The sequence below is a fragment of the Streptomyces sp. NPDC101160 genome, from assembly GCF_044768205.1.
Lineage (GTDB): Bacteria > Actinomycetota > Actinomycetes > Streptomycetales > Streptomycetaceae > Streptomyces.
The window spans coordinates 273,767-387,821 of record NZ_JBIWPJ010000007.1 but is presented as its reverse complement, the minus strand read 5'-3'; the positions used below and the strand labels follow the sequence as shown (position 1 = coordinate 387,821).

The 114,055-nt window shown below is 73.1% G+C and carries 91 protein-coding genes, 1 pseudogene and 1 riboswitch (1 of these 93 only partly in view); of the genes and pseudogenes, 34 read left to right on the top strand and 58 right to left on the bottom strand.

The features are described from left to right. The 9 genes from ACIRSU_RS24455 to ACIRSU_RS24415 all read right to left on the bottom strand — a co-directional run. Positions 1-1,179, bottom strand: the 5' portion of a protein-coding gene (locus ACIRSU_RS24455; RefSeq protein WP_403795799.1) for an ABC transporter permease. Its footprint begins 84 nt before the window's first position; 1,179 of the gene's 1,263 nt are visible here — the first part of the coding sequence; the start codon lies at positions 1,177-1,179; its stop codon lies off the left edge, out of view. Continuing rightward, positions 1,176-2,294, bottom strand: a complete 1,119-nt coding sequence (locus ACIRSU_RS24450; RefSeq protein ID WP_403795797.1) for an ABC transporter permease — start codon at positions 2,292-2,294, stop codon at positions 1,176-1,178. Before ACIRSU_RS24450 ends, ACIRSU_RS24455 begins: the two co-directional genes overlap by 4 nt. Then, complete coding sequence (locus ACIRSU_RS24445) at positions 2,291-3,931, bottom strand: ABC transporter ATP-binding protein (RefSeq protein ID WP_403796473.1); 1,641 nt, start codon at positions 3,929-3,931, stop codon at positions 2,291-2,293. Before ACIRSU_RS24445 ends, ACIRSU_RS24450 begins: the two co-directional genes overlap by 4 nt. 192 nt (positions 3,932-4,123) lie before the next feature. After that, the gene (locus tag ACIRSU_RS24440; RefSeq protein ID WP_403795795.1) at positions 4,124-5,179 is read right to left on the bottom strand and encodes a BMP family protein; all 1,056 of its coding nucleotides are present in this window, start codon (positions 5,177-5,179) and stop codon (positions 4,124-4,126) included. A 302-nt stretch (positions 5,180-5,481) separates the two neighbouring features. Then, entirely contained in the window at positions 5,482-6,714 is a 1,233-nt protein-coding gene (locus ACIRSU_RS24435) for an amidohydrolase (protein WP_403795792.1), read from the bottom strand. A 116-nt stretch (positions 6,715-6,830) separates the two neighbouring features. Then, on the bottom strand, positions 6,831-7,889 hold the full coding sequence (locus ACIRSU_RS24430; protein WP_403796470.1) for a hypothetical protein: 1,059 nt from the start codon (positions 7,887-7,889) through the stop codon (positions 6,831-6,833). A gap of 524 nt (positions 7,890-8,413) precedes the next feature. Next, positions 8,414-9,307, bottom strand: coding sequence for an N-acetylneuraminate synthase family protein (locus ACIRSU_RS24425; RefSeq protein WP_403795790.1), 894 nt, complete (start codon positions 9,305-9,307; stop codon positions 8,414-8,416). Between the two features lie 91 nt (positions 9,308-9,398). Further along, positions 9,399-10,592, bottom strand: coding sequence for a cytidylyltransferase domain-containing protein (locus tag ACIRSU_RS24420; protein ID WP_403795787.1), 1,194 nt, complete (start codon positions 10,590-10,592; stop codon positions 9,399-9,401). Beyond that, complete coding sequence (locus ACIRSU_RS24415) at positions 10,592-11,938, bottom strand: DUF6716 putative glycosyltransferase (protein WP_403795784.1); 1,347 nt, start codon at positions 11,936-11,938, stop codon at positions 10,592-10,594. Before ACIRSU_RS24415 ends, ACIRSU_RS24420 begins: the two co-directional genes overlap by 1 nt. A gap of 199 nt (positions 11,939-12,137) precedes the next feature. Here ACIRSU_RS24415 and ACIRSU_RS24410 point away from each other — a divergent pair, with 199 nt between their 5' ends. Together ACIRSU_RS24410 and ACIRSU_RS24405 are read left to right on the top strand one after the other, a co-directional pair. Then, a complete protein-coding gene (locus ACIRSU_RS24410) occupies positions 12,138-13,133 on the top strand; it encodes a glycosyltransferase family 2 protein (protein ID WP_403795782.1) in 996 nt (331 codons plus the stop codon). After that, on the top strand, positions 13,130-14,479 hold the full coding sequence (locus ACIRSU_RS24405) for a polysialyltransferase family glycosyltransferase (RefSeq protein ID WP_403795779.1): 1,350 nt from the start codon (positions 13,130-13,132) through the stop codon (positions 14,477-14,479). The genes ACIRSU_RS24410 and ACIRSU_RS24405 overlap by 4 nt, the downstream gene beginning before the upstream one ends. Positions 14,480-14,619: 140 nt before the next feature. Here ACIRSU_RS24405 and leuE read toward each other — a convergent pair whose 3' ends face one another. Both leuE and ACIRSU_RS24395 read right to left on the bottom strand, forming a co-directional pair. After that, a complete protein-coding gene (gene leuE, locus ACIRSU_RS24400; protein WP_403795777.1) occupies positions 14,620-15,273 on the bottom strand; it encodes a leucine efflux protein LeuE in 654 nt (217 codons plus the stop codon). A gap of 120 nt (positions 15,274-15,393) precedes the next feature. After that, positions 15,394-16,974 (bottom strand): methylmalonyl-CoA mutase, encoded by a 1,581-nt coding sequence (locus tag ACIRSU_RS24395; protein WP_403795775.1) that lies wholly within the window; start codon positions 16,972-16,974, stop codon positions 15,394-15,396. 256 nt (positions 16,975-17,230) lie between these two features. Between ACIRSU_RS24395 and ACIRSU_RS24390 the strand changes: the two genes are divergently transcribed. Beyond that, positions 17,231-18,118 (top strand): peptidoglycan-binding protein, encoded by an 888-nt coding sequence (locus tag ACIRSU_RS24390; RefSeq protein ID WP_403795772.1) that lies wholly within the window; start codon positions 17,231-17,233, stop codon positions 18,116-18,118. A gap of 236 nt (positions 18,119-18,354) precedes the next feature. On the opposite strand, the gene ACIRSU_RS24385 is transcribed toward ACIRSU_RS24390, so the two are convergent. After that, the gene (locus ACIRSU_RS24385; RefSeq protein ID WP_403795769.1) at positions 18,355-19,491 is read right to left on the bottom strand and encodes a hypothetical protein; all 1,137 of its coding nucleotides are present in this window, start codon (positions 19,489-19,491) and stop codon (positions 18,355-18,357) included. Next, entirely contained in the window at positions 19,491-20,159 is a 669-nt protein-coding gene (locus tag ACIRSU_RS24380; RefSeq protein ID WP_403796467.1) for an RNA polymerase sigma factor, read from the bottom strand. Before ACIRSU_RS24380 ends, ACIRSU_RS24385 begins: the two co-directional genes overlap by 1 nt. A gap of 417 nt (positions 20,160-20,576) precedes the next feature. On the opposite strand from ACIRSU_RS24380, the gene ACIRSU_RS24375 reads away from it, so the two are divergent. Next, positions 20,577-21,326: a Clp protease N-terminal domain-containing protein gene (locus ACIRSU_RS24375; protein ID WP_403795766.1), complete on the top strand. Its 750-nt coding sequence runs from the start codon at positions 20,577-20,579 to the stop codon at positions 21,324-21,326. 5 nt (positions 21,327-21,331) lie between these two features. Here the strand turns inward: ACIRSU_RS24375 and ACIRSU_RS24370 are convergent, their stop codons facing one another. Together ACIRSU_RS24370 and ACIRSU_RS24365 are read right to left on the bottom strand one after the other, a co-directional pair. Beyond that, entirely contained in the window at positions 21,332-21,853 is a 522-nt protein-coding gene (locus tag ACIRSU_RS24370; protein WP_403795763.1) for a hypothetical protein, read from the bottom strand. A gap of 114 nt (positions 21,854-21,967) precedes the next feature. Continuing rightward, entirely contained in the window at positions 21,968-23,560 is a 1,593-nt protein-coding gene (locus ACIRSU_RS24365; protein WP_403795760.1) for a glycoside hydrolase family 20 protein, read from the bottom strand. Positions 23,561-23,814: 254 nt separating this feature from the next. Between ACIRSU_RS24365 and ACIRSU_RS24360 the strand changes: the two genes are divergently transcribed. From ACIRSU_RS24360 to ACIRSU_RS24330, 7 genes are all read left to right on the top strand, one after another. Further along, positions 23,815-24,387 carry a 2-oxo-4-hydroxy-4-carboxy-5-ureidoimidazoline decarboxylase gene (locus ACIRSU_RS24360; RefSeq protein WP_403796464.1) on the top strand — a complete coding sequence of 191 codons (573 nt, stop codon included), beginning with the start codon at positions 23,815-23,817 and terminating at the stop codon, positions 24,385-24,387. A 203-nt stretch (positions 24,388-24,590) separates the two neighbouring features. Then, entirely contained in the window at positions 24,591-24,971 is a 381-nt protein-coding gene (gene sdhC / locus ACIRSU_RS24355; RefSeq protein WP_403795758.1) for a succinate dehydrogenase, cytochrome b556 subunit, read from the top strand. Positions 24,972-24,979: 8 nt separating this feature from the next. Further along, positions 24,980-25,453 (top strand): succinate dehydrogenase hydrophobic membrane anchor subunit, encoded by a 474-nt coding sequence (locus ACIRSU_RS24350; RefSeq protein WP_403795756.1) that lies wholly within the window; start codon positions 24,980-24,982, stop codon positions 25,451-25,453. Between the two features lie 25 nt (positions 25,454-25,478). Then, a complete protein-coding gene (gene sdhA, locus ACIRSU_RS24345; protein ID WP_403795753.1) occupies positions 25,479-27,233 on the top strand; it encodes a succinate dehydrogenase flavoprotein subunit in 1,755 nt (584 codons plus the stop codon). Further along, complete coding sequence (locus tag ACIRSU_RS24340) at positions 27,233-27,991, top strand: succinate dehydrogenase iron-sulfur subunit (RefSeq protein ID WP_403795750.1); 759 nt, start codon at positions 27,233-27,235, stop codon at positions 27,989-27,991. Before sdhA ends, ACIRSU_RS24340 begins: the two co-directional genes overlap by 1 nt. A 211-nt stretch (positions 27,992-28,202) precedes the next feature. Then, complete coding sequence (locus tag ACIRSU_RS24335; protein ID WP_403795747.1) at positions 28,203-28,691, top strand: hypothetical protein; 489 nt, start codon at positions 28,203-28,205, stop codon at positions 28,689-28,691. An 87-nt stretch (positions 28,692-28,778) separates the two neighbouring features. Further along, complete coding sequence (locus ACIRSU_RS24330; protein WP_403795744.1) at positions 28,779-29,825, top strand: serine hydrolase domain-containing protein; 1,047 nt, start codon at positions 28,779-28,781, stop codon at positions 29,823-29,825. Between the two features lie 7 nt (positions 29,826-29,832). Here the strand turns inward: ACIRSU_RS24330 and ACIRSU_RS24325 are convergent, their stop codons facing one another. Further along, a complete protein-coding gene (locus tag ACIRSU_RS24325; protein WP_403795742.1) occupies positions 29,833-30,363 on the bottom strand; it encodes a MarR family winged helix-turn-helix transcriptional regulator in 531 nt (176 codons plus the stop codon). Between the two features lie 100 nt (positions 30,364-30,463). Between ACIRSU_RS24325 and ACIRSU_RS24320 the strand changes: the two genes are divergently transcribed. After that, entirely contained in the window at positions 30,464-31,654 is a 1,191-nt protein-coding gene (locus tag ACIRSU_RS24320) for an MFS transporter (RefSeq protein ID WP_403795739.1), read from the top strand. A 69-nt stretch (positions 31,655-31,723) separates the two neighbouring features. Continuing rightward, entirely contained in the window at positions 31,724-32,479 is a 756-nt protein-coding gene (locus tag ACIRSU_RS24315) for a TetR/AcrR family transcriptional regulator (protein WP_403795736.1), read from the top strand. A gap of 96 nt (positions 32,480-32,575) precedes the next feature. Here the strand turns inward: ACIRSU_RS24315 and ACIRSU_RS24310 are convergent, their stop codons facing one another. The 3 genes from ACIRSU_RS24310 to ACIRSU_RS24300 all read right to left on the bottom strand — a co-directional run bounded on the left by ACIRSU_RS24310 (position 32,576) and on the right by ACIRSU_RS24300 (position 36,054). After that, entirely contained in the window at positions 32,576-34,135 is a 1,560-nt protein-coding gene (locus tag ACIRSU_RS24310; RefSeq protein WP_403795733.1) for an ABC transporter substrate-binding protein, read from the bottom strand. Between the two features lie 221 nt (positions 34,136-34,356). After that, the gene (locus tag ACIRSU_RS24305; RefSeq protein ID WP_403795730.1) at positions 34,357-35,802 is read right to left on the bottom strand and encodes a metallophosphoesterase; all 1,446 of its coding nucleotides are present in this window, start codon (positions 35,800-35,802) and stop codon (positions 34,357-34,359) included. A gap of 6 nt (positions 35,803-35,808) precedes the next feature. Beyond that, positions 35,809-36,054: an SCO4848 family membrane protein gene (locus ACIRSU_RS24300; RefSeq protein WP_403795728.1), complete on the bottom strand. Its 246-nt coding sequence runs from the start codon at positions 36,052-36,054 to the stop codon at positions 35,809-35,811. On the opposite strand from ACIRSU_RS24300, the pseudogene ACIRSU_RS24295 reads away from it, so the two are divergent. Continuing rightward, positions 35,993-37,030: pseudogene (locus ACIRSU_RS24295) on the top strand (D-alanyl-D-alanine carboxypeptidase); the annotation flags it as partial. The gene ACIRSU_RS24300 and the pseudogene ACIRSU_RS24295 sit on opposite strands and share 62 nt — an antisense overlap. A gap of 346 nt (positions 37,031-37,376) precedes the next feature. Here the strand turns inward: ACIRSU_RS24295 and ACIRSU_RS24290 are convergent. The 3 genes from ACIRSU_RS24290 to ACIRSU_RS24280 form a co-directional block, all read right to left on the bottom strand. Then, positions 37,377-38,414 carry a YihY/virulence factor BrkB family protein gene (locus tag ACIRSU_RS24290; RefSeq protein ID WP_403795725.1) on the bottom strand — a complete coding sequence of 346 codons (1,038 nt, stop codon included), beginning with the start codon at positions 38,412-38,414 and terminating at the stop codon, positions 37,377-37,379. 90 nt (positions 38,415-38,504) lie between these two features. Beyond that, the gene (locus ACIRSU_RS24285; protein WP_403795723.1) at positions 38,505-39,467 is read right to left on the bottom strand and encodes a decaprenyl-phosphate phosphoribosyltransferase; all 963 of its coding nucleotides are present in this window, start codon (positions 39,465-39,467) and stop codon (positions 38,505-38,507) included. After that, positions 39,464-40,228: a phosphatase PAP2 family protein gene (locus ACIRSU_RS24280; protein WP_403795720.1), complete on the bottom strand. Its 765-nt coding sequence runs from the start codon at positions 40,226-40,228 to the stop codon at positions 39,464-39,466. Before ACIRSU_RS24280 ends, ACIRSU_RS24285 begins: the two co-directional genes overlap by 4 nt. A gap of 165 nt (positions 40,229-40,393) precedes the next feature. On the opposite strand from ACIRSU_RS24280, the gene ACIRSU_RS24275 reads away from it, so the two are divergent. Both ACIRSU_RS24275 and ACIRSU_RS24270 read left to right on the top strand, forming a co-directional pair. After that, positions 40,394-41,779, top strand: coding sequence for an FAD-binding oxidoreductase (locus ACIRSU_RS24275; RefSeq protein ID WP_403795717.1), 1,386 nt, complete (start codon positions 40,394-40,396; stop codon positions 41,777-41,779). Positions 41,780-41,793: 14 nt separating this feature from the next. Then, positions 41,794-42,549, top strand: coding sequence for a decaprenylphospho-beta-D-erythro-pentofuranosid-2-ulose 2-reductase (locus tag ACIRSU_RS24270; RefSeq protein ID WP_403796462.1), 756 nt, complete (start codon positions 41,794-41,796; stop codon positions 42,547-42,549). Positions 42,550-42,629: 80 nt separating this feature from the next. Here ACIRSU_RS24270 and ACIRSU_RS24265 read toward each other — a convergent pair whose 3' ends face one another. Together ACIRSU_RS24265 and trpS are read right to left on the bottom strand one after the other, a co-directional pair. Next, positions 42,630-43,250, bottom strand: coding sequence for a 2'-5' RNA ligase family protein (locus ACIRSU_RS24265; RefSeq protein WP_403795714.1), 621 nt, complete (start codon positions 43,248-43,250; stop codon positions 42,630-42,632). 120 nt (positions 43,251-43,370) lie between these two features. Continuing rightward, the gene (trpS, locus tag ACIRSU_RS24260; RefSeq protein WP_403795711.1) at positions 43,371-44,384 is read right to left on the bottom strand and encodes a tryptophan--tRNA ligase; all 1,014 of its coding nucleotides are present in this window, start codon (positions 44,382-44,384) and stop codon (positions 43,371-43,373) included. A 114-nt stretch (positions 44,385-44,498) separates the two neighbouring features. On the opposite strand from trpS, the gene ACIRSU_RS24255 reads away from it, so the two are divergent. Together ACIRSU_RS24255 and ACIRSU_RS24250 are read left to right on the top strand one after the other, a co-directional pair. Then, the gene (locus ACIRSU_RS24255; protein WP_403795709.1) at positions 44,499-45,611 is read left to right on the top strand and encodes a serine hydrolase domain-containing protein; all 1,113 of its coding nucleotides are present in this window, start codon (positions 44,499-44,501) and stop codon (positions 45,609-45,611) included. A 106-nt stretch (positions 45,612-45,717) separates the two neighbouring features. After that, positions 45,718-46,617, top strand: a complete 900-nt coding sequence (locus ACIRSU_RS24250) for a GyrI-like domain-containing protein (protein ID WP_403795707.1) — start codon at positions 45,718-45,720, stop codon at positions 46,615-46,617. A gap of 158 nt (positions 46,618-46,775) precedes the next feature. On the opposite strand, the gene glyA is transcribed toward ACIRSU_RS24250, so the two are convergent. Further along, on the bottom strand, positions 46,776-48,050 hold the full coding sequence (glyA, locus tag ACIRSU_RS24245; protein ID WP_403795704.1) for a serine hydroxymethyltransferase: 1,275 nt from the start codon (positions 48,048-48,050) through the stop codon (positions 46,776-46,778). A 219-nt stretch (positions 48,051-48,269) separates the two neighbouring features. Further along, a riboswitch (ZMP/ZTP riboswitch) is annotated at positions 48,270-48,360 on the bottom strand. Positions 48,361-48,469: 109 nt separating this feature from the next. Here glyA and rocD point away from each other — a divergent pair. Both rocD and ACIRSU_RS24235 read left to right on the top strand, forming a co-directional pair. Next, complete coding sequence (rocD, locus tag ACIRSU_RS24240; protein ID WP_403795703.1) at positions 48,470-49,687, top strand: ornithine--oxo-acid transaminase; 1,218 nt, start codon at positions 48,470-48,472, stop codon at positions 49,685-49,687. Between the two features lie 163 nt (positions 49,688-49,850). Next, entirely contained in the window at positions 49,851-50,555 is a 705-nt protein-coding gene (locus tag ACIRSU_RS24235) for a polysaccharide deacetylase family protein (RefSeq protein WP_403795701.1), read from the top strand. A gap of 12 nt (positions 50,556-50,567) precedes the next feature. Here ACIRSU_RS24235 and ACIRSU_RS24230 read toward each other — a convergent pair whose 3' ends face one another. Both ACIRSU_RS24230 and ACIRSU_RS24225 read right to left on the bottom strand, forming a co-directional pair. After that, positions 50,568-51,758 carry a glutathionylspermidine synthase family protein gene (locus ACIRSU_RS24230; protein ID WP_403795698.1) on the bottom strand — a complete coding sequence of 397 codons (1,191 nt, stop codon included), beginning with the start codon at positions 51,756-51,758 and terminating at the stop codon, positions 50,568-50,570. A 6-nt stretch (positions 51,759-51,764) separates the two neighbouring features. Next, positions 51,765-52,055 carry a hypothetical protein gene (locus ACIRSU_RS24225; RefSeq protein ID WP_403795695.1) on the bottom strand — a complete coding sequence of 97 codons (291 nt, stop codon included), beginning with the start codon at positions 52,053-52,055 and terminating at the stop codon, positions 51,765-51,767. Positions 52,056-52,168: 113 nt separating this feature from the next. Here ACIRSU_RS24225 and ACIRSU_RS24220 point away from each other — a divergent pair, with 113 nt between their 5' ends. Then, positions 52,169-53,020 (top strand): hypothetical protein, encoded by an 852-nt coding sequence (locus ACIRSU_RS24220; protein ID WP_403795693.1) that lies wholly within the window; start codon positions 52,169-52,171, stop codon positions 53,018-53,020. Positions 53,021-53,233: 213 nt separating this feature from the next. Here the strand turns inward: ACIRSU_RS24220 and ACIRSU_RS24215 are convergent, their stop codons facing one another. Next, positions 53,234-54,646 (bottom strand): PLP-dependent aminotransferase family protein, encoded by a 1,413-nt coding sequence (locus ACIRSU_RS24215; protein ID WP_403795690.1) that lies wholly within the window; start codon positions 54,644-54,646, stop codon positions 53,234-53,236. Positions 54,647-54,693: 47 nt separating this feature from the next. Here ACIRSU_RS24215 and ACIRSU_RS24210 point away from each other — a divergent pair, with 47 nt between their 5' ends. Both ACIRSU_RS24210 and ACIRSU_RS24205 read left to right on the top strand, forming a co-directional pair. Continuing rightward, positions 54,694-55,224, top strand: a complete 531-nt coding sequence (locus ACIRSU_RS24210) for a carboxymuconolactone decarboxylase family protein (RefSeq protein WP_403795687.1) — start codon at positions 54,694-54,696, stop codon at positions 55,222-55,224. Then, positions 55,221-55,973: an isocitrate lyase/phosphoenolpyruvate mutase family protein gene (locus ACIRSU_RS24205; RefSeq protein ID WP_403795685.1), complete on the top strand. Its 753-nt coding sequence runs from the start codon at positions 55,221-55,223 to the stop codon at positions 55,971-55,973. The genes ACIRSU_RS24210 and ACIRSU_RS24205 overlap by 4 nt, the downstream gene beginning before the upstream one ends. Here ACIRSU_RS24205 and ACIRSU_RS24200 read toward each other — a convergent pair. From ACIRSU_RS24200 to ACIRSU_RS24175, 6 genes are all read right to left on the bottom strand, one after another. Continuing rightward, a complete protein-coding gene (locus tag ACIRSU_RS24200) occupies positions 55,957-57,024 on the bottom strand; it encodes a hypothetical protein (RefSeq protein WP_403795682.1) in 1,068 nt (355 codons plus the stop codon). The two genes, ACIRSU_RS24205 and ACIRSU_RS24200, sit on opposite strands and share 17 nt — an antisense overlap. A 1-nt stretch (position 57,025) precedes the next feature. Further along, the gene (locus ACIRSU_RS24195; RefSeq protein ID WP_403795679.1) at positions 57,026-57,403 is read right to left on the bottom strand and encodes a hypothetical protein; all 378 of its coding nucleotides are present in this window, start codon (positions 57,401-57,403) and stop codon (positions 57,026-57,028) included. Then, the gene (locus ACIRSU_RS24190) at positions 57,396-59,219 is read right to left on the bottom strand and encodes a hypothetical protein (RefSeq protein ID WP_403795677.1); all 1,824 of its coding nucleotides are present in this window, start codon (positions 59,217-59,219) and stop codon (positions 57,396-57,398) included. The genes ACIRSU_RS24195 and ACIRSU_RS24190 overlap by 8 nt, the downstream gene beginning before the upstream one ends. A 62-nt stretch (positions 59,220-59,281) precedes the next feature. Continuing rightward, positions 59,282-60,271, bottom strand: coding sequence for a malate dehydrogenase (locus ACIRSU_RS24185; RefSeq protein WP_403795674.1), 990 nt, complete (start codon positions 60,269-60,271; stop codon positions 59,282-59,284). Positions 60,272-60,623: 352 nt separating this feature from the next. Further along, positions 60,624-61,100, bottom strand: coding sequence for a DUF3017 domain-containing protein (locus tag ACIRSU_RS24180; protein WP_403795672.1), 477 nt, complete (start codon positions 61,098-61,100; stop codon positions 60,624-60,626). A 2-nt stretch (positions 61,101-61,102) separates the two neighbouring features. Continuing rightward, positions 61,103-61,963 (bottom strand): bifunctional methylenetetrahydrofolate dehydrogenase/methenyltetrahydrofolate cyclohydrolase, encoded by an 861-nt coding sequence (locus tag ACIRSU_RS24175; RefSeq protein ID WP_403795670.1) that lies wholly within the window; start codon positions 61,961-61,963, stop codon positions 61,103-61,105. A gap of 291 nt (positions 61,964-62,254) precedes the next feature. Here ACIRSU_RS24175 and ACIRSU_RS24170 point away from each other — a divergent pair, with 291 nt between their 5' ends. Further along, positions 62,255-62,833, top strand: a complete 579-nt coding sequence (locus ACIRSU_RS24170) for a hypothetical protein (RefSeq protein ID WP_403795668.1) — start codon at positions 62,255-62,257, stop codon at positions 62,831-62,833. Positions 62,834-62,970: 137 nt separating this feature from the next. On the opposite strand, the gene ACIRSU_RS24165 is transcribed toward ACIRSU_RS24170, so the two are convergent. The 3 genes from ACIRSU_RS24165 to purN all read right to left on the bottom strand — a co-directional run bounded on the left by ACIRSU_RS24165 (position 62,971) and on the right by purN (position 66,768). After that, entirely contained in the window at positions 62,971-64,437 is a 1,467-nt protein-coding gene (locus tag ACIRSU_RS24165; protein WP_403795666.1) for a DUF2079 domain-containing protein, read from the bottom strand. A gap of 161 nt (positions 64,438-64,598) precedes the next feature. Further along, a complete protein-coding gene (purH, locus tag ACIRSU_RS24160; protein WP_403795663.1) occupies positions 64,599-66,164 on the bottom strand; it encodes a bifunctional phosphoribosylaminoimidazolecarboxamide formyltransferase/IMP cyclohydrolase in 1,566 nt (521 codons plus the stop codon). After that, complete coding sequence (gene purN, locus ACIRSU_RS24155) at positions 66,148-66,768, bottom strand: phosphoribosylglycinamide formyltransferase (RefSeq protein ID WP_403796459.1); 621 nt, start codon at positions 66,766-66,768, stop codon at positions 66,148-66,150. The genes purH and purN overlap by 17 nt, the downstream gene beginning before the upstream one ends. A gap of 286 nt (positions 66,769-67,054) precedes the next feature. Here purN and ACIRSU_RS24150 point away from each other — a divergent pair, with 286 nt between their 5' ends. Continuing rightward, the gene (locus ACIRSU_RS24150; protein WP_403795660.1) at positions 67,055-67,711 is read left to right on the top strand and encodes a hypothetical protein; all 657 of its coding nucleotides are present in this window, start codon (positions 67,055-67,057) and stop codon (positions 67,709-67,711) included. Between the two features lie 25 nt (positions 67,712-67,736). On the opposite strand, the gene ACIRSU_RS24145 is transcribed toward ACIRSU_RS24150, so the two are convergent. After that, a complete protein-coding gene (locus tag ACIRSU_RS24145) occupies positions 67,737-69,347 on the bottom strand; it encodes a DUF6350 family protein (protein ID WP_403795657.1) in 1,611 nt (536 codons plus the stop codon). A 120-nt stretch (positions 69,348-69,467) separates the two neighbouring features. On the opposite strand from ACIRSU_RS24145, the gene ACIRSU_RS24140 reads away from it, so the two are divergent. Continuing rightward, positions 69,468-71,009 carry a helix-turn-helix domain-containing protein gene (locus tag ACIRSU_RS24140; protein WP_403795654.1) on the top strand — a complete coding sequence of 514 codons (1,542 nt, stop codon included), beginning with the start codon at positions 69,468-69,470 and terminating at the stop codon, positions 71,007-71,009. A 121-nt stretch (positions 71,010-71,130) separates the two neighbouring features. On the opposite strand, the gene sucD is transcribed toward ACIRSU_RS24140, so the two are convergent. From sucD to ACIRSU_RS24115, 5 genes are all read right to left on the bottom strand, one after another. After that, complete coding sequence (sucD, locus tag ACIRSU_RS24135; RefSeq protein WP_403795652.1) at positions 71,131-72,015, bottom strand: succinate--CoA ligase subunit alpha; 885 nt, start codon at positions 72,013-72,015, stop codon at positions 71,131-71,133. A gap of 20 nt (positions 72,016-72,035) precedes the next feature. After that, entirely contained in the window at positions 72,036-73,214 is a 1,179-nt protein-coding gene (gene sucC / locus ACIRSU_RS24130; RefSeq protein ID WP_403795649.1) for an ADP-forming succinate--CoA ligase subunit beta, read from the bottom strand. Between the two features lie 466 nt (positions 73,215-73,680). Continuing rightward, positions 73,681-74,850, bottom strand: a complete 1,170-nt coding sequence (locus ACIRSU_RS24125) for a VWA domain-containing protein (protein ID WP_403795646.1) — start codon at positions 74,848-74,850, stop codon at positions 73,681-73,683. Further along, positions 74,847-77,111 carry a DUF5682 family protein gene (locus ACIRSU_RS24120; RefSeq protein ID WP_403796456.1) on the bottom strand — a complete coding sequence of 755 codons (2,265 nt, stop codon included), beginning with the start codon at positions 77,109-77,111 and terminating at the stop codon, positions 74,847-74,849. Before ACIRSU_RS24120 ends, ACIRSU_RS24125 begins: the two co-directional genes overlap by 4 nt. Before the next feature lie 353 nt (positions 77,112-77,464). Beyond that, the gene (locus tag ACIRSU_RS24115; RefSeq protein WP_403795645.1) at positions 77,465-78,637 is read right to left on the bottom strand and encodes an AAA family ATPase; all 1,173 of its coding nucleotides are present in this window, start codon (positions 78,635-78,637) and stop codon (positions 77,465-77,467) included. A 138-nt stretch (positions 78,638-78,775) separates the two neighbouring features. Between ACIRSU_RS24115 and ACIRSU_RS24110 the strand changes: the two genes are divergently transcribed. Both ACIRSU_RS24110 and ACIRSU_RS24105 read left to right on the top strand, forming a co-directional pair. Beyond that, positions 78,776-80,137 carry an SWIM zinc finger family protein gene (locus ACIRSU_RS24110; RefSeq protein ID WP_403795643.1) on the top strand — a complete coding sequence of 454 codons (1,362 nt, stop codon included), beginning with the start codon at positions 78,776-78,778 and terminating at the stop codon, positions 80,135-80,137. Between the two features lie 38 nt (positions 80,138-80,175). Next, positions 80,176-81,870, top strand: coding sequence for a DUF5691 domain-containing protein (locus tag ACIRSU_RS24105; protein ID WP_403795642.1), 1,695 nt, complete (start codon positions 80,176-80,178; stop codon positions 81,868-81,870). Between the two features lie 74 nt (positions 81,871-81,944). On the opposite strand, the gene ACIRSU_RS24100 is transcribed toward ACIRSU_RS24105, so the two are convergent. Beyond that, entirely contained in the window at positions 81,945-82,352 is a 408-nt protein-coding gene (locus ACIRSU_RS24100; protein WP_403795639.1) for a cobalamin B12-binding domain-containing protein, read from the bottom strand. Between the two features lie 419 nt (positions 82,353-82,771). On the opposite strand from ACIRSU_RS24100, the gene ACIRSU_RS24095 reads away from it, so the two are divergent. Next, a complete protein-coding gene (locus ACIRSU_RS24095) occupies positions 82,772-83,563 on the top strand; it encodes an esterase/lipase family protein (RefSeq protein ID WP_403796453.1) in 792 nt (263 codons plus the stop codon). Positions 83,564-83,805: 242 nt separating this feature from the next. After that, entirely contained in the window at positions 83,806-85,323 is a 1,518-nt protein-coding gene (locus ACIRSU_RS24090; RefSeq protein WP_403795637.1) for a M23 family metallopeptidase, read from the top strand. Between the two features lie 77 nt (positions 85,324-85,400). Here ACIRSU_RS24090 and pcrA read toward each other — a convergent pair whose 3' ends face one another. Beyond that, positions 85,401-87,872, bottom strand: a complete 2,472-nt coding sequence (gene pcrA / locus ACIRSU_RS24085; protein WP_403795634.1) for a DNA helicase PcrA — start codon at positions 87,870-87,872, stop codon at positions 85,401-85,403. Positions 87,873-88,037: 165 nt separating this feature from the next. After that, positions 88,038-88,391: a hypothetical protein gene (locus ACIRSU_RS24080; protein WP_403795632.1), complete on the bottom strand. Its 354-nt coding sequence runs from the start codon at positions 88,389-88,391 to the stop codon at positions 88,038-88,040. 340 nt (positions 88,392-88,731) lie between these two features. On the opposite strand from ACIRSU_RS24080, the gene ACIRSU_RS24075 reads away from it, so the two are divergent. Beyond that, the gene (locus ACIRSU_RS24075; RefSeq protein ID WP_403795630.1) at positions 88,732-89,820 is read left to right on the top strand and encodes an NlpC/P60 family protein; all 1,089 of its coding nucleotides are present in this window, start codon (positions 88,732-88,734) and stop codon (positions 89,818-89,820) included. 54 nt (positions 89,821-89,874) lie between these two features. On the opposite strand, the gene ACIRSU_RS24070 is transcribed toward ACIRSU_RS24075, so the two are convergent. Further along, positions 89,875-90,585 (bottom strand): LuxR C-terminal-related transcriptional regulator, encoded by a 711-nt coding sequence (locus tag ACIRSU_RS24070; protein WP_403795628.1) that lies wholly within the window; start codon positions 90,583-90,585, stop codon positions 89,875-89,877. Next, complete coding sequence (locus tag ACIRSU_RS24065; RefSeq protein WP_403795625.1) at positions 90,582-91,844, bottom strand: PspC domain-containing protein; 1,263 nt, start codon at positions 91,842-91,844, stop codon at positions 90,582-90,584. The genes ACIRSU_RS24070 and ACIRSU_RS24065 overlap by 4 nt, the downstream gene beginning before the upstream one ends. Positions 91,845-92,001: 157 nt before the next feature. Here ACIRSU_RS24065 and ACIRSU_RS24060 point away from each other — a divergent pair, with 157 nt between their 5' ends. Then, positions 92,002-93,486 (top strand): PspC domain-containing protein, encoded by a 1,485-nt coding sequence (locus tag ACIRSU_RS24060; protein ID WP_403795623.1) that lies wholly within the window; start codon positions 92,002-92,004, stop codon positions 93,484-93,486. A gap of 156 nt (positions 93,487-93,642) precedes the next feature. Here the strand turns inward: ACIRSU_RS24060 and ACIRSU_RS24055 are convergent, their stop codons facing one another. The 4 genes from ACIRSU_RS24055 to guaA all read right to left on the bottom strand — a co-directional run bounded on the left by ACIRSU_RS24055 (position 93,643) and on the right by guaA (position 98,282). Beyond that, a complete protein-coding gene (locus tag ACIRSU_RS24055) occupies positions 93,643-94,227 on the bottom strand; it encodes a DoxX family protein (protein ID WP_403795620.1) in 585 nt (194 codons plus the stop codon). 93 nt (positions 94,228-94,320) lie between these two features. After that, the gene (locus ACIRSU_RS24050; RefSeq protein WP_403795618.1) at positions 94,321-95,568 is read right to left on the bottom strand and encodes a hypothetical protein; all 1,248 of its coding nucleotides are present in this window, start codon (positions 95,566-95,568) and stop codon (positions 94,321-94,323) included. Positions 95,569-95,750: 182 nt separating this feature from the next. Then, complete coding sequence (locus ACIRSU_RS24045; protein WP_403795617.1) at positions 95,751-96,539, bottom strand: class II aldolase/adducin family protein; 789 nt, start codon at positions 96,537-96,539, stop codon at positions 95,751-95,753. 150 nt (positions 96,540-96,689) lie between these two features. Beyond that, a complete protein-coding gene (gene guaA, locus ACIRSU_RS24040) occupies positions 96,690-98,282 on the bottom strand; it encodes a glutamine-hydrolyzing GMP synthase (RefSeq protein ID WP_403795614.1) in 1,593 nt (530 codons plus the stop codon). A gap of 357 nt (positions 98,283-98,639) precedes the next feature. Here guaA and ACIRSU_RS24035 point away from each other — a divergent pair, with 357 nt between their 5' ends. Further along, the gene (locus tag ACIRSU_RS24035) at positions 98,640-98,954 is read left to right on the top strand and encodes a chorismate mutase (RefSeq protein ID WP_403795611.1); all 315 of its coding nucleotides are present in this window, start codon (positions 98,640-98,642) and stop codon (positions 98,952-98,954) included. A gap of 677 nt (positions 98,955-99,631) precedes the next feature. On the opposite strand, the gene ACIRSU_RS24030 is transcribed toward ACIRSU_RS24035, so the two are convergent. The 6 genes from ACIRSU_RS24030 to ACIRSU_RS24005 all read right to left on the bottom strand — a co-directional run bounded on the left by ACIRSU_RS24030 (position 99,632) and on the right by ACIRSU_RS24005 (position 112,466). Beyond that, positions 99,632-101,452: a GMC oxidoreductase gene (locus ACIRSU_RS24030; RefSeq protein WP_403795609.1), complete on the bottom strand. Its 1,821-nt coding sequence runs from the start codon at positions 101,450-101,452 to the stop codon at positions 99,632-99,634. An 88-nt stretch (positions 101,453-101,540) separates the two neighbouring features. After that, positions 101,541-103,199: a succinic semialdehyde dehydrogenase gene (locus ACIRSU_RS24025; protein WP_403795606.1), complete on the bottom strand. Its 1,659-nt coding sequence runs from the start codon at positions 103,197-103,199 to the stop codon at positions 101,541-101,543. A gap of 114 nt (positions 103,200-103,313) precedes the next feature. Continuing rightward, positions 103,314-104,990 (bottom strand): serine/threonine-protein kinase, encoded by a 1,677-nt coding sequence (locus tag ACIRSU_RS24020; RefSeq protein ID WP_403795603.1) that lies wholly within the window; start codon positions 104,988-104,990, stop codon positions 103,314-103,316. 158 nt (positions 104,991-105,148) lie between these two features. Then, positions 105,149-107,950 (bottom strand): protein kinase, encoded by a 2,802-nt coding sequence (locus ACIRSU_RS24015; protein WP_403795601.1) that lies wholly within the window; start codon positions 107,948-107,950, stop codon positions 105,149-105,151. A gap of 81 nt (positions 107,951-108,031) precedes the next feature. Beyond that, positions 108,032-110,596, bottom strand: a complete 2,565-nt coding sequence (locus ACIRSU_RS24010; RefSeq protein WP_403795599.1) for a protein kinase — start codon at positions 110,594-110,596, stop codon at positions 108,032-108,034. A gap of 163 nt (positions 110,597-110,759) precedes the next feature. After that, the gene (locus ACIRSU_RS24005; protein WP_403795596.1) at positions 110,760-112,466 is read right to left on the bottom strand and encodes a glycerol-3-phosphate dehydrogenase/oxidase; all 1,707 of its coding nucleotides are present in this window, start codon (positions 112,464-112,466) and stop codon (positions 110,760-110,762) included. A 274-nt stretch (positions 112,467-112,740) separates the two neighbouring features. On the opposite strand from ACIRSU_RS24005, the gene ACIRSU_RS24000 reads away from it, so the two are divergent. Then, positions 112,741-113,994: a nucleotide sugar dehydrogenase gene (locus ACIRSU_RS24000; protein ID WP_403795593.1), complete on the top strand. Its 1,254-nt coding sequence runs from the start codon at positions 112,741-112,743 to the stop codon at positions 113,992-113,994. Positions 113,995-114,055: the final 61 nt, after the last annotated feature.

Sequence of the window (114,055 nt, the reverse complement as noted above, 5' to 3'; positions counted from 1 at the left end):
CGTGGTGACGTACGGAGCGGCGTCGACGAACTGGCTCGGGACCTCGTCGGTGAACGCGTACCAGAGGAAGAAGCCGGCCGAGAAGACGGCGGCGAGCGCGGCCGAGACGTACTTCTTCTTGTACAGCTGCCACACCACGGCGATCACCAGCAGCAGGGCCACGAGCAGCAGCAGCGCGTGCACGTTGGTGGCGCCGCCGCGCAGCTTGAGGCTGTCGGTGAAGCCGAACAGGCCGGCGCCCATGGCCATGCCGCCCGGCATCCAGTTGCCGAAGATCATCGCGGCGAGACCGATGTAACCGCGGCCGCCGGTCTGGCCCTCCTGGTAGATGCCGGTGGAGACGATCGCGAGGAACGCGCCACCGAGGCCGGCGAGGCCGCCCGACACCGCCACGGCGATGTACTTGTACTTGTAGACGTTGACGCCCAGGGACTCGGCCGCGACCGGGTTCTCACCGCAGGACCGCAGCCGCAGGCCGAAGGCCGTACGCCACAGCAGCCACCAGGTGGCCGGGATCAGCAGGACGGCGACGACGGTCAGCAGCGACAGGTTGGTGACCAGGCCGCCGATGATGCCGGCGATGTCCGAGATCAGGAACCAGTGCTTCTGCTGGAGGTCCTGCAGCCAGTCCGAGAGTCCCGGGATGGTGATGTCGGTGATCTGGTCGATGCGCGGGGACTGCTTGGCGGAGCCGCCCTCGGCCTCGGCGAACGTGAACTTCGACAGGTACTTCGTGAAGCCGAGCGCCAGGATGTTGATCGCCACACCGGAGACGATGTGGTTCACGTTGAAGGTGACCGTGATGATCGCGTGCAGCAGACCGCCGAGCGCGCCGCCGAGGATGCCGACGACGACACCCGTCCACGGGCCCCACTGGTAGCCGGCCCAGGCGCCGAACCAGGTGCCGAGGATCATCATGCCTTCGAGGCCGATGTTGACGACGCCCGCGCGCTCGGACCACAGACCGCCGAGACCGGCCATGGCGATCGGCACGGCGAGCTGGAGCGCGCCGGAGACCTGGCCGACCGAGGTGAGGTCGTCGGCGCCGGACACGACCCGGACGAAGGAGAAGAGGACGAGAGCGGCCGCCACGATCAGCAGGATCCAGGGCCAGGTCAGCTTGCGGCGCGCGGCCTTCTTGGGCGCGGCGCTCGGCTTGGCGACGGTGCCGGTGCTCATGCCGCCACCTCCTTGTCGGTCTTGATGGCGCCGCCGGCGGCCAGCTGCTCGCCGACCTTCTGCTGCTGGCGGCGGAGGCCGTAACGGCGGACGAGCTCGTAGGAGACGACCACGGCGATCACGATGATGCCCTGCATGATCTGCGTGATCTCCTTCGGGTACCCGTTGGTGTCCAGCGAGGAGGACGCCTTCTCCAGGAACGCGAAGAGGAGGGACGAGAAGAGGATGCCGACCGGGTGGTTGCGGCCGAGCAGGGCGATGGCGATGGCGGTGAAGCCGACGCCGACCGGGAAGTCGAGGCTGTACGTGTGGGTCTCGCCGAGCAGCGTCGGCATGCCGGACAGACCGGCGAGGCCACCCGAGATCAGCATCGCGGTGAGGATCATCCTCTTGGCGTCGACACCGCTGGCCTGGGCGGCGGACTCGCTGGCGCCGGTGGCGCGCAGGTCGAAGCCGAACTTGGTGCGGTTGAGGACGAACCAGTAGACGACGCCGAGCGCGAGCGCGACGAAGGTGAAGCCGTAGATGACGCCGTTGCCCTCGCCCATGTCGATGCCGGGGAACCAGCCGGACTCGGGGATGTCACCGGTGGTGAGGTTGTTGGAGCCGGGCGGCTGGACACCCCAGTTCTTCGGCAGGATCAGCCAGGCCACCAGCGAGGTCGTGATGGCGTTCAGCATGATCGTCGAGACGACCTCGGAGACGCCGCGGGTGGTCTTCAGGATGGCCGCGATGCCGGCCCAGAAGGCACCGACGAGGATCGCGACGAGCACGATCAGCAGGATGTGCAGCGGACCGGGCAGGGACACGGAGGCACCGACGACGGCCGACACCATCGCCGCGAGGCGGTACTGGCCGTCGACGCCGATGTTGAAGAGGTTCATCCGGAAGCCGATGGCCACGGCCAGCGACGCCAGGTAGTAGATGCCGGTCTGGTTGACGATCAGCACCTGGATGTCGGAGTACCCGGCGTTCTCGATCATCAGCCGGATCGGCTCGATCGGGTCGAGGCCCGTGGCGAGCAGCACCAGCACGGTGAGCACGAAGGAGGAGACCAGCGCGAGCACCGGGCCCGCGGCCCCGATGAGCAGCTTGTCCTTGTCGATCTTCATCATCGGGCGTCACCGTCTTCGGGGTGCTGGTCGTTGCCCTCGAGGCGGCCGGTGGCGGCGCCGGTCATGGCGGAGCCCAGCTCCTCGGGCGTGATGGTGGCGGGGTCGGCGTCGGCCACGAGCTTGCCGCGGTACATGACCCGGAGGGTGTCGGACAGGCCGATGAGCTCGTCGAGGTCGGCGGAGATCAGCAGCACGGCCAGGCCCTCGCGGCGGGCGTCGCGGATGGCGTCCCAGATCTGCGCCTGCGCGCCGACGTCCACACCACGGGTGGGGTGGGCGGCGATCAGGAACTTGGGGGCGTGGCTCATCTCGCGGCCGACGATCAGCTTCTGCTGGTTGCCGCCGGACAGCGAGGCGGCGGTGACGTCGATGCCGGGGGTGCGGACGTCGTACTCGCGCACGATCCGCTCGGTGTCCTTGCGGGCGGCCTTCGGGTCGAGGATGCCGCGCTTGGAGTTGGGCTTCTCGGTGACATGGCCGAGGATGCGGTTCTCCCAGAGCGGGGCTTCGAGCAGCAGGCCGTGGCGGTGGCGGTCCTCGGGGATGTAGCCGATGCCGCCCTCGCGGCGCTTGCGCACCGAGACCTTGGAGATGTCGACGCCGTCCAGGGTGATGACGCCCGCGTCGGGGGCGTTCATGCCCATCAGGGCCTCGATGAGCTCGGTCTGGCCGTTGCCCTCGACGCCGGCGATGCCCAGGATCTCGCCCTTGTGGATGGTGAGGGAGATGTCGTCGAGCAGCTTGCGCCCGGCGACCGGCTCCTCGTGCATCGTGGCGGACTGGGAGGGGTCCGCGGGGGCCGCGGTGGTCACCGGGGCGGCGGCCGCGGCGCCGGCCTCGGTCAGCGTGAGGCCCTGCACCTTGAGCATCGGGACGTCCGTCACCGTCGACTCGCGGGTCTCCGGGGAGGGCAGCTCGGTGCCGACCATCAGCTCGGCGAGCTGCTTGGTGGTGGCGGTCTTCGGGTCGGCGGTGCCGACGGTGGTGCCGCGGCGGATGACGGTGATGTCGTCCGCGACCTTCAGGACCTCGCCCAGCTTGTGCGAGATGAAGATGACCGTGAGGCCCTCGGACTTGAGCTCGCGCAGGTTGTCGAAGAGCGCGTCGACCTCCTGCGGGACGAGCACGGCGGTCGGCTCGTCGAGGATCAGGATCCGGGCGCCGCGGTAGAGGACCTTGAGGATCTCCACGCGCTGCCGGTCGGCGACGCCGAGGTCCTCGACGAGGACGTCGGGGCGGACGCCGAGGCCGTACGCGTCGGAGATCTCCTGGATCTTCCTGCGGGCCTTGGCACCGATGCCGTGGAGCTTCTCGCCGCCGAGGACGACGTTCTCCAGGACGGTGAGGTTGTCGGCGAGCATGAAGTGCTGGTGCACCATGCCGATGCCGCGCGCGATGGCGTCACCGGGGCTGGAGAAGGAGCACTGCTCGCCGTCGATGGCGATGGTGCCCTCGTCCGGCTTCTGCATGCCGTAGAGGATCTTCATCAGGGTCGACTTGCCGGCACCGTTCTCACCGATGAGGGCGTGAACGGTGCCCTTCCGGACGGTGATGTCGATGTCCTTGTTGGCGACGACGCCGGGGAAGCGCTTGGTGATGCCGTGGAGTTCTACGGCAGGGGGGCTGGACGCGTTGATGGCGCACTCTCCTTGGCCGAAAGGAGTGGGAGCGGAGGGCAGGGCGGGGCGAAGCTATCGTGCCGCTGGGACATCTACACGCGTAGCACTGCCGAAAATTGAAAACCCGTACGGGAAATGGGGCCGGGGCCCGGCTCCGGTGGACTGCCACCGTCGCCGGGCCCGCGGGCCCGGGTCGTGACCTGGGTGCCGTTACGGCGTGGTCTTGACCGTGATCTTGCCGTCGATGATCGCCTGCTTCGCCTTGTTCACGGCGGCGATGAGGTCGGTCATCTTCTGGTACGCCGGGTTGGAGTCGGCCAGGCCGACGCCGTCCGTCGCGAGGCCGTAGCGGACCTCACCGGTCTGCGGCTTGCCGTCCTTGACCGACTTGATCAGGTTGAAGACGGAGCCCTGGACGTTCTTGGTGACGGACGTCAGGATGTGGTCCTTGTACTGGGCCAGACCCTTCTGGTTGTACTGGTCCGAGTCGACGCCGATGGCCCACTTGCCGGCGGTGGCGGTGGCCTCGATCGAGCCGGAGCCGGCCAGACCGGCGGCGGCGTAGATCACGTCGGCGCCCTTGTCGAGCTGGCCCTGCGCGGCGGCCTTGCCGAGGTCGGGCTTCGAGAAGCCGTCGAAGTTCGGCGGCTGGGTCAGGTACTGGGTGAGCACCTTCGCCTTGGGGTTGGTGTCCTTGACGCCCTGGGTGAAGCCCGCCTCGAACTTCTTGATCAGCGGAACCTCGACACCGCCGATGAAGCCGACCGTGCCGGTCTTGGACGCCTTGGCGGCGGCGACGCCGGCCAGGTAGGAGCCCTGCTCCTCGTTGAAGACGAGGTTGGCGATGTTCGGGCCGGTCTGCGACGTGTCGTCGATCAGGCCGAAGGTGGTCTTCGGGAAGGACTTGGAGACCTTCGCGATGGCCGGCGCGTACGAGAAGCCGACGCCGATGACCGGGTTGTTCCCGGCGCGGGCCAGGGCGGTCAGGCGCTGCACCTTGTCGGCGTCGCTCTCACCCTGCGACGGCTCGGCCTCGGCACCCTTGGCGCCGAGCTCCTTCTCCGCCTGCTGCAGACCCGCGTAGGCGGCGTCGTTGAAGGACTGGTCGCCACGGCCGCCGATGTCGTAGGCGATGGCGGCCTTGACCTGGCCGGAGGCCGAGGGGTTGCTGGAGCCCGAGGTGGAGGACTTGCCGCACGCGGTGGCGGTAAGCGCGAGCGCCGCGGAGGCGATGCCCACGGTGGTGATCCTGGTGATCCGGCGCAAGAGGAGGGTCCCTTCAAGACTGACCGAAAGCGCCTCTTCCGGCGCTGGTTTCGCGGCGATCGTAACGCGCGTAGATGTCAGTTAAAGACCCGTTCATGAGTCGTTATCGGATCGACGCGAACCGGCCAGGACGGACACCCCCGGCATCCGCCCCGATACGGCCCGTCATACACGCTGGTACGGCCCCAGGGGCCAGGCACCGGAGGGACACGCCGGGCGCTGGGCCGGACGGGTGAACGGCGCCCGGCCCCGCATTAAGTCGTACTTAAGTCCGGAATTCGACGTTTCCGCGCGCGCCCTCGTCAGTGCTTCGGGGCCGCGTCGATGAGGGCCGCGGCGGTGAAGAGCTCCACGGCGACCGCGATGGCCCTTTCGTCGACGTCGAAGTCGCCCGCGTGCAGGTCGCGGACCCGGGTGTCGCCGGGCGTGCGGACGCCGAGCCGGGCCATGGCGCCGGGGACGTGCTCCAGGTACCAGGAGAAGTCCTCGCCGCCCAGGGACTGCTCGGTGTCCTCGACGGCGTACGGGCCGCGCCGGGCGCTCATCGCGTCGCGCAGCAGCTCGGTGACGACCGGGTCGTTGACGACCGGCGGGACACCGCGCACGTAGTCGACGGTCGACTTGGCCCGGTGCAGGGTCGCGATCTCGTCGATGGCCGCGTGCACCAGGTCCGGGGCGTCGCGCCAGGACGGCAGGTCGAGGCAGCGGACGGTGCCGGAGAGCGCGGCGGCCTGCGGGATGACGTTGGGGGCGTGACCGGCCTCGATACGGCCCCAGGTGACCGACATGCCGGAGCGGGCGTCGACCCGGCGGGCGAGCACGGCGGGCACGTCGACGGCGACGCGGGCGGCGGCGGTGACCAGGTCGGTGGTCAGGTGCGGGCGGGCGGTGTGGCCGCCGGGCCCGTCGAGGGTGACCTCCAGGCGGTCGCAGGCGGAGGTGATCGGGCCGGCCCGCAGCCCGATCTTCCCGGCGTCGACGCGGGGGTCGCAGTGCACGGCGATGATCCGCCCGACGCCGTCCAGAACACCGTTCTCGATGGCGTCGGCGGCGCCGCCGGGCAGCACCTCCTCGGCGGGCTGGAAGATCAGCCGTACCGCCGCGGGGAGGCGGCCCTGGCGGTCGAGCTCGGCGAGCACGAGACCGGCGCCCAGGGTGGCGGTGGTGTGGACGTCGTGGCCGCAGGCGTGCGCGCGGTTGGGCTCGGTGGAACGGTACGGGACGGTCTTGACGTCCGGGATGGGCAGCGCGTCGAGGTCACCGCGGATCGCCAGCATGGGCCGCGCGCGGTCCCAGGTCCCGATGTCGCAGACGAGCCCGGTGCCGGAGGGGAGCACTCTGGGGCGCAGCCCGGCCGCCTCCAGGCGGGCCTTGAGCACGGCGGTGGTGCGGAACTCCTGGTTGCCGAGCTCGGGGTGCATGTGCAAATCCCGGCGGAACGCGATCAGTTCGGCACGCAGGGTTTCGGACAGCGTTCCGGGCAGGGCTGCGGGCGCCGCGTCGGGGCCGGGCTCACGGGACTTCAACTGGTTCACCTTTTGAAGGGTAAGGCCCTTCATAGATCAACTGGCCCTTGATCACGAAAAGTTCAGCCCGATAGGGGAAAGAAATCGCGTTCTCCGTGCATGGGGGTCCCCCCGTGTGGGTAAGCTCAGCCGAATTCGAGCCTCTCGGTGCGCGTCGCGCTGCCGGCCACGCCGGCCAGGAAGCCCTGGGCGCGCGGAGAGGCGTTCTCCTTGATCCACTCGGGCGCGATCTCGCACACGGCGACCTTCACTCCGGTGCCGGCGAGCGCCAGTGGCAGCGTGTGCACGACCGTGGACGGAAAGCTGAGGACGGTGCGGCCGATCGGGCCACGGCGGGCGATCAGCTCCAGCGGCAGATCGGGACGGACCACTTCGAGGCCGGTCTCGACCGCGATGCGGTGCAGCTTGTCGGTGGCTTCGCGACGGTGCGCGAAGTAGCGGGTGGCGCCGTGGGTGCGGGCCAGGGCGGCGACGGCCCGGAGGTACTCGTCGGCGTCGATCACGCCCGTCTCGACGAGGGAGGTGCCGACGAGGTCGGCGCCGCGGGTGATCCTGGGCGGGCCGAAGGCGGCCTTCGTCCACGCGAAGTCGTTGACGGTGACGGTGGTGCCGGGCGGCGGCTCGACCGGCAGCGAGGTGAAGATCTCCACGGTGCGGCGGCGGCCGGGGGCGAGCTTGCGGCGCGCCATCTTCGTCACCGGCGCGAGCACCAGCTCCCGCGGCCCGCGGCTCCCCCGCCGGTGCCAGCGCACCAGGCGCTCGCCGCGCGCGAGTTGGGCGGCGAACTCCATGGTGGCGGTGCCGTCGTCGACGACGGTGACGTTGCGGGGCCCGTACAGCCCGAGCAACAGCTGCACATAGCGCGAGAACGGATCCCCGACGATCACCCGCTCCGCCGCCCGCAACGGCCCCGCGAGCTCCCGCAGCGTCCGTATCACCGCCCCCTTCCCCTGCCGGGCGTCCTGCCACTTCACCGTCACGCCCTCGTCCCGCGCGATCTGCGCCATCCGGCGCAGCTGGCCGCGGGACATGGGGTCGGTGGGCGAGAGGACGACGACGGTGAGGCGGAGACCGGCGAGGGAGGGGCGGGTGACGCCGCCGGCGCCGCCGGGGCCGCCTTCGGCGGCGGGGGCGGGGCTGTGTGCGGCGTCGTGGGCCTCGGCCTGCGCGGGCAGACGGCCCACGCCCGTGGCCTCGGGGCCGGGCGCCGAGGCGGCGTGAGAGGTGCCGGGCTCGCCGCCCGCGGCGGGGGCGGCGGCGCTGCCCGCACCTGCGGGCGTCGCGGGGCCGGAGGCCGCGGCGGTTCCCGTGCCGGGCGCACGGCCGATGCCCGATCCGGACGTGTCGGCCTCGCCGAGCACGTCACCGGCACCCACCGGGCCGCAGGCCGGGGCCCCGGCCGCAGGGCGGGTGGTCGATCCGCCGGCGTTCGTCGCCGCGCCGGAGGCGTCGGTCGTGCCCGTGTCCGCGGCCGTCGGGCCGGACCTCCCGGTGCCGGCCGTGCCGGGCGCGGCGGTGGGCGACGCCTGCGTGGCGGCAGCGGGGGTCGTCGCGCCTCGCGCGGTGCCCGCCGCCCCGCTCCCCCGCCGGTTCGGCTGGCGGGGGACGGAGTGGAGGCGGGGGCGGGGGTCCCGGAGGGCGGTGGTGTGGGCCCATTCCAGGACGTTCAGAAGCTGGACCGGGCTCTCGACGAACGCCAGCTGGCCGGTCATGCGGAGACGAGCCCCTGGACGCGGCGGAGCTTCTTCATCGGGCCGAGCTCCGACTCGTAGACCTTCTTCACGCCGTCGCCGAGCGCGGTCTCGATCGTGCGGATGTCGCGGACCAGGCGCTGCAGGCCCTGCGGCTCGACGGAGGCGGCCTGGTCGGAGCCCCACATGGCGCGGTCGAGGGTGATGTGGCGCTCGACGAACGTGGCGCCGAGGGCGACCGCGGCGAGCGTGGTCTGGAGGCCGGTCTCGTGGCCGGAGTAGCCGATCGGGACGTTCGGGTACTCCTCCTGCAGCGTCTGGATGACGCGCAGGTTGAGCTCCTCGGCCTTGGCCGGGTAGGTGGAGGTGGCGTGGCAGAGCAGGATGTTGTCGCTGCCCAGGACCTCCACCGCGTGGCGGATCTGCTTCGGCGTGGACATGCCGGTGGAGAGGATCACCGTGCGGCCGGTGGCGCGCAGCTCGCGCAGCAGCTCGTCGTCGGTGAGCGAGGCGGAGGCCACCTTGTGGGCGGGGACGTCGAACTTCTCCAGGAAGGCGACGGCCTCGGTGTCCCACGGCGAGGCGAACCAGTCGATGCCGCGCTTCTTGCAGTGCTCGTCGATCGCGCGGTACTCGTCCTCGCCGAACTCGACGCGGTGGCGGTAGTCGATGTACGTCATCCGGCCCCAGGGCGTGTCGCGCTCGATGTCCCACTGGTCGCGCGGGGTGCAGATCTCGGGCGTGCGCTTCTGGAACTTGACGGCGTCGCAGCCGGCCTCGGCGGCCGCGTCGATGAGCGCGAAGGCGTTGTTCAGGTCGCCGTTGTGGTTGATGCCGATCTCGCCGGTGATGTAGACGGGCCGGCCCGGGCCGGCGGTCTTGCTGCCGAGGGTGCGGAGGCGGTTGCTCATGATGGTGGTTCCTTATGCGTTGGGGTGTAGGGCCCAGAGGGCTCAGGGGGTGCGGGGCTCAGAGGGGTGCGGGGCTCAGGGGGTGCGGGGCTCAGGGGGTGCGGGGCTCGGGGATGGTGAGCTCGGGTCCGAGGAGCCAGGAGGCGATCTCGCGGATCGCTCCGGAGCCGCCGGGGGTGTCCGTGACCGCGCGGGCCGCGGCCCGTACGGAGTCGTGGGCGCTGCCCACCGCGACGGGCCAGCCGACGAGGTGGAAGCAGGGCAGGTCGTTGACGTCGTTGCCGGCGTAGAGCACGCGCTGCGGGTCCACGCCCTGCTCGTCGCACCACTGCTTGAGGGCGAGGTCCTTGCGGTCCACGCCGTGCAGCACGGGGATCCTGAGCTTGCGGGCGCGGGCCGCGACGACCGGGTTCTGCTCGGACGACAGGATGAGCAGCGGGACGCCGGCCTTGCGCAGGGCCGCGATGCCGAGGCCGTCGCCGCGGTGCACGGAGACGAACTCCCGTCCGTCCGCGTCGATGTGCACGCGGTCGTCGGTCTGGGTGCCGTCGAAGTCGAGGACGACCGCGTCGACGTCGGCGACCGTCGGCGTGACGGGCGTGTCGAGCAGCGGGGCGAGCGCGCGGGCCCGGGCCAGGTCGTGCGGGTCGTCGATCTCCAGGACGCGCGCCGGGTCGGTGACGACGAGTTCGGTGCGGCCGAAGAAGCGGTGCCGGTGGGTACGGAAGCCGTCGGCGGCCATCGCGTAGACGGCGCCGGTCTCCAGGTACTCCGGCTCCCGGTCCTGGCGGCGCGGCCGGTGCGCCTTGTCGTGGTTGACGCCCGTGGCGCCGCCCTCGGTCTCGCGCCAGAGGAAGCCGTGGCTGGGGGCGGCCGTGAACGCGGTGTCGGCGACGCCCTCGGTGATCCGGCGCGCGGTCTCGTCGACCTCGTCGGCGCCGAGGAACGGGCTGGTGCACTGGACGAGCAGCACGACGTCGGCGGCGCGGCCGTGGGTCGCCTCGAAGGCGTCCATGGCGTGCAGCACGGCCGACTCGCTGCTCGCGGTGTCGCCGGACAGCTCGGCGGGCCGGCGCACCGCCTCCGCGCCGAACGCGCGGGCGGCGTCCGCGATGCCGGAGTCGTCGGTGGAGACGACGACGTCGGTGACGGCGGGGGCGCCGAGGCAGGCCCGGACGGCGCGCCCGACCAGCGGGATTCCGGCGACCGGGGAGAGGTTCTTGCCGGGTACCCCCTTGGAGCCGCCCCGCGCGGGGATGACGGCGAGCACGGTGGGAACGGTCATCACAGTTCTCCCAGGCGTCGGATCACAGGGGCCACGCGCTGCACCCCGTGGCGGTACGCGCCGCGCGCCGCCTCGCGGACGATGCGGCGTACGCCGCTCTCGCGGGGCTCGGGGGCGGTCACGTCGAGGCGGTGGCGGGCGAGGATGCCGGGCAGGTAGCCGCCGGCGGTCGCCTCCGTGTAGTACGGGGCGATCGGCGGCAGCGCCGGGCCGGCGAGCAGCTCGGCGACGCGCGCCCGGGCGGCGTCGAAGGCCCTCTCGTACGAACCCCCGACCCCGACGCCCTGCCGCCCCAGCCACTCCTCGTCGGGCTCGGGCGCGGCGCCCTTGTCGAGCGCGTCGAAGGAGGTGAGCAGGCCGGAGCCGATGAAGTGGTGGTTGCCGAGGACCTCGCGCACGCCGAGGTCGGTGAGGACCGCGGTGGGGATCCGCCGGTGCAGCGCTTCGAGGGCGGCCGTGGAGGAGACGGTGACCAGCAGGTCGGTGCGGTCGAGGACCTCGCCCATGTGCCCGTACACGAGGCGGAAGTTGGCCGGCACCTGTCCGTCGGGAAGGTCGCGCACCAGTCGCTGGTACGGGAACTCCTCCAGGTGCGTGGTGTGTTCGCCGGGCTTGGAGCGCAGCTTGAGCAGCACCTCGCGGCCCGGGTGCAGCCGGGCGTGCTCGACCAGCCGGCGCAGCACGTAGACGCGTTCGGCCTTCGTGACGGGCACGGAGGGCTGCGCGGCGAAGACCAGGGTGTCGCGGCCGGGCTCGGGCTTGTGCGGGGCGCCGCCCAGGAAGGGCAGGGCAGCCTCGACGACCGCGTGCGGGTCGGCGCCGACGCCCTCGTACACGGCGCGGAAACGCTCCGCGTCGTGGCGGGAGTTGGCGAGCACGACATCGGCGCCGTGGCGCAGCAGCAGGCCGTCGGCGAGCTTCTCGTAGACCACGCCGACATAGCCGGTGACGATCACCGGGCGGCGCTCCAGGCCGAGTTCGGCGAGGCCCTGGAGGACGGCGCGGACGGTCCCGCCGACGAGGGCGAGCACGATCACGTCGTATCCCTCGCCGCGTGCGCCCGCGTCCCGTACCTCACGCAGGAACTCCGCGCCCGTCCCCTCGCGCGGGGCGGTGTCGGACACCCCGGTCTCGGCGAGCTGGCGGGTGGTGGGGGTGGCGCGGCCGCGCAGGACGAAGCCGGTGACGGCAGCGGATTCGGGAGAAGTCTCGGCAGAGGTCCCGGCAGAGGTCTCGCGGGACTTCTCGGGAGAGATTCTGCGTGCGGTGAGCACGCCCCATTTCCACCGGGTGTCGGAGTCGGCGAGAACGGCGACGCGCACCGCTCGTTCGGTACGTGATGGCACGTCGAGGACGCTAGGAGGGGCGGGGGATTCGCGGCCCAACTGAGCCACAACAAATGGTTAACAGCGCCAAGACGCCTCACTGGAAACGGACAGAAAGGGGCCCGGGACCGGGCCGGTTAAGGGGTCCGCCGCTTCGTGTTCACCGGGTGTCCCCTCATCGGTCAGAACGAATGCCGGGGCGGCGCCTAGCGTCCGGTGCGTGGTCAAGCTCTCCGTCGTCGTGCCGTTCTACAACGTGCAGACATACGCCCCCGACGCCCTCAGAAGCCTGCGCGCGAACGCCCGCGAGGACTTCGAGTTCCTTCTCGTCGACGACTGTTCGACGGACGGGACCGCGGAGATCCTGGCGCGCGCCGAGCGCGAGATCCCGGGGGCGCGGCTGATCCGGCACGAGCGCAACGAGGGCCTCGCCACCGCCCGCAACACCGGTCTCGACGCGGCCCGGGGCTCCTACCTGGCCTTTCTCGACGGTGACGACTGGCTGTCCCCCGGCTTCTACGCGCGGCTCGTCGCCACCATGGACGAACTGGACTGCGACTTCCTGCGCACCGACCACGTCCGGGTGACCGGCCGGACCCGGTCCGTGCGGCGGGTGCCGGTCGGGCGGCGCGGCGAGGTCCTGCGGCCGCGCGACGCGATCCTGCCGGCCGACCGCACCACCTCCGTGGACTACCCGTACGCGTGGGCCGGGCTCTACCACCGGCGGCTGCTCGACCGCGGACTGCTGCACTTCACGCACGGCCTGCGCACCGCGGAGGACCGGCCGTGGATCTGGCGGCTGCACCGCGAGGCGGAATCCTTCGCCGTCAGCGGCGAACTCGGCATCTTCTACCGGCGCGGGGTGGCCACCTCACTCACCCAGATCGGCGATGTCCGGCAGCTCGATTTCATTCGCGCATTCGACCAGGTGATCGAGGAAACGCGGCGGGATCCGGAAGCGGACCGGCTGCTCCCCAAGGCCGTTCGCACGTATTGCGCGGTGATTTCCCACCACCTCAACACCATGGCGAAATTCGAACCCGAAGTGGGCCGGAAATTGCGGGCGATGAGCGCGGGCGCGCTGCGCAGGATGCCGCAGGACGTCCTCGCCGAGGCCCTGACGGCGATGGGCGAGGACCGGGCGGCCCCGCTGCGCCGGCTCAAGCGCCGCCGCCCCGCCCCCGCACCGGCCCCCCTGGAGACGAACGCCGCATGAGCACCACCCCCGTGCGCAGCACCGCCAAGACCACGCAGATCTTCTACGCCTCGACCCTCTACGGCGCCGCCACCCTGGCCGCCGCCCTCGACAGCGGCTGCTTCGGGCCGGCCGACCGGCGGGTGCTCCTGGTCTCCACCAACGCGGCCGTGCCCGAGACCACCACCCCGCTCGACCGGATGCCCGGCTTCGAGCGGCTGCGCGGCCGGTTCGACGAGGTCCTGGACTGGAACGCGACGATCGAACCGCTCCACCCGGGCGGCTGGCGGCCCCGCCCGGACGACCTGCCGATGCTCCAGCGGCATCTGCGGCTGCTGTGGGGGCTCGGCACCGACCGGATCGAGCTCGCCGTGGAGTCCCTCCAGGTCGCCCCCGCGCTCACGATCGCCCAGCTCTTCCCGGACGCGTCCGTCACCGTCTACGCGGACGGCCTGATGAGCTACGGCCCGACCCGCAACAAGATCGACCCGCTGGTCGGCGAGCGGGTGCGGCGGCTGCTCCACCTGGACCTGCTGCCCGGGCTCGCGCCGCTGCTGCTCGCCGAGTTCGGGGCGGTCGCCGAGACCGTGCCGACGGAGGCGTTCACCAAGGTGGTGGAGGAGCTGGCGGGCGCCGGGGAGCCCGCGGCCGCCGAGACCTCCTCGGGACCGGCCCCGGCGCTGCTGCTCGGGCAGTACCTGGCCGCGCTCTCCCTCCTCACCGCCGAGGAGGAGGGCGAACTGCACCTGCGCATGGTCCGCGGCGCGGTCGCCCGCGGCCACCGCCGGCTCGTCTTCAAGCCGCACCCGACGGCACCCGACGCCTGGTCCCGGGCGCTGGTCAGGGAGGCCGAGTCGCTCGGCGCCGAACTGACCGTCGAGGACCGCCCGGTGCTCGCCGAGGTGCTCTACCGGGAGCTGCGGCCCGCGCTCGTGGTCGGCTGCTTCTCCACGGCGCTGTTCACCGCGAGCGCCTTCTACGGGATCGAGACCGCGAAGGTCGGCACCCGGCCGCTGCTCGCCCGGCTCACGCCGTACCAGAACAGCAACCGGGTGCCCGTGGCCCTCGTCGACGCCCTCGTCCCCGACCTGGAGGAGCCGGGCGGCCGGTCGCCCCTTGCCGGGGCCGCACTCCAGGACCTGGTGGCGGCGGTCGGCTTCGTGATGCAGCCGAGGATCCGGCCGGACCTGCGGGACGCGGCCGTACGCCATCTGTCGGGACCGCTCGCCGCCGACACCCGGCACCACTTCACCCGCCGCCGCCTCACCTCACTCGGCCTCCCCGGCGGCCTCCCCGTCCCCCGCCACCCCGGCCTGCGCCGCCTCGCCCGCCGCGCCCTGAAGCTGAAGCGACGGGCCCTGGGCTGACGGCCGGGCCAGGCCGGGGCGGTCCCCGCCGGGCGACCGCGCGGAGGGCCTCAGGCGCGCGGCGCCTCAGGCGCGGGTGACCGGCTCCTGGAGTTCGGTCACCCAGCGGGACTCGTCCGCCGGGCACTCCCGTGTCAGGGTCAAGCGCTCGCCAGCGAGAGCTTCGCGGCGAAGCCGAGGAAGAGGGCGCCGGCGGCGGTGGTGGCACCGGCCGAGAGGCGCTTGCGGCGGCGGAAGGCGGCGGCGAGGCGGGTGCCGCTGAAGATGAGGGTGGTGAGGTAGAGGAAACTGCCGAGCTGCAGCAGGGTGCCGAGGACCAGGAAGGACAGCGCCGGGTAGGCGTAGGAGGGGTCCACGAACTGCACGAAGAAGGAGATCAGGAAGAGGATCGCCTTGGGGTTGAAGAGGCTGATGATCAGCGCCCGGCGGTACGGGTGCTCCACGGAGCCGGTCTCCTGCGCGGCGGGCTCGTCGGTCACCGTCTCGTGCCGCGCGCGCCACATCTCGCGGGCGGCGCGCAGCATCCCGTACGCCATCCAGGCCAGGTAGCCGGCGCCCGCGTACTTCACGATCATGAAGAGCAGCGGCGTGGTCTGGAGCAGCGAGGCCGCGCCGAGGGCGGCGAGGGTCATCAGGACCGTGTCGCCGGTGAACACGCCGGCCGCGGCCTTGTATCCGGTCCGGGTGCCCTTGCGGGCGGCGACGGACAGCACGTACAGCGAGTTCGGCCCCGGGAGAAGGATGATGAGGACGAGCCCGGCGAGATAGGTCGGCAGATCGGTGACACCCAGCATGAAGCGGAGTGTCGCACACCGGTACGACACTCCGCTTTAAATTTCAACAGATGGAACCAGTCCGAACGGGGCGGAACCGACAAGGACGGCTCAGGACGGCTCAGGACGGATCAGGACGGATCAGAACGCGTCGGTCGGGACGTAGGTGCCCCACACCTCGCGCAGCGCGTTGCACACCTCGCCCACCGTCGCCCGCGCCTTCAGCGCCGCCTTCATCGGGTACAGGACGTTGTCCGTCCCCTCCGCCGCCTTCTTCAGCTCCGCGAGCGCCGCGTCCACCGCCGCCTGGTCGCGCTCGGCGCGCAGCCGGGCGAGGCGCTCGGCCTGCTGGGCCTCGATCGCCGGGTCGACGCGCAGCGGCTCGTAGGGCTCCTCGACGTCGACCGTGTAGCGGTTGACGCCGACGACGACGCGCTCGCCGGAGTCGGTCTCCTGCGCGATGCGGTACGCGGAGCGCTCGATCTCGTTCTTCTGGAAGCCGCGCTCGATGGCGTGCACCGCGCCGCCGAGCTCCTCGACCTTCGCCATCAGCGCGACCGCCGCGGCCTCGACGTCGTCGGTCATCTTCTCGACGACGTACGAGCCGGCGAACGGGTCGACGGTGGCGGTGACGTCCGTCTCGTACGCGAGGACCTGCTGGGTGCGCAGCGCGAGCCGGGCCGACTTGTCGGTCGGGAGCGCGATGGCCTCGTCGAAGGAGTTGGTGTGCAGCGACTGGGTGCCGCCGAGGACGGCCGCGAGGCCCTGGACGGCGACGCGGACCAGGTTGACCTCGGGCTGCTGCGCGGTGAGCTGCACGCCCGCGGTCTGGGTGTGGAAGCGGAGCATCAGCGACTTGGGGTTCTTGGCGCCGAACTCCTCCTTCATGACCCGCGCCCAGATCCGGCGGGCCGCCCGGAACTTGGCGACCTCCTCCAGGATCGTGGTGCGCGCCACGAAGAAGAAGGAGAGCCGGGGCGCGAAGTCGTCGACGTCCATGCCGGCGGCGACCGCGGTGCGGACGTACTCGATGCCGTCGGCGAGCGTGAAGGCGATCTCCTGCGCGGGCGAGGCGCCGGCCTCGGCCATGTGGTAGCCGGAGATCGAGATGGTGTTCCACTTCGGGATCTCGGCCTTGCAGTACTTGAAGATGTCCGCGATCAGCCGCAGCGAGGGCTGCGGCGGGAAGATGTAGGTGCCGCGGGCGATGTACTCCTTGAGCACGTCGTTCTGGATCGTGCCGGTCAGCTTGTCGGCCGGCACGCCCTGCTCCTCGCCGACGAGCTGGTAGAGCAGCAGCAGGAGCGAGGCGGGGGCGTTGATGGTCATCGACGTGGAGACCTTGTCCAGCGGGATGCCGTCGAACAGCACCCGCATGTCCTCGATCGAGTCGATGGCGACGCCGACCTTGCCGACCTCGCCGTGCGCGATGGGCGCGTCGGAGTCGTGGCCCATCTGGGTCGGCAGGTCGAAGGCGACGGAGAGGCCCATGGTGCCGTTGTCGATGAGCTGCTTGTAGCGGGCGTTGGACTCCACGGCGGTGCCGAAGCCGGCGTACTGGCGCATGGTCCACGGCCGGCCGGTGTACATCGACGGGTACACACCGCGGGTGAACGGGTACGCGCCGGGCTCGCCCAGCTTCTCGGCCGGGTCCCAGCCCTCCAGGGCGTCCGGTCCGTAGACCGGTTCGATGGGCAGTCCCGACTCCGACTCGCGCGCCATGTGCTGTGCCTCCGCTGCTTCCCGCTGCCGCTACCGCTACCGCTACCGCTACCGCTACCGCTACCCAGTGGTACGGACCCTCGCGACGGACTGTAGCCCCGCCCGTACGACAGGGAGGAGGGCAGCCCGCTGGGACCTTCCTCACAGCATGCCCGTCTCGATTCGGTCACGTGCGCAACCGCGCGCGGCCGGGAATCCATCCCTTGTGTACACACGTCGTCCCGGGGGGGCATTGATGAAGCGTTCGTCGTCCGTCATGAACAGAGGAATCCTGGCCGGCACGGCCGTCGCCGTGGTGGTGGCACTGGCCACCGGCTGCACGCCCGACGGTTCGGGTCCGGGTACGGATCAGGGCAAGGACAAGGGGAAGGGCACGGTCAGCCAGGCGCCGACCACCTCCTCCCCGTCCGCCTCCGCCACGCCCAGCCCGTCGGCGAGCGCGAGCGCGACGTCCGACGACAAGCCGTCGTCGCCCACGCCGTCGGCGAGCGCGACCACCGGCAAGCCGAAGCGCGAGTACCTGATGGGCGACGGCGACGAGAGCGCGCAGGTGCGCGAGCTCCAGGCGCGACTGCGGCAGCTCGGCTTCTTCGACCGGGCGCCCACCGGCTTCTACGGGACGCTGACGACGGCCTCGGTGAAGAGGTTCCAGGCGCGGCGGGGGCTGCCGGAGACCGGCTCGGTCGACGAGACGACCTGGCGGACGCTGCTCTCCGTCACGCGGAAGCCGACCGCGGAGGAGCTGAAGCCGTCGACCACCAACAAGCTGGACGCGCCCGACCCGCGCTGCATGACCGGCCGGGTGATGTGCATCAGCAAGGAGACCAGGACGCTGGCCTGGATGATCGACGGCAAGGTCGTGTCGTCGATGGACGTGCGCTTCGGCTCGGAGAACACGCCGACCCGTGAGGGCCTGTTCAAGGTGGAGTGGAAGGCGCGCGAGTGGACCTCGACGATCTACCACACGCCGATGCCGTACGCGATGTTCTTCAGCCGCGGCCAGGCGGTGCACTACTCGAGGGACTTCGCGGCCCGCGGCTACGCGGGGGCCTCGCACGGCTGCGTCAACGTCCGGGACAAGGCGAAGCTGTCGGCGCTGTTCGACCAGGTGAAGGTCGGCGACAAGGTCGTCGTCTACTGGTGACCGGTGAAACGGTGAACCCCTGAACCCGTGAACCGGTGACGTGGAGAAGGCGGCTCGGAGGAAGAGAGAGGGCGCGGGTGGGACCGGGGGAACGTGCCCCACCCGCGCCGGTGCGCCGAGCCGAAGGTACGGGGGGAACCCCGGCTCCTTGCGCTCGCCGATGACCAGTCGGCTCACTCAGTACTGCGTCGGCGGGCCGAAAAGTGTCACACCTGCTTTTCGGCGCTGGTTCGACGCTATGAACGCGAGCCGTTCCTGCCGTGCGTCGAGGAGGACGGGGAGCCCTTGCCACGGCCCTTGCCGTGGCCCTTGTCCTGGCCCGTGCCCTGGCCGTGGCCGCCGCCGGAGCCCGCGGAACCGGCAGAGCCTACGGAACCGCCGGAGCCGCCGGAGCCGCGATCGCGGTCCCGGTCGCCTCGGTCACTCTTGCCGTCGCCGTCACTGTCGCCGTTACCGGAACCGGAACCGCTCCCTTTGCCGGTGCCGGACCCTTTGCCGGACCCTTTGCCGGAGCCGTCGCCCGAGCCTCCGTTCGCGGAGCCGGAGGTCGTGCGGCCGGTGGTGGGCAGCGTGGTCGTGTTGACCGGGACGCCGGAGAGGACGCGGTCGCAGTACCGCTTGACGGTGTCGCCGCTCTTGAGCGCTTCCGTGAGCCGCTGCCTGCCACTGCTGACGAGCTTGCCCGCCCGGTAGTCCTGGCACGCCCTGACGATCCGGTCGCGCTCGGCCGCGTCGCCGGTGACCGGGTCGCCGGTGCCGCCACCGGGGGTGGCCGTGTCGCCGCCGGGGCCCGCCGTGGTGGCGTCCGGGCCGCCGGTGGGTCCGGGCGTGGTGGTCCGGCCGTCGGGGCCGGTCGTCGGCACGCCGGGCACCTCGCTGCCAGTGCCGCCGGAGACCGAGCCGGAAACGGTCGGGTCGGTGATGTTGCCGGCGTCGACCGAGGTGCCGGGCCCGGGTTCGCGGGTCAGCGGCAGCACGCCCGTGCCGGCGGCGACGGCGACGCCGCCGACCGTGACGGCGGCGAAGGCGGCGGCGAGCCCGTACCGCAGGGAACGGCCCCAGCGGTGCCCCTCGGCGGCCGGGGCGAGCCGGACGGCGCCGAGGTCGGCGTACCCGGAGAGACCCGGCGCGGTCGCGGCCGCGCCGGCCCGCTCGGCGGACGCCTTGCGGAAGGCGGCCAGGGCGGCGGCCTCACCGGGGAGTTCGCCGTCGGGGCCGAGGGCGGGCGCCGTGGGCGTACGGGCCGACTCGAGGGCGCGCGCGAGGAGCCGGGCCTGGTCCCGGGCGGCCTGGTCGCCGGGGTCGACGGCCTCGCCGCGCAGCAACCGCTCCGCGGCCTCCTTGTCGAGCCATGCATACCGCTCGTCGGCCATCACATGTCCTTCTGCGTCCGCGGGCGCGATTGCGTCACACGTCCGGAATCCGGGGCACCGGTCCGCCGGCCGCGCTGCGGCGGTACGCCGTCGAGCGCGGCCGTGCCGGCGTCGGCACCGGCCGCGCCGAGGAGTTCGGCGAGCTTCTTGAGGCCGCGGTGGGCGGCGGTGCGGACGGCGCCGGGGCGCTTGCCGAGGGTCTCGGCGGCGCTCTTGGCGTCCAGACCGACGACGACGCGCAGGACGACGGCCTCGGCCTGGTCCTGTGGCAGTTGGGCGATGAGGTGCATGGTGCGGCCGGTGGCCAGGGCTTCCATTGCCTCGTCCGCGGTGTCGGAGTCGGCGGGCTTGTCGGTCAGTTCGGTCTCGTCGCCGCCCACGGCGGGGCGGCGGCCGCGCATCCGGATGTGGTCGAGGGCGCGGTTGCGGGCGATCCGGGCGGCCCAGCCGCGGAACCGGTCGGCGTCGCCGTCGAAGCGGTCGAGGTCGCGGGCGATCTGCAGCCAGCTCTCGGAGGCGACGTCCTCGGCGTCGGCGTCGCCGACCAGGGTGCGTATGTAGCCGAGGAGCCGGGGATGCACCGCGCGGTACACGGTACGGAAGGCGTCCTCGTCGCCGTTCTGCGCGGCGAGCACTGCGGCCGTCAGCTCCGCCTCGTCCCCCAGCACTCCCCACACCTGTTCGTCGTCACGCACATCGCGGCTGGTCGTCACCGCACGCCGCCCTTGGCGCAGCAGAACGCTACGTCCTGTTCGGGCGCCGCGTCCACGCGGGTCCGGTTCTTTGTACAAGTCGCAACTTCGTCCGGGTGACACGGGGCGGGACACATGGCGGGATACACGGCCGGACACATGGCGTGACGCGGGGTGTGACAGAAAACGCACGCCCGGCGCTGAAGGGAGTACGGGGCCGTGCTGCGGCTCCGCGGACGACGACCGGGGCCTCTCCTGTGGGGGGTGGCGACCCCGGTCGTCTTCCTTTTGGGCGCCTCCCGAGGGCGCCCTTTTTCTTTCCCCACCTACCTGCGGAACGGGACTGTCAACCGACCGTTGACACTCTTCGGCTGTCAACCTAAGGTTGCACTCATGACGAATCCACTCGGCATGAGCAATCCCGTGCGTCTCGACGACCTGATCGACGCGATCAAGAAGTCCCACCCGGACGACGCCCTCGACCAGCTCTCCGACGCGGTCATCGCGGCGGACCACCTCGGCGAGGTCGCCGACCACCTCATCGGCCACTTCGTGGACCAGGCCAGGCGGGCCGGCGCCTCCTGGACCGACATCGGCAAGAGCATGGGCGTCACCCGGCAGGCGGTCCAGAAGCGCTTCGTCCCCAAGGACGACAGCGCGGCGGACGCGGCGAAGATGGACCCGAACGCCGGCTTCAGCCGGTTCACGCCCCGGGCCCGGAACGTGGTGATGGCCGCGCAGAACGAGGCGTCCGCCGCCCGCAACGACAAGACGGGCCCGGCGCACCTGGCGCTCGGCCTGCTCGCCGAACCCGAGGGCATCGCGGTGCGCTGGATCGCCGGCCAGGGCGTCACCCCGGAGCAGGTGCGGGAGGCGGTCGCGGCGACGCTGCCGCCGGCCGTCGAGGAGGTGCCCGCGCTCATCCCGTACGACGCGGACGCCAAGAAGGTCCTGGAGCTCACCTTCCGCGAGGCCCTGCGGCTCGGCCACAACTACGTGGGCACCGAGCACATCCTGCTCGCCCTCCTGGAGTTCGAGGACGGCAAGGGCACGCTCGCGGGTCTCGGCCTCGACAAGGCGCGGGCCGAGCAGCAGATCACCGAGGCGATCGACTCGCTGTCGGTCGAGCAGCCCGAGGTCTGATCAGGTCAGGCGGTGCGCGCCCTGCGTGAGACGACCGCGCGCAGGACGCGCCCGCCCTCCGTCGACAGGTCCCGGGCCCGGCGCAGCCCGGTCGGGCCGTGCGCGGCCGACTCCAGGACGGCCTGCTGGCGGCGCAGTTCGCCCGCGAACAGCGGGCCCGCCTCCGTCGCGTCGTACCGCCCGTGGACCGCGAGCGCCGCCCCGGAGCACTCCCGGGCCCAGGCCCGCAGCGGCTCCGCGGCCCACTCGGCGGGCACCCCGGCGAGCATCCCGCGCACGAGCGCGGTCACGTCGTCGCCCTGCGCCCCGCTCCCGTCGAGCTCGACCCGCGCCTTCTCGACCGCCTCGCCCCAGGCCCCGCCGTCCCCGCGCGCCACCGCCGCCCACACCGGCCGCAGCACCTCGGCACGGTCGGGCGCGAACACCGCCAGGCAACGGTCCAGGCAGGCGAGCCCGGCGGCGGCAAGGCCCCGCTCGTCGGCCCGGTCGATCAGTTCCAGCAGGCTCGTGCTCGTCGCGGACGTCATGGCCGCCTCCTCGCCACCGATGCGGACGCAGTACTTCCCCTACTGCGCCGAGGGGCGCTTTTTCGTCACTGCGCGGCCGGAATCATGCCAGTGCCGCCGCCTGCTGCATAGACGTCAGCGCACCCGGCCCGCGAGCCCCTTGAACGCCTCCCAGCTCAGGCGCGGCTGCCGGGCGTCCCACAGCTTCTGGGCCGTCGCCGTCAGCGGCATCCGGATGCCGTCGGCCACCTGGGCCTCGGTCTGGGCGCCGGCGAGGTCGCACCAGACGGCGAAGCTGCCGCCGAGGACCTGGGCGTCGTAGCGCGCAGGCACCGGGGTGGTGCCGCGCAGGACGAGGGGGGTCCACTCCGCGTAGATGCGGCGGCCGGTGGGATAGGTCTGCCCGCGGGGCTGGCCGAGGATGTAGTAGAGGTACTTGTCGTTGTAGTTGATCAGCTTGCGGCCGGCGCTCAGGTACGAGGTCGGCGTGCGGGCGCCGTTCTCGGCGCCGGTCCAGTAGGCGACCTGCAGGTCCTCGGCCGCGCTGGTAACGCCGCCGGTGAAGAAGCCGTCGTTCCAGGCGCGCAGCGCCTTGCCGGTCGGGCGGACCACGGCCGCCCGTGCGTTGAGCCAGCCGGTGGCCAGGTCCTGGACGCGGCCGGAGGGGCCGTACTCGGCGGTGGCGGCGCGGGCGAGCTGCGGATAGGCCGCCTCGGGGTTGCTCGACATGAGGGCCACGTACTCGTCGCCGCCGAGGTGCCAGTACGCGCCGGGGAACAGGCCCGTGTACTCGCGCAGCAGCTCGTCGACGATCTTCGCGGAGGCCGGGTTGGAGATGTCGACGGTCCCGCGCGGCCTGCGGCCCGTCGCGCTGACGAGCTGGAGGTCCGGGTGCGCGTCGATGACCGCGCCGAGGTGTCCGGGCGAGTCGATCTCGGGGACGACCGCGATGTGCAGGCTCTGCGCGAGGGCGACGATCCGCCGCACCTCCGCCTTGCTGAGGTGCCGGGCGGACACCACCTCGGGGTGGCTGTCCGAGGCGATGCGGAAGCCCTGGTCGTCGGAGAAGTGCAGACCGAGCTCGTTGAGCTTGAGGTCGGCCATCTCGCGCAGCCGGGCCTCGATCCAGCCGGCGGTGAAGTACTTGCGGGCGATGTCGACCATCAGGCCGCGCCGCGGCTTCGCGGGCGCGTCGGTGACCGTGCCCTCGGGTATCGCGCCGGTCGACCTGACGGACTGTTTCAGCGTCCGGGTGCCGTAGAACACACCGGCCTGGCCCGGCCCGGTGATGCGCACCCGGCCGCCCTGGACGGCGAGCGTGTACGACTCGCTCCCGCCCTGCCCGCCGAGCGCGAGGCTCACGTCGCCGGGCCCCGCGGCGGCCGTGCCGCGGTACGGGATGCCCAGCTCGCCCGCGATCAGCCGGGCCTCGTCGGCGAGCGCGCCCTCGTCCTTCGCCGCGACGACGACGCCGGTGCCGGGTCCGGGCTTCCAGCCGGGGCCGCGCGCCGCCTGATGGGCCCGGACCGCCGGGATGACCTGCGGAGTGGTGGAGAGCGGGTACGTCCTGGTGGGCGTCGGGCTCGGCGGGGGCGCCGACGTCGGCGCCGCCGAGCTGGTGACCGTACCGCCCGGGACGCTGCCCGACGGGGAGACGGGGGCGGGCGGCCCGGCGGAGGAACCGTTCGAGCAGGCCGCCACGGTGACCAGCGCCACCGCGGCCGCCATCAGTGCGGGGCCCCTACGGGGCCCTCGTATGGAGTACCGCATCACCCGGAATCCTCCCTCATCGCACTAACCCCGGCATCCCGGGCCTTCTGCGGCCTTCTGTCCACGCCCTCGACGAAACCACTCGTCCAGGTGAAATTCGCGCATCCGTCGGACACTTCCCTCTTCCCGTCGATAGCGTGGAGTCACATCCACCCCACCACTTCCTCCCAGTACCTCCACGCCTCGCCCCGGAGTCCCCGCTGACCAGCGACATCCACGCCGCCCCCTGCCGGACCCTGGAACCCCCCGCCATACCTGCCCAGCAGGTCGCACCCCGGCACCCGGCAGGGCGCCACGGCGGGCTCACCGAGGGCAGGCCGGCCGACGGCGGGCTCGCCCGCTTCAACACCGCCCCGCCCGCCGCCGCCGAGGCCCTGCTGCTGGCCTGCTGCGGCAGCCTCCGCTGGGCCGAACGGGTGACGACGCACCGCCCGTACCCGACGCTCGACGCACTGCTCGCCGCCGCCGACGAGGCCGGTTACGACCTCGGGCGCGCCGATCTCGCCGAGGCCCTGGCCCGCGAGACCCCCGCTCCGCCGCACCCGGACGCGCCGCCGGCCGCCCGTACGGCGCTCGGCGCCGCCCTCGCCGCGTACGAGGCCCGGTTCGGGCACGCCTTCGTGATCAGTCTCGACGGGGTGCCGGCGGGCGAGCGGCTCGATCAGGTGCTCGCGGCGATCCGGTCACGTCTCGGCAACGAAAGGGAGGAGGAACGGGTCGTCGCCGCCGAGGAACTGCGCCGACTGGCCCGTACCCGGCTCACACGGTCGATTCAGGCGCGGTGAGTTCGTCCGTAATGCACCAGAAAGGGGCCAATTCGACGCACGGTGATAGCCCGTCCGTGGCTGTTTGATCACACCTATGGACCCCGCGCGAGCGAACCGACAAGTCGTCGCTACGATGACCGGGGCCGGTGGACCGTACCCGGCCGGGCCAGACCGACACTGAAGCCGGCCGGCCCTGATCCCCGCTCCCGGAGGGTATTTCCGTGCCGGCTGGAACGCTGTACCGCGGCCGGGAAGGAATGTGGTCCTGGGTGGCTCATCGAGTCACCGGCGTCCTCATCTTCTTCTTCCTGTTCGTACACGTGCTGGACACCGCTCTCGTCCGCGTCTCCCCCGAGGCGTACGACGACGTCGTAGCGACGTACAAGACGCCGATCGTCGCACTCCTCGAGTACGGCCTCGTCGCCGCCATCCTCTTCCACGCGCTCAACGGCCTCCGGGTCATCGCCGTGGACTTCTGGTCCAAGGGCCCGCGCTACCAGAAGCAGATGCTCTGGTCCGTCGTGGGCATCTGGGTCGTGCTGATGGCGGGCTCGCTGTACCCCGTCCTCGGCCACGCCGCACGTGAACTGTTCGGGAGCTGACGCCAGACATGTCTGCTGACACCACTTCCGCCATCGGTCCCGTCGAGGGCGCTGCCTACGACGTGGACAACCCGGCCCCGTACATCGAGGCCCCCCGCAAGCGCACGGGCAAGACCCCGCGCGCGACCCGGGGCAACTTCGAGATGGCCGCGTGGCTCTTCATGCGCCTCTCGGGCGTCGTCCTCGTCGTCCTGGTCCTCGGCCACCTGCTGATCCAGCTCTTCCTGGACGGCGGCGTCTCCAAGATCGGCTTCGCCTTCGTGGCCGGCCGCTGGGCGTCCCCGTTCTGGCAGGTCTGGGACCTGCTGATGCTGTGGCTCGCCATGCTGCACGGCGCCAACGGCCTCCGTACGGTCGTCAACGACTACGCGGAGCGCGCCAACACGCGCCTGTGGCTCAAGGGCCTGCTGTACACCGCCACGGTGTTCACCATCCTTCTGGGCACGCTGGTGATCTTCACCTTCGACCCGAACATCCGCTAGGCACGGGGCTGAGGTAATCCACGTCATGAAGATCCACAAGTACGACACCGTCATCGTCGGCGCCGGCGGCGCCGGCATGCGCGCCGCCATCGAGGCGACGAAGCGCAGCCGCACCGCCGTGCTGACGAAGCTGTACCCGACCCGCTCCCACACGGGCGCCGCGCAGGGCGGCATGGCCGCCGCGCTCGCCAACGTGGAGGAGGACAACTGGGAGTGGCACACCTTCGACACGGTCAAGGGCGGTGACTACCTGGTCGACCAGGACGCCGCCGAGATCCTGGCGAAGGAGGCCATCGACGCCGTCCTCGACCTGGAGAAGATGGGTCTCCCGTTCAACCGCACCCCGAACGGCACCATCGACCAGCGCCGCTTCGGCGGTCACTCCCGCAACCACGGCGAGGCCCCGGTCCGCCGGTCCTGCTACGCCGCGGACCGCACCGGCCACATGATCCTCCAGACGCTGTACCAGAACTGCGTCAAGGAGGGCGTGGAGTTCTTCAACGAGTTCTACGTCCTGGACCAGCTGATCACCGAGGTCGACGGCGTCAAGAAGTCCGCCGGTGTGGTCGCCTACGAGCTGGCCACCGGCGAGATCCACGTCTTCCAGGCGAAGGCGGTCATCTACGCCTCCGGCGGCACCGGCAAGTTCTTCAAGGTGACGTCGAACGCGCACACCCTGACCGGTGACGGCCAGGCCGCGTGCTACCGCCGTGGCATCCCGCTGGAGGACATGGAGTTCTTCCAGTTCCACCCGACGGGCATCTGGCGCATGGGCATCCTGCTGACGGAGGGCGCCCGCGGTGAGGGCGGCATCCTCCGCAACAAGGACGGCGAGCGCTTCATGGAGAAGTACGCGCCGGTCATGAAGGACCTCGCGTCCCGTGACGTCGTCTCCCGCTCCATCTACACGGAGATCCGCGAGGGCCGCGGCTGCGGTCCCGAGGGCGACCACGTCTACCTGGACCTGACGCACCTGCCGCCGGAGCAGCTCGACGCCAAGCTCCCGGACATCACCGAGTTCGCCCGTACGTACCTCGGCATCGAGCCGTACACGGACCCGATCCCGATCCAGCCCACCGCGCACTACGCCATGGGCGGCATCCCGACCAACGTCGAGGGTGAGGTCCTGGCGGACAACACCACCGTCGTCCCGGGCCTGTACGCCGCCGGCGAGGTCGCCTGTGTCTCCGTGCACGGCGCCAACCGCCTCGGCACCAACTCGCTCCTGGACATCAACGTCTTCGGCAAGCGCTCCGGCATCGCCGCCGCCGAGTACTCCGCCAAGCACGACTTCGTCGAGCTCCCGGAGAACCCGGAGGCCATGGTCGTCGCGCAGATCGAGAACCTGCGCAACTCCACGGGCAACGAGCGGGTCGCCGACCTGCGCCGTGAGCTCCAGGAGACGATGGACGCCAACGTGATGGTGTTCCGTACGGAGCAGACCATCAAGACGGCCGTCGAGAAGATCGCCGAGCTGCGCGAGCGCTACAAGAACGTGTCCATCCAGGACAAGGGCAAGCGCTTCAACACCGACCTCCTGGAGGCCATCGAGCTGGGGAACCTGCTCGAACTGGCCGAGGTCATGGCCGTCTCGGCCCTGGCGCGCAAGGAGTCCCGCGGCGGTCACTACCGCGAGGACTACCCGAACCGCGACGACGTCAACTTCATGCGCCACACGATGGCGTACCGCGAGGTCGGCGAGGACGGCTCCGAGACCGTGCGTCTCGACTACAAGCCGGTCGTCCAGACCCGCTACCAGCCGATGGAGCGTAAGTACTGATGGCTACCCCCGTTCTGGACAAGGTGGAGGCGGAGTCCGCCGCCTCCCCGTACATCACGGTCACCTTCCGGATCCGCCGCTTCAACCCCGAGGTGTCGGACGCGGCGGTCTGGGAGGACTTCCAGATCGAGATCGACCCGAAGGAGCGCGTGCTCGACGGTCTCCACAAGATCAAGTGGGACCTGGACGGCACGCTGACCTTCCGCCGCTCCTGCGCGCACGGCATCTGCGGCTCGGACGCGATGCGGATCAACGGCAAGAACAGGCTCGCCTGCAAGACGCTGATCAAGGACATCAACCCCGAGAAGCCGATCACCGTCGAGGCCATCAAGGGCCTCACGGTGATGAAGGACCTCGTGGTCGACATGGAGCCCTTCTTCCAGGCGTACCGGGACGTCATGCCGTTCCTGGTCACCAAGGGCAACGAGCCGACCCGCGAGCGCCTGCAGTCCGCCGAGGACCGCGAGCGCTTCGACGACACCACCAAGTGCATCCTGTGCGCCGCGTGCACGTCGTCCTGCCCGGTCTTCTGGAACGACGGCCAGTACTTCGGCCCGGCCGCGATCGTCAACGCGCACCGCTTCATCTTCGACTCGCGTGACGAGGCCGGCGAGCAGCGCCTGGAGATCCTGAACGACAAGGACGGCGTGTGGCGTTGCCGCACGACGTTCAACTGCACGGACGCCTGCCCGCGTGGCATCGAGGTCACGAAGGCGATCCAGGAAGTGAAGCGCGCCCTGATCACGCGTCGCTTCTAGCCTTTCCGACGCGCCCCTCGCACCGCTCGGCGCCTGGGGCGCCTCACAGGCTTCGGGCCGCTGCGTCGGACTCCGTCCGCCGGTCGGCGGCTGGGCCCCGTCTCCTCCGAGAGGCGGGGCCCTCCGCGTACACCGGCACGCGGGCGCTCCAGCAGGTGCGCACATGTGCCAGGATCTGATGCAGCGTTGACGCATGGAAGGACGGGGACTGATGAGCGAGCCGAACCCTTACAAGGCCGGGGACGCCGGGGCTGCCGGGGGTTACGAGTGGGGGCCGGGTCAGCAGGCGGGCGCTCCGGTGCCGCCGCAGTACCCGCCGGTGCCGGCGCAGCTGCCGATGGGCGCGCCGGGCATGGGCGCGCCGGTGCTCTCGCTCGGGGACATCACGGTGGTCGGGGACCAGATCATCACGCCGGCCGGGCCGATGCCGCTGAAGGGTGCGGTGTGGAACGCGATGGACATGTCGCGGACCGAGGAGAAGATGCCGACGGTGGCGGTCGTGCTCGCGGTCGTCTTCTTCCTGTTCTGCCTGCTGGGCCTGCTCTTCCTGCTGATGAAGGAGAAGCAGACGACGGGCTTCATCCAGGTCACGGTGACGAGCGGCGGCCGGCACCACGCGACGATGATCCCGGCGACCGGGCCGGACACCATCCACTGGGTCATGGGCCAGCTGAACTACGCGCGTTCGTTGAGCATGTGATCGAACGGCATCCTTAGGGGCCGACTCAGGGGCGATCCGGGGTCGTCCCCAATGGCCGGGGGGCCGCTGCGGCGGGAGCCTTGATCCATGACGAACGCATGGACACAGAAGGCTCGTTGGCTCACCGCCGCGGCGATGACCGCCCTGGTGGTGGCGGGCGCGGTGGTGCCCGCGAGCGCGGCACCGCCGCCGGGCGCCGCGGTGGCGGTGGCGGTGGCGCACGGGCGGCTGGATCCGGACGCGCTACGCGGGGCCATGGCCGGGCTGCCCGACGACTACGTACGCGGCGCGATGGTCTCCGTGTCCGGGCGGGACGGCCGGTGGAGCGGTACGGCCGGGGAGTGGACCGGGCCGGTCGACTCCGCGTTCGCGACAGGCAGCATCACCAAGCTCTTCACGTCCACGGTGGTGCTCCAACTCGTGGGCGAGGGACGCCTGTCCCTCGACGACACCGTCCAGGAGCTGCTCCCCGGCCTGTTGCCGTCCTCGTACGCGCCGATCACCGTCGGGCAGCTCCTCAGCCACACCAGCGGCCTGCAGAAACCCGTGTGCGTCCACCCCGGCACCCCGGAGGAGGTCGTGCGCTCCGCGGTCTCCTGCGGCACCCCGACGGCCCCGGGGACGGCCGTCCAGTACAACGGCGTCAACTACTTCCTCGCCGGTCTCGTGGTCGAGAAGGTGACCGGCCGGTCATACGGGGCGGAGCTGCGCGACCGGGTGCTGCGACCGCTCGGGCTGCGTCACACCGCGTTGCCGACGGGCGAGTGGGCCTGGGCGGAGGGCGGCCTGGTCTCCGACTCCGGCGATCTGCGGCGGTTCTTCACCTCGCTGATACGCGGTGGCCTGCTGCGCCCGGAGCAGCGCCGGCTTCTCTTCGAGCTGCCCGCCGTTCCCGGCGCGAACTTCAGCTACGGCGGGCTGATGGCCTACCGCCTGGACAGCGGGCTCGTGGTGTGGGGCAAGACGGGCTCGCTGCACGGCCACACGAGCGGGATATTCGCCACGCCGGATCTGGTGCGGGTGGCGGTGTACTCGATGCTGCCGACCGGCAAGGACGGGGATCAGGAGGTGGCGCTGGCAAAGCGGCTGGCCGCCGCCGCGTTCGAGGGGGTGACGGTGCCGACCGGGCGCTAGGTACGGCCTAGCCGTGCCAGTGGTCGCCGGTGACGCCTTCCTCGGCGGCGAGCATGACGCGGCGCAGGAGGTCGTTGAGGGTGGCGCGCTCCTCGGGGGTGAGGACGCCGAGGAGGCGGTACTCCTCGTGGCCGAGGACGTCCATCGCGCCGAGCCAGGTCTCGCGGCCCGAGGCCGTGAGTTCGACGATCACGCGGCGGCGGTCGGTGGTGGACGGGGTGCGGCGGATGAAGCCGCGCTTCTCCAGGGCGTCGAGGCGGCCGGAGACGGAGGCGGGGGCGAGGTCGAGGTCCTGGGCGAGGTCGGAGGGGGCGGCGCTGCCGCCGCGGCCGGCCAGCTTGTGGAGCGTGTCGAACTCGTGGCGTTCGAGGTCGAAGTCGACGAGGGACTGCTCGCGCACCCGGCGGAGGTGGACGGAGAGCTTCTTCATCCGGGTGACGGCGCCCTCGACGAGCGGGTCGAGGTCGGGCAGCACGGGCTGCCAGCGGGCCACGTGCCCGTCGGTCCAGTCCTGCGGCGTCTCGTCGGTGGGTGCCATGGAGTGATCGTACGTCGGCGGGCGGGCCCGGACCCGGCAAGTGTTTCGGTACCGAGTATTTCGTTGACGAATTATTCGGCACCGAAATAACCTCCGGTTCATGCATCCCCTTCGCCTGCGTTCCTTCCGGCTGCTCTTCGTCGGCCGCACCCTCTCCCTGGTCGGCGACGCCCTCATACCCGCCGCCCTCGCCCTCGCCGTCCTGAAGGCGACCGGCTCCACCTCGGCGCTCGCGCTCGTGCTCGCCTGCTCGATGGTGCCCAAGCTGCTCCTGCTGCCGCTGGGCGGTGTCGTCGGCGACCGGTTCGACGCGCGGGCGGTCGCGCTCGCCATGGACCTGGTCCGCTGTGTCAGCCAACTCTGCGTCGGTGTGCAGCTGTTGGGGGACGCGCCCTCGCTCGCGGTGATCGCCGCGGCCGGGGTGGCGGGGGGTGCGGCCGGGGCGTTCGCGCAGCCGACGTCCGCGCCGCTGGTCAAGGGCACGGTGCCGGCGGAGGCGCTGCAGCGGGCCAACGCGGCGATGGCCGTGGCGAACAGCGCGAGCCGGGTCGGCGGGCCGGCGCTCGCCGGGACGCTGATCGTGACGGTCGGGCCCGGGTGGGCGTTCGTCCTGGACTCGGCGAGCTTCGCGGTGAGCGCGGCGCTGCTGTGCGCGGTGCGGGTCACCCGGGTCACGGCCCCGGCCCGGCGGTCGGTGCTCGCCGACCTGAAGGAGGGCTGGCAGGAGGTCCGCACCCGGGACTGGTACTGGACCAGCCTCGTCGGGCACAGCGCCTGGAACGGCGCCGCCGCGGTCCTGATGACGCTCGGCCCGGCCATCGCCGTGGACCGGCTCGGCGGCGAGCTCGCCTGGGCGGCCTTCCTCCAGGCGGGCGCGATCGGGCTGCTGCTCGGTTCGCTGCTCGCCGACCGGGTCCACCCCCGGCGCCCGATCCTGGCCGCGAACACGGGCCTCGCCACGTACGCGCTGCCGCTGCTGCTCCTGGCGTACGGGGCGCCCGGGCCGGTCGTCATCGGGTCGTACGGGATCGCGATGGCGGGCCTCGGCTTCCTGACCCCGGTCTGGGAGACGGCCGTCCAGCGGGCGGTGCCCGAGCACGCGCTGGCCCGGGTCACCTCGTACGACTGGCTGCTGTCGCTGGCCGCGATGCCGCTCGGCTACGCTCTGGCCCCGCTCGCCACCGCGCACTGGGGGCCCGAACCGGCCCTGGTGGCCGCGGCGGTGGCGGTGGGCGGCTGCTGCCTGGGGACGGCGTTCGTGCCGGGGGTGCGGAGGTTCAAGGCCGCCTAGATCGCCCGGGGGCCGGCGGTACGGGACACACAGCTCGCCCCAGTAGGCTCGGGCCCTGTGAAGGACGCGATGGAAGAGAAGCACGCCGAGAAGCAGGATGAGAAGGCCGCCAAGGCTCCCAAGAGCGAGCAGACGCGCGCGCTCATCCTGGAGACCGCGCTCCGGCTGTTCCAGGAGCGCGGCTACGACAAGACCACGATGCGGGCCATCGCCCAGGAGGCCGGGGTCTCGGTCGGCAACGCGTACTACTACTTCTCCTCCAAGGAGCACCTCGTCCAGGGCTTCTACGACCGGATCGCCGAGGAGCACCAGGCGGCCGTCGAGCCGATCCTGGAGGGCGGCGAGAAGGACCTGACGGCCCGGATCCGCGGCGTGCTGCTCGCCTGGCTCGACATCGCCGCGCCCTACCACGAGTTCGCCGCCCAGTTCTTCAAGAACGCCGCCGACCCGAGGAGCCCGCTCAGCCCCTTCTCGCCCGAGTCGGAGGGCCCGCGCGAGGCGGTGATCGAGGTGCACCGGCGGGTCATCGCCGGCTCCTCGGTGAAGGTCGACCCCGAGCTGAGGGAGGCGCTGCCGCGGCTGCTCTGGCTCCAGCAGATGGGCCTGGTGCTGTTCTGGGTGTACGACCGCTCGGAGGGCGCCGCCAACAGCCGGCGCCTGGTGGAGCGCCTCGCGCCGGTGACCGCGCGGGCCATCTCGCTGTCCCGCTTCCGGATCCTGCGCCCGCTGGTGAAGGAGACCCACGAGCTGCTCGCCGACTTCATGCCGACGGCGGCGGGGATGGCGGCCTCGGGCAAGCCCAAGCGGCCCACCCGCAAGTCCTGAGGGCCACCCGCAAGCCCTCAGGGGCCACCCCTCAGGCAGGTGACCGAGCGCACAGGAAAGGGGCCCCGGACCGGGGCCCCTTTCCTGTGCGCCGGATCAGATCCAGCTGAGTTCCCAGAGACGCCAGATGCCCGTACCGTCCGTCAGGTACTGCGATCCGGCGATGGCCTCCGTCGACAGCACGTAGTCCTTCTTCTGCCACAGCGGCACCAGCGGCACGTCCTTGGCGACCTCGGACTGGATGGACTCGAAGTCGGCGGCCGCGCGGCCGCGGTCGCTGTACTGCTGCGTCGAGGCGATCAGGTTGTCGACCGTCTTGCTGGAGTAGCCGCTGTGCAGCGCGTTGCCCGTGCCGACGAGCGGGGCGGTGAAGTTGTCGGAGTCGGCGAAGTCGGGGAACCAGCCGATCGGGTAGGCGTCGAACCTGCCCGCCGCGTACTCCTTCTGGAAGTCCTGCCAGTCCACCGACTTGACCGTCACCTTGAACAGCCCGGTCGCCTCCAGCTGCTTCTTCAGCTCGGCGGCCTCGGCATCGTACGTGGCGTCCTTGCGGTGGCCGAGCGTGAACGACACCGGGGTGCTGACGCCCGCCTCGCGCAGCAGACGCTTGGCCTTGGCGGCGTCCGGCTCCGGGTCGGTGTCGTAGAAGGGCGTGCTGTGGCCGACGAAGCCCTGCGGGATCAGGGAGTACAGCGGCTCGACCGTGCCGTGGTAGGGGCCGGTGGCGATGGCCGGGCGGTCGATGACCGCGGCGACGGCCTGGCGTACCGCCTTCTTCGACATCACCGAGCCGGAGCGGGTGTTGAAGTTGAGGTTGCGGATCTCGGCGCTGGCCGCCTCCGTGATCCGGGTGCCGTCCTTCGTCTCGTCGCCGAGCGCGTTGAGGAAGGCCGGCGGCATCTGCCGGTGCGTCACCTGCACCTGCTTGTTCTTCCAGGCGTCGGCGAGCTGCTCGGACTCCTTGAAGTACTTCACGATGACCGTGTGGCCGGTCTTGGTGACGGCGCCGCGGTAGTTGGGGTTGGGCTCCAGACGGGCCGACACCCCCGCCACGTACTCCTTGAGCACGTACGGACCCGAGCCGTCCACGGCATTGCCCGCGCGCAGTGCCTTCGCCGGATAGGCGGTGTGGTCGACGATCGCACCGGCGCCGGTGGCGATCTTCAACGGGAAGGTGGCGTCACGGGCATTGAGGTGAAAGGTGACCTTCTGGCCCTCGGCCTCGACATTCTTCAGGGTCGGAAAGAGCGGCGCGGGGCCGACGTCCGCCTTGATCGCGAGCATTCGCTCGAACGAATAGCGAACATCCTCACCGGTGATCTTGTGACCGTTGGAGAAAGTCAGGTCGTCGCGGAGCGTGCACTCGTACGTGGTCAGCTTCGTGCCGATGAAACGGCAGCTCTGGGCCGCGTCCGGGACCGGGGTGACGAAGCCGGGCTTGAAGGTCAGCAGCGACTGGTAGATGTTGCTGTAGATCGCCCAGGAACCGGCGTCGTAGGCGCCCGCGGGATCCAGCGAGGTGACCTCGTCCGTCGTGCCGACGGCGATCGGGTCGGTCCGCTCCGCGTCGGAGGGGAGCAATTGCCAGCCGCCGATTCCGGCCGCGAGAACAACCCCACAAGTGATCAATATGCGCAGACGGACCGTCGACCGCATGAGACGTGCTTCCCTTTTTTCGTGCCCACCCCGCTACCGCGGCAACATTCACGCGGCCGCGATGGCGACACCCAATCACACGCCCCACACAAGTGGAAGAGTAAACCTTCACAGGGCACTCATATGTCCAGGGATAAGGGATTTCAGGGATTTCAGGGAACCGAACAGTGCGTACCCGGTGCGGCGCGCTGCGTCACACCGGATGCGTGGGGTTCACCGCCTCACGCCTGACGGGAAGCCAGCTGCACGATCGTGATGTCCGAGGGCGCGCCGACCCGTACCGGCGGCCCCCACGCGCCCGCGCCGCGCGACACGTACAGCTGGGTGTCGCCGTAGCGCTCCAGGCCCGCGACGGTCGGGTTGGCGAGCTCCGCGAGGTAGTTGCCGGGCCAGAGCTGGCCGCCGTGGGTGTGGCCGGACAGCTGGAGGTCGACCCCGTGGCGTACGGCGTCGTCGATGACGATCGGCTGGTGCGCGAGCAGCACGGCGGTACGCGACCGGTCCCGGTCGCCGAGGGCCCTGGCGAAGTCGGGCCCCTCGCCGATGCTCTCGCCCGCCACGTCGTCCACGCCCGCCAGGTCGAAGCCGGCGCCGATCTCGACACGGGCGTTGCGCAGCGGGTGCAGGCCGAGTTCGCGGACGTGCTCGACCCAGGCGTCGGCGCCCGAGAAGTACTCGTGGTTGCCCGTCACGAAGAAAGCGCCGTCGCGCGCCCGGAGCCGCGCGAGGGGCTCGGCGGCCGGACCCAGGTTGGCGACGGTGCCGTCGACCAGGTCGCCGACGACGGCGACGAGATCGGGCTGGGTGGCGTTGATCGTGTCGACGATCCGCTGGGTGTGGGCGCGCCCCAGGATCGGCCCGAGGTGGATGTCCGACACCACCGCGATGCGGTACCCGTGCGCCGCACGCGGCAGCTTGGCCAGCGGCACGGTCACCCGCTTCACCCGGGGCCCGCGCAGCACCCCGTACGTCCCGTACCCGACGGTCCCGAGGGCGACGGCGGCGGCGGTGCCGGAGACGATCCGGTTGACGAGGAGACGACGGGAGAGGTCGGGGGTCCCGGGGGCGGACGGTGTGGGGGCGTCGGCCGGGGCGGACGGAGCGGGGGCCTCGGCCGGTGCGGACGGAGCGGGGACGTCGGCGGCGGACGGTGCGGGAGCCTCGGCCGGGGCGGACGGTGCGGGAGCCGCAGCCGGGGCGGACGGTGCGGTGTCGGGCCCGGCTGCGGCGCCGGTACGGCGCTCCTCGGCGGTACGGACCTCCTCGGCGGTACGGCCCGGCGGGGCGTCAGCCGGTACGGAGACGGCGCCCCGGTCCCCGGCCGCGGCCGCGGTGGCGACCGCCGCCGCACGCCGCGCCAGGGCCCTGCGCAGCAGCGGCCGCAGCGGTTCCGTCACCACCAGCGCGAGCACCACGTACAGCAGCACCGCGAGCCAGAGGAAGCCCGGCCAGGCGGTGGCCTTCTGGAGCAGGAAGGGCGCGTCGGCGCGGCCGGTGACCAGGGCCGCGACCGAGAGAAGCGGCAGCACGATCACGGCGGCCGTGCCGAGGCGGCGGGGCGTGCCGCCGGGCGCCGTGACGTCGCGCACCAGGCGCCGCCACACGTACCAGTGGACCGCGCCGAGGACGGCGAGGACCAGGAGGAGCAGGACCACCACGAGGAGCATCCCGCGCTACCTCCGCTCGCGCGTGAGGGCGCGCACGCCACGCAACCCGATCACGCCGATCACCGTCCCCAGAACAAAGGACGTGACGGCCAGCATCAGGTGCACCCAGAAGTAGGCCGTCGGATCGCCGGCGTCGTCGAAGGCGAGCCCGCTCGCGTCGTGCCAGAGATTTTTCACGAAAGTTACCCAAATGAACCAGCTCCAGACGCCGAACGCGAGCAGGAACCAGGAGACGGGGCGGCTGAGCTTCATGGCCCCAGTATCACCACCCGCGCCGGAGGCCCCGCCGACGCCCCTGCGGACGGGTGGACGAGCGGGCACGAACCGCCCCGCGGGGTTCGGAACGCGCTTCCGGGCATGTACGTTCTCGATCGTGTCCCCTTCGAAGATGACCGCGAAGGCCGCCCTTGCGGCGACCGCCGCCGCCACCCTGCTCCCCTTCTTCGCCGCCGCCCCCGCGCTCGCGGACGACAAGGCGCCGCAGCCCCAGCCGCCGGCCCGGATGTCGGGCGTCGGCGGCGCGCGCCTCGCCCAGCCCGGCACCCAGGTGCAGCTGCTGCCGGGCGCGCCGGTGCTGCCGAAGGAGCTCAGCGCCCGTTCGTGGATCGTGGCGGACGCCGAGACCGGCCAGGTCCTCGCGGCGCACAACGCGCACTGGCCGCTGGCCCCGGCGTCGACGCTGAAGATGCTGTTCGCGGACACCCTGCTGCCGAAGTTCCCCAAGACGCTCAACCACACGGTGGCCGCCACCGACCTGGCCGGCATGGGTGCGGGCTCCAGCCTGGTCGGCATCAAGGAGAAGCAGACCTACAGCGTCCACGACCTGTGGCTGGGCGTCTTCCTGCGCTCCGGCAACGACGCCGTGCACGTCCTGTCCGCCATGAACAACGGCGTCGGGCAGACCGTCGCGGACATGCAGGCGCACGCCGAGGACCTGCAGGCCCTCGACACCCACGTCAAGTCCCCGGACGGCTACGACGAGCCGGGCCAGGTCTCCTCCGCGTACGACCTGACGCTCATCGCCCGCAGCGGCATGCAGAAGGCGGACTTCCGCGAGTACTGCTCGACCGCGCGGGCCGCCTTCCCCGGCGAGCAGAAGCCCGGCGACAAGAAGCGCCCGACCTTCGAGATCCAGAACACCAACCGGCTGCTCACCGGCGACATCGGAGTCGCCCCGTACCAGGGCATCGCCGGGGTCAAGAACGGCAACACCACGCACGCCGGGGCGACCTTCACGGGTGTCGCGGAGCGCAACGGCAAGGTGCTGCTCGTCACGGTCATGAACCCGTCGTCGAAGGAGCAGCACGCCGTCTACAAGGAGACCGCGCGGCTGCTCGACTGGGGCTTCGCGGCGACCGGCAAGGTGACGCCGGTCGGCGAACTGGTGGCACCGCGGTCGGTCCTCGCGACCCCGGCGCCCGGCACCAGCGCGGGCACCAAGCCCGCACCCGGCAAGAACGCCCCGGCCGACACCGCGCACGCGGCCGCCGCGCAGGAGCGGTCGGGCGGCATGGGCATCGCCCTCGCCATCGCCGGCGGCGCGCTGCTGCTGCTCGCAGGTGCCGTGTTCCTGGTCAACCGGCGCTGGCCGCTGGGGGCTTCGGCCCGTCGCCCCCGCCCTGAGCCGGCTTCTCCGACGACTTCTCCGACGGACGGGACTTCTCCGACGGACGAGACTGCTCCGGCGACTTCTCCGGCGACTTCTCCGGCGGACCGGGCGGAGTCGACGGCTCCTCCGATGGAGGAGAACCCGAGTCGCTGACCCCCCGGCCCGTGGCCGTCCAGGCCGCGCAGAACAGCAGCAGCTTCGCGGTGAAGTTGAGCCACAGCAGCAGGGCGACCGGCACGCCGAACGCCCCGTACATCGACTTCGCCGCGACGCCCTTCATATAGCCGCCGAGCAGCAGCTTGAGCAGCTCGAAGCCGACCGCGCCCATGAGCGCCGCGACGACCAGGTCGCGGCGCGGCGGCTCGACGCCGGGCAGCAGCGTGAGCACGTACGACAGGATCAGGAAGTCGGCGACGACCGCCACCAGGACGGCGGCGACCTGGAGGAGGATCCCCTCGGCGCCGCTGTGCGAGAGCCCGATCCGGTCGGCACTCCAGCCGACGGCGGTGGAGCCGAGCCAGGACGCGGCGAGCGAGCAGACCATGACCCCGCCGAGACCGAGCAGCACGAGCCCGTCCTTGCCCTTGCGGGCGAACGGGTTCCCCTGGTCCGTCCCGTCGAGGTCCCAGACGGCGCGCAGGCACTCGCGCATGGACCCGATCCAGCTGATGCCCGTGAAGAGCAGCACGGCACCGGCGACGAGCCCGACCGTGGCGGCGTTGGCGACGAGACCGCCGATGTCGAGCTGGTCGGAGATGCCGGGCACCTGGTCGGCGAGCTTCGTCTCGATCCTGTCGAGCTGCTCCGGGCTGAGCAGCGCGGCGCCGATCGCGGCGGCGACCGTGATCAGCGGGAAGAGGGCGAGGAAGCTGATGAAGGTGATGGCGGCGGCGAGCCGGGTCCAGTACACCTCGTCGAGGCGTTCGTACGCGTGCCAGGCGTGGGTGCGCATGAAGCGGGCGACCCAGGGGCCGACGACGGGGAGCTTGGTCAGCCAGTCCATGGCGTACGCGTTCTCCTCAGGTGGTCAGACACGGGCGGGCACGGGTGTCGGAACCCAGAATCGCAGACCCGGCGCCCGTCTCCCGGCACCTCACAGGTCGGCGACCGCCATGCCGTACATCGCCGCCCACACCAGGCCGATGACGGCGAGCGGCCGGTCGCGCAGCACGACGTCCTCCGGCTCGCCCGCCGTGCCGCGGTCGGCGAAGACGGCGTAGCGGAGCACGGCCAGCACGAAGGCGACGACGGAGAGCTGACGCCACGGCAGCAGCGAGCCGCCGGCGACGCCGCCGCTCTCCAGGGCCCACAGGCAGTAGCCGAGGACGGCGACGCCGGCCGCCAACTGCCAGACGAAGCGCAGGTATCCGGTGGTGTACTGGGTGAGCAGCGCCCGGGTCGCACCCTCGGCGGCCGCCATCTGCACGGCCTCGGAGTAGCGTTTCGCCGCCACCATGAAGAGCGCGCCGAAGCCGGTGGTGATGAGGAACCAGCGCGAGAGCGGGATCCCGAGCGCGAGCCCGCCGCTCATCGCGCGCATCAGGAAGCCGGTCGTGACGACGGCGAGGTCGACGACGAGGACGTGTTTCAGGCGTACGCAGTAGGCGAGTTGCATCGCCAGGTAGGCGGCGACGAGCAGCGCCGTCATCGGGTTGCACAGCGCCGCGCCGAGCGCCGCCGCGCCGATCCCGAGTGCCCCGCCGACGGCGTACGCGAGCGGTACGGGGACGAGCCCGGCGGCGACGGGCCGGTGCCGTTTGACGGGGTGGGCGCGGTCGGCGTCGGCGTCACGGGCGTCGTTGACCAGGTAGACGGCGGAGGCGGCGGCCGTGAACAGCGCGAAGACCAGGGCGAGTCGGACCGCACCGGGCCAGGAGCCGATCCGCCCGGCGGCGACGGGCGCGGCGACGACGAGCGCGTTCTTGACCCACTGACGCGGCCGCGCGGTGCGCACCAGCCCGACCACGACCGCGAACGTCCGGCGCCGGACGGGCAGCGGGGGCGGGGGCGGCGCGGCGGTGGCGGTGGCGGTGAGCAGGGCGACGGGCTCGGTCACGACCGCCTCCCCTCGGTGACGGCACGGAGCCGGCCGCGGCCCGCGGCCGCGGTGGCCGCGCCGAGCAGCGCCCCGGCGGCGACGTCCGTCGGGTAGTGGACGCCGGCGACGAGCCGCGCGAGGCACATCACGGCGGCGGCCGGGACGGCGAGGTGCCGGGCCGGCGGGTGCAGGGCGGTGAAGGCGACGGCGGCCGCGGCCGCGGAGCAGGCGTGGCAGCTGGGGAAGGAGTGCCGGCCGGCGGTCCGGACGAGCGGCGCGTACGTCTCGGGGCGCGGCCTCGGGCGCCGCACCATCCGCTTGACCCCCATGCCCGTCAGATGCGCGGCGGCGACCAGGGCGGTGCCGTGCAGCCAGCCGGCGCGGCGCGGCGGGTCGAGGGCGGCGGCGGTCAGGCCGGTGGCCAGCCAGAGCGCCGCGTGTTCGCCGGCGGCCGAGAGCCCGCGGGCGGCGGCGGCCACGACAGGGCGGCGCCCGTGGGCGCGCAGCGCGGCGAGCAGCCGGTGGTCGGCGCCGCCCCAGCCCCAGCCTGAGTCGCCGCCCCACTGGCCTCTGTCCCGGTCCCCGCCGCGGCCCCCGTCTCGGTCGCCGCCCCGGGACCAGCCCCCGCCCGGGTCGCCGCCCCAGGACCAGCCCTCGTTCCGGTCGCCGCGCCAGGACCAGCCCCCGCTCCGGGACCAGCCCCAGCCCCGGTCCCCGCCGAGGGACCAGCCTCTGTCCCGGCCCCCGCCCCGGTCCTCGCCACCTTCCCCGTATCGCATGCTCCTCGCCCGCCTCCCCGGTTCACCGACAGCCACGGGCGACTCTGACGCGCCGAGCTGACCTACGGGCCGGGGCGCTTTCCTGACACTCGTTTAATCACCCATTTCGACGAACCGCCCGCCAATCCCGGCATAAGCGACACTCGCCGCTATACGGTCACCTCCATGGCAGCCGAGACCGACGTCGTGACGGACATCGACACCCTCACCGGCTGGGGCCGCACCGCCCCCACCCTCGCGTACGTGATCCGTCCCCGGACGTACGAGGAGGCCGCCGCGGCCGTCCGCGCGTACGGCGCTCCCGGCTCGCGCGGCTCGATCGCGCGCGGTCTCGGCCGGGCGTACGGGGACGCCGCGCAGAACGCCGGCGGCGCCGTCCTCGACATGACCGGTCTCGCCCGGATCCGCGCCGTCGACGCCGAGGCCGGGCTCGTCGTCTGCGACGCGGGCGTCAGCCTGCACCACCTGATGGAGGTGCTGCTGCCGCTCGGCTGGTTCGTGCCGGTCACCCCCGGCACCCGTTACGTCACGGTCGGCGGGGCCGTCGGCGCCGACATCCACGGCAAGAACCACCACGTCTCCGGCTCCTTCTCCCGGCACGTCGTCTCCCTCGACCTGCTCACCGCCGACGGCCAGGTGCACACCGTCCTCCCCGGCACCCCGCTCTTCGACGCCACCACCGGCGGCATGGGCCTGACCGGTGTGATCCTCTCCGTCACCCTGCGCCTGCTGCCCGTCGAGACCTCCCTGATGTGCGTCGACACCGAACGCGCCACCGACCTCGACGACCTGATGGCCCGGCTCACCGCGACCGACCACCGCTACCGCTACTCCGTGGCCTGGATCGACCTCCTCGCGCGCGGCGCCGCCACCGGCCGCGCCGTCCTCACCCGCGGCGACCACGCCCCGTACGACGCGCTGCCCGTCCGCGAACGCCGGGCCCGCCGCGAGCCCCTCGCCTTCCGCCCCGGACGGCTGCCGGCGGCCCCCGCGTACGTCCCCGAGGGGCTGCTCGGCCGCACGAGCGTCGGCCTCTTCAACGAGCTCTGGTACCGCAGGGCCCCGCGCCGCGCCACCGGCCGGCTGCAGCGGCTCCCCGCCTTCTTCCACCCCCTCGACGGCGTCCCGCACTGGAACCGGGTGTACGGGCGCGGCGGCTTCGTGCAGTACCAGTTCGTCGTCGGCCACGGGCAGGAGGAGACCCTGCGCCGGGTCGTGCGGCGCATCGCCAGCCGCGGCTGCCCGTCCTTCCTCGCCGTCCTCAAGCGCTTCGGCGAGGCCGACCCGGGCTGGCTGTCCTTCCCGCTGCCCGGCTGGACCCTCGCCCTCGACATCCCGGCCTCGCTGAGCGGCCTCGGCGCCTTCCTCGACGAGCTGGACGAGGAGGTCGCCGCGGCCGGCGGCCGGGTCTACCTCGCCAAGGACTCGCGGCTGCGGCCCGAGGCGCTGGCCACGATGTACCCGAGGCTCGACGACTTCCGCGAGCTGCGGGCCCGTATCGACCCGGGGTCGGTCTTCGTCTCGGACCTGGCCCGCCGTCTCGCCCTATGAGGAGCGTGAACGCCATGAAGGACGCCTTCGGCGCGCCCCAGTCCCTGCTCGTTCTCGGCGGCACCTCCGAGATCGGCCTCGCCACCGCCCGCCGCCTGATCGCCCGCCGCACCCGCACGGTGTGGCTGGCCGGCCGCCCCTCCCCCGCCCTCGACGAGGCCGCCGAGTCGCTGCGCGCGCTCGGCGCCGACGTGCGCACCGTGCCCTTCGACGCCCTGGACACCGAGACCCATGAGGAGCGGCTCGGGAAGCTCTTCGCCGAGGGCGACATCGACCTCGTCCTGCTGGCCTTCGGTGTCCTCGGCGACCAGACGCGCGACGAGGCCGCCCCGCTCGCCGCAGTCCGGGTCGCCCAGACCAACTACACCGGCGCCGTCTCGGCCGGCCTGGTCTGCGCCCAGACCCTCCAGGCGCAGGGGCACGGCTCGCTGGTGGTGCTCTCGTCGGTGGCCGGTGAGCGGGCCCGCCGGGCCAACTTCATCTACGGCTCGTCCAAGGCCGGGCTCGACGCGTTCGCGCAGGGGCTGGGGGACGCGCTGCACGGCACGGGCGTGCACGTGATGGTGGTGCGGCCCGGGTTCGTGCGCTCGAAGATGACCGAGGGGCTCGCGGAGGCGCCGCTCGCGACCACGCCGGAGGCGGTCGCCACGGCGATCGAGCTGGGGCTGCGGCGCCGCTCGGAGACGGTGTGGGTGCCGGGCGCGCTGCGGGTGGTGATGTCGGCGCTGCGGCACGTGCCGCGGCCGCTGTTCCGGCGCCTGCCGGTGTGACTCCGGCTAGCGGGTGTGACCCCGGCCAGACCGTGGAGGTCGGCTAGCCGGTGTGACCCCGGCTAGACCGTGGCGGTCGGCTAGACCGTGGAGGTCGGCTCGTCGACCGGGCTGCCGCCCTGCGCCGGTACGGCGGTGATCGTGGCCGGGGCCACGGCCGGCGCCGGGACCGTACGGCCGCTGCCGAACTCGTAGTCGTACAGCTTGCGCCACACCTCGTCGGCGCCCTGCTCGTACAGCGCGAAGGAGCGGCAGGTCCATTCCGCCCGGTAACCGGCCAGCTCCTCGAAGGCGCGGTCCATCGCCTCGTCCGGGATGCCGTGCGCGACGGTGACGTGCGGGTGGTACGGGAACTGCAGCTCGCGCGGTACGGGGCCGGCGGCGTCCCGGATGCGCTCCTGGAGCAGGTCGCAGCCGGTGGCGCCCTCGACGAGCTTCACGAAGACGACCGGGGAGAGCGGACGGAAGGTGCCGGTGCCGTCGAGGCGCATCGCGAACGGCTCGCTGACCGCGGCGATCGCGGCGAGGTGCGCCTCGATCTCCGGCAGCCGGTCCGCGTCGACCTCGGTGGGCGGGAGCAGGGTGACGTGGGTCGGGATGCCGTACGCGGCGGGATCCCCGAAGCCCGCGCGCCGCTCCTGGAGCAGGCTGCCGTGAGGCTCCGGGACCGCGATCGAAACGCCGAGCGTTACGGTCCCCACGTCGTTCTCCTCCGTCGTGCGTCGAGTCGTGCGTCGAAATGTGTACGGGTCGACATGTGTGCGGATGGTGCAGGCGCCAGTGTGCGGCCTGCACCACCGTTTCGGCCAGCGTCCCGGGACTCAGTGCTTGGCGGGCAGGAAACCGATCTTGTCGTACGCCTGCGCCAGCGTCTCCGCCGCGACCGCCCGGGCCTTCTCCGCACCCTTGGCGAGCACGGCGTCCAGGGTCTCCGGGTCGTCCAGGTACTCCTGGGTGCGGGTGCGGAACGGAGTGACGAAGTCCACCATGACCTCGGCGAGGTCGGTCTTGAGGGCGCCGTACATCTTGCCCTCGTAGCTCTTCTCCAGGTCGGCGATCGACGTCTCGGTGAGCACGGACATGATCGTCAGCAGGTTGGAGACGCCGGCCTTGTTCTCCGGGTCGAAGCGGATCACCGTGTCGGTGTCGGTGACGGCGCTCTTCACCTTCTTGGCGGTGGCCTTCGGGTCGTCGAGCAGGTTGATCAGACCCTTCGGCGTGGACGCCGACTTGCTCATCTTGACCGTCGGGTCCTGGAGGTCGTAGATCTTCGCCGTCTCCTTGAGGATGTACGGCGACGGGATCGTGAACGTCTCCCCGAAGCGCCCGTTGAAGCGCTCCGCGAGGTCGCGGGTCAGCTCGATGTGCTGGCGCTGGTCCTCGCCGACCGGCACCTCGTGCGCCTGGTACAGCAGGATGTCCGCGACCTGGAGGACCGGGTACGTGAAGAGGCCGACGGTGGCGCGGTCGGCGCCCTGCTTGGCGGACTTGTCCTTGAACTGCGTCATGCGGGACGCCTCGCCGAAGCCGGTGAGGCAGTTCATGACCCAGCCGAGCTGGGCGTGCTCGGGCACGTGGCTCTGGACGAAGAGGGTGCACCGCTCCGGGTCGAGGCCGGCGGCGAGCAGCTGGGCGGCGGCGAGCCGGGTGTTGGCGCGCAGTTCCGCGGGGTCCTGCGGAACCGTGATCGCGTGCAGGTCCACCACCATGTAGAAGGCGTCGTGGGACTCCTGCAGCGCGACCCACTGGCGCACGGCGCCGAGGTAGTTGCCGAGGTGGAACGAGCCTGCGGTGGGCTGGATTCCGGAAAGCACACGGGGTCGGTCAGAGGCCATGCTCATCATTCTCTCAGGTGTGACCCCCGGAACCGGACGTGGCATTGTGCCCCGTGAGACGAGAAACACACATCGCACACGAAGTGCTCTCGGAAGAGCTCTCAGGGGGAACTGATGGCGGACATACAGGCACGCGTCGAGGACATGGTCCGGCGGCTGGTCGATTCCGGCCGGGAGTCGGCCGTGCAGGTGGCGGCGTACCGGCACGGGGAACTGATCGTCGACGCGTACGCGGGCGAGGGGGCCGCCGGCCGGGGAGTGGACTCCGGCTCCCTGTTCCACAGCTACTCCACCGGCAAGGGCGTCACGGCGACACTGGTCCACGTCCTCGTCGAGCGCGGCCTGCTCGACTACGACACGCCTGTCGCCCACTACTGGCCGGAGTTCGGCGCCCACGGCAAGGACCGCGCCACCGTCCGCGACGCGCTGACCCACCGCACGGGCGTGCCGCAGCTGCCGCCGGCGATCACGCCGGAGGAGCTGTGCGACTGGGACGGCATGTGCGCGCTGATCGCCGCGCAGGAACCGCTGTGGGAGCCGGGCACGGCCAGCGGCTACCACGGCTGGACCTTCGGCTGGATCCTCGGCGAGACCGTGCGCCGCGCCACGGGGCTCGGCAGCATCGCCGAGGCGCTGCACGTGTACGTCACCGAGCCGCTCGGCATCGCGGACTCCCTCTTCTACGGCATCCCCGACGAGCAGGCGGACCGGGTGGTCCCGCTGGTGGCGGGCAGCTGGGAGGAGAAGCTCGCCGCGATCCCGCCGGGCGCCCCCTTCTTCCAGGCCGTCCCGAACCCCGACGTGTGGCCCTGCGCCCGCCTCGCCAACCGCCCCGACTTCCTGCGTGCCCACGCCCCCGCCGGCGCCACGCTCACCGCCCGCGCCGCGGCCCGCATGTACGCGTCCCTGCTCGCCGAGGTCGACGGCGTCCGCCTGCTCCCGGCCGAGCGGCTCCCGCTGCTGTACGGACTCCAGACCCGCGAACCGGACCGCATCCTGGGCGCGCCCATCCCGAAGGGCCTCGGCTACTTCCTCGGACTGCCGGAGACAGGCGGTGAGCTCACCGCGTTCGGCCACAACGGCAGCGGCGGCAGCATCGCCTTCGCCGACCCGGGCCGCGGACTGTCCTTCGCCTTCACCCGCAGCCGGCTGTCGGCGGGCGCGGACGACACCCACGCCCAGGACCTCGCGGCACTGATCCGGAAGGCCGTGGACGGCGAGGGCTGACCGGCGCCGGACGAGCCCGCCGCACCCGACCGGAGCGGGCACAGGATGTCGGGTGCGGCAGGCTGGGCCCTTCCTAGCGTGGTGATCGAAAGGAAGGAGGCCGGGGTTGCTGGATCGGCTGAACCAGGCCATGGAGCACATCGAGGGTCACCTCGACCAGCAGATCGATGTGTCCGCGCTGGCCCGGATCACGGTCACGTCGGAGTACCACTTCCGGCGGCTGTTCTCGTCGCTGGCGGGGATGCCGCTGTCGGAGTACGTCCGACGGCGGCGGCTCACCATCGCGGGGGCCGACGTGCTGGCCGGCGAACCGACCTTGCTGGAGATCGCGATCCGCTACGGCTACACCTCGGGCGAGGCCTTCGCCCGGGCGTTCCGCGCCGTGCACGGAGTCGGTCCCGGCGAGGCCAGGCGCACCGGCGCGGCGCTGAACTCGCAGCCCCGGCTGTCCTTCCGCCTCACCGTCGAAGGGAACAGCAGCATGCGATACCGCATCGTGGAGAAGGAAGCGTTCCGGGTCGTGGGCAGGAAGGCCCGCGTCCCGCTGATCCACCAGGGCGTCAACCCGCACATCGCCGAGCACATCAAGAGCATCCCGCCGGAGACGATGCTGCGGATCGCCGCCCTGTCGGACCAGGACCCGGAGGGCGTGGTCTCGGCGACCGTGCGCCTGCCGGACGGCGCCAAGGACGGCGGCAAGGACGGCTTCGAGGAGGGCAGCGAACTGGACTACTACCACGCCGTGGTGACCACCGCCGACGCCGAACTGCCGGACGACCTCGACGTGCTGGAGTGCCCGGCGGGCACCTGGGCGGTGTTCGAGAACACCGGGCCGTTCCCGCAGGCGCTGCAGCAGATGTGGGCCGACGTGGCCGCCCGGTGGATCCCGTCCAACCCGTACGAGTACCGGCCGGGCCCGGAGATCCTGCGCACCCGCCCCGCGCAGGACGACCCTGCGCAGAACGACGCGCAGCTGTGGATCCCGGTGGCCCGCACCACGGCCTGAGGCGGACTCCCGGGGGGGACTCCGGGGGGACTCCGGACGGTCTCCGGGTGGCCGCCTCCGGGCGGACTCCGGGGCGGACTTCGGGTGTCCTCCGGGCGGCCTCCGGGGCGGGCGGGGCACTCGCTCTCCCGCCCCGGAACGCGTGGGGCCCGGCCCGGCTAGACCGGCAGGCCCGGGGCCGGGAAGGCGGCCATCAGCTCGGCGACCTCGGCGCGGATGACGGCCAGGGCGTCCTCGTCGCCCTTTCCGGCGGCGGCGACGCCCCGGTCGATCCAGTCGGCGACCTGCGGCATGTGCGCGACGCCGAGGCCGCGCGAGGTGAGCGACGGGGTGCCGATGCGGATGCCGGACGGGTCGAAGGGCTTCCGCGGGTCGAACGGGACGGTGTTGTAGTTGACGACGATCCCGGCCCGGTCGAGCGCCTTGGCCGCCACCTTGCCCGGGACCTCCTTGGGCGTGAGGTCCATCAGGATCAGGTGGTTGTCGGTGCCGCCGGAGACCAGGTCGAAGCCGCGGTCGAGCAGTGCCTCGGCGAGGGCCCGGGCGTTGGCGACGACCGCGTGGGCGTAGTCGCGGAAGGACGGCTGGGCCGCCTCGTGCAGGGCGACGGCGATGGCGGCGGTCGTCTGGTTGTGCGGGCCGCCCTGGAGGCCGGGGAAGACGGCCTTGTCGAGGGCCTTGGCGTGCTCTTCGCGGCACATCAGCATCGCGCCGCGCGGACCGCGCAGGGTCTTGTGCGTGGTCGTCGAGATCACGTCCACGTGCGGCACCGGCGACGGGTGGGCGCCGCCCGCGATCAGGCCGGCGATGTGGGCGACGTCGGCGACGAGCACGGCGCCGGCCTCGCGGGCGATCTCCCCGAACGCGGCGAAGTCGATCGTGCGGGGCAGCGCCGTACCGCCGCAGAAGATCACCTTCGGGCGCTCGGCGAGGGCCAGCTCGCGGACCTGGTCGAAGTCGATGAGCCCGGTGTCCTTCCGTACGCCGTACTGCACGCCCCGGAACCAGGTGCCGGTCGCGGAGACGCCCCAGCCGTGGGTGAGGTGGCCGCCCATCGGCAGCGCCATGCCCATCACGGTGTCGCCGGGCTGCGCGAAGGCCAGGTAGACGGCGAGGTTGGCCGGCGAGCCGGAGTACGGCTGCACATTGGCGTGGTCGACGCCGAAGAGGGCCTGGGCGCGGGCGATGGCCAGGCTCTCGACCTGGTCGATGTTCTGCTGGCCCTCGTAGTAGCGGCGGCCCGGATAGCCCTCGCTGTACTTGTTCTGCAGCACGGTGCCGGAGGCTTCGAGGACGGCGTCGGAGACGTAGTTCTCGCTGGGGATGAGGCGGAGCGTCTCGGCCTGGAGCCGCTCCTCGGCCCCGACGAGCGCGGCGAGCTCGGGATCGGCGGCGGAGAGGGCCGGGTGGTGGGCGGGAAGGGGAAGGTTCATGGCGTTCGTACCTCCGGGCTGGGGTCCCGGGCGCGGATGCCAACGGCATCGAGCGGCACCGCACGGGACTGTCGGTCTCCCGTGAAGCGGATGGGGCTCACCCGCCGAAGGCAGGGGGCGGGCGGCATCCACACGGGACTTTCGGTCTCCCGTGATGCGGATGGGGGCTCACCCGCCGAAGGCAGGGGGCGGGCGGCATCCACACGGGACTTCGGTCTCCCGTGATGCCCAGGCGGACGGCATCTCGTGTGCTCTGCCGCGCACGGCTCCCCCGGGGTCCGTTCCCCGTACGCCAGTCGCCGTGCGTGTTTCCAGAGTATCGGGCGCGCCGTCACGACAGGTTTCCCCGTGCGGCATGCGAGCGACGATAAGAAAAGGGAACCACACCCGCCCCTGGCCGCAGGACGAACGGAGACCCCGTGTCGAGTACGTCGAGGACGCAAGACGAGATCGCTGCCGCGGACGCCCACAGCGCCCACAACTACCACCCCCTGCCCGTGGTCGTCGCCTCCGCCGAGGGCGCCTGGATGACCGATGTCGAGGGGCGCCGCTACCTCGACATGCTCGCCGGGTACTCGGCGCTCAACTTCGGGCACGGCAACCGGCGCCTGATCGACGCCGCCCACGCGCAGCTGGAGCGGGTGACGCTGACGTCGCGCGCGTTCCAGCACGACCGGTTCGGGGAGTTCTGCGCGCGCCTGGCCGAGCTGTGCGGCAAGGAGATGGTGCTGCCGATGAACACGGGCGCGGAGGCCGTGGAGACGGCGGTGAAGACGGCTCGCAAGTGGGGGTACGAGGTGAAGGGCGTGCCGGACGGGCACGCGAAGATCGTCGTGGCGGGGAACAACTTCCACGGCCGGACGACGACGATCGTCAGCTTCTCCACGGACCACGAGGCGCGTGACCACTTCGGTCCGTACACGCCGGGCTTCGAGATCGTGCCGTACGGCGATCTGACCGCCCTGGAGGCGGCCGTCACGGAGAACACGGTGGCCGTGCTCCTGGAGCCGATCCAGGGCGAGGCGGGGGTGCTGGTCCCGCCGGCCGGTTATCTGCGCGGGGTGCGGGAGCTGACGGCCCGGAAGAACGTGCTGTTCATGGCGGACGAGATCCAGTCGGGCCTGGGCCGTACGGGCCGGACGTTCGCGTGCGAGCACGAGGACGTGGTGCCCGACGTCTACGTCCTGGGCAAGGCGCTCGGCGGCGGTGTCGTGCCGGTGTCGGCGGTGGTCGCGAACCGGGACGTCCTCGGGGTGTTCCGGCCGGGCGAGCACGGCTCGACCTTCGGCGGCAACCCGCTGGCCTGCGCGGTCGCCCTTGAGGTCATCGCGATGCTGCGGACGGGCGAGTACCAGCAGCGCGCGGCCGAGCTGGGCGAGCACCTGCACGCCGAGCTGGGCCTGCTCGTGGGCGGGGGAGCCGTGGAGGCGGTGCGGGGCCGCGGGCTCTGGGCGGGTGTGGACATCGCACCCGCGAAGGGCACGGGCCGGCAGATCTCGGAGAAGCTGATGGCCCGGGGCGTCCTGGTGAAGGACACGCACGGGTCGACGATCCGGATCGCGCCGCCGCTGGTGATCTCGAAGGAGGACCTGGACTGGGGTCTGGAGCAGCTGCGGGCGGTGCTCTCGGCGGACTGACGGTTCGCGCTGACGGACGTGGGCGGTCCGGTCCGTCTCCGGGCGGACCGCCTCCGGGCGGACCGTCTCCGGGCGGACCGTCTCCGGGCGGACCGCCCACGTCCGTTTCCTGCCCGACTCCCCCCATTGACACCCCAGTTGGTCTAGGCCAATGATGGCCGCCATGTCGAGACCCCGTCTGCGCCGCGCGCTGCGCCGCGCGCTCGCCGCGCTCGTCCCGCTCGCCTTCGTGAGCGCGCTTCCCGCCCCCGCCCACGCCGCACCGACGGCCGCCGCCGCCTGGCCGGAGCCCGTACCGGTCGTGAACCACGTCCAGACCACCGACCCGGTCGTCTTCGTCACCATCGACGACGGCTGGTACCACGACCCGGCCGCCGCGAAGCTGCTGCTCGACCGCCGGGTGCCCGCGTCCCTCTTCCTGCTGCCGGGCGCGTACGCGTACGACTCCGGCTACTTCCACACGCTGCTCGACCAGGGCCCGTCCCGCGTCGAGAACCACACCGTCGACCACCCGGACCTCACCACCCTCGACGCCGCCGGCCAGCGGGCGCAGGTCTGCGGGGCGCGCGAGGCGCAGCTCGCCGAGTTCGGGGACGGGGCGCGGCTGCTGCGCCCGCCGTACGGGACGTACGACGCGACCACGCTGACCACCGCGCGGGCGTGCGGGGCGAAGGCCGTGGTGACGTGGACGTACGACATGACGACCTGGGGCCAGTGGACCCCGCCGACGCCCGCGCTCAAGGCGGGCGACATCGTTCTGCTGCACTTCAACGAGACGGTCGAGCAGGACCTGCGGCGGGCCCTGGCGGCGGCCGACGCGGCCGGTCTCCGGCCCGCGCCGCTCAGGGACTACGTACCGGAGTCCTGACCGGAGTCCTGGTCAGAGGATCACGTGCGGGATGAAGCGGGCGTACTCGTCCGTCACCGGTCCCGCCGACTCCCGGATGCCGAGCCCCGCCGCCTCGTCGCCGACGGTCCACGCGCCGAGCACGACGCGGTTGCCGTCGAAGTCGGGCAGCGGGGCGAGCTCCTGGTAGCAGCAGGGCTCGTCGTCGCGGAGGACGACGGCGTCGCCCGGCTCGTGCAGGGTGACGCCGGCGCCCTCGCGGCCGAGCAGCGGCTTGGCCACCCAGCCGGTGGTCGTGGCCAGTTCGCGGGGGCCGTCGAGGTAGGCGGGCAGCAGGTTGGGGTGGCCCGGGTACAGCTCCCAGAGGACCGCGAGCAGCGCCTTGTTGGAGAGCAGCATCTTCCAGGCGGGCTCGATCCAGCAGGTGGAGCCGGTCCCGCCGCCGTTGTCGAGGGTGTCGAGGACGTGCGGGCCGAAGCGGTCCGTGGTGAGCCACTCCCACGGGTAGAGCTTGAAGCAGGCGCGGATGAAGCGGAGCCGGTCGTCGACGAAGCGGCCGGTGATGCGGTCCCAGCCGATCCGCTCGACCGACAGCGCCTCGGTGGCGAGGCCGGCCTGCTGGGCGGTCTCGCGCAGGTACGCGACGGTCATCAGGTCCTCGCCGAGCTCGTCGCCGTCGGAGTGGACGAAGTGCACGGGGCTGCCGGGCGGCAGCAGGTGCGCCTGGCGCCTCCAGGCGTCGACGAGGCGCTCGTGGAGCGAGTTCCACTGGTCGGCGCCGGGGAAGCGCTCCTCCATCCAGAACCACTGCGGGCTCGCCGCCTCCACCAGGGAGGTGGGGGTGTCGGCGTTGTACTCCAGCATCTTGGCCGGGCCGCCCGCGCCGTCGTAACGGAGGTCGAAGCGCCCGTAGACGGTGGGGAGTTCGGCCCGGCGGTGCCAGGACTCGGCGACCCGGGCGGCGAGCCGCGGGTCGGTGATGCCGAGGTCAGCGAAACGGTTCTTCTCGACGATGTGCGCCGCCGCCGCCAGACACATGGCGTGCAGCTCCTCGACGACCTCCTCCAGGGCCTCGACCTCGGGCAGGCTGAAGGAGTAGTAGGCGCTCTCGTCCCAGTACGGGCGCAGCGAGCCGTCGGGGTAGCGGGTCAGCGGGTAGATCAGGCCCTGCTCCTCGACGGTCCGCTGCCAGCCGGGGCGGGGCTCGATGGTGTGGCGCTCCATGCGGGATCAGCCGCCGGAGGAGGAGTGGTGGCCGCCGAAGCCGCCGCTCTCGACGGCGGACCTGTCGTAGCTGCCGCCGCTGACACGGCCGTTGCTGGAGGAACCGCCGTAGTAGTAGCGGCCGGTGGAGGAGCCGCTGCTGCTGCCGCGGCCGTCCTCGCACTTGTAGTCGGGGAGTTCCTTGTACGTGACGGGGTCGATGCAGCGCCGGTCGGGCTCCGAGCCGCACGCGGTCAGTGTCGCCGCGAGCATGCCCATTCCACCGAGTACCACCGTGCTCGACCTCAGCCTGCGCATGACCTGTCCTCCCCGTCGTCCTGCCGTCGCAGAGTTGCGACCGCACAGTGTAGGCGCGGCGCCCGAGGCCGCAGCCGCCCGGTCGTCCGAACCCCACGCACTAGGGTCCTTTCATGCTGCTTGGGATGATCTGCGCCCTTGGTTCCGCGCTCTGCTTCGGCACCGCCTCGGTCCTCCAGGCCCTCGCCGCCCGGGCCGCCGAGCCCGGCACCGGCGGCGGCGTCGACGTCGCCCTGATGTGGCGGGCGCTGCGGCAGTGGCGGTACCTGGCCGGGCTCGGCCTGGACGGACTCGGCTTCGTCCTCCAGATCGTGGCCCTGCGCACCCTGCCGATCTACGCGGTCGGCGCCGCCCTCGCCGCCAGCCTCGCCGTCACGGCGGTCGTCGCCTCGCGCGTGCTCGGCGTCCGGCTGCGCCGGATCGAATGGATCGCCGTCGGCGCCGTCTGCCTCGGCCTCGCGATGCTGGCGCTCGCCTCCGGCCGGGAGGGCCACGAAGGGGTCGGCGACGGACTCGAATGGGGCCTGCTCGCGGCCGCCGTCGCCGTCCTGGGCATCGGCGCGGCCGCCGGCCGCCTCCCCGACCGCCCGCGCGCCCTCGGCCTCGGCCTCGCCGGCGGCCTCGGCTTCGGCGTGGTCGAGGTCGCCGTCCGCCTCCTCGACGGCCTGGACTTCACCAACCCCGCCCTGTACGCCCTGCTGCTCGCCGGCGCCTCCGCCTTCGTCCTCTACACCTCCGCCCTCAGCCGCGGCGCGGTCACGACGGCCACGGCCGGCCTCGTCCTCGGCGAGACGATCGGCCCGGCGATCGTGGGCGTGGCCTGGCTGGGCGACAAGACCCGCGAGGGCCTCGGCTGGCTTGCGGTCCTCGGCTTCGCGGTGGCGGTGGCGGGCTCACTGACACTGGCCAGATTCGGCGAGGCGATGACGGAGGAGGAAGGGGCGGAGGAGCGGGCGGAGGCATAGCGGCGGCCCCTGGCCGGGCACCGGGCGGCGCCGGGTGCGGGCAGGGGCAGGGGCACGGGAACAGCCCGGCGGGGACGCGGGTACAGCCAGGCCGGGCACGGGCGCAGCTCGGCGGGGGCGCGGACGCAGGCGGCAGGCGCGGTGGGCGCCCACGGGCGCAGCGCGAATCGGCGGCAGGTCCCGGTGCTCGCGGTCGGCCTCCGTCTCAGGCCGCTACGGCAGCACCCTGCACAGCGCCTCCAGTGCGCCCGTCCAGGCGCTGTCCGTCGGGGTTCCGTAGCCCACCACCAGCGCGTCCTTCGTCACCGGGGTGTCCGGGTGGCGGAAGCGGTTGATGCCCATGACGGCGAGGCCCTGGAAGGCGGCGGAGCTGACGGTGGCGGCCTCGGTGCCCTCGGGGAGTTCGAGGACGGCGTGCAGGCCGGCGGCGATGCCGCTCACCCGGGTGCCGGGCGAGGCCGCGGCGACGGCGGCCACCAACTGGTCGCGGCGGCGCCGGTAGCGCAGCCGCATGGCGCGGACGTGCCGGTCGTACGCGCCCGAGCCGAGAAACTCCGCGAAGGTCAGCTGGTCGGTCGCGGGCGACGCCCACTCGGCCCCGCCCTTCGCCGCCGCCACCTCCTCCACCAGGTGCTCCGGCAGCACCATCCACGCCAGCCGCAGGCCCGGCGCGAGCGACTTGCTGGCCGTGCCGAGGTAGACGACGCGCTCCGGGTCGAGGCCCTGGAGCGCGCCGACGGGCTGGCGGTCGTAGCGGAACTCCCCGTCGTAGTCGTCCTCCAGGATCAGCCCACCGGTGGCCCGCGCCCAGTCGACCGCCGCCGCCCGCCGGTCGGGGTGGAGCGCGCCACCCATGGGGAACTGGTGGGCCGGGGTCATCAGGACCGCCCCAGCCCCGCTCGTCGTCGCCAACTCCTCGGTCCGGGTGCCCCGTTCGTCGAAGGGCAGCGCCGGGATCCGCAGCCCCTCCCGGGTCAGCAGGTTCCAGTGGACGTCGAGGCCGTACGACTCGACGGCCACCTTCCGCACCCCGCAGTCCCGCAGCACCCGCCCCATCAGCATCAGCCCGTCAACGAACCCCGAGCAGACCACGATCCGTTCGGGCCGCGCGTGCACCCCGCGGGCCCGCGCCAGGTACTCGGCGAGGGCGGTGCGCAGTTCGACGCGGCCGCGCGGATCGCCGTAGCCGAACGCCTCGTTGGGCGCGGCCATCAGCGCCTTGCGGGCCGCCTTGAGCCAGTCGGCGCGCGGGAAGGTGGCGAGGTCGGGCGTGCCGGCCAGCAGGTTGTACGTGGGCGTCCCGGCCGCCCTGCGCGAGGCGACGGGAGCCGCCGTACGGCTCCGCTCCGTGCGACGCGGTGCGGACCGCGGGGCCACCCGGGTGCCGGAGCCCTGCCGGGCGGTGAGCCAGCCCTCGGCGACCAGCTCCGCGTACGCGTCGGCGACGGTGTTCCGCGCCACGCCCAGGTCGGCGGCGAGCGAACGCGAGGACGGCAGCCGCGTCCCCGCCGCGAGCCGCCCGCTGCGCACCGCCTCCCGCAGCGCGTCCATCAGGCCGTGCCGCAGGCCCTGTCCAGCGAGGTCCAGATGCAGGTCGGCGCCGAAAGTGGCCCACTCGTTTGCCATGGAAATGGACCATACCCGGGCACCACCGGAACCGTACGGTGATCGTCATGACAACCACCGTGAACGGCACCCCGCAGACCCCGCAGACCCCGCAGACCGGCTACGCGCACGAGCACCCCGCCCGCATCGCCTTCGCCGAGCTGCACCCCGACTTCTACAAGGCCATGGTCGGCCTGGAGATCGCCGCGTCGAAGCACGTCGACCCGGTCCTCTACGAGCTGATCAAGCTGCGCGCCTCGCAGATCAACAACTGCGCCTACTGCCTCGACATGCACACCAAGGACGCCCTCGCGGCCGGCGAGTCCGTGCAGCGGATCGTCCAGCTGTCCGCCTGGCGCGAGTCGCGGCACTTCTACACCGAGCGCGAGGCGGCCGCCCTGGCCCTGACCGAGGCCGTCACCGTCGTCACCGACGGCTTCGTGCCGGACGAGGTGTTCGCGGAGGCCGCCGAGCACTTCGACAAGGCGGAGCTCGCGCACGTCATCGGCGCGATCACGGTCATCAACTCGTGGAACCGGATCGCCGTCTCCACCCGCATGGTCCCGGGCCACTACACCGCCGGGATGTTCAAGCGGTGACCGCCGACGTCCTGCGGGCCCTGCACCACGACCGGCCCGCCGACCGCCCGCTGGTCCTGCCCGGCCCGTGGGACGCCGCCTCCGCCCGCGTCTTCGCGGAGGCCGGCTTCCCGGCCCTGGCCACGCCCAGCGCGGGCATCGCCGCCGCGCTCGGGTACGAGGACGGGGACACGCCGGCCGACGAGATGTTCGCGGCCGTCGCCCGGATCGTCCGGTCCGTCTCCGTACCGGTCACCGCCGACGTCGAGGACGGCTACGGCCTCGCCCCGGAGGAGCTGGTCGAGCGGGTCCTGGAGACCGGCGCGGTCGGCGTGAACCTGGAGGACTCCGACCGTACGGGGGTCGGTCGGGGCCGCCCGCTCCGCGACCCGCACGAGCAGGCCGAACGGCTCGCGGCGGTACGGGCGGCGGCCGGGCCCGCGCTCTTCGTGAACGCGCGCCTGGACACGTACCTGCACGGCGGGACCGTCACCGAGGCCGCCGAACGCGCCCGCCTCTACACGGCGGCGGGCGCGGACTGCGTCTTCCCGATCCTGGCCCCGGCCGCGGACCTGCCCGCGCTGCGGGCGGCCGGTGTCACCGGACCGCTCAACTTCCTGCGCCGGCCCGACGACCCGTCCTTCACCGAGCTCGGTCTGCTCGGCGCGACCCGGATCACCTTCGGTCCCGGGCTGCTCCGGCGCACCCTCGCGGGAGTCGGCGAGCTCGCCCGGCACCTGCTGAAGGACTCGGTCACGGACCCGGCTTGAAGAACCTGAGGGCCGTGTCGATGGTCTCCCGCTGTTTGGGCCACTCCGTCTCCGGCCCGGCGGCGAGGACCGCGTACTGCCTGCCGTCGCTGCCGGTGAAGGCCCGGTCGACGACCTTCCGGCGGCCCTCCGTCCGGTCGTACGAGTACACCAGCTCGGCCTCCTTCCCGTCCGTCCCGGTCCGTTCGAGGCCGACCTCCTGATAGCCGGGGTTCTTCTCGGCCAGGTCCCGGGAGGTCTGCTGGAGCGCCTCGTACGGGGTCAGGCCCGGCTCGTCGATCGTGAAGACCTGCACCAGGCTCGCGCCGTCGGGCGCGTTGTAGAACACGCTCGCCCCGGACGTGGTGCGGTTCCAGCCCTCGGGCACGGCGATCGTGAACCCCGCGTCGTCCTCGACGAGCCGGAAGCCGGCGGGCGGCGCGCCCTCCGACGGCGACGCGGACGCGGACGCGGATCCGGACCCGGACGGCTCGTCCGACCCGGTGGACGGCGCCTCCGACACGGTCGCACTGGGCGCGGCCGTCGGCCCCTGCCCCGTACCGCCGCCTCCGCCGTCCCGACCCCACAGGAACCACCCCCCGACGCCCCCGGCGACCAGCACCGCCACCACGGCGCCGGCCACGAGCACGTTGCGCGAGGGCCCGGACCGAGGCGCCGACGCGTCCGCGGGCACCGCTCCGGGGAGGTACGACGGCGGCGGGGGCGGCACGACGGGACCGTACGCGGGCCCGGCACCGGACCCGGGCCCGTAGCCGGGCGCGGGCGCGGGCGCGGCGCCGGGACCGTAGCCGGGGGCGGGCGCAGCTCCGGGCGCGTAGCCGGGGGCGGGCGCCGGCACCACGCCCGGCGCCGTAACGGGCGGCTGCCCAGGCGCCGTTCCGGTCTCCGTCCCCTGGTCCCGGCCCTGCCCCTCGCCCGGGACCGGGCCCGGCGCGACCGGAGCCGGCGCGACCGGAGCCGGCGCCGTCGGCGGCTTCGGTGGCGTCGGGGCGTCCGTCTCCCAGCTCTGCGACTCGTCGTTCCACCACGCCCCGCCCCCGTGCGTGCTCATCTCAGCCTCCGACCAGCGCGGCGACGGCCTGGGCAGCGGCCGCGCCCGAGGCGAGGAGGCCGGTGAGGGCGTCGGCTTCCGCGAGGGCCTGGCGGAGGCGGGCGAGGCGGCCGGGGCCGGCGGCGCCGGTGCCCTCGATCTCGTCCTCCGCGTCGGAGAGTTCGGCGTCGAGCGCGGCGGTCCGCTCCGAGGCGACGACGCGCGTCAGGTCCGCGCGGAGCTCGCGGATCGCCCGGAGCAGCTCCTCCTGCTGCGGGTCGCGGGCGGGCTCGGTGCCGTGCACCGTGTACGACACGGTGTTGTGGTCGCCGATGGTGACGTTGCCGCCGGTGTTGGTGACGTTGATGCCGCCGGGCACGGAGTTGTCGTTGTCAGCCACGGTCGCCTCCGGTCTTCGTGGTGCCGCTGGTGTTGAAGGTCTTGCTGGTGACGGTGTTGTGGTCGCCGATGGTGACGTTCCCCTTGGTGTTCTCGATGAACGTCCCGCCCTCCGCGACGTGCACGATCTTCTGCTCGAACTCGGCGGTCTCGTACCCCGCCTCGCGCAGCGCCACGGTCACGCCGCCCGCCACCCGGTCCTGGATGCTCTTCAGGTAGCGGCTGATGTCCATCTCCTGGAAGAGCGAGGCGTCGCCGTCGGAGCCCAGCTCGCGCACGGAGTACAGCGGCCCCTCGGGCAGCGCGCCCGCGTGCCCGCGGGTGGCGATGCGCCACACCTGGCCGAGGGCCCGCCCCAGGGTGACCAGGGCCTGCCCGGCGGAGCGCGGGGTCTGGCCGAGGGCCCAGACGGCCTTGCCGAAGTAGTGGTTGTGCCGGTAGCGGTGGGCGATCCGGTCCGCGTAGCGGTACCACTGGTCGACCGGGCGCAGCACGTGCGGGGCGACCTCCAGCATCAGCATGCCGCCCTGGGTGTGGACGCGGACGAAGACGGTGGTGACGATCTCCTCGCCCCAGCCGCCGACGCGGATCCGCAGGAAGTGGCGGCGGGTCTCGCCGCCCTCCTCGATCGCGCCGGAGCGGTGCAGCTCGAAGCCCTCGGGGGTGTACGGGGCGGCGGCGCGGCTCGGCAGTCCGTCGACCGGCAGGAAGACGACCTCGTCGATCTCCAGGTGGCGCAGCCGGTCGCGCACGGCGGCCTGGATCTCCGGGGAGCCGTGCAGCGAGGGCACCCGGAGGGCCTCCAGGAGCGGGACGATGTGCCGCATGATCGCGCTGTTGTCGAGCGGCTCGGGCGCGCGGCCCTCCAGGTTCTTGCGGGGGCGCAGTTCGACGGAGAGCGACCAGGGCTCGTAGGGCTCGCCGGCGCCGCAGAACGGGGTCTCGGAGCGGTACATGACGAGCCGGGAGTGCTGCTCGGTACGGATCCGGTCGCGCAGGCGGCGGAACCGGGCCCCCTGGGCCTGCTCGGCGGGGTCGCCGGCGAGGTCGGCGAAGCGCTTGGGGTGCAGCTCCTGGGTGAGCGCGCGGGCGAACTGGCCGCGCTGCACGGCGACCGCCCAGGCGATCAGGAGCGGCACGGCGATGGTGATCCAGACTTCCAGCCTGCCGATCCCCCACAGCTCCTCGGCGGCGCCGGCGGTGGCGAGCGCGAAGGCGCCGCTCGTGTCGTCGAGGCCGCTGAGGAACTCCCAGCGGGTCTCCTCGCCGGCGAAGGCGAGGACGAGGAGGAGCACCGCGGACTGGACGAAGCTCAGCCGTCCGTACCAGCGCAGGAGGAAGGCGGGGACGGTGCGGTAGTACGGCGCGTTCGCGGCGCGGCCGCGGATCCAGCGGGCGATGCCGAGCAGGACGTAGGGCAGGGCCAGGAGCAGCGCCAGGCCCTTGGTGAGCGGGAAGGCGACGATCCAGAGCGCGAGGATCGCGGCGGACCAGGCGAGTTCGATGCGGCGGGCGCGCAGGGCGTGGGCGAGGACGCGGGCGGCGTCGATGCCGAGCGAGGGGGCGGTGACGCGCTCCTCGTGGAGGTAGAGCTGCTCGATGACGGCGTCGCGGTAGGCGTCGTCGAGGTACGTGCCGGCGCAGAGCAGCCGGGTGGCCTCGCTGGCGCTCGGGTTGCCGCGCGGGTCGACGGCGGCGGGGCCGTGGGACGGCGGCGGACCTGGCTGGTGAGGTACGAACGACTGTGCCAATGTTCCCCCGGGGTCCCGAACTGTCCGAGTTCTCCGCCGAGTTGGCGGAAACCGAGGAGCCAGCATAGAACGCACGGCGCCCCCGGCCGAGTAGGCCGGGGGCGCCGGGTGACGTTATGTCAGTGGGCTCAGATGAGGCCGAGCTCGCGAACGGCGTCGCGCTCCTCGACGAGCTCGTTGACCGAGGCGTCGATGCGGGCGCGGGAGAACTCGTTGATCTCCAGGCCCTGGACGATCTCGTACTTGCCGTCCTTGCAGGTGACCGGGAAGGAGGAGATCAGGCCCTCCGGGACGCCGTAGGAGCCGTCGGACGGGACACCCATGGAGGTCCAGTCGCCCTCGGCGGTGCCGTTGACCCACGTGTAGACGTGGTCGATGGCGGCGTTGGCGGCCGAGGCGGCGGAGGACGCGCCACGGGCGTCGATGATCGCGGCGCCGCGCTTGGCGACGGTCGGGATGAAGGTGTCGGCCAGCCACGCCTGGTCGTTCACGACCTCGGCCGCGTTCTTGCCGGCGATCTCCGCGTGGAAGATGTCCGGGTACTGGGTCGCGGAGTGGTTGCCCCAGATGGTGAGGCGCTTGATGTCCGTGACCGAGGTGCCGGTCTTCTGGGCCAGCTGCGTCAGCGCGCGGTTGTGGTCCAGGCGGGTCATCGCGGTGAAGCGCTCGGCCGGGACGCCCTTGGCGGCCGACTGGGCGATCAGGGCGTTGGTGTTGGCCGGGTTGCCGACGACCAGGACCTTGATGTCGTCCGCGGCGTGCGCGGCGATGGCCTCGCCCTGCGGCTTGAAGATGCCGCCGTTGGCGGCGAGCAGGTCACCGCGCTCCATGCCCGGGCCGCGCGGGCGGGCGCCGACGAGCAGGCCGATGTTGGCGCCCTCGAAGCCCTTGTTCGGGTCGTCGAAGATGTCGATGCCCTTGAGCAGCGGGAAGGCGCAGTCGTCGAGCTCCATGGCGGTGCCCTCGGCGGCCTTGACGCCCTGCGGGATCTCCAGGAGGCGCAGCTTGACCGGCACGTCCGCGCCGAGCAGGTGGCCGGAGGCGATGCGGAAGAGCAGCGCGTAGCCGATCTGGCCGGCCGCGCCGGTCACGGTGACATTCACGGGAGTGCGGGTCATGGCGATCTCCAGAAGACAGCTGGCGGGCGGGGGTCCCTTACCCCTGATGCTGGACGTCTCCCCCTGATCGATCGATGTCTCGACGTGAAGAGATATCCAGCGATCAGGCTATCGGACCCGGGGCCCTGTGCACCCCCACCCCCTTGTGGTGCGGCTCACTGCCACCCGGCCCACTCCGGTAACGGGCCAAGTAGCGGAATGGTCACTTCCGTCACCTCCGTGCCACAAGGGCCCGGCGGACCTTGATCCATCATTGGCGCGTACATGACCCTGGAACCACGGCGGCGCCCGTCCTCCCACGGGGGAGAGGACGGGCGCCGTCGCCGCTCCGGCGGCCGCCTCAGCGGCCGCCTCAGCTGACCGTCAGATGGAGGACGTCCTCCAGGAACGGGATCCGCAGCCACGGCTCCGGTTGCACCATCAGCGCGAGCAGCACGATCAGGGCGCCCATCACCCCGTACGTGATCATGTCGGTGAACCGCGAGCGCACCGCCAGCATCCCCACCGACGGCAGCACGCGCCGCAGCACCGAGCCGGTCAGCAGCGCCGCCCCGATCAGCAGGGTGCCGACGCGGAAGGACTGCGCGAACAGGTCCGTGCCGGTGACGAGCAGGCCGAGCGCGGCCATCCCGAGCACGGTGAGCAGCGGCCACTGCCGGGCCGGCGCCGGCGCGTCGCCGGGCGCCGCACGGCCGCCGCCCTCGGGGCGGGCGGTCGTCGTGGTGAGCTTCGCCCGCGGGTGACGGCGGGAAGCGACCTCCCCGCCTTCCCCGTCGCCTTCGCCGCCCGTCGGCTCCTCCGCGACCCGGGGGGCTTCGGAGGAGGACACGGTCAGCGGACCCCGGCCGCGCGCTCGGCGGCCTCGACGACGTTGACCAGGAGCTGCGCGCGGGTCATCGGGCCCACGCCGCCCGGGTTCGGGGAGATCCAGCCGGCGACCTCGGCGACGCCCGGGTGCACGTCGCCGACGATCTTGCCCTCGCCGTTGCGGGAGACGCCGACGTCGAGCACGGCGGCGCCCGGCTTCACGTCCTCCGGCTTGATCAGGTGCCCGACACCCGCCGCGGCGACGATGACGTCGGCGCGCTTCAGGTGGGCCGACAGGTCCTTCGTGCCGGTGTGGCACTGGGTCACGGTGGCGTTCTCGGAGCGGCGGGTCAGCAGCAGCGGCATCGGGCGCCCGATGGTGACGCCACGGCCGACGACCACGACCTCCGCGCCCGCGATCTCCACGCCGTGGCGGCGCAGCAGCGTGATGATGCCGTTCGGCGTGCAGGGCAGCGGGGCGGGCTCGTTGAGGACGAGCCGGCCGAGGTTCATCGGGTGCAGGCCGTCGGCGTCCTTCGCCGGGTCCATCAGCTCCAGGATGCGGTTCTCGTCGATGCCCTTGGGCAGCGGCAGCTGCACGATGTAACCGGTGCACGCCGGGTCCTCGTTGAGCTCGCGGACGACCGCCTCGATCTCCTCCTGGCTGGCCGTCCCGGGCAGTTCGCGCTGGATCGACGCGATGCCGACCTCGGCGCAGTCACGGTGCTTTCCGGCCACGTACTTGCGGCTGCCCGGGTCGTCGCCGACCAGGATCGTGCCGAGTCCGGGCGTCACGCCCTGCTCCTTGAGGGCCGCCACGCGGACGGTCAGATCGGACTTGATCGCGGCTGCGGTGGCCTTGCCATCGAGAATCTGGGCGCTCATGCGGCCATCCTCCCGGATGACCCCCGCCGGATTCCAATTCGGTCTTCTCCTCGGCCGTCCTTCGGTGTCCCGCAGGTGTCCGAACCGGACCGGCAGATTGCAACTGCACAACTCCAGCGCGTATCGCCGCCTATCGACTGGACAAGAAGTCGCCATTGTGACGACGATGATCCGCGCAAAGCCGCGGGCAGTGCCGGGGGGCAAAACCGCTCATACGTTGTGAAACACGTGCTGAACACTCCTCCGCGCGGGCCGCGTCGTCCCCGCAGGAAACAACGGAGGAACTCCTCGATGAGCTTCGGCGACCCGAACAACCCCTACGGCCAGCAGCCGCAGGGCCAGCAGCCCGGCTACGGCTACCCGCAGCAGGCCCCGCAGGGCGTCCCGCCGCAGCAGGGCTACGGCTACCCGGCCGCCCCGGCATACGGCGCCCCCGGCGGCTACCCGGGCGTCCCGATGGCCATGCCGGGCGGTGTCAAGGCGGCCCGCGTGATGCTGTGGATCATGGGTGGCCTCCAGGTCCTCGGCGCCATCGGCCTCGTCGTGATGTCGGCCGTGGTCAGCAACATCGACAAGTCTTCGGTGTCGTCGTCGGACGCCGAGGCGTTCGACACCTTCGGCACGGGTCTGTTCATCGGCATGGCCGTGCTGGTGCTGGTCTTCGCCGCGATCTCGATGACCCTCGCCGCCAAGTTCAAGTCCGGTGGCAACGGCGTCCGCGTCTGCACGATCGTGTACGGCGCGTTCATCGTCCTGGGCGGCCTCACCTCGCTGCCCACCGGCATCGTCGGCCTCGTGCTGGGCATCCTGATCATCGTCTTCGTCTCGAAGGCGGACGGCGCTGCCTGGTTCAAGCGCCAGCAGTTCTGACTGTCCTGATCCGACTGTCCTGACAGTCCTGACAGTTCTGACAGTTCTGACAGTCCTGTGCGAAGGGGCCCGGTTCCGACTGGAACCGGGCCCCTTCCGCGTGCGTACGCGCGTATGTGCGTGTGCGCGACGGCGGCTCAGACCCGCCGCAGCACCACGAACTGCCCCTCCTGCGCCGTCACCTCGTACCGCGTCCCCGGGTGCAGCTGGCCCGCGAGGCCGGCCGGGTCGGTGACCGGCTGGGACCAGCCGGAGTTGAGGTCGAGGGCGATGTAGTCGGGGCGGACGCCCGGCGCGCCGCCGACCCAGTAGACGGTGTGGTCGCCGGTCAGATGGGCCATGAGCGTCACGTTCGTCTCCACGCTGGTGCCCGCCGGCACCGCCTCGACCGCCCGCCGCGCGTCCCTGACGCGGGCGTCGGTCGCGTACGTCTCGGAGCGGAACAGCTCCCGCAGCGGCATGTCCAGGGCGTGCACGAGCGCGATCGCCGTGACGACGGGGACGACGACCTTCCCGTACGAGACGAGCCAGGGGCGCGGCGAGGTGCGGACGGCGCGGACCGCGTCGACCAGGGCGAGGAAGACCACCGGCATGAGGATGGCGCTGTAGTGCCAGAACATGCCCCAGTGGTTGGGGTCCTGGGAGAGGAAGCGCCAGCCGAGCGTGGGCAGCACGAGCAGCATCAGCGGGGAGCGCAGGCACAGGAAGCCGGTGATGCCGACGAGGACGAGGAGCATCTCCCACTTCTCGCCGTGGCCGAAGGCGCCCACGATCGAGTCGAGCGCCGACACGTCCGCGCCCTCGCCCGTCTTGTCGATCTTGGACCAGTAGTCGTACTGGCCGGCCTTGCTGAAGGCCGGGATGAGGACGAGCACGGTCAGCGCGAAGAAGGCCGCGCCGAAGGCGGCGAGGGAGGCGCCGAGGCGCTTCTGGCCCTTGACGAACAGGACCGCACCGACCATGGCGACGGTCAGGCCCATGTCCTCCTTCACGAGGACGAGCGGCGCGGCCCAGGCGGCGGCCTGGTTCCAGCGCCCGAGGAGCAGGGCCCGGCAGCTCAGGGCCAGCAGCGGGACGGCGAAGGCGATCTCGTGGAAGTCGGACTTGACGGCCTCCTGGAGGCCCCAGGAGAGCCCGTACGCGACCGTGAGGGCGATGCCCGTGGCGCGGCTGCCGAGCACCTGCTGCGCGGTGCGGCCGACGATCGCGGCGGAGGCGGCGAAGAGCGCGGCCTGCGCGAGGAGGAGGGCGAGCGGGGAGGACCACAGCCAGTACAGCGGCGCGAGGAGCGCGGTCACCGGGCTGAAGTGGTCCCCGAGTATGAGGAAGCCGGGCCCCTTGATGTCGACGACCGGGGCGCGCAGCTCCGCGTAGGCCCTGACGGACTGCTCGAAGATCCCGAGGTCCCAGGAGGGCGTGCGGAACCGCTCGTACTGGATCCAGGAGTAGAGGAAGTACAGCGCGCCGAGCACGGTGGCGATCGCCGCGTACGGAAGGAGCCGTGCGGGCGCCGCCGCGGCGGCGCCCGGCGGCCCGGCGACGGCCTCGTCAGCGGGCTTGCGGGCGGAGGGCACCGCCGCCGACCCGTTCTGCACTTCCAACACCGCGCGCCCCCATGGACCAGCCGCCGACCGACAAAGAGCAACCCATTAGAACAGAGTCACCCGGTCGGCGGAGTGCCGTGAGCGGGCCGGCGGCCCGCCCGCGGCACTCCGCGGTCCCGTGGACGGATCAGTGCCGTGGACCGATCAGCGCCGTGGACCGATCAGTGGAAGAAGTGGCGCGTGCCGGTGAAGTACATCGTCACGCCCGCCTTCTGCGCGGCCTCGATCACCAGCTCGTCGCGGACCGAGCCGCCCGGCTGCACGACCGCCTTCACGCCGGCACCGGTGAGGATCTCCAGGCCGTCGGGGAACGGGAAGAAGGCGTCCGAGGCGGCGTACGAGCCGCGGGCCCGCTCCTCGCCGGCCCGCTCGACGGCCAGCTTGGCGGAGTCGACACGGTTGACCTGGCCCATGCCGACGCCGACGGAGGCGCCGTCCTTGGCGAGCAGGATCGCGTTGGACTTCACGGCGCGGCAGGCCTTCCAGGCGAAGGCGAGCTCGGCGAGCTCGGCCTCCGACAGGGCCTCGCCGGTGGCGAGGGTCCAGTTGGCCGGGTCGTCGCCGTCGGCCTGCAGGCGGTCGGTGACCTGGAGGAGGGCGCCGCCGTCGATCGGCTTGACCTCGACCGGGTTGCTCGGGGCGCCCTCGGCGCGCAGCACGCGGATGTTCTTCTTCTTGGCGAGGATCTCGACCGCGCCGTCCTCGTAGCCGGGGGCCACGATGACCTCGGTGAAGATCTCGGCGACCTGCTCGGCCATCTCGACCGACACCGGGCGGTTGACGGCGATGACGCCGCCGAACGCGGACAGCGGGTCGCAGGCGTGCGCCTTGCGGTGCGCCTCGGCGACGTCGGCGCCGATCGCGATGCCGCACGGGTTGGCGTGCTTGATGATCGCGACGGCCGGCTCGGCGTGGTCGTAGGCGGCGCGGCGCGCGGCGTCGGTGTCCGTGTAGTTGTTGTAGGACATCTCCTTGCCGTGCAGCTGCTCGGCCTGGGCGAGGCCGCCCGTGCCGTCCACGTAGAGCGCGGCGCCCTGGTGCGGGTTCTCGCCGTAGCGCAGGACGTTGTTCCGCTCGTACGTGGCGCCGAGGAAGTCGGGGAAGCCGGAGTCGTCCGCGGCCGCGTAGTCGTCGGCGAACCAGGAGGCGACGGCGACGTCGTAGGCGGCGGTGTGCTGGAACGCCTCGGCGGCGAGCCGCTTGCGGGCGGCCAGGTCGAAGCCGCCGGCCTGGACGGCGGCGAGCACGTCGGCGTACCGCTCGGGGCTGGTGACGATCGCCACGGACGGGTGGTTCTTGGCGGCGGCGCGGACCATCGACGGGCCGCCGATGTCGATCTGCTCGACGCACTCGTCCGCCGAGGCGCCGGAGGCGACGGTCTCGCGGAACGGGTAGAGGTTCACGACGACCAGGTCGAAGGGCTCGACGCCGAGCTCGGCGAGCTGGGCGCGGTGCGACTCCAGGCGCAGGTCGGCGAGGATGCCGGCGTGCACGCGGGGGTGCAGCGTCTTGACGCGGCCGTCCAGGCACTCGGGGAAGCCGGTGAGCTCCTCGACCTTGGTGACCGGGACGCCGGCCGCGGCGATCTTCGACGCGGTGGAGCCGGTGGAGACCAGCTCGACGCCGGCCTCGTGCAGACCACGGGCCAGCTCTTCGAGCCCCGTCTTGTCGTAGACGCTGACCAGCGCGCGGCGGATGGGCTTAACGGTGTCAGTGCTCACCGACATGAACCTTTCGTCCCTCAATGCTGTAGCCGTTGCGGGCGAGTCGCCCCACGACCTCGACGAGCAGCGAGCGCTCGACGTCCTTGATGCGCTCGTGGAGCGCGGCCTCATCGTCCTCGTCCCGCACCTCGACCACGCCCTGGGCGATGATCGGGCCGGTGTCGACGCCGTCGTCGACGAAGTGGACGGTGCATCCGGTGACCTTGGCCCCGTAGGCGAGTGCGTCGCGCACGCCGTGGGCACCGGGAAAACTGGGGAGGAGCGCCGGGTGGGTGTTGACGACCCGGCCGCCGAAGCGGGCGAGGAACTCCTTGCCGACGATCTTCATGAAACCGGCCGAGACGACGAGCTCCGGCTCGTACGCGGCGGTGGCCTCGGTCAGGGCGCGGTCCCACTCCTCGCGGGTCGCGAAGTCCTTGACCCGGCACACGAAGGTGGGAAGCCCGGCGCGCTCGGCCCGCTCCAGACCGGCGATCCCGTCGCGGTCGGCGCCGACGGCGACGATCTCGGCTCCGTAGCCCTCGGGGTCGGCGGCGATCGCGTCGAGCAGGGCCTGGAGGTTCGTGCCGGAGCCGGAGACCAGGACGACGAGGCGGGCGGCAGCCACTGCGGTCACTCTTTCCGTGGTGTTTGTACGGTCGTACGAACGAATCGCGTCCCTCGATACGGGGAACCCTACGAAGGGCCCGACCGTCAGCAACGATACCGGCACTCCGGAAGGCCCCCACGGGACGGGGGCGTGACCGGGCGGTAGCGTCAGGGGCCGAGGGCCCGCCGGAACGGGCCGGACCGGGGCCGCACGAAGGGCCGAAACCGCGTACGACAGCCGTACGACAGACCGTCGCAATCGCGTACGACAGACCGTCGACAGACAGAGGGAAGACGTCCAGCAGATGCCGGAGCGCCAGTCCACGAACGACAACAACCCGTTCGCACCGCCGCCGGAGGGGCAGCCGGACCAGCCGTGGCAGCCGCGGCATCCGGAAGGTTCGGACGGCAGCGCGTCCGGCCCCGGCTGGAGCGCCAGCCAGCCCGGCCGCTCCTCGGACGGCTTCGGCCGCCGCCCCGACCAGCCCTCGGGCGGCGGCCAGGGCGGCGGTCAGGGCGGCCCCGACGGCGGCCAGGGCCCGGGCCTGCGCTGGGACCCCACGGACCCGGCCCAGCGCCGCGCCCGCTACGCCGTCCTCTCCGGCATGTGGGCCTTCTTCTTCTCCTTCTTCGTCCAGGAACTGGCCCTCCTCCTCGGCGCCCTCGGCGCCTACTGGGCCATCAGCGCCCTCCGCACCAGGCCCAAGCCCCCGGAGGGCCCGCAGTCCCCGGCGACCCTCGCCGCGACGGCCACGGCCGCCCGCTCCAAGCAGACCGCCGCGATCGCCGGCCTCGTCACCGCCTCGGTCGCCCTGATGATCGTCGCGAGCGGCTTCGCGGTCCACCTCGCCTACCGCGACTTCTACGAGTGCCGCGCGGACGCCCTGACGAAGCAGAGCCAGCTGGCCTGCAACGACCTGCTGCCGAAGCCGCTGCAGGACACGTTCGGGGTGCGGGAGTAGCTGGTCGGGCGGGCCCGTCGGAGCGTCAGGCCCGGTCCGGGGCCTCCGGAGCTGCGGGATCCTGCCCGGGAGGCCCCGGCGGCGCCTGAGGCCCGGGAGGCCCCGGCGGACCCGGAGGCAGGTCCGGCGGCTCCGCGCTGCGGCCGCGCGCGGGTTCGGGCGGTGGGACGGGGGCCGGTTCCGGAGGGGGCGGCGAGCCGACGGGGCGCGTGACGGGCAGGCCCGCCGGGGGTTCCCAGGCGGCCGGGAGGAAGCCGTACGACTCGTCGCCACCGAGCTCGTGCTCGTCCTCGTCCTCCAGTGCGTCGAGGCGGGCCAACGCGCCGGCGGTGCCGGTGGACGCGTCCGCGGGGTCCGGGGCTTCGGGCCGGACGAGCGGTGCCGACGGCGGGGCGTCGGGTACGGGCTCGGCCGCCCGGGCCGCCCTGCGCAGCACGCGCCGCCCCCAGCCCCGTACCGCAAGGGCCGTCGGCGCCCCGAGGGCCAGGAACCAGAGCGCCGCCGCCGGGCCTGTCTGCCACCACACCGGGCCGAAGGCGGCGAGGCGCCCCGGGCCGAGCGGGCCGCCGGCCGCGGCGGCGAGGGCGGCGACGGCGGCACCGCAGGCGAAGGCCGCGGCGAGGACGGTCAGGGCCGTCTCCCGGACGGTCCAGGTGCGGGCGGCGCGGCCCACGCGGCGCCCGAGGGCGAGGGCGGCGAGGGCCGGGACGACGGTCGCCGCCCAGTGCGGCCAGCTTCCGGGCCCCGGTCCCGGCAGCGCCGCGAGCAGCGGGAAGTCGGGGCGGGCGGGGACTCCCGTGAAGCCGAACGGGGTCACGAGCGCGCCCGTACCGAGGGCGAAGCCGGGGCCGATCCCGTACGCCACGCCCCACACGACGGCGTTCGGCAGCAGCGCGAGCACGAGCAGCGTGACGGCGATCCGCCCCGACCACTCCCCCGCGAGCCCGTTGAACGAGGCCTGCGCCGCGCCGACGTGCCAGAGCAGCGACGCCCCGACGAGCACCGCGCCGGCGCCCAGCAGCGCGGTGAGCGCGGCCCCGGCGGCGCCCAGCGCGACGGCGAACCGTTCCCGCTCCGGCAGCGGCCGGCCGCGCGCCGTCCATGCGCCGGTCGCCGCCGCGGCCAGCACCGTGGCCGGGGTCCAGGCGCCCGCCGTGACCAGGTCCGCGGGGAACGCGCCGGCCTCCGTATAGACCACCACCGCGGCCGCGACCAGCAGATATCCCCCGACGACCGCCGCCACGGCCCCGGCCGGCGACGGCACCGGCCGCCCCTCGCCGGGGTCGAGGGTGTCCCGGACCGCCCGGTGCGCGAGCCACAACGGCAGGACGCCGAGCAGCAGCGGCGTGACGCCGAGGGGTGCGGGAACGCCGGAGACGGTGTCCAGGCGCAGCAGGTCACTCCCGTGCGCGAGCAGCCACAGACCGGCGGCGGTGTGCAGCGCGCCGCCGGGGCCGCCGTCCGGGTACGGCGAGGCGATCCAGGCGCCCGTCACGAGCACGGCGAGCGCACCGAGACCGAGCCCGGCCGCGATGCCGCCCCGCACGAACGCGGTGGCCAGGGCGGCCGACCGGCGGCCCTGGACCGGGGCGTCGGACGCCGGCGAAGGGCGCTGCTCGGCGGTCAGGTGCGTCACGGGAGCCATGCTGCCAGCGACACGCGGTTTGCCCTCGTAACAGGCGAATGGCCGTTGTGTCGCTCAAGATACGTTTATGTACTTTTCCGCCCAGAGCTGCGCCGCGGGAGGTCGACCTCGATGAGTCCGACGAGTCCGTCCGTCGCGCTGCCCTCCCCCAAGGAGCGGCGCCGGCTGCGTGAGGCGCTCCCGCTGAGCGAGGAGCAGGTCGCCGAGGCGCTGGGCGTCACCCGCGCCACCGTCCGGGCCTGGGAGACCGGCCGCAGCACCCCGCGGGGGCGCAAGCGGGAGGCGTACGCGAAGCTGCTCGGCGTGTACGAGGAGCCCACCGCGCCCCGCACCGACAAACCGGCCCGCCCCGCCCCCGCCGCCACCCGCCCCCGCCCGGCCGCCAAGGGCGCCGACCGCCCGCCGAAGGCCCCGACGGCACCGCTGGCGAAGGGGTCGCACGGGGCGCAGAGCCGGGAGCCCGGCCGAGCCCACGCGGCCTCGAACGCGCCGGAGCACGGCGAGGAGCCGGCCGCCACGGCAACGGGGCCGTCCGCACCGGCGCAGCCTCGCGAGGCGGCCGCCACGGCAACGGGGCCGTCCGCACCGCCGGGCCCGGGCATGCCGGCTCCCACGGAGCCAGAGGCCTCCGCACCGACGGAGTCGGGCAAGCCCACCGCCACGGACGCGTCGTCCGCGACGGAAACGGACCAACCGACCGTCACCGAGTCCGGCGCGTCCGCCCCGGCTGAGCGCGGTCGGCCGGCCGCCGCGCGGCGGGCCGGTCGGCGGGCGGCCAGAGGTGGCGCCGGGTCCGTCGGGCCCGCGGCGGCGGAGCCGGAGGTTCCGGCGGTCGAGAAGGCGGCCGCGCCCGGGCTCACGCCCGAGGACGCCTTCGACGCGCTCTACGCGTACGCCGCTCCCGGGCTCGTCCATCAGACGTATCTGCTCACCGGACGCCGCCGGCTCTCCCGGGAGTCCGTCGAGCACGCCTTCCACCACGCCTGGGAGCGCTGGCCCGAGGTCGCGTGCGACCGCGATCCGGTGGGCTGGGTGCGCGCGGCGGCGTACGAGTACGCGCTGTCGCCCTGGCACCGCTTCCGGCGCCGCCACCGGCACCCGGACGCGCCGCCCACCGAGGCGTCACGGCGCGCGCTCCTCAGGGCGCTCCTGGACCTGCCGGCCCCGTACCGCCGTACCGTCCTGCTGTACGACGGTCTCGGCCTCGACCTGCCCGAGACGGCGGCCGAGACCGAGGCGAGCACGCCGGCGACCGGGAACCGGCTGCTGCACGCCCGTACGGTCATCGCGCAGCGGGTTCCCGAGCTCGCCGAGGCCGAGGCGCTGCAGCAGCGCCTGGGCGCGCTCGTCGCGGAGGCGCCGACGGCCACGCTGCCCGAGGCGTGCGCGGTGCGGACGGGCAGCGAGCGGCGGTCGCGCCTGCTGACCCGGACGGTGATCGCGGTGACGGCGGCGCTGATCGCCGCCACGGCCTTCACCGTGGTCACCGCGCCGACCCGCTACATCCCGGTCAACGCGCCCGGCCAGGTCGTCGAGGGCGTCCCGGTCCGCGGCGGCCCGCAGAAGCTGCGGCCGGAGGACAAGGCGCTGCACGAGCTGCTGCGTACGGCCCCGCACCCGGGCCCGGAACGCCTGGTCCCCGGGGCCGAATGAGCGTGTGACGAGCGGCGCGGGTACGCGAGTGGGCCCCGCCCCCTGCCGGTCTCCCGGGAGGGGGCGGGGCCCACTCGTTTCACGGCCCGTCGGGCTGCTGTGCGAAAGACAGCCCGTCGGTTCAGCCCGCGAGGATCGTGCGCGCCAGCTTGGCGGTCTCGGTCGGGGTCTTGCCGACCTTGACACCGGCGGCCTCGAGGGCCTCCTTCTTCGCCTGGGCGGTGCCGGAGGAGCCGGAGACGATGGCGCCGGCGTGGCCCATGGTCTTGCCCTCGGGGGCGGTGAAGCCCGCGACGTAGCCGACGACCGGCTTGGTGACGTGGGCCTTGATGAAGTCGGCCGCACGCTCCTCGGCGTCGCCGCCGATCTCGCCGATCATGACGATCAGGTCGGTGTCCGGGTCGGCCTCGAAGGCCGCCAGGGCGTCGATGTGCGTGGTGCCGATGACCGGGTCGCCACCGATGCCGACGGCGGAGGAGAAGCCGAGGTCACGGAGCTCGTACATCATCTGGTACGTCAGCGTGCCGGACTTCGAGACCAGGCCGATGCGGCCCGGCTTGGTGATGTCGCCCGGGATGATGCCGGCGTTCGACTGGCCCGGGGTGATGAGACCGGGGCAGTTCGGGCCGATGAGGCGGGTCTTGTTGCCCTTCTCCACGGCGTACGCGTAGAACGCGGCGGAGTCGTGGACGGCGATGCCCTCGGTGATGACGACGGCGAGCGGGATCTCGGCGTCGATCGCCTCGACCACGGCGGCCTTGGCGAAGGCCGGCGGGACGAAGAGGACGGAGACGTTGGCGCCCGTCTTCTCCATCGCCTCGGCGACGGTGCCGAAGACCGGGATCTCGGTGCCGTCGAAGTCGACGGACGTGCCGGCCTTGCGCGGGTTCACGCCGCCGACGATGTTCGTGCCGTCACCCAGCATGAGCTTGGTGTGCTTCATGCCCGTGGCACCGGTCATGCCCTGGACGATGACCTTGCTGTCCTTGTTGAGGAAGATAGCCATGGCTGTTTAGTCCTCGTCCCTTACTTCGCAGCCGCGAGCTCGGCGGCCTTGTCGGCCGCGCCGTCCATGGTGTCCACGCGCTGAACGAGCGGGTGGTTGGCGTCGGACAGGATCTTGCGACCCAGCTCCGCGTTGTTGCCGTCGAGTCGCACGACCAGCGGCTTGGTGACCTCTTCGCCCTTCGAGGCGAGGAGCTCGAGGGCCTGGACGATGCCGTTGGCGACCTCGTCACAGGCGGTGATGCCACCGAAGACGTTGACGAACACGGACTTGACGTCCTTGTCGCCGAGGATGATCTCCAGGCCGTTCGCCATGACCTCGGCGGAGGCGCCGCCACCGATGTCGAGGAAGTTGGCGGGCTTCACGCCGCCGTGGTTCTCACCGGCGTACGCGACGACGTCCAGGGTCGACATGACCAGGCCGGCGCCGTTGCCGATGATGCCGACCTCGCCCTCCAGCTTGACGTAGTTGAGGCCCTTGGCCTTGGCGGCAGCCTCGAGCGGGTTGGCTGCGGCCTTGTCCTCGAGCGCCTCGTGCTCGGGCTGGCGGAAGTCGGCGTTGGCGTCCAGGGAGACCTTGCCGTCGAGCGCGATGACGTCGCCGGAGGCGACCTTCGCGAGCGGGTTGACCTCGACGAGGAGCGCGTCCTCGGCGACGAAGGTCTTCCACAGGGTCACGAGGACGTCGGCGACCTTCTCGGCGACCTCGGCCGGGAACTGGGCCGCGGCGACGATCTCGCGCGCCTTCTCGATGTCGACACCCTTGTTGGCGTCGACCGGAACCTTCGCGACACGCTCGGGGGTCGTCGCGGCGACCTCCTCGATGTCCATGCCGCCGGCGACGGAGGCGATGGCGAGGAAGGTGCGGTTGGTGCGGTCGAGGAGGTACGAGACGTAGTACTCCTCGAGGATCTCCGGAGCGGTCTCCGCGATCATCACCTTGTGGACCGTGTGGCCCTTGATGTCCATGCCCAGGATGTCCGTCGCGCGGGCGACGGCCTCGTCCGGGGTGGCGGCGAGCTTGACGCCGCCGGCCTTGCCGCGGCCGCCGACCTTCACCTGCGCCTTGACGACCGACTTGCCGCCAAGCCGCTCGGTGGCCTCGCGCGCCGCCTCAGGCGTGTCGATGACTTCACCGGCCAGCACCGGTACACCGTGCTTGGCGAAGAGGTCCCTCGCCTGGTACTCGAACAGGTCCACGCGCGTCCCTTTTCTAGATGATCGCGGTTCGTTGTCTGCGTGGGCGTGCCGCGAAGGGCAACGTGACTGCGCTGTCACTAGGGAGGCGTACACGGTGACCGTGGACGCGGCATGTCCGTCTCGCAGGTTATCCCCGTGGGACCTGGGTCCCTAAATCGCAGATCACAACCTGGCGGTGATACGGGTCACAGATCGTAGGGATGGCGGGGCGTTCCGTAGGGTCCGGTGCGAGGGACCCCCGTGCTCTCGCGGCAGGCTGGGCGCGGGCGTTGCGCGTCTCACGGCACGCCGGGCGCCCGGGTGAGGGCCGGTCGGGTCCGGATGTGATATGAGCCTCAGTGACAGTCCCCACGTCCGTCCGGGTGGCGCTCCGGCGACGGATTCCGCACGGTCACGGGTGCGGATTCCGTACCCCCGGCCGTGTCCCGTCGCCGTCCCGTCGGCGTCGGCTTCTCGTGGGGGCCGGTCACGCCTCGGGTATCGGCAGCGGGCGCTTCTCCAGGGCGGCGGCCATGACCTCCGGGAAGAGGTCGGGGGTACAGGCGAAGGCGGGGGCGCCGAGCGCGGCCAGGGCGGCGGCGTGCTCCCGGTCGTAGGCGGGCGCGCCCTCGTCGGAGAGCGCGAGCAGCGCCACGAACTGCACTCCGGACGCCTTCATCGCGGCGACCCGCTTCAGCATCTCGTCGCGGATCCCGCCCTCGTAGAGGTCGCTGATCAGGACGACGACGGTGTCGGCGGGACGGGTGATCTTCGACTGGCAGTAGGCGAGCGCCCGGTTGATGTCCGTGCCGCCGCCGAGCTGGGTGCCGAAGAGGACGTCGACGGGGTCGTCGAGCTGGTCGGTGAGGTCGACGACGGCGGTGTCGAAGACGACCAGGCGGGTGGCGATCGACCGCATGGAGGCGAGGACGGCGCCGAAGACGGAGGCGTAGACGACGGAGGCGGCCATGGAGCCGGACTGGTCGATGCAGAGCACGACCTCCTTCTTCACCGCCTGGGACGCCCGCCCGTAGCCGATCAGCCGCTCGGGGACGACCGTGCCGTGCTCGGGCAGGTAGTTCTTGAGGTTGGCGCGGACGGTCCGGTCCCAGTCGATGTCCCGGTGGCGCGGCCGGCTGATCCGGGCCGAGCGGTCGAGCGCGCCGGTGAGGGTGGCCCGGGTGCGGCTCGCGAGCCGCCGCTCCAGGTCGTCGACGACCTTGCGCACGACGGCCCGCGCGGTCTCCTTGGTCGTCTCCGGCATGGCCTTGTTGAGGGACAGCAGGGTGCCGACGAGGTGCACGTCCGCCTCGACGGCCTGGAGCATCTCGGGCTCCAGGAGCAGCGCGGCGAGCCCGAGCCGGTCGATGGCGTCGCGCTGCATCACCTGCACGACGCTGCTCGGGAAGTACGTGCGGATGTCGCCGAGCCAGCGCGCGACGGACGGCGCGGAGCCGCCGAGCCCGGCCGAACGCTCCGTGCCGCGCGCCCCGTCGCCCGCCCCCTTGTCGTAGAGCGCGGTGAGGGCGCGGTCCATCGCGGCGTCGGCCCCGGTCAGCGCGCGGCCCGTGCCCTCGGCCGCGCCGCCGCCGAGGACCAGGTGCCAGCGGCGCAGCCGCTCGTCGTCCGTGATCGCGGTGTTCCTGGGAGTGCTCACGGGTGGACCTCCGTTCCGAGAATCAACTGGAGCAGGGGCAGGACGCCGTCGGCGCGCTCCTCGTCGAGCGCGGCGCCGAAGCCGGGTGTCACCGCGGCGGCCGGGCCCGCGGGCCCGCCACGCGCGGGCCCCCGTGCCACCAGTTCCCCCAGCGTGCGGCGCACCCCGGGTTCGTACGCGCCGAACGTGCGGCGCAGCAGCGGCAGTACGCCGGTGAACGCGTCGGCCGGTACGGCGCCCAGCCACGCGTCGACCAGGCCGAGCAGCCGCTCGTCGTGCACCAGCAGCAGTCCGCCCCCGGAGCCGCCGCCGACGAACCCCTCGATCCACGCGGCGGCGTCGGCGGGCTCCGTCCCGGGCGACAGCGCGAGCCCCATCAGCCGCGCGGCCTCGTCGTCCTCGAGCCGTCCGTCGTCGAGCAGCAGTCGCACGGCCCGCCCCCGCAGCACCCCGGGCACCCGGTCCCGCCCGGCGAGGCGGCGCAGGACACCGGCCCAGCGCTCGACGAGGCCCCCGGCGTCGGGCAGCAGGGCCATCGCCGGGTGGACGCCGTCGAGGCGGCCGCGCATCTCGGTGGCGGCGTCGGCGTCGAGGCCGGCGCAGGCGGGCGGGAGGCCGACGCAGACGCGCTCGGCGAGGCCGACGGCGACCTCGCCGAGCGCGGTGGTGTCGGTGGCCCGCACGTCCCCGTAACGCAGCGAGCGGGCGAGGGCGGGCAGGGCCTGGGCGAGGTGGGCGACGTCGGCGTCGAGCGCGGCCCGGTCGGCGAGCGCGCGCAGCACGGCGGGCAGGGCGTCGGTCAGCCCGGCGAGCAGGCACTGCTCGGCGAGCGTGGTGACGGTGGCGAGGTCGTCCGCCGCCGCGGCCTGCGACTCGGCCTTCGCGGTGGCGGCGGCCTCGACCGTGGTGCCCCAGACGCCCGCCTCGGCGACCTGCACATGGAGTTCGGGCTGCCAGTACAGCCGCCAGCTCTCCCGGAAGGTGCCGGTCGACGCGCGGCCGGGGACCGGGGCGCCCCAGTCGACACCGAGCAGCCGGAGCCGGTGCAGCAGCCGGCTGCGGTCCGCGTCGTTCTCCCTGCGCAGGTCGAGGTCGAGCTCCCGCTCGTGCGCCTCCGGCCTGAGCCGCAGGGAGCGCTGGAGCCGTTCCAGGTCGCGCTGGAGCGGGACGGCCGGCGCCCCGTCCGGGACGGTGCCGAGCACGTCGCCGACGACGAGCCGGTCGCGGACCAGGGCGAGCGGCACGTCGGAGCCGTCGCCCATGACGGCCCGCACCGCGTCGGTGGTCTCGCCGAGCCCGGGCAGCGGCCGGCCGCGCAGTCCGGCGAGCGCGTCGGCGAGCCGTACGGCCTCGATGACGTGCGCGGACGAGACCGGCACGTCCTCGTCCCTGAGCAGCCCGGCGACCTTCGTCATCCAGCGCACGACCGGCAGGTCGGGTGCGGTGAACAGGTGCGCGTACCAGCCGGGCGCGTCGATGCCCGCCCCGTAACCGGAGCGCCGGGCCAACCGACGGTGCGTCCACGGCACCCAGGTCAGCGCGGTCTTCACCTTGGGCAGCCCCTTGAGCAGGGCCCGGTCGGCGGTGACGGTGGTCCGGCGGCGGAGCGCGGGGACGTGCCAGGCGCCGCACACGACGGCCACGTCGTCCCCGAACTCCTTGCGGGCCGCGCGGAGCTGGATCCGCATGTACGCCTCGCGCACCAGGTCACGGGCGTGGCCCCCGTGCCCGTACGCCTCGCGCAACGCGCCCATCGCCTCGGCGAGCGCCTCGAACGGGGCGAACGGGTCGGCCGCGCCGCGCAGTTCGACGACGTCCTCCCACCAGCGCTCGGCGTCCCCGTACCCGGCGGCCGTGGCCAGCTCGGCGACCGGATCGACGCGCGGTCCCGCCGTGTCGCTCTCGGCGGCGGCGAGGGTGTGTGCGGCGGGCAGGTCGATGAAGCGGACCTCCGCGCCGTGCGCGAGCGCCCAGCGGATGGCCACCCACTCCGGCGAGAACTCGGCCATCGGCCAGAACACGGCCCGACCGGGATCCTCCACGGCGTGCGCGAGGAGCGCGACGGGCGGCCGCATCCCCTCCTCCGCCGCCAGCCCCACCAGCCCGTCCGCCTCCGGCGGCCCCTCCACGAGCACCACCTTGGGCCGCCCGGCCTCGAGCGCGGCGAGCACGGCCCGGGCCGACCCGGGCCCGTGATGACGGACCCCGAGGACGAGCGGACCGCCGGTCGCCGGGCCGCAGGCTGCCGGGCCACCGGCAATTGGTCCGGCCGTGGCCGGGCCGACGGCAACCCGTCCGGGCGTGTCCAGGCCGCCGGCAACCGGTCCCGCCGTGGACGGCTCACCGTCAATCGGGCCGGCCGTGGCCGGGCGAACGGCAACCGGTCCGGGCGTGTCCGGGCCACCGGCAACCGGTCCCGCCGGTGACGGGCCGCCGGCAACCGGGCCGGCCGTGGCCGGGCGGACGGCAACCGGTCCGGGCGTGGCCGGGCGGACGGCAACCGGTCCGGGCGTGTCCGGGCCACCGGCAACCGGTCCCACCGGTGACGGGCCGCCGGCAACCGGTCCCGCCGTGGACGGGGCGAGCCCTGCCGGACCCGCGGCGGGCGGGCGGGTCACGCGCTCACCTCGCGGCAGGCGCGGTAGAAGTCCTTCCAGCCGTCTCTCTCGCGCACCACCGTCTCCAGGTACTCCTGCCAGATCACCCGGTCGGCCGCCGGGTCGCGGACCACCGCGCCGAGCAGCCCGGCGGCGACGTCGCCGGCCCGCAGCACGCCGTCGCCGAAGTGCGCGGCGAGCGCGAGACCGCCCGTCACGACGGAGATGGCCTCGGCCGTCGACAGCGTCCCGGAGGGCGACTTGAGCTTCGTCCGGCCGTCCGCCGTCACTCCGTCACGCAGCTCGCGGAAGACGGTGACGACCCGGCGGATCTCCTCGACGCCCTCCGGCACGGCCGGCAGGTCGAGCGAGCGGCCGATCTGGTCGACGCGCCGCGCGACGATGTCGACCTCGGCGTCCGGGGTCGCGGGCAGCGGCAGGACGACCGTGTTGAAGCGGCGGCGCAGGGCGCTGGACAGGTCGTTGACGCCGCGGTCGCGGTCGTTGGCGGTGGCGATGAGGTTGAAGCCGCCGACGGCCTGGACCTCCTCGCCCAGCTCGGGGATCGGCAGGGTCTTCTCGGACAGGATCGTGATGAGGGAGTCCTGCACGTCCGCGGGGATGCGGGTCAGCTCCTCGACCCGGGCGGTCATGCCCTGCGCCATGGCCCGCATGACGGGGCTGGGCACGAGGGCGTCACGGCTGGGACCGTAGGCGAGCAGCTGTGCGTAGTTCCAGCCGTAGCGGATGGCCTCCTCGGGGGTGCCGGCGGTGCCCTGGACGAGCAGGGTGGAGTCGCCGCTGACGGCTGCGGCCAGGTGCTCGGACACCCAGGTCTTGGCGGTGCCGGGCACGCCGAGCAGGAGCAGGGCGCGGTCGGTGGCGAGCGTGGTGACGGCGACCTCGACGATCCGGCGCGGCCCGACGTACTTCGGTGTGATCACCGTGCCGTCGGGCAGCGTGCCGCCGAGGAGGTAGGTGGCGACGGCCCACGGCGAGAGCCGCCAGCGGGCGGGGCGGGGCCGGTCGTCGGCGGCGGCGAGCGCGGCGAGTTCGTGGGCGAAGGCGTCCTCGGCGTGCGGCCGCAGGGCCGCGGTGGCGTCCGCCGTGGCTGCCGTGGCGTTCGCCGTGGCTGCCGTGGCGTTCGCCGTGGCTGCCGTGGCGTTCGTGGAGTTTTCGGGCAGGGTCATGGGTCCCCCTCCAGATCGTTCGACCTGCTGTGCGATCCACGGTGCACCACGCCACTGACAATCGGCCCCGGCTGGTGGAAACCGCAGGTGGGAGCCGTGCGGGGGCGATTGTCAGTGGCGGCCCGTACGGTCGTTCGCATGACTGATCAGGGGGTGCGCTGGACGTCGGATCAGGTGCTGGCTCTGGCTCCTGACGACGCGTCGCGCAGAGCGGGAAGCAAACTGGGCACGCCCGGACCATGGTCCGGAACCGGGACGGGAACGGGGGTCGGAGCCGGGTCGGGGGCCGGGGCCGTCTGGGGCCTGTGCAAGGGCAGCGGCAGAACGCCGTACCGGACCGTCGTGGACGTCACGGGCCCGGCGTACGCGTGCAGTTGCCCGAGCCGGAAGTTCCCGTGCAAGCACGCGCTGGGGCTGCTGCTGCTCTGGGCCGCTGGGGAGGTCGGGCCCGCCACCGAGCCGCCCGACTGGGCGGCGAAGTGGCTGGCGTCCCGGCAGGCGCGGGCGACCGCCGCCGCCTCGGACGGGGCGGCCACGGGCCCGGCCGACCCGGAGGCGGCGCGCCGCCGCGCCGAGCGGCGGGCGGCCCGGATCACGGCGGGCGCGCAGGAGTTGGAGCAGCGGCTCGCGGATCTGCTGCGTGGTGGCCTCGCCGCGGCCGAGCAGGCGGGATACGGGCAGTGGGAGGAGACCGCGGCCCGCATGGTCGACGCCCAGGCACCCGGACTCGCCGCCCGGGTGCGGGAGTTGGGCGCGATACCGGGCTCGGGTCCGGGCTGGCCGGTCCGGCTCCTGGAGGAGTGCGCGCTGACCCATCTCCTCGACCGCGCCTGGCTCTCCGTGGACGGCCTCCCGGCCCCGCTCGCCGCGACCGTCCGCACCCGGGTCGGCCTGACCGTCCCGCAGGACGGGCCCACGGTGCGCGACCGCTGGCTGGTGCTCGCGCAGTACGACTCCGCCGACTCCCGTCTGACGACCCGTCGCATCTGGCTGTACGGCGAGGAGTCGGGCCGCACGGCCCTGCTCCTCTCCTTCGGCGCGGCCGGCCGGGCTCCGCAGCTCGCCCTTCCCGTCGGCGCCGTCCTCGACGCCGAAGTCCGCCCGTACGAGGGCGCGGCGGCTCTCCGCGCCGAGCTGGTCGAGCAGTTCGCCGCCCCGGCAGCCCCGGGAGCCTCCGCCGCCCCACCCCCGGGCGGGCCCGTCGCCGCCGCCCTCGACGCGTACGGCCACGCCCTGCGCGACGACCCGTGGCTGGACAGCTGGCCGGTCACGCTGACCGGCGTGGCCCCGGCCCGCGCGGAGTACGACTGGCAACTGGCGGACGGTGGCGAGGCCATACCCCTCACCCGCGCCGCCCAGGGCGGCCCCGGACTGTGGCGGCTCGTCGCGCTCTCCGGCGGAGGGCCGGTGACGGTGTTCGGGGAGGTCGGGCACCAGGGATTCACGCCGCTGGCCGCCTGGGGGCCGGAGGCGCCCGGCGAGACGGTGCCGCTCGTCTGACCGCCGTCCGACCGCCGTCCGAGCGCCGTCCGACCGCGATGTCACTGCCATCTGACTGCGACCTACCGCTGGAGGAGTCCATGGAAGCCTGGGAAGAGCTCGTCACCGCGGCCCTGCTGGGCACGGACCGCAGGCCGCCCGCGCACGCCGCCGCGCAGACCGCCGGGGACTCCGCCGGGGACACGGCGCCCGTCGCGCTGCTCGACGCCGCCGCCGTGCACACCGTACGGCGCAGGGCGGGGCTGCGGCCCGGGCCTGCGGCGGCTCCGCTGGAGCCGGCGCCGGAGGACGGGCGGCCGGCGCTACCGGCGGTGGCGCGGCGCAGGCTGGGGCAGTTGCTCGCGGGCAGGGCCGCGCCCGCGCCGTCCGGGGGGCGGCGCGGGGCGGCACCCGATCTGGCGGAGCTGCTGCCGCAGTGGCTGGCGGCGGCGAACGAGCAGGGGTATCGCGCGCCGGCCGCCGCGCTGCCCGCGCTGCTCGACGCGGCCCGGGCCCGGACCGATCTGCGGCCGCAGGCGCTGGCGTTCGCGGGACCGCGCGGGCTGTGGCTGGCCCGGCTGAACCCGGAGTGGAAGTTCGCGCTGCGCGGCGCGGGCGGGGGCGGCGCGCTGCCGGACCCGACGGACCGGGAGGCGGTCCTGGCGCTGTGGGACGAGGGCCTGTTCGCCGAGCGGGTCGCGCTGCTCACCGCCGTACGGGCGCAGGATCCGGACGAGGGCCGGGAGCTGCTGGCGTCGACGTGGGGCGCCGAGCGGGCGGAGGACCGGCTGATGTTCCTGGACTCGCTGCGCGCGGGGCTCGGCGCGGCGGACGAGGAGTTCCTGGAGGCGGCCCTGTCCGACCGCAGCCGCAACGTGCGGGCGACGGCCGCCGAGCTGCTGTCCGCGCTGCCGTCGTCGGCGCTGGCCGCGCGGATGGCCGAGCGGGCCGTGTCGTGCGTGTCCCTCGACCGTACGGAGGGGGCGGCGGCGATCGTGGTGGAGGCGCCGCACGAGTGCGACGCGGGCATGCGGCACGACGGCGTGTCGGCGACCCCGCCCTCGGGGCGCGGCGAGCGCTCGTGGTGGCTGGGCCAGCTGGTGGAGGCCGCGCCGCTGTACTGCTGGCCGGCGCGGTTCGGGGGCCGCGGCCCGGAGGAGATAGTGGCGCTGCCGGTCGCCGACGACTGGCGGGACGAGCTGCACGCGGCCTGGTGCCGGGCGGCGGTGCGGCAGCGGGACGCGGACTGGTCGCGGGCCCTGCTCGGCACCCCGGCCGCTCCGCAGACGGCCGGTCCGGGCACGTCCTCGCTGGCGGAGCGCGCCCAGCTGCTCTCGACGCTTCCGGCGGAGGAGCGGGCCGCGTGGGTGGCCTCGTTCATATCGGCGCACGGCCTGTCGGAGGCGTTCCAGCTGCTCGGGGTATGCGCGGTGCCGTGGTCGGAGCCGCTGGGCCGGGCGGTGGTCGACGCCCTGGACATCGCGCGGGACGCGGGCAGCTATCCGTGGAGCTTCAGCGGGGTGATGGGCCTGGCCGAGCGCTGCCTCGCGCCGGCGACGGCCGGCCGGCTCGCGGCCCTGACCGCGCTGCCCGCCGAAGCGGAGGACGCCTCCCCCGGAGCCGGCGGCTACTGGTCGGAGGCCTTCCAGCGCCTGGTCTCCACCCTGGAACTGCGCGCCGCGATGCACGCGGAGCTGACGGACCCGGAGCCGGCGGACCCGGAGCGAGCGGACCGTGATCCGGCGGCCGCGTGACAGGCCGCTGTACCTGTCGTACGGGGCGGCCGCCCCGTACGACAGCGGCTCGCGTCACCGCCGGCGAAAGTCCGTCAGGCCGCCACGCGGACGTTCGCGTTGACCCACTCCACGATCGACGCGGTGGTCGCGCCCGGGGTGAAGATCTCCGCGACGCCCTTCTCCTTCAGCGGCGGGATGTCCGCGTCCGGGATGATGCCGCCGCCGAAGACCTTGATGTCCTCCGCGTCGCGCTCCTTCAGCAGTTCGAGGACCTTCACGAAGAGCGTGTTGTGCGCGCCCGAGAGGATCGACAGGCCGATGGCGTCGGCGTCCTCCTGGATCGCGGTGTCGACGATCTGCTCGGGCGTCTGGTGCAGCCCGGTGTAGATGACCTCCATACCGGCGTCGCGCAGCGCCCGCGCGATCACCTTGGCCCCGCGATCGTGTCCGTCGAGACCCGGCTTGGCGACCACCACGCGGATCGGACCGGTCACACCCATCACTGCCTCCACATGCGACCCCCGCGCCTGATTGCCGGGGAGGTGAACGAACGTTATCGCCAGCATCCCGCACCTGTCCGTTTCGCGGTGGCCGGGGAGGGGGAAATCACACGTGGGACGTTTGATCGCCCCCGGAGGAGCCGCCACGGAGCCGCCGTACACCCGCGCCGTCAGCCGCACGGCACGGAGGTGCGGCGGCCCGCCGCACCGTACGGAGGTCGGCGATGGAGCCCACCCCCACCCCGTCACCCGCCGATCCGTCGGCCACCACCGGCGAGTCCGCCGGTACACAGCCCACCGACACACGGTCCGCCGACGCACGGCCGGTGGATCCGCAGTCCGTGGGCCCACAGTCCGGGGACACGCGGTCCGTGGGCCCGCAGTCGGTGGACCCGCAGTCCGGTGCGCTCGCCGACCGGATGAAGGCCGCCGCCCTGGAGCTCGCGGTCCTCGCCGGCCATCTGGTCCTCTACCCTTCCGGCCTGATCACCGAACGCCACCGCCCCGCTACCGACACGACGCCCGTCGCGAGCGGCCCGCGCCCGGTGATCCTGCTGCACGGCTTCGTCGACAACCGTTCCGTCTTCGTCCTGCTGCGCCGCACACTCGCCCGCGACGGCCGGGGCCGTGACCGGGTCGAGTCGATCAACTACTCCCCGCTCACCGGCGACCTGCGCAGCGCCGCCGAACTGCTGGCCCGCCGGGTGGAGGAGCTGCTCGCCCGCACCGGCCACACCGAGGCCGATCTGGTGGGCCACAGCCTGGGCGGCCTGATCGCCCGTTATTACGTACAGCGCCTGGGCGGTGACGCCCGGGTGCGCACCCTCGTCATGCTCGGCACCCCGCACTCCGGCACCACCTTCGTGCCGCTGGCCGACGCGCACCCCGTGGTGCGCCAGATGCGGCCCGGCTCGGAGGTGCTGCGCGAGCTGGCGGGTCCGGCGCCGGGCTGCCGTACGCGGTTCGTGAGTTTCTGGAGCGACGTGGACGAGGTGATGGTGCCGGTCCGGACGGCCCGCCTCGACCACCCGGACCTCGTCGTGGAGAACGTGCGGGTCAGCGGCGTGGGGCACCTCGCGCTGCCCGTCCATCCGGCCGTCTCGGCCGGCATCCTGCGGGCGCTCGCCGACGGCGGCCCGGCCTCCGGCGCGCCGGACGGGCGCGAGGAGGACCCGCACGCCGGGCCGCCCGAAGCCGCCTCCGTGGCCTGACGGGCCACCAGAACATCCCGTTCCGGTTGCCGTTCCGCCCAACGTTCTTCGAACGTTCTTCGAACACAGAGCCAAAGCTCTCTCCGCTACCCCCCGAAACGCGGCCGATTGCCCGTTTCCCGGCGGCTCGAAACCCTCCGAAGATTGTCCGCCCCGTGTACCGCCGGGTACAGTCACGCCACTGCTTGACCCCCCCGCTCCACCCAGCTCCACCCCCTGCTGTCGAGGCGAGAGAGAAGTTGGTGAACGACCAGCACCCCCACGCCGGGTACGGCACGGACGCCACCCAGACCACGGGCAGCTACGCCGCCGACCCCCTCTTCGGCGCCTACGCCGAAACCGGTTACGACGCAGGTCAGAGCGGTCACACGCAGTACACCTCGTACGCGCAGTACGACCAGGGCCACGCCACCGGCCAGTGGGACACGAGCTCCTACGGCTCGTACACCGCCACCGCGCAGTGGGACGCCACCGCCTGGAACGAGGCCCAGCAGACCGGCCAGTACGAGGCCGCCGCCTTCGCGTCGTACGACACCACCGCGCAGTGGACGCAGCCGGGCTACGACACCGGGGCGTACGACGCCACCGCCTGGAACCAGGTCGCGGCCGAGCCGGTCGTCCCGCAGCAGTACAGCCCCGAGTCCACCGGCGGGTACTCCTACGACCCGGCGGCGTACGGGGAGCAGCACCAGGAGCAGTACCAGGCCCCGTACGAGGACCAGCAGTACCAGGGCCAGCAGTACCAGGAGCGGCACCAGCAGCCGTACGAGCAGCAGCCGCAGGCCATGGAGGCCGAGCCGGAGCCCGGACACGACGCCTTCCACGACGCCGAGACCATGATGGCCCTGGAGCTCGACCAGGACCTCCTCGCTGCCGCGTACGACGCGCAGTACGGCGACGCCGACCACGACCACGACGGCGACGGCGACTCCGACCTCGTCGCCGCCACGCCCGCTCCCGCCGCGGACGCCGGACTCCAGGCCCGCCCCGTGCGCCGCTCCGGTGGTGGCAGCCGCGGCCGGCGCCGTACCCCCGCCAAGCGCTCCGCGCTCCTGACGGTCGCCGTCCCCTCCGCCTGTGTGATGGGCGTGGCCGGCATCGCGGCCGCCTCGGTCAGCGGCCTCACCGACGGCGGCGACACCAAGGACGACACGACGTCCATGGCCGCCGCCGACCCGGCCTCCGTGAAGCAGGTCGCCGCCAACAGCAAGCTGGACACCCAGCTCGCCGCGCTCAGCGCCGACGCCCGCGACTTCGGCGACCGCGCGAGCCGCACCCAGGAGCGCATCGACCTGAAGCTGCGCCAGGACGCGGAGCGGAAGAAGCGCGAGGAGGAGGCGGCCCGCAAGGAGGCGCTGCGGCCCAAGTACCTGCTGCCGGTGACGCTGCACCAGCTCAGCGCACGGTTCGGGCAGGCCGGCGTCAACTGGATGTCGCTGCACACCGGCATCGACTTCCCCGTGCAGTACGGCACGCCCGTGATGTCCGCGACCGACGGCACCGTCCGCACCCAGTGGAACAGCGCCTACGGCAACATGGCGATCGTGACCGCGCCGGACGGCACCGAGACCTGGTACTGCCACCTCAGCAGCACCAAGATCCGCTCCGGGCAGGTCAAGGCCGGCGACGTCATCGCGTACTCCGGCAACTCCGGCAACTCCACCGGCCCGCACCTGCACTTCGAGGTCCGGCCGAACGGCGGCGCGGCGATCGACCCGCTGCCCTGGCTGCGCAGCCACGGCCTCGACCCGCTGAGCTGAACCCGTACGCGATACGGGAGAGGGCCCCGACCGCCGAAGCGGCCGGGGCCCTCTGTCGTTTGCCTGCCGGTCAGGCCCTACAGCTTCTCGACCGGCGCGTACCGCAGCAGCAGCCGCTTCGGCTTCTCGTCGCCGAAGTCGATCGTGGCCTGCGCGTCCGCGCCGGCGCCCTGCACCGCCATGACCGTGCCCAGGCCGAACTGGTCGTGGGTGACCCGGTCGCCGACCTGCAGCGAGATCACCGGCTTGTCGCTGGTGCGGCGGGTGGCGAAGCCCGAGGGGCCGGAGCGCGAACGCGAGGAGGACAGCGAGGAGGTGATCCCCGAGGTCGGCCCGGCGGGCTTGGCCATCGGGCCGGTCCGCTTCCACTCCAGATACGCGGCCGGGATCTCCTCCAGGAACCGCGAGGCCGGGTTGTACGAGGGCTGGCCCCAGGCGCTGCGCATCGCCGAGCGGGTCAGGTAGAGCCGCTCGCGGGCGCGGGTGATGCCCACGTACGCCAGGCGACGCTCCTCCTCCAGCTCCTTGGTCTGGCCGAGGGCGCGCATGTGCGGGAAGACGCCGTCCTCCATGCCGGTGAGGAAGACCACCGGGAACTCAAGGCCCTTGGCGGTGTGCAGGGTCATCAGGGTGATGACGCCCGCGCCCTCCTCGTCCTCGTCGGGGATCTGGTCGGAGTCGGCGACGAGCGCGACCTGCTCCAGGAACTCCGAGAGCGAGCCGCCCTCTTCGCCGCGCTCCTGCTCGAACTCCAGGGCCACGGCGGCGAGTTCCTGGAGGTTCTCGATCCGGGTCTCGTCCTGCGGGTCGGTGGACGCCTGCAGCTCGGCCAGGTAACCGGTCCGTTCGAGCACGGCCTCCAGGACCACGGCGGGTCCGGCGCCCGAGTCGACGATGGTGCGCAGCTCTTCCATGAGCGTGTTGAAGCGCTTGACGGCGTTGGCGGAGCGGGCCGCCATGCCGTACGCCTCGTCGACGCGCTTGAGCGCCTGCGGGAAGGTGATCTTCTCGCGCAGGGAGAGGGCGTCGATCATCGCCTCGGCGCGCTCGCCGATGCCGCGCTTGGGCACGTTGAGGATGCGGCGCAGCGGCACGGTGTCCTCGGGGTTGGCGAGGACACGCAGATAGGCGAGGACGTCCCGGACCTCCTTGCGCTCGTAGAAGCGCACGCCGCCGACGACCTTGTAGGGCAGGCCGACGCGGATGAAGATCTCTTCGAAGACGCGGGACTGGGCGTTGGTGCGGTAGAAGACGGCGACGTCGCCGGCCTTGGCGTCGCCGGCGTCGGTGAGCCGGTCGATCTCGTCGGCGACGAACTGGGCCTCGTCGTGCTCGGTGTCGGCGACGTAGCCGGTGATCTGCGCGCCGGCGCCCGCGTTGGTCCACAGGTTCTTGGGGCGGCGGGACTCGTTGCGCTCGATGACGGCGTTGGCGGCGGAGAGGATCGTCTGCGTGGAGCGGTAGTTCTGCTCCAGGAGGATCGTGGTCGCGTCCGGGTAGTCCTCCTCGAACTGGAGGATGTTGCGGATGGTCGCGCCGCGGAAGGCGTAGATCGACTGGTCGGCGTCGCCGACGACGCACAGCTCGGCCGCGCCGAGGTCCTCGTACCCCTCGCCGACCAGCTCGCGGACGAGCGTGTACTGGGCGTGGTTGGTGTCCTGGTACTCGTCGACGAGGACGTGCCGGAAGCGGCGGCGGTAGTGCTCGGCGACGTCCGGGAAGGCCTGGAGCAGATGGACCGTCGTCATGATGATGTCGTCGAAGTCCAGCGCGTTGGCCTCGCGCAGTCGCGACTGGTACATCCGGTAGGCCTGGGCGAGGGTCTTCTCGAAGCCGTCGGCGGCCTGGTCGGCGAAGGTCTCCTCGTCGATCAGCTCGTTCTTCAGGTTGGAGATCTTGGCGCTGAAGGACTTCGGCGGGAAGCGCTTCGGGTCGAGGTCCAGGTCGCGGCAGACCAGCGCCATGAGGCGCTTGGAGTCGGCGGCGTCGTAGATCGAGAACGAGGACGTGAAGCCGAGCTTCTTCGACTCGCGGCGCAGGATGCGGACGCACGCGCTGTGGAAGGTGGACACCCACATGGCGTTGGCGCGCGGGCCGACGAGCTGCTCGACGCGCTCCTTCATCTCGCCGGCGGCCTTGTTGGTGAAGGTGATCGCCAGTATCTGGCCCGGGTGGACGTGCCGGGTGGCCAGGAGGTGGGCGATGCGGTGGGTGAGCACCCGGGTCTTGCCGGAGCCCGCGCCGGCCACGATGAGCAGGGGTGAGCCGGTGTGGACGACGGCGGCGCGCTGCTGCTCGTTCAGCCCGTCGAGGAGCGCGGCGGGGTCCACGACGGGGCGGTGGGCGCCGTCGCGGTAGTAGGCGTCCCGGCCGCCCGGAGGCGCGTCGAAGTGGTCCCCGAAGAGGTCGTGCGGGACCTCCTCCGCGGCCGGGGCGCCGTGCTCGTCGTCGTACGCGCCGTGCAGGTCGTCCTCGGGGAGGGGCGGCGGCTCCTCCGCGTGGGGCTGGAGGCTCGCCAGGAAGTTGTCGTCAAAGAGGCTGTTGCTCATCGCCTATCGAGTCTAGGGCGCCGGACTGACAGTCGGTCCCCGTCCCCGGAAGTCCCCGGAAGTGACCGCCGGCTCACGGAGGGCGACGGCCCGCTTGAGGTCACGAGACCGTGCCGGACATATGGCGCACCGGGCTCCTGGGTCCGGGCCCGGGCCCGGGCCCGCTCAGACCCAGAGGGTGGCGATGAGGATGTTCGCCACGGTCAGGCCGCCCACGGCGCCGAAGAGGGCCTTGTCGACCTGCTCCTCGTCGCGCTTGACGTAGACCAGGCCGAGGATGACGACCAGGAACGCCATCTTTATGCCGATCTTGATGTTGTTCAGGGTGTGGCCCTCGGCCTGGTGGATGCCGACCAGGACGGCGCCGGTGACCAGCATGGTCAGGGCGCCGTGCAGCATCGCCGGGGTGAAGCGGGCCGTACCGGCCCCCATCGCCTTCATCTGGGTGAGGAATCCGCCGAGCAACGCGCCGATTCCGATGATGTGCAGGGCGACGAAGACATGAATGAGTACGTCCATGGGGCGGAGCCTAACCGGGGCCGTAGCACCGCCTTCCGGGCGGGTCCAGCTTGTCCAGGGCTTCGGTCAGACGGCTGCCGGAAGCACGCGTGACCTCACGCCGGCCGGGCGAGATCGGTCCCGGAACGACATCTGGCGCCAATAGCGGTCAACTCCCGCTTGCCGTCGTCAGCCAGGTTTAGCGTCCTCACCCAGGTGGCCGACTCCCCACCTCCGTCGCAGCCCGGCGGTCGTCGGCCACCCCCGCCGAGAAAACCGGCGGCGGCCCGTCTCCCCTGTGCGGGCCGCCGCCGGCCCCGGCGGGCAGCGTCCCCCACAGGGAGAGGATGTGACCGCCCTCGTGGCAGCGCACCGAAAGCCCAGGCACTCCCCGCTCGGCGGCCCGGCCGTCCGCACCGCCGCGACGCTGGCCCTCGCCTCCGCGGCCACCGCGACCGTCTTCGAGGGCTCGGGCCACGCCGCTCCCCGCCCCACCCCCGCGCAGGTCAAGGCCGACGTCGACCGGCTGTACGAGGAGGCCGAGGTCGCCACCGAGAAGTACAACGGCGCGAAGGAGCAGGCCGGCCAGGCGCGGGCCGCCTTCGACCGGCTGCGCGACGAGGCCGCCCGGCGCACCGAGCGGCTCAACCGCTCCCGCGACGCCCTCGGCGCCGTCGCCGCCGCCCAGTACCGCTCCGGTGGCCTCGACCCGGCGGTCCAGCTCGTCCTCACCTCCGACCCGGACCAGTACCTGGAGCGGGCCGCCCTCGCCGAGAAGGCCGGCGACCGGCAGGCCGCGGCCATCGCCTCCGTACGGCGTGAGCTCGCCGCCGTACGCCAGCTGCGCGCCCGCTCGGCGGACCGGCTGCGCGAGCTGAAGGCGCACGAGGCGGAGCTGCGGAAGCAGAAGGCGGCCGTGCGGACCAAGCTGGACGCCGCCCGCGCCCTGCTCGCCCGGCTCACCGCCGAGGAACGGGCCCGGTACGAGGCCGCCGTGACCGCCGGGCGTCATGACGCGGCGAGCCCGGGCCCGGCGAGCGGCGCGGCGGCGGACCGGGCCGACCGGGCCTCGGCCGACCGCGGCCCGCTCACGGCGCCGACCGGCCGGGCCGCCGCCGCCATCGCCTTCGCCGAGGCCCAGCTCGGCAAGCCGTACGTGTGGGGGGCGACCGGCCCCTCCGCCTACGACTGCTCGGGGCTCACCCAGGCGGCCTGGCGGGCGGCCGGGGTGTCGCTGCCGCGCACCACCTACACCCAGATCAACGCCGGCCGCCGGGTCTCGCGCTCCGAACTGGCCCCGGGCGACCTGGTGTTCTTCTACTCCGGCATCAGCCACGTCGGCCTCTACATCGGCGGCGGCCGGATGATCCACGCCCCCCGGCCGGGCGCCCCGGTCCGGATCGCCCCGATCGACGAGATGCCGTTCGCGGGCGCCACCCGGGTCGGCTGACCCGGGCACGCGGGCACGCGGCAGGCGGGCAGGGGTCAGCCAGGCGGCCAGGAGTCAGACCAGGCGGCGGGCGGTCGCCCAGCGGGTCAGCTCGTGCCGGTTGGAGAGCTGGAGCTTGCGCAGCACCGCCGAGACATGGGACTCGACCGTCTTCACCGAGATGAAGAGCTGCTTGGCGATCTCCTTGTACGCATAGCCGCGAGCGATCAGCCGGAGCACCTCGCGCTCCCGCTGGGTGAGCCGGTCCAGGTCCTCGTCCGCCGGCGGCGCGTCCGTCGAGGCGAAGGCGTCGAGGACGAAGCCGGCCAGGCGCGGGGAGAAGACGGCGTCGCCCTCCTGGACCCGGAAGACGGAGTCGACCAGGTCGGTGCCGGTGATCGTCTTGGTGACATAGCCGCGGGCGCCGCCCCGGATGACCCCGATGACGTCCTCGGCGGCGTCGGAGACCGACAGGGCGAGGAAGCGGACCGGGTTCTCCACCGCCGCCATCAGGCTCGCGCAGCGGCGCAGCACCTCGACCCCGCCGCCGCCCGGCAGGTGCACGTCGAGGAGGACGACCTCGGGGCGGGTGGCGGTGATGACCGTCACCGCCTGGTCCACGTCCGCGGCCTCGCCGACCACCTCGACGCCCGTCACGTCGGTCCGGCCGATCTCGGCCTGCACGCCCGTGCGGAACATGCGGTGGTCGTCGACGAGCACGACCCGCACCCGGCGCTCCGCGTCCCGCCCCGCCGTCTCGGTGCCGTTCCCGTTCTCGTCGCTCATCCGTCCGCCCTCTCCATCTCCAGCTCCACTTCGGTGCCCCCGCCCGGCGCGGATCTCAGCCGCGCCGATCCGCCGTTGCGCTGCATCCGGCCGACGATCGATTCTCGTACGCCCATCCGGTCGCCCGGCACCGCGTCCAGGTCGAAACCCGGCCCGCGGTCCCGCACGGAGACGAAGACCGTCCGGCCCTCCACCTCCGCGTAGACCTGCACCGGCCCGCCCTCGCCACCGTACTTGGCGGCGTTGACCATCGCCTCGCGCGCGGCCTGCATCTGCGCGGTGAGTTTCTCGTCGAGCGGGCAGTCGCCGACGACCACGACCTCCAGCGGGACTCCGTGCTTGTCCTCGACCTCGGCCGCGGCCCGCTTGACCGCCTCGGCGAGCGTGGCCGGCTCCTCCTCCTTGCCCGTGCCCTCCGGCTTGTACAGCCAGTTCCGCAGCTCCCGCTCCTGGGCGCGGGCGAGCCGGCGGACCTCGCCGGCGTCGTCGGCATTGCGCTGGATCAGGGTCAGGGTGTGCAGGACCGAGTCGTGGACGTGGGCCGCGACCTCGGCGCGCTCCTGGGCGCGGATGCGCAGCGTGCGCTCCTCGCTGAGGTCCTGCGACATGCGCACCAGCCAGGGTCCGGCGAGCAGGGCTATGCCGGTGAGCACGGCGACCGCGGCGGTGAGCGCCGTGCCGAGCTCGGTGACGGAGCCGCGCAGGACGAGGAAGACGGCGAGGCCGGTGCCGACGAGGGCGACGCCGACGAGGCCGCGGGCGAGCTGGAAGGCGCGCCGCCGCCGGTCGGGGTCGGTCCAGCTGGCCCGGCGGGCGTTGTCGGCCTGCCGCCAGACGAGGACGACACCGACGCCGATGAGCAGGGTCGGCCAGATGTAGCGGCCGGCCTCCTGGTCGATCTTGACGGTGCCGAAGAGGGCGGAGATGCCGAGCCCGAGCACGATGAGCGCGAGCACCTGGCCCTTGTCGGGCTTGCGCAGGCGTCTGCGGCCCTCGGGCGTGGTCTCGAACATGGGGCGGGGCGCGGCGCGGCCGCCGACGCCGAGCGGGACGACGATCCAGAACACCGCGTACAGCAGCGCGCCGAGGCCGTGGGTGAAGCCGAGCGCCACGAAGAACGCGCGGACCCAGACGACGGGCAGGCCGAGGTGTCCGGCGAGGCCGCGCGCGACACCGCCGAGCCACCGCCCGTCGGCGCTCCGGTAGAGCTTGCGGACGGGCGGTTCGTCGAGGTCGGCGACGCGAGCGGATGCGGACATGCATTGATCGTCACACGTCCGGCGGCGCTCGGACATCAGGGTCGGCCCGGATATCGACCCTGGAACCGTCTCAGGGTGGGGGGCGCGCGGAAGATCAGGGTAGGGCCAGGGTCGGTCCCGGTGCCGTTCCGGGGTCACGGGCGGTCACCATGGACGCATGACGAGTTCGATGCCTTCGCAGCACGAGGCCCCGCCGCCGGCGGACGCCCCGCCCGCCCCGCCGCTCCGGCGGTCGCGCGGGCAGAAGGTCGTGGCCGGCGTGTGCGGCGGTCTCGGCCGGCACTTCGACGTGGACCCGGTGATCTTCCGGATCGCGCTGGGCGTGCTCGCGGTGACCGGCGGCGTGGGACTGATCTTCTACGGCTTCGCGTGGCTGCTGGTCCCGCTCGCGGGCGAGGAGGAGAGCGAGGGGCGCAGGCTGCTCACCGGCCGGGTCTCGGGCTCCTCGCTGTCCGCGGTGCTGATGGCGCTGGTGGGCTGCGGGATCTTCCTGACGACGCTGCACAACGGGGGTCTGCTGGCGTTCACGCTGATCCTGTCGCTCGCGGTGAGCGGCGCGGCGGTGTGGTCGCAGCGGCGGCGGGCGGTTGCGGCGACCGCCGAGGAGGGCGGCCGGATAGACCCGGCCGCCGCCCTCGCGGTCGCCGAGGCGCCGCCGGAGACGAAGGCGCCGCCGCTGGTGGAGTGGCCGTCCTGGTGGCGGGACCCGATCGTCAAGGACGGGTCGACCGGGAAGGTGGCCATCGGCTATCTCTGGGGCCCGCACGGGTTCGTCGACAAGGACGGTCTGATCGACGGCGAGGTGCCGAAGCCCGGTCAGCAGTGGGGTCCGCCGGTGGCGCCGGGCCGGCCGGCGGCACCGGCCCGCAGGGCGGACACCAGTCAGGTGTCCATCGGCGGTCTGGTGTTCCTGCTCGCCCTTGTCGCGGGCGGTCTGGGCACGGGACTGTCGTGGCACGGCCACCCGCTGGGCACCAGCCTGCAGATCGGTCTGGCCGCCGCGCTCGCGGTGATCGGCGTGGGCCTGGCCGTCAGCAGTTTCCTGGGCCGCACCGGGTTCGGCACGCTGTGTCTGATGGTGCTGACCACGGGTCTGCTGGCGGTGGCGTCGGTGCTGCCGAAGGAGATCTCGACGGTCTGGGCGCGGGAGACCTGGCGCCCGGCGACGGTCGCGGCCGTGCAGCCGCGGTACGAGCTGGGGACCGGGATCGGCACGCTCGACCTGTCGCACCTGTCCGTCCCGGCCGGGACGACCGTGACCACGCGGGTGGAGGTCGGCGCGGGCCAGCTGAAGGTGATCGTGCCGCGCAACGCCACGGTGAAGCTGCGGGCCCAGGCGGGCCTGGGCGATCTGCGGCTGCCGCCGCAGCACGTGGCGGCGGTGCCGGCGCTGCCGGTGACCCCGTCCGCCCCGGCGCAGTCCGGGGCCCCGACCGCGCCCGCCGCACCGACTGCGCCCACCGCGCCGTCGCCGGCCGCCCCGCCCTCGTACACGTCCCCTGACGGGGACATCGACATCGCGCCGGGCCTCGACGAGTCCCGGACGCTCCCCCCGCCGCCCGGGGTCACCCCGGGCGGCACGCTCGACCTCTCCCTGGAGGTCGCGCTCGGACAGGTGGAGGTCACCCGTGCTGCTTCATGAGTTCCGCCCCGGCCGGCTGATCCTGGGCGCGGCCGCCCTGGCCCTCGCGGCGCTGTTCGCCGGGGACGCGGCCGGTGCCTGGTCCGTCGCCTGGTACGTGGTGATACCGGTGCTGTGCGGGGGCCTCGGGCTCGCGGCGGTCGCCTCCTGGACGGCCTACCTGATACGCCGGCGCTCGGCGAGGAGGGCGTCCAGGGAGAACACCGGGGCGCCGGCCAGCAGCAGCGGCAGCCAGGCCACGAGATAGGGCAGGTCGTTGCCCAGGTAGTAGGGGCTCGCCTGCCAGCTGACGGTCAGCCACAGGCTCAGCGAGATCAGTGCCCCGCCGACTGCGGCGAACCGGGTGAGGAGCCCGAGGAGGGCGCCGATGCCGACGGCGAGCTCGCCGAGGGCGAGGGCGTAGCCGAAGCCGACCGGGCTGTGCAGGGCCAGGTCGACGAGGGCGGGCAGGGCCGAGGAGGGGCGGACGCCCCGCATCATCTCGCCGATCGACTGGGAGCCGGTGGCGGAGAGGAAGGCGGGGTCGGTGAGCTTGTCGAGCCCGGCGTAGAGGAAGGTGATGCCGAGGAAGATCCGCAGCGGGACCAGGGCGTAACGGGAAGCGAGGGCCCGCAGGCCGCCGGCGCCGCCGGAACCGGCCACCGCGGCACCCCCCACCGGCACGGCCGCCCCGGCCGGCCGGCCGGGCGCCGTCGCGCCGTCGGTGCCCCGGTCCTTCGTTCCGTCCGTCCGTTCCGTCATCTGCGGCCGCCTCTCCGATCGACCTCGCACCGCTGTCCGAAGTCCGTCCGAAGACAGATTGTCTCCGGAGTTCCTGTGCGGAGGTAGGGGAGGTCAGTCGACGACGTCGATCGTGACCCGGTTGGTCTCGACTCCGGCGGCGGTGACGACCGAGACCTCCACCCGGCCCGGTTCCACGTCGGCGGGGAGCGGGACGGTGAGGGCGGTGTCGGTCGGGTTGGCGAAGCCGCCGGGGACCGGGACGAGGGGGACGTGGGCGTGGACCGGGCCGATGCGGACGACGAGCCGGGTCAGCGGCTCCGGGGCGGCCGCGCCCGGCGGGACGAAGCCGATGCCGCGGATCTCGATGTCGTCGCCGGTGCGGATCGGGGCGTCGAGGTCGCCGGCCTCGCGGGCCCGGACCACCGAGAAGATCTTGGGCCGGCCGCCCTCGGCGCACTTGCCGAAGAGATAGCCGGTCACGGAGACGGCGACGAGCAGCACGAGCGCCCAGGGCAGTTCGGGCAGCCGGTCGGGGACGCGGCCGAGGCGGACGGCGGCGAAGGCGAGGACGGCGGTGGAGACGAGGACGTACTGGACGTCGGTGAGGGAGGCGCGGCCGTCGTCGTCGCAGAGCAGGTCGGCGGGGCGGGGCCGTTCGGCGCGGACCTTCTGCAGGCGCCGGGCGGCGACCCGCAGGGAGACGATCAGCCGGGCGGTGACGGTGGTCCAGCCGACCAGGACGAGGACGGTGAGCAGTCCGGCGCCGCGCCGCAGGCCCAGGTCGACGTGGGGCGCGCCGGTGGCCAGGCGCAGGGAGAGGAGCAGGACGGTGTAGCCGGAGAGGAGGAGCCAGCCGGCGGCGACGGTTCGGGAGGTGGAGAGCCGGTTGTCCTCGCCGAGCAGCGGGGCGAGGACGCCGCCCCGGTCGCGGTGCAGCCTGGCCGCCGTGGTCAGGGCGGCGGCGAGGAGCAGGGCGGTGCCGAGGGCGGCGGTGCGGGTGCCGGTCCAGCCTGCGCCGAGGGCGGTGAGGGCCTGTCCGAGGAGCAGGGCGAGGACGGCGCCCCAGACGGTGGCGAGGGTGGTCCGCTCGACCCGGCCGCGGCGGGCGACACCGGCCTCGCGGCCACGTGCCGTGACGGTGCGGGCCGACTGGGCGAGTTCGTCGGAGACCCACTGGCGGGAGGCGACCGGCGAGTGGGCGAGGGCGGCGGGCACCCCGTGGCCGGCGGCGAGCTCGTCGCGCCGGGCGAGGAAGGCGGCGACGGCCCGCCGGTGGCCGGAGCGTTCGCAGTGCGGGCAGCCGCCGTCCGGCGCGTGGCCCGCGTCCGCCCCGTACTGTCTCGCCTCTTGCACCGCCACGGCGCCGCCCACTTCCCGATCCGTCCGTCACCCGTTGCCACTGCGCGTCAACTGGCTGTCGATTCCCGGGAATTGTGTCGCATCGACTGCCCGTGCACAGGGCGTTCCACCCCTGTCACACGAGTGATTGGAGAGTCATCACATTGACGGAAAGGCGTGTTCCGCGACGTCCGTCACGACCGTTACGACAGCAGTTCGGGCTCCGTGCGGCTGATCCGCCGCCACATCGGCTGGTAGTTGATCCAGGCCACCAGGTCGCTGCCGAGCTGTTCGCGGGTGGCGACGGCGTCACGGTGGTCGATCAGCACCGGCTTGCCCGCGGCCCGCGCGGCGAGCTGCACCTCGGCGCAGCGCTCCATCGCGATGAACCACCAGGCGGCCGCGTCGACGGAGGAGCCGACCGTGAGCAGGCCGTGGTTGCGCAGCACGAGCGCCTTGAGCCCGCCGAGGGCGACCGCGATCCGCCGGCCCTCCTCCGGGTCGACGGTGACGCCGGTGTAGGCGTCGTAGAGGGCGTGGTCCTGGTAGAAGGCGCACGCCTCCTGGGTGATCGGGTCGAGCAGCTCGCCGAGCGCGGCGAGGGCCCGGCCGTGCGTGGAGTGGGTGTGCGCGACGGCGACCACGTCGGGCCGGGCCCGGTGGACCTGGGCGTGCACGGTGAAGGCGGCCTGGTTGACGTGGTGGGCGCCGTACACGACCTGGCCGTCGCCGTTGACCAGGATCAGATCGCTCGCGGTGAGCTCGGCGAAGGGCGCGCCGAAGGGGTTCACCCAGTAGCAGTCGGGGTGGTCCGGGTCGCGCGCGGTGATGTGCCCGGAGACGCCCTCCTCGTAGCCGAGCCGTCCGAAGACCCGGAGCGCGGCGGCGAGTCGCTGCTTGCGGTGGGTGCGCTCCTCGGCGCTCGTCGCGTGGACGGGCGGCATCGCGAAGTGGAGCTGGTCGACGGGGACGGGCGCCGGAGTCGAGGTCATGGGCCGGAAGGTAACGCCCGGCCGGTCAACTCTCCAGAGTCCGGACGGACCCGGGTCGCGCGGACCGCCCGGCGGACCGCACCGGGAACGGCGAAGCCGCCGCCCCCGGTGCGAATCGGGGGCGGCGGCTCCACCGGTCAGCGGGAGTGACTACTCCCACTCGATGGTGCCCGGCGGCTTGCTGGTCACGTCGAGGACGACGCGGTTGACGTCGCGCACCTCGTTGGTGATGCGGGTCGAGATGCGGGCGAGCACCTCGTACGGCAGCCGCGACCAGTCGGCCGTCATGGCGTCCTCGGAGGAGACCGGACGGAGCACGATCGGGTGGCCGTAGGTGCGGCCGTCGCCCTGGACGCCGACGGAGCGCACGTCGGCGAGCAGCACGACCGGGCACTGCCAGATCTCGCGGTCGAGACCGGCGGCCGTCAGCTCCTCGCGGGCGATGGCGTCGGCCTCGCGCAGCAGGTCCAGACGGTCCTTGGTGACCTCGCCGACGATGCGGATGCCGAGGCCGGGGCCGGGGAACGGCTGGCGCTGGACGATCTCCTCGGGCAGGCCGAGCTCCTGGCCGACCATGCGGACCTCGTCCTTGAACAGCTGGCGCAGCGGCTCGACGAGCTCGAACTCGATGTCGTCGGGGAGGCCGCCCACGTTGTGGTGGGACTTGATGTTGGCCGTGCCGGTGCCACCGCCGGACTCGACGATGTCCGGGTACAGGGTGCCCTGGACCAGGAAGGCGACCTCGGGGCCCTCCTCCTGGAGGATCTCCAGCTGCGCCTGCTCGAAGACGCGGATGAACTCACGGCCGATGATCTTGCGCTTGGTCTCCGGGTCGGAGACGCCGGCGAGGGCGGTGAGGAAGCGCTCCTGCGCGTCGACGACCTTCAGCTGGACGCCGGTGGCGGCCACGAAGTCCTTCTCGACCTGCTCGGTCTCGCCCTTGCGCATCAGGCCGTGGTCGACGTAGACGCAGGTGAGCTGCGAGCCGATGGCCTTCTGCACGAGCGCGGCGGCCACGGCGGAGTCGACGCCGCCGGACAGACCGCAGATGGCGCGCTTGGTGCCGACCTGGGCGCGGATGGCCGCGACCTGCTCCTCGATGACGTTGCCGGTCGTCCAGGAGGGCTCGATGCCGGCGCCGCGGTAGAGGAAGTGCTCAAGGATCTGCTGGCCGTGCGTGGAGTGCAGCACCTCGGGGTGGTACTGGACGCCGTACAGCCTCTTCTCGTCGTTCTCGAAGGCGGCGACCGGCACGACGTCGGTGGACGCGGTGACGGTGAAGCCCTCGGGGGCGGCGGAGCAGGCGTCGCCGTGCGACATCCACACGGACTGCTCGACCGGGGTGCCCTCGAAGAGGGTGGAGCCGGCCTTGGAGACGTGCAGCGGCGTACGGCCGTACTCACGGGCGCCCGTGTTGTCGACGGTGCCACCGAGGGTGGTCGCCATCAGCTGGAAGCCGTAGCACATGCCGAAGACGGGGACGCCGGCCTCGAAGAGCTCGCGGTCCAGGCGCGGGGCGCCCTCGGCGTACACGGACGACGGGCCGCCGGAGAGGATGATCGCCCTCGGCTTCTTGGCCAGCATCTCGGCCACCGGCATGGTGGACGGGACGATCTCGCTGTAGACCCGCGCCTCACGGACGCGACGGGCGATGAGCTGGGCGTACTGGGCGCCGAAGTCGACAACGAGGACTACGTCCGGGTTGGTGACGTCGGGCGCGGCAGCGGGAGTCGCTGATGACACTACGGCGGCCTTCCGGCGGTAGGAGGGGTTCCCCCGAGAGGGGGGCTATTTGTCGATTCTACCGGCGCGGCGCGCTTGCACTTCGTCTCACCATCCGAACCGGGGTGGCCTTCGTCTCACGATCCGGGCCCGGGTTGCTCCCGGGCGCCGGGCGGGGTCCATACTGTGCCCCATGCGCGAGCTCACGACCTTCCTCTTTACCTATGGCACCGGCCGGTCCGGATGCCATGGTCGTGCTGCTTGAGCAACTGACAAGCGACTTCCCAGGCGTCCCGGGCCGACAAGGCCCGGGGCGCCTGTCGTTTCCCGGACCGTGTCGCTCCGGGGCATCCCCGAGAACCACGAGGAGCCCCACCCATGAGCACCAGCACCGCCACGAAGACCGCCGGCAAGACCGTCGCCGAGCAGACCGGCGCCCGCACCGACGAGGCCGCGGCCCTGATCGGCGACGCCCGCGAGCGGATCGACGCGCTCGACGACCGGATCATCGGACTGATCCAGGAACGGATGGCCGTCTCGGCCGTCATCCAGGAGGCGCGGATCTCCTCCGGCGGCCGCCGGGTGAACCTGGCCCGCGAGATGGAGGTCCTCGGCCACTACCGGGACGCCCTCGGCAAGCCGGGCACGGCGCTCGCGATGACGATGCTGGAGCTGTGCCGCGGCCGCGTCTGACCCGTAAGGGCGCCGCCCCCTGCCCCGTACGGGCCCCGGAACCGCCGGGCCGCGACCCGTACGGGGTTGGTCCCCGCACCCGAGTTCGGTCGCCGTCTCACCCGTACGGCGCGTGACCGGGCCCGGCGCCGGTTCGTTGGTCGTGGTGTCCGTGCCAGCCAGGGGCGGGCCCGATGAAGACCACGCGTGGCTTCGCTGGGGCGTGTGGCGTACCTCGGTACGTCGTGGGACCTCGCTCCAGCGCGCGTGACCGGACGGCAGGGGACAGCAGCCCGGTCACCCAGAAAGGGCGGTCGGTCCCGGGGACGCCCGGGACCGACCGCAACCGGCCGAACGATCCGAACATCCCCGCGTCCCCGCTCCCCCACACCCTGATCCCTCCTCCCCACCCCGCGTGGCGCCCGCCTCCCCCGGCGCCCGCAGCAGGGCCCCGCGCCGCGACCGGAATCGCGCCGCGGGGCCCTTGCGATGCGTCCGGGCACCGTGCCCCCCATGACGTGACGCGCGTCACATAAAGATTCCGTGAGAGGGCTACAACCAATCCCCCAGGTCACGGGTCTCCTATGCAGCACCACCCAGAAACTGGAGAGGCGCTGCACTCGGAGGGGGGTGCAGCGCCTCTTCTGTTTTCCGGAATCCCTACCGGAGGGGATTCCCGGGTCTCTGCCGTGGGTGGCTCACGCCTTCTTCGGCGGGACCGTCGGGATGCCCAGGAACGGCAGCCGCAGCGCGCCGAAGGCCTCGGCCGGGACGGCCGGCGACTTGGGCTCGACGGCGGCGAGCCGGACGTACGCCTCGCCCTGACGCGGCCGCTGGTCCTCCTCGCCCTTGTTGGGCCAGAAGGACATGGCCCGCTCCGCCTGCGCCGTGATCGTCAGCGACGGGTTGACGCCCAGGTTGGCGGAGACCGCCGCGCCGTCGACGACGGAGATGCCCGGGTGGCCGTAGAGCCGGTGGTACGGGTCGATGACGCCGGACTCCGCGTCCGCGCCGATCGGGCAGCCGCCCAGGAAGTGCGCGGTGAGCGGGGTGCCCATGAGCTCGCCGACGTTGGAGCCGGCGAAGCCGTTGATCTCCTCGGCGAGCAGCGTGGCGGCCTGGGTGGCCTCGCGGATCTGGGTCGGGTTGGGCGCGCCGTGGCCCTGGCGGGCGGTGAGCAGGCCCTTTCCGAGGCCGTCGGGCTTGCGGTAGGTGGTCAGCGAGTTGTCCAGGGACTGCATGACCAGGCCGATGATGGTGCGCTCCGACCAGTGCCAGTTGGACAGCGAGCGGACGGCGAGCACCGGGTGCCTGACCAGGTTGAGCAGCCAGTTGCGGACCCGGTGGGCGCCGTAGGGCACCTGGAGGACGGTGAGGCTGCCCATCGAGTTGGAGCCCTTGCCGTAGCGGACCGGCTCGATGTGGGTGTTCTCGTTCGGGTGGACGGACGAGGTGATGGCGACGCCGCGGGTGAAGTCGGCCTTGGGCTTGCCGTGCCGCTTGCGGTAGCGGCGGTCGGTGGTCTGGGCGCCGACGAGGCCCTCGGAGTTGGTGCGGGTCAGCTCGCCGAGGCGGCCGGAGATGTGCGGCAGCAGGCCGGTGTCCTTCATCCGGTGCAGCAGGGTCTGGGTGCCGTAGGTGCCGGCGGCGATCACGACCTTGGGGGCGGTGAAGGTGTGGCCGGCGCCCTTCTTGCGGTTGTCGGTCGGGAGGGTCCGGACCGCGTAGCCGCCCCGGGAGTCCTCGGTGACGGCGACGACCGAGGTCATCGGGTGGACCACCGCGCCCGCCTTCTCGGCGAGGTAGAGGTAGTTCTCGTTGAGGGTGTTCTTGGCGCCGTGCCGGCAGCCGGTCATGCACTCGCCGCACTCGACGCACGCCTTGCGCGAGGGGCCCGCGCCGCCGAAGAACGGGTCGGCCACCTCGGTGCCCGGCTTCACCTTGCCCGTGCCGACCCCGTCCTCGCCGACGGCGTCCTTGCCGTCGCCGAAGAAGACGCCGACCGGCGCCATGTGGAAGGTGTCGCCGATGCCCATCTTCTGGGCGGCCGCCTTCAGGTGCACGTCCGACGGGGTCATCGTCGGGTTGAGCCGGACGCCCAGCATCCGCTTGGCCTGGTCGTAGTACGGCGCGAGCTCGGAGCGCCAGTCGGTGATGTCCTTCCACTGCGGGTCGTCGAAGAACGGCGCGAGCGGCTCGTACAGCGTGTTGGCGTAGTTGAGCGAGCCGCCGCCGACGCCCGCGCCGGCGAGCACCATGACGTTGCCGAGCAGATGGATGCGCTGGATGCCGTACAGGCCGAGCGCCGGGGCCCACAGGAAGTTCTTCAGGTCCCAGGAGTTCTTCGGCAGCTCGGCGCGCGCGAAACGGCGGCCGGCCTCCAGGACGCCGACCCGGTAGCCCTTCTCGGTCAGCCGCAGGGCCGTGACCGAGCCGCCGAAGCCGGAGCCGACGACGATGACGTCGTAGTCGTACGCCTCGGAGTCGTCCTGATTCTGGGCAGGGGGTACCGCGGTCATGGCTCTCCTCGTGCGAAAAGGGGCGATCAGGGTCCGGGAACGGGGGTCGGCGAACGGGGGTCGGCGAACGGCGGTCGGCCAACGGCGGTCAGCGCAGGCGCAGGGCCTTCATCACCTTCAGGGAGGTGCTCATGAAGGCCGCGTACTTCTCGTCGTCCATCCCGAAGGAGGGCGCGAGCGGGAGCAGCCGCTGCTGGGCGACGGTCTGCGCCTCGGTGTACTTGAGGATGCCCTCGGAGCCGTGGCGCCGGCCGAGGCCGGAGTCCTTCATGCCGCCCATCGGGGACTGGACGCTGCCGTACGCGGGCGCGTACCCCTCGTTGATGTTGACGGTGCCGGTGCGCAGCCGGGCGGCGACGGCGTGGCCGCGGCGCGAGTCGGTGGTCCAGACGGAGGAGTTCAGGCCGTACGGGGTGGCGTTGGCCAGTTCGACGACCTCGTCCTCGTCGGTGAAGCGGTAGACGGAGACGACCGGGCCGAAGGTCTCCTCGGCGCAGACGGCCATCGGGGCCTCGACGCCGTCGAGGATGGTCGGCTCGAAGAAGTACGGGCCGATGTCGGGCCGGGCGACGCCGCCCGCGACCAGCCTGGCGCCCTTGGCGACGGCCTCCTCGACGTGCCGGGTGACGGTGGTGAGCTGGCGCTCGCCGACGAGGGAGCCCATGTCGGCGCCGTACGCGAGGGAGTTGCCGAGCCGCATGGCCTTCGTGCGGGCGGCGAAGCGGGCCACGAAGTCGTCGGCGACGGACTCGTGCACGTACAGCCGCTCGATGGAGATGCACAGCTGGCCGGCGGAGGAGAAGCAGGCGCGGACGGCGCCGGCGGCGGCCTTCTCGACGTCGGCGTCCTTGAGGACGATCATCGCGTTCTTGCCGCCGAGTTCGAGGCTGACGCCGACGAGCCGGGCGGCGGCGCCCTGGGCGACCTCGCGGCCGGTGCGGGTGGAGCCGGTGAAGGAGACGTAGTCGGCGTGCCGGACGACCTCGGGGCCGACGACCGGGCCCTCGCCGAGGACGACCTGGAAGACCTCGGCGGGCAGCCCGGCCTCGATGAGCAGGTCGCGGGCCCACAGGGCGGTCAGCGCGGTCTCGGTGTCCGGCTTCATGACGACGGCGTTGCCGGCGACGAAGGCGGGCAGGGCGTCGCCGACCGACAGCTCCAGGGGGTAGTTCCAGGGCGCGATCTGGCCGACGACCCCGCGCGGCTGGCGCAGCTCGGTGACCTTGGTGAGGGTCGGCACGACACCGGTGTGGTGCTTGGGACGCAGATACGCGGGGGCCTTGCGGCCGTAGTGGCGGGCGGCGACGGCGACGGCCTGGATCTCCTCGTGGGCGTGCAGGCGCGCCTTGCCGGTCTCCAGCTGGATGAGGTCGAGGACCTCGGACTGGCGCCGGAGGATCAGGTCGTGGAAGCGCAGCAGCACGGCGGCGCGGGCCCGGACGGGGGTGGCGGCCCAGGCGCGCTGGGCGGCGCGGGCGCGCGCGTAGGCGTCGGCGACGTCCTCGGGCGTGGACTCGGGCAGGTCCGCCAGCTTCTCCCCGGTGAAGGGGGTGTGGTTGGCGGTACGGCCGGAGCCCGCGACCCCGCGGGTGAGCCGGGCGACCAGCTCGGGCGTGACCACGTCGGCGGCGGTACGGGCGCCGGCCGGCGCGGGCGCGACGGGGTTGGTGCCGCCGGGGGCGATCGAGGTCGCGGCCGTCGTCGTGGTGGGCCGGTCCGTGCCGGGGAGAGCCTGCGAGTCCGTCATGAGGGTGAGGGTAGGCCGCATTCCGGGCTTTGGGTACCCGGCGGTAACGTCTTTTCACCCGCCCCGCACATCGCGCCAGCGATCGCTGGCACATAAGCCCTGATCAGGGGCTTATCAAGGGCTCACGGCGTCTGCGGGAGTCCGCCAGTACTTCTTCACGATGTCGAACTGTTCCCTCGTGCGGGCCCAGTCCTCCTCCGGCGAGGACATGTAGATGGCGTACTCCGTGCCGTCGTCCTCGTAGTACACCTGGTCGATCGCGTGGCGCGGTCCGGGGAACGTCTTCCGCTCGTGCCAGGTGAACTCCCACACGCAGGACTGGACCTGGTCGCGGAAGGTGTTCTGGTCCAGCATCACCCGCTGGTACGCGGGCAGCCGCTTCTGCAGGCCCTTCTCGACGTCGAGCATGTGCACGTACGGGTTCTCGAAGTCCGGGGACTTGTCGATGCTGATGCGGATCCGGTGGCGGCCGTTGTCCGGCGTGTAGTCGATCGAGTCGCCGTCCTTCTGGCGCTTCCAGCCGTCGGGGACGAGCAGGCTGACGCCCTCCGGGTCGTCGACGCGGTGCCAGCCGACCGGGAGGGCGCCCTTGTTCTTCTCCGCGCCGGAGGTCCCGCCGGAGGCCGTGCCGGCGGTGGGATCGGTGGCCTTGCCGTTCCGGTCGCCGCCCTTGCCGCCGCCGAGACCGCCCAGATGGGTCATGGCGGCGAAGACCGCGCCGCCGGCGAGCAGGCCCGCGACCGCGGCGGCGAGCAGCGCGACCCGCCAGCGGCCGCGGCGCGGGGCGGCGGAGGCGACGGTGGCTCCTGTCGGCGTCGGTGCGGGGGCCGGCGCGGGGGCGGGACGGGGCTCGTCGTGCGGGGCGGGCAGCGGAGTCGTCGCGGACGGGGCGGCGGCGGCCAGCTCCTCCGCCGGTACCGGCCGCGTCGGCACGTACGCCTGCGCGGCCTGCGGCTCGCGCCCCTCCATGGCTTCGAGCAGCATCCGCTCGGCCTCGTCCGCGCGCGGGCGCTGGTCCGGGTCCTTGCGCAGCAGCGCGACGATGACCGGGGCGAGCGGACCGGCCTGCTCCGGATACGGCGGCTCCTCGGTCACCACCGCCTGCATGGTGCTGATCGGCGAGCTGCGGCGGAACGGCGAGGTGCCCTCCACCGCCGAGTAGAGCGTCGCGCCCAGCGACCAGAGGTCGGAGGCCGGGCCCGGGGCGCCGCCGCGCACCCGCTCGGGCGCCAGATAGTCGATGGAGCCGACGAGTTCGCCGGTACGCGTGATGGAGCTGTCGCCCTCGATCGCGGCGATGCCGAAGTCGGTGATGAGGACCCGGCCGTCGCGGGCGAGCAGCACGTTGCCGGGCTTCACGTCCCGGTGCAGCACGCCGGCCGCGTGCGCGGCGCGCAGCGCGCCGAGGACGTGCAGGCCGATCCGGGCCGCCTCGCGCGGCTCGATCGGGCCGGCCTCCTTGGCGGCGTCCGCGAGCGAGGGCCCGTCCACGTACTGCATCACGATCCACGGACGGTCGTCGTGCTCGAGGACGTCGTGCACGGTGACCACACCCGGGTGGGTGATCCGGGCCGCCGCCCGGGCCTCCTTCTGCGTCCGGGCGTGCAGGACCAGCCGGTCGGCCTCGGCCACGAACCGGCCCGCCGTCAACTCCTTGACGGCCACCACACGGTGCAGCACCTCGTCGTGCGCGCGCCAGACCTTGCCCATGCCGCCGCGCCCGATGGACTCGCCCAACCGGTAACGCCCGGCCAGCAGAAGTCCGGTTCCGGTGCTCTCAGACTGTTCCACGTGCCCCCGCCTGTTTGCTTCGGAAGCAAGGGTACGGAGGAAAGGGCAGTGCGCGGAACCTCGGGGCTGGTTAAGGAACAACACTGTGACCGGGGGCGAGTTTCAGCCAGTCCGTCACGTGCCGTTCGCGGCTCATTTGTGCGCCGTTGGAGCGTCGCTCAACGGGTGGCGCGGTACGCCTTCACCGCCTGCTCGTAGATCTCGGAGACCTTGTCCCGCTCGCCCTCCGGGCCGATGACCTGGACCACGTGGTAACGGCCGCGGTCGATCAGCGCCAGGTTGCGCACGAAGACCTCGCGTCCGGTGCTGTCCTGCCAGGTGAACTGGCCCTCGGCCGTGGCGCGCTGGCCGATGTCCACACGGCGCAGGCCGGAAGCGCTCGACCAGGAGGATTCCCGCCACGGAGTGAGTTCGCGCTCCTTGGTGCTCTGGTAGCGCAGCGGGTCGTCGCCGTTGGCCTGAACCGTGTCCCGGCCGGGGACGACGACGAGGGTGAAGTCACCGCCCGTGAAACGCACTTGCCCGGCGTCGTTGATCGGGCTGCGCCGCCAGCCGCTCGGCACGCCGACCTGGAAGCCCTCGGGGTCCTTGCGCAGGACGTAACCGGAGGCGAGCGCGGGCGCCGAGGGGTCGGCGGCGGGCGGAGTGGTGGCCGCCGGGGGCCGGGAGGACGCGGGCGGGCTGGTGGCCGGGGCGGAGGACGGGGCACCGGTGGACGGTGCGGCCGAGGCCGGGGGCGGCTGCGCCGACGGCCCGTTCTTCTCGCCCTTCTCGGGCATGAACAGCACGGCGTACGCGGCCGCCCCGCCGAGCAGCAGCAGGACCAGGAGCAGCATGGTGCGGCCGAGGGCGCGCGGGGAGCCCGTGGGGCGCCCGGGAGCACGGGGGGCCCGCGGGGCGCGCTGCGGGATCTCGTCGTGCACCGGCTCGTACTCGCGCTCGCGGCGCGTGTCGTGCATCAGGTCGTGCAGGGAGGCGTCCTGGTGCAGGTCCTCGCGCGCGGCGCGGCCCTTCGCGTGCCGGTGCCGCCCGTTCGCGGCTGCGCCCCGGCGGCGCCGCCGCACCAGCTCGCCGCGGCGGCGCACGATGGGCAGCCGGGCGGCGTCGGGGGACGGCAGCGGTACGACGCCGAGGCCCGCGTCCGGTTCGGGCGCCGACCGTACGAGGGAGCGCAGCCAGCCGCTGAGCTCCTCCACGTCGGGGCGCTCGGTCGGGTCCTGGCGCAGCAGCGACTCGACGACGGGCCGCAGCGGGCCGGACTCCTCGGCGAACGCGGGCGGTTCGGCGCAGACCAGCTGGACCAGTTCGGCGGTGCTGTCCTCCGGGTACGGGGCATGGCCCTGCACGGCCCGGTAGAGCAGCGCGCCCAGCGCCCACAGGTCGGTGGCGGGGCCGATGGGCGGGGCGAGCCGCCAGTGCTCGTGCACCGGGCCCGCCTGCTCGGGCGCCCAGCGCTCGGTGACCGCGCCGACGACCGCCATCCGGGTCTGCCGGGCCCGCTCGGCGGCGAGCCGCGTCACCGGGCCGCGGTACGGCTCCGCGTCCGGCGCCGCGCCGGACGCCCCGGGCGTCGTCCTGGACGGCGCGCCGGAGCCTGCGCCGGAGCCGGTGGCGGGCTCGGACGCGGGGCGTGGGGCGGGGGTGGCCGCCGTGTACCCGGCCGGCAGCGCGGGCAGCGCGGGGCCGCCGCCGCCCGCAGGAACGTTGCGCCCGCCGTCGCGTGAGGCGTGCGGCCCGTCGCTCCAGCTCCCGGCGAGGTACGCGCGGGGCGGCGCGGCCGGCCCGTCCTCGACGCCGGTCTCGGCGTCGTCATCGTCGTCGTCGCCCGTCCGCGCCCACCACTGCGGCTCGGGCGGGACCGGCGGCCCGGGAGGCGCGGGCGGACCCTGCGGTGCCGGGCGCTGGACCGGCAGCGCACCGGTGTCCCCGATGCTCGCCGCGGCCCGCGCCCCCGCCCGGTAGGCCGCGATCGCTCCGGCCCTGGCCGCCCGGACGTCCGCGCCGGCCGGGACCCCGGCCGCGGGCACTCCGGACGCGGCCGGCAACTCGGGCCTGCCGCCCGCGCGTCCGGCGTCGCCGTAAGGGGTGCCGCCGTGGGGCCCGTAGCCGGTGCGGTCGGGGGCCCCGGGCGGGTCCGGCTCGCCACGCGGGGGCACGACCGAGGTCCCGTACGGGGTGCCGTGCGGGCCGTACGCGTCACCGGACGCGTCGGCCTCCGGCTCGTACGCGTCGGCCTCGTACACCTCGTCGCCGGGCTCGTCCTCGTCCGCGTACGTCTCCTCGTACCCCTCCGACTCGTACCCCTCCGACCCGTACGCCTCCGACCCGTACGCCTCCGACCCGTACGCCTCCGACTCGTACGGCTCGGGTCCGAACTCGTCCTCCGGCGGCACCGGCGCGTAGCCGCACAGCGCCTCCTCGGCCGCGCCGGCGGCGAGGCCGGTCAGGACGACGCGGCCGTCGTCGCAGACGAGGACGGTGCGCGCGGTGACGTTGCGGTGGGTCCAGCCGTGGGCGTGCAGGGCGCGCAGGGCGGTGAGGAGGTCGGCGCCGATCTCGGCGGCGCGGTAGGGGCTGAGCGGGCCCTCGGCGAGCAGTTCGGAGAGCGGGGTGGCGGGGACGGACTCGCTGACGATCCACAGCGAGCCGGCCTCGGCGAACACGTCGAAGACCTGGTCGAGGCGCGGGTGGTCGGGGATGCGGGCGGCGGCCTGCGCGGCCTCGACGGCGCGGCGGACGGCCGGATCGGCCGGTCTTCGGGTGGCCCGGCCGGGATCCGCGTAGGGCCGGCCGTCGAGGAGTTCGGCGTCGACGACCTCGGGCAGCGGCACCTGACGGACCCGCACTTCCTGGCCGCTGTAGGTGTCGAAGGCGCGCGTCTCGACGAGTTCGTACGCGTCGGGCGGCGGCAGGGGCAGGCGGTAGCGGTCCGCGAGCACCCTTCCCGCGTAGTCGTCCACGACGCCTCCCCACGCGCCTGCCGTCCCCCGTGCCCCGCCCTCACGCTCTCGGGACGGGGCTTCTCACGATACGTCCGCCGGTCAGTCCTTGGGGCTGAACGTGGCGAACGCCGTCTCCCGCAGCGTCTTGCACTCCGCCGCGTCCCACTGGTCGGCGCGGCAGCTGATCATGATCGAGTAGCCGCGCTCGCCGTCGACCTTGAAGCCGCGGTTGAGCACGTGGACGCGCTGGCCTGCCTGGTTGCGCTCGAACTCCCAGTCGGCGACCGTCGGATAGCCCTTGTACGAGACCGGGTGTATGCCGATGTGCCGGTAGCCGTTGCTGGTCGCGGCGACCGCGGCCAGGGCGGCGCGCCAGGCGGCGGCAGCGTCGTCCTTGGGGCTGTCGTTGAAGTCGACCTGGACGCGCGGGAAGGCGCCGGCGGCGGCGTTGAAGATGCCGCCCGAGTTCTGGCCCGCTATGGCGGTGAGCCGGAAGGAGGCGGGCATCGCCATCGAGAAGTGGAAGCGGTCGTTGGTCACCATGACGTACCCGGCGGGCAGCTTCGCGCCGCCGCCGCCGCCGCCGTTGTCGTCGGCGCCGCCGGCGCCCTGGTCGCCGCCGGCGCCGGGTGTCCCGCTGGGCGTGCTGCCGCTCTGGCCGCCGGTGCTGGCGGCCGGCTTGGCGCCGCCGCCCTGCTGGGTCGGGCCGCTCGGCGAGGTGCCGGTGTTCCCGCCGCCGGACGCGGCGCCCGCGGAGGCGGTGGTGCCGCCGGTCTTGGCGCCCTTGCGCTGGTCGGTGTCGCCCTGGCCGCCGCCGAGGGAGACGTACAGGATCGTGCCGAGCAGCGCCAGGAGGACGACCGCGGCGATGATCACCAGGGTGCGGCGCGGTACGACGTCGGTGAGCGACGCCTTGGCGGGCGCGGACGCGGGCCGGCCCGGGGTGCCGGGGCCGGCCGGGCGGGCGGGCGCGGTCGCGCCGGCGGCCGCGTTCCGTACCGACTTCAGCGCGCCGCGCAGCCGCTCGGCCGTCGCCTCGCCGGCCTTCTCGCGGGCCGGCTTGTCGCGGCCGGGCACGGCCGGGGCCGAGGCCGGGCGCTCGGGCAGCGGCGGGAGCGGCGGCAGCGGTACGACCCTGGTCGCCTCCGGGCCCGGCTCCGGCGGCGCCTCGGGCGCGTCGAGCACGGCGCGCAGCAGCGCCCGGGCGCCGGCGTCGTCGAGCCGCTCGGCCGGGTCCTTGGCGAGCAGGCCGTAGATGACCTTCTCCAGCTCCGGGCCCGCGTTCTTCGGCGGGTCGACGGGCTCGGTCATCACGGCGGTGAGCGTGGCGATGGCGGAGCCCTTGTCGTACGGCGGGCTGCCCTCCACGGCCGCGTAGAGCAGACCGCCGAGCGACCAGAGGTCGGCGGCGGGGCCGGGCTTGTGGCCGCGGGCGCGCTCGGGCGAGATGTACGAGGGGGCGCCGACGAGCATGCCGGTGGAGGTGATCGAGGGGTCGCCCTCGACCTGGGCGATGCCGAAGTCGGTGAGGACGGCCCGGCCGTCCTCACCGATCAGCACGTTCGACGGCTTCACGTCGCGGTGCAGGATGCCCTCGCGGTGCGCGGAGCGCAGCACGTCGAGGATGGCGAGGCCGACCTCGGCGGCGCGGCGCGGGGTGAGCGTGCCGTCCTCGCGGATCGCGTCGGCGAGGGACTTGCCCTCGATGAGCTCCATGACGATCCACGGGCGGTCGTCCTCGTCGACGACGTCGTAGACGGTCACGGCGCCGTTGTTGCGGATCCGGGCGATGGCCTTGGCCTCGCGCAGGGTCCGGGTGATGAGGCGTCGCTTCTCGTCGTCGTCGATGCTGTTGGGGAAGCGGAGCTCCTTGACGGCGACGGTCCGGCCGAGCGTCTCGTCGACCGCGCGCCACACCGTGCCCATGCCGCCGCGGCCGAGGACCGCGCCGAGCCGGTACCGCCCGGCGAGCAGCCGCCCTTCGGCGGACGCCGCGTCAGACTTCCGGCCCGGCCCGCCGGTTCCGGTCGCGTCGGCCCCGAACCCGGCCGCCGGAGCGGCGCCGTCCGTCGAACCGCTGCCGCGACCGCTCTTGGTCAGCCCGACCGCGGGCCGCGCCGCGGCGCCGTCCGTCGAACCGCTCCCGCCGTCACCCTTGGTCAGCCCGACCGCGGACCGTCCCGGCCCGGCCGGGGTGTTGTCGCCGGCCGCGCCGGCGCGCGGCGCGGCACCCTGACGCCGCGGGTCGGGAACGCCCGCTCCGCCCGCCCGTCCGGTCGACGGCCGCGCGTCCCTTGGCTCCGCCGGGGTTCCTCCGGCGGCCGGTGCGTCCTCGCCGCCCGCGGCGCCGCGCGCCGACTCCGGCGCTCCGGCAGCCCCTCGGGCGTCGTCCGGCGTCCCCGCCGTGCCGTTCTCGGGCGCCGGCTCGGCGCCGGGCGCGTCGGCCGCGCGCCCGTCACTCGGCTCCGTGGCCTCCGGTGCGTCCGCCGTGCGCGCGCCCTTCGGCGCCGCCGGCTTCGCGTCCCTGCCCTCGGCCGTCGCCTCGTCCTGTTCCGCCGTGCGCGCGGCCGGGATCCCGTCCCGGTCGGCGTCGGTGGCGGCGCCCGCGGCGGCGTTCCGCCGGGGGGCCTGCCCCGTGTTCCGCGACTGCTCCGCCTCCGACATGCGTCCCCTCTGCGATCCCTGTTTCTCGCCCGCGTCCGGAGCTCCCGCGTTCTGCGGCAACCCGCCCTGGAAGAGAGCTCATTGTCCCTCACTCCGCGACCGCTGCCTCCCCCGGGTCCGAAGTCCGAGAACGCCGGGACACGCCCCGGACGCCCCCGAGGTCCTAGATCGGCACGATGTCCGGCGCTCCGAGGCGGGCCGCGTCGGCCGTCAGGTCGTCGGGCTGGCGCTGCGATTCGCGTTCGGCCTCGACTCGCTTCTCGTAGTGCTCGACCTCCTTGTCGATCTGGCGGGAGTCCCAGCCGAGCACCGGGGCCATGAGTTCGGCGCACTCGCGGGCGCTGCGGGTGCCCCGGTCGAAGGTCTCGATGGAGATGCGGGTGCGCCGGGTGAGGACGTCGTCGAGGTGGCGGGCGCCCTCGTGGGAGGCGGCGTGGACGATCTCGGCCTTCAGGTAGTCCTCGGCGGCCGGGAGGGGCGCGCCGAGGGCGGGTTCGGCGGCGACGAGGTCGAGGATCTCCTCCGTCAGGGAGCCGTAGCGGTTGAGGAGATGCTCGACGCGGGCGACGTGGAGGCCGGTGCGGGCGGCGATGCCGGCGCGCGCGTTCCACAGCGCCTTGTAGCCCTCGGCGCCGAGGAGCGGGGTGTCCTCGGTGACGCAGGCGGCGACGCGCTTGTCGAGTCCGTGGACGGCCGCGTCGACGGCGTCCTTCGCCATGACGCGGTAGGTCGTGTACTTGCCGCCGGCGACGACGACCAGGCCGGGCACGGGGTGGGCGACGATGTGTTCCCGGGAGAGCTTGCTGGTGGCGTCGGACTCGCCGGCGAGCAGGGGGCGCAGGCCCGCGTAGACGCCCTGGACGTCGTCGCGGGTGAGCGGGGTGGCGAGCACGGTGTTGACGTGTTCGAGCAGGTAGTCGATGTCGGCGCTGGAGGCGGCGGGGTGGGCCTTGTCGAGGTCCCAGTCGGTGTCGGTGGTGCCGACGATCCAGTGCCGGCCCCAGGGGATGACGAACAGGACGGACTTCTCGGTGCGCAGGATGAGTCCGGTGGTGGAGTGGATGCGGTCCTTGGGCACGACGAGGTGGATGCCCTTGGAGGCGCGGACGTGGAACTGGCCGCGCTCGCCGATGAGGGCCTGGGTGTCGTCGGTCCACACGCCCGTCGCGTTGACGATCTGGCGGGCCCGGACCTCGTACTCGCCGCCGGCCTCGACGTCCCGGACGCGGGCGCCGACCACCCGCTCGCCCTCGCGCAGGAAGCCGACGACCCGGGCCCGGCTGGCGACCCTGGCCCCGTAGTAGGCGGCGGTGCGGACGAGGGTGGTGACGAAGCGGGCGTCGTCCATCTGGGCGTCGTAGTACTGCAGGGCGCCGACGAGGGCGTCCTTCCTGAGGCAGGGGGCGACGCGCAGGGCGCCGCGCCGGCTGAGGTGGCGGTGGACCGGGAGGCCGCGGCCGTGCCCGGAGGAGACGGACATCGCGTCGTACAGGGCGACGCCGGAGCCCGCGTACAGCCGCTCCCAGCCCTTGTGCTGGAGCGGGTAGAGGAACGGGACGGGTTTGACCAGGTGGGGGGCGAGCCGCTCGAGGAGCAGGCCGCGCTCCTTGAGGGCCTCGCGGACGAGTGCGAAGTCGAGCATCTCCAGATAGCGCAGGCCGCCGTGGATCAGCTTGCTGGACCGGCTGGAGGTGCCGGAGGCCCAGTCGCGGGCCTCGACGAGGCCGGTGGAGAGTCCTCGGGTGACGGCGTCGAGGGCGGTGCCCGCGCCGACGACTCCGGCGCCGACGACCAGTACGTCCAGTTCGCGCTCTGCCATGGCCGCGAGCGCCTCGGTGCGCTCGGCGGGTCCCAGTGTCGCTGTCCTCACGGTCGGTGCCTCCCGTCGTCCCCCGTCTGTCCAGCACACGAACCGGGCCTGTGTGGTCCGGCTCACAGACTTGATTCTGTCCCGGCCCACCGACTTCAGCCACCGCCCCCGTCCCACCCTGTGGATAACACTCGGCGACCTTCACCCCGACAATGCCGCATATCGGTCATATTTACGCTTAGTCTGACATTGCGTCAGCCACCTTCGGTCCACAGGGCTTGCGCACCGCGTCCCCTCCGGCTAACCGGCTTCTGGGAAGGACGGCCCATCCCCCATGCCCGCTGATCTCGCCGTCATCGGCCTCGGCCACCACGGACTCCCACTCGCCCAGGCGGCCACCGCGGCCGGTGTCGACACCATCGGCTACGACACCGATCCCCGCCCCGTCGCCGAACTCGCCGCCGGACGTCCCCCGGTCGACGGCTCCCTCACCGCCGCCGAGATCCGCCGGATGCTGTCCACCGGCTTCCGGCCGACCACCGACCCCGCCGAGCTCGGCCGGGTCCGCACCGCCGTCATCTGCGCCCCCACGCCGCCCGCGCCCGACGGGGCGCTCGACCTCGGCGCCGTCACCGCGGCCGCCCGCGCGCTCGCCGCCCGGCTGCGCCCGCACACCACGGTCCTCCTGGAGTCACCGGTGCCGCCCGGCACCACCGAGGGCCTGCTGCGCGAGCTCCTGGAGACCGGCTCGGGGCTGCGCGCCGGGCGCGACTTCCACCTCGCGTACTCCCCCGGCCGGCTCGACCCGGGCAGCCGGACACCCGGCGGGCCGCGCGACTTCTCCGCCACCCCCAAGGTGATCGGCGGTCTGACCCCCGCCTGCACCGAGTCCGCTGCGGCCTTCTACGGACGGCTCACCGACAAGGTCGTCCGCGCGCGGGGACCGCGCGAGGCCGAGACCGTCAAGCTCCTGGAGACCAACTTCCGGCACGTCAACATCGCCCTCGTCAACGAGATGGCGGTGCTCTGCCACGAGCTCGGCGTCGACCTCTGGGACGTCATCCGCTGCGCCGAGACCAAGCCCTTCGGCTTCCACGCCTTCCGCCCCGGGCCCGGCGTCGGCGGCCACGGCGTGCCCGTGGACACCATCGGCGCCCACCGCCCGCTGCGCCTGGTCGAACTCGCCTGCCAGGTCAACGAGCGCATGCCGGGATACGTCGTCCAGCGCTCCGCCACGCTCCTCAACGAGCACGGCAAGTCCGCGCGCGGCGCCCGCGTCCTGCTGCTCGGGGTCACGTACAAGCCGGATCTCGCCGACCGCCAGGGCTCCCCCGCCGACGAGATCGCCCGCCGTCTGATGGACCTGGGCGCGGCCGTCAGCTACCACGACCCCTACGTCCCCGACTGGCGCGTCCGCGAGCTGCCGGTCCCGCGCGCCGACTCCCTCTACGAGGCCGCCGCCCACGCCGACCTCACGATCCTCCTCCAGCACCACCGCACGTACGACCTCCAGGGCCTCGCCGTGAAGGCCCAGCTCCTCCTCGACACCCGCGGTGCGACCCCGGCGGGTGCGGCGCACCGGCTGTAGGCCCCTGGGCGCCCCCACGGGCGCGTACGGCGAAGGGCCCCGCATCATCCGGTGCGGGGCC

Excerpts from the sequence above, each read along its gene's own strand:
- ACIRSU_RS24150 (WP_403795660.1), top strand. The coding sequence starts at position 67,055 with ATGCCGGAGCGCCAGTCCACGAACGACAACAACCCGTTCGCACCGCCG.
- purH (WP_403795663.1), bottom strand. The coding sequence starts at position 66,164 with ATGTCGGTGAGCACTGACACCGTTAAGCCCATCCGCCGCGCGCTGGTC.
- pcrA (WP_403795634.1), bottom strand. The coding sequence starts at position 87,872 with ATGAGCAACAGCCTCTTTGACGACAACTTCCTGGCGAGCCTCCAGCCC.
- ACIRSU_RS24220 (WP_403795693.1), top strand. The coding sequence starts at position 52,169 with ATGCTGCTTGGGATGATCTGCGCCCTTGGTTCCGCGCTCTGCTTCGGC.
- sdhA (WP_403795753.1), top strand. The coding sequence starts at position 25,479 with ATGAAGATCCACAAGTACGACACCGTCATCGTCGGCGCCGGCGGCGCC.
- ACIRSU_RS24370 (WP_403795763.1), bottom strand. The coding sequence starts at position 21,853 with ATGACGTCCGCGACGAGCACGAGCCTGCTGGAACTGATCGACCGGGCC.
- ACIRSU_RS24325 (WP_403795742.1), bottom strand. The coding sequence starts at position 30,363 with ATGGCACCCACCGACGAGACGCCGCAGGACTGGACCGACGGGCACGTG.
- ACIRSU_RS24080 (WP_403795632.1), bottom strand. The coding sequence starts at position 88,391 with ATGGACGTACTCATTCATGTCTTCGTCGCCCTGCACATCATCGGAATC.
- ACIRSU_RS24340 (WP_403795750.1), top strand. The coding sequence starts at position 27,233 with ATGGCTACCCCCGTTCTGGACAAGGTGGAGGCGGAGTCCGCCGCCTCC.
- ACIRSU_RS24110 (WP_403795643.1), top strand. The coding sequence starts at position 78,776 with ATGACTGATCAGGGGGTGCGCTGGACGTCGGATCAGGTGCTGGCTCTG.
- ACIRSU_RS24045 (WP_403795617.1), bottom strand. The coding sequence starts at position 96,539 with ATGACCTCGACTCCGGCGCCCGTCCCCGTCGACCAGCTCCACTTCGCG.
- ACIRSU_RS24055 (WP_403795620.1), bottom strand. The coding sequence starts at position 94,227 with ATGACGGAACGGACGGACGGAACGAAGGACCGGGGCACCGACGGCGCG.
- ACIRSU_RS24235 (WP_403795701.1), top strand. The coding sequence starts at position 49,851 with ATGTCGAGACCCCGTCTGCGCCGCGCGCTGCGCCGCGCGCTCGCCGCG.
- ACIRSU_RS24140 (WP_403795654.1), top strand. The coding sequence starts at position 69,468 with ATGAGTCCGACGAGTCCGTCCGTCGCGCTGCCCTCCCCCAAGGAGCGG.
- ACIRSU_RS24170 (WP_403795668.1), top strand. The coding sequence starts at position 62,255 with ATGAGCTTCGGCGACCCGAACAACCCCTACGGCCAGCAGCCGCAGGGC.
- ACIRSU_RS24115 (WP_403795645.1), bottom strand. The coding sequence starts at position 78,637 with ATGACCCTGCCCGAAAACTCCACGAACGCCACGGCAGCCACGGCGAAC.
- ACIRSU_RS24405 (WP_403795779.1), top strand. The coding sequence starts at position 13,130 with ATGAGCACCACCCCCGTGCGCAGCACCGCCAAGACCACGCAGATCTTC.
- ACIRSU_RS24255 (WP_403795709.1), top strand. The coding sequence starts at position 44,499 with ATGGCGGACATACAGGCACGCGTCGAGGACATGGTCCGGCGGCTGGTC.
- ACIRSU_RS24030 (WP_403795609.1), bottom strand. The coding sequence starts at position 101,452 with ATGACCGCGGTACCCCCTGCCCAGAATCAGGACGACTCCGAGGCGTAC.
- ACIRSU_RS24350 (WP_403795756.1), top strand. The coding sequence starts at position 24,980 with ATGTCTGCTGACACCACTTCCGCCATCGGTCCCGTCGAGGGCGCTGCC.
- ACIRSU_RS24335 (WP_403795747.1), top strand. The coding sequence starts at position 28,203 with ATGAGCGAGCCGAACCCTTACAAGGCCGGGGACGCCGGGGCTGCCGGG.
- ACIRSU_RS24000 (WP_403795593.1), top strand. The coding sequence starts at position 112,741 with ATGCCCGCTGATCTCGCCGTCATCGGCCTCGGCCACCACGGACTCCCA.
- ACIRSU_RS24290 (WP_403795725.1), bottom strand. The coding sequence starts at position 38,414 with ATGGACTGGCTGACCAAGCTCCCCGTCGTCGGCCCCTGGGTCGCCCGC.
- ACIRSU_RS24060 (WP_403795623.1), top strand. The coding sequence starts at position 92,002 with ATGACGAGTTCGATGCCTTCGCAGCACGAGGCCCCGCCGCCGGCGGAC.
- ACIRSU_RS24230 (WP_403795698.1), bottom strand. The coding sequence starts at position 51,758 with ATGGAGCGCCACACCATCGAGCCCCGCCCCGGCTGGCAGCGGACCGTC.
- ACIRSU_RS24095 (WP_403796453.1), top strand. The coding sequence starts at position 82,772 with ATGAAGGCCGCCGCCCTGGAGCTCGCGGTCCTCGCCGGCCATCTGGTC.
- ACIRSU_RS24300 (WP_403795728.1), bottom strand. The coding sequence starts at position 36,054 with ATGAAGCTCAGCCGCCCCGTCTCCTGGTTCCTGCTCGCGTTCGGCGTC.
- ACIRSU_RS24375 (WP_403795766.1), top strand. The coding sequence starts at position 20,577 with ATGACGAATCCACTCGGCATGAGCAATCCCGTGCGTCTCGACGACCTG.
- sucD (WP_403795652.1), bottom strand. The coding sequence starts at position 72,015 with ATGGCTATCTTCCTCAACAAGGACAGCAAGGTCATCGTCCAGGGCATG.
- ACIRSU_RS24215 (WP_403795690.1), bottom strand. The coding sequence starts at position 54,646 with ATGGCAAACGAGTGGGCCACTTTCGGCGCCGACCTGCATCTGGACCTC.
- ACIRSU_RS24025 (WP_403795606.1), bottom strand. The coding sequence starts at position 103,199 with ATGACGGACTCGCAGGCTCTCCCCGGCACGGACCGGCCCACCACGACG.
- ACIRSU_RS24175 (WP_403795670.1), bottom strand. The coding sequence starts at position 61,963 with ATGAGCGCCCAGATTCTCGATGGCAAGGCCACCGCAGCCGCGATCAAG.
- trpS (WP_403795711.1), bottom strand. The coding sequence starts at position 44,384 with ATGGCCTCTGACCGACCCCGTGTGCTTTCCGGAATCCAGCCCACCGCA.
- ACIRSU_RS24365 (WP_403795760.1), bottom strand. The coding sequence starts at position 23,560 with ATGGCGGCCGCGGTGGCGCTGGTCACCGTGGCGGCCTGCTCGAACGGT.
- ACIRSU_RS24065 (WP_403795625.1), bottom strand. The coding sequence starts at position 91,844 with ATGTCCGCATCCGCTCGCGTCGCCGACCTCGACGAACCGCCCGTCCGC.
- ACIRSU_RS24425 (WP_403795790.1), bottom strand. The coding sequence starts at position 9,307 with ATGAGCAACCGCCTCCGCACCCTCGGCAGCAAGACCGCCGGCCCGGGC.
- ACIRSU_RS24385 (WP_403795769.1), bottom strand. The coding sequence starts at position 19,491 with ATGGCCGACGAGCGGTATGCATGGCTCGACAAGGAGGCCGCGGAGCGG.
- ACIRSU_RS24225 (WP_403795695.1), bottom strand. The coding sequence starts at position 52,055 with ATGCGCAGGCTGAGGTCGAGCACGGTGGTACTCGGTGGAATGGGCATG.
- ACIRSU_RS24450 (WP_403795797.1), bottom strand. The coding sequence starts at position 2,294 with ATGATGAAGATCGACAAGGACAAGCTGCTCATCGGGGCCGCGGGCCCG.
- ACIRSU_RS24390 (WP_403795772.1), top strand. The coding sequence starts at position 17,231 with ATGAACAGAGGAATCCTGGCCGGCACGGCCGTCGCCGTGGTGGTGGCA.
- ACIRSU_RS24270 (WP_403796462.1), top strand. The coding sequence starts at position 41,794 with ATGAAGGACGCCTTCGGCGCGCCCCAGTCCCTGCTCGTTCTCGGCGGC.
- ACIRSU_RS24420 (WP_403795787.1), bottom strand. The coding sequence starts at position 10,592 with ATGACCGTTCCCACCGTGCTCGCCGTCATCCCCGCGCGGGGCGGCTCC.
- leuE (WP_403795777.1), bottom strand. The coding sequence starts at position 15,273 with ATGCTGGGTGTCACCGATCTGCCGACCTATCTCGCCGGGCTCGTCCTC.
- ACIRSU_RS24275 (WP_403795717.1), top strand. The coding sequence starts at position 40,394 with ATGGCAGCCGAGACCGACGTCGTGACGGACATCGACACCCTCACCGGC.
- ACIRSU_RS24035 (WP_403795611.1), top strand. The coding sequence starts at position 98,640 with ATGAGCACCAGCACCGCCACGAAGACCGCCGGCAAGACCGTCGCCGAG.
- ACIRSU_RS24105 (WP_403795642.1), top strand. The coding sequence starts at position 80,176 with ATGTCACTGCCATCTGACTGCGACCTACCGCTGGAGGAGTCCATGGAA.
- ACIRSU_RS24320 (WP_403795739.1), top strand. The coding sequence starts at position 30,464 with ATGCATCCCCTTCGCCTGCGTTCCTTCCGGCTGCTCTTCGTCGGCCGC.
- glyA (WP_403795704.1), bottom strand. The coding sequence starts at position 48,050 with ATGAACCTTCCCCTTCCCGCCCACCACCCGGCCCTCTCCGCCGCCGAT.
- ACIRSU_RS24190 (WP_403795677.1), bottom strand. The coding sequence starts at position 59,219 with ATGCTGGCTCCTCGGTTTCCGCCAACTCGGCGGAGAACTCGGACAGTT.
- ACIRSU_RS24210 (WP_403795687.1), top strand. The coding sequence starts at position 54,694 with ATGACAACCACCGTGAACGGCACCCCGCAGACCCCGCAGACCCCGCAG.
- ACIRSU_RS24010 (WP_403795599.1), bottom strand. The coding sequence starts at position 110,596 with ATGTCGGAGGCGGAGCAGTCGCGGAACACGGGGCAGGCCCCCCGGCGG.
- ACIRSU_RS24305 (WP_403795730.1), bottom strand. The coding sequence starts at position 35,802 with ATGCTCCTCGTGGTGGTCCTGCTCCTCCTGGTCCTCGCCGTCCTCGGC.
- ACIRSU_RS24330 (WP_403795744.1), top strand. The coding sequence starts at position 28,779 with ATGACGAACGCATGGACACAGAAGGCTCGTTGGCTCACCGCCGCGGCG.
- ACIRSU_RS24280 (WP_403795720.1), bottom strand. The coding sequence starts at position 40,228 with ATGCGATACGGGGAAGGTGGCGAGGACCGGGGCGGGGGCCGGGACAGA.
- ACIRSU_RS24310 (WP_403795733.1), bottom strand. The coding sequence starts at position 34,135 with ATGCGGTCGACGGTCCGTCTGCGCATATTGATCACTTGTGGGGTTGTT.
- ACIRSU_RS24070 (WP_403795628.1), bottom strand. The coding sequence starts at position 90,585 with ATGAGCGACGAGAACGGGAACGGCACCGAGACGGCGGGGCGGGACGCG.
- ACIRSU_RS24315 (WP_403795736.1), top strand. The coding sequence starts at position 31,724 with ATGGAAGAGAAGCACGCCGAGAAGCAGGATGAGAAGGCCGCCAAGGCT.
- ACIRSU_RS24395 (WP_403795775.1), bottom strand. The coding sequence starts at position 16,974 with ATGGCGCGCGAGTCGGAGTCGGGACTGCCCATCGAACCGGTCTACGGA.
- ACIRSU_RS24200 (WP_403795682.1), bottom strand. The coding sequence starts at position 57,024 with ATGAGCACGCACGGGGGCGGGGCGTGGTGGAACGACGAGTCGCAGAGC.
- ACIRSU_RS24100 (WP_403795639.1), bottom strand. The coding sequence starts at position 82,352 with ATGGGTGTGACCGGTCCGATCCGCGTGGTGGTCGCCAAGCCGGGTCTC.
- ACIRSU_RS24185 (WP_403795674.1), bottom strand. The coding sequence starts at position 60,271 with ATGACCCGCACTCCCGTGAATGTCACCGTGACCGGCGCGGCCGGCCAG.